The organism is Streptomyces sp. NPDC090741 (assembly GCF_044769045.1).
Lineage (GTDB): Bacteria > Actinomycetota > Actinomycetes > Streptomycetales > Streptomycetaceae > Streptomyces.
In genome coordinates this window covers 396,198-477,605 of record NZ_JBIVXF010000006.1, presented here as the reverse complement: position 1 = coordinate 477,605, position 81,408 = coordinate 396,198, and the positions used below count along the sequence as shown (strand labels likewise).

The following is an 81,408-nucleotide window of genomic DNA, read 5'->3' as shown; positions in this document are numbered from 1 at the left end:
TCAGGCCTTCCTGGAGGCCGACCAGCGCGGTGGCGTGCGTCAGGTTCGGGAAGTACCCGATACGGACCTCGGACGCGGACAGCTTCTTGGTGCCGGTGGCCGCGACGTTGGCCTTGTCGTCGTCCTTCTTCGCCTCGGAACCGTAGCCGCAGGCGGTGAGCAGCAGGGGAAGAGCCGCTGTGACGGCGATGGCGCGCAGGGTGGTGAGCGGTCTGGCGGCAGACACGGAGGTGTCCTTTCACGGGATGGTGTTCAGGGAGGTACGGAGAGATGGGCGACACGAAGCCATCGGCACACACAGCACCCGAATGGGTGGGTGTCGGACGCCCGCGCTCGAAAGCAGGCGGTCGGTGAGGTCGGCCGAGAGGCCTGCCCGGCCGGAGGAGAGCGCAGTGGGACAGAGCTCAGTGGTGCGCAACGCGCGGAACCGGACCGGCGAAGGGTGTCAGCCGGACTGACAGATGGCGCTGGAGGTGCGGACCAGGTCGATGTGTCGGCGGGAGGTCAGAGGCAGCATCCGGCCTGCGTGGTGCAGTGTTCGCATGGCCGCCTCCCTTGATTCCTAGTTTTCCCACCTGGTTGGTAGGCATATTGGCAGAGCCGGACACCCGCCCCAAGAGGCTGACCGCATGATGGACGCCGATATCTCGCGATGCGAGAAAGTGCAGGTGGGGCGGGGGTCGGGAAGTCAGGGGGTCAGGGGTTGGTCCAGGCCCCGGGGGTATCGGCCAGTGCCGATACGCCGGAGGGCAGATCGGCGGACGCGACGTCGGCCAGGCTCACGCCGTCGAGGATCTCGCGCACATTGGCCCGCAGCGCGATCCAGAGGGGGAGCAGCGACTGGGCGGGGCCGGTGTAGGACAGGTCCGGTGGGCGGACCCCGCGCACCGAGACGAGCGGCCCGTCCACGACGCGGATGACGTCCGCGATGCTGATGGACCGGGCGGGCTTGGCCAGCCGGTAGCCGCCGTTGCCGCCGCGCTGGCTGAGTACGAGACCGCCTCGGCGCATGTCGTTCAGGATGCCCTCGAGGAACTTGTGCGGGATGTCCTGGGCGTCGGCGATGGCTTCGGCCTTCACCGGCCCGTCATCCTGTGCCGCGGCAAGCTGCAGTGCGGCACGTACCGCGTAGTCCGCCCTGGCTGAGATCCGCATAGGGCCATTATCCGGCATGGATCAGGCCGGCGTCCGCCGTGGGCGGCCGCCGGCTGCCGGGCGGGTACGCGTGCCCGCCCGGCAGTCGAGGGGGCCTGGGGGAGAGCAGCGGCGCCCTGCGTCAATGGAAGGCCGACGCCACCGCGCGGTGGGAGCCGTTGAGGTAGTGCTCGCCGATGGAGCGCAGGCGGTGCGCGACCGGGCGGTGGGCCGTCAGGACTCGGGCGTTGCGCCAGAACCGGTCCAGTCCGGGCGCGTCGGCGAGTTCCAGCACCCGGGCGGTGATGTGCAGGGCGGCCTTCGAGGTCACGGCCTCGGCAGTCGCGACCAGGGCGGCGACGCCCGCCGGTACCTCGGAATCGAGCTGCGCACCCTTGGCGAGAGCCTGCGCCATGACCTCCGTCGCCCGGTCGACCACGGCGGTGGCCGTCTGAGCGGCAGAGGCGAGTTCCCCGTACGTCAGGAAGAGGTCCGGGTCCTCACCGGGCAGCCGGTGTGCGCGGCCGCCCCTGCTGAGGTCGCGTGCTTCGGTGAGGGCCCCCTCGGCGATGCCGAGGCCGACGTGGCACAGGGCGAGCCGGAGCGCCGGTTCCGCGAGCGCGGTGACGGGTGAGGTCGACTCCTCGTCGTGCGGCCGGCGGCCCAGCACCTGCTCCGGCGTGATGGCGACCCGGTCCAGGACGACCTGACCCGCGCCGGCGACCCGCTGCCCGAGGCGATCGTGGGCGGGTTCGACGGTCACGCCCCGTGCGCCGGGTGGGATCCGTACGACCAGTACGTCGCCGGTCGCGGCGCAGACGGCGTCCACCACGATCTGGTCGGCAGCGGCCACCGCCGTGTCCACCGACCGGCGCCCGTTCAGCAGGTAGCCGGTGGTGCGCGGCCTCAGGCTGAGGTCCGGTCCCTCGGTGTCGTCGTTGGACGCGGGAGTGCGGACCGCCCCGGTCCACAGCCACCGCTCGCGCACCGACTCCTCTTCGAGGGCGGTGGCGTGCTCGTGATCCGCGTAGAAGCGTCCGCTCCAGGCGTGTACGTAGTGACGGGCGAGCAGGTCGCCGACAGAGCTGTCCGCTGCGGCGATCTCCCGTATGACGGCGCATCCGGTACGCCAGTCCGCCCCGCGACCGGGTCCGGGCGGGGTGAGGGCCGACGGCAGGCCGGCCTCGCGCAGCCGGGCCGTCTCGTCGGTCGGCGGCTTACCGGCCTGGTCGCGGGCGATGGCGTCCGCGGCGAGGTCGTCCGCCACATCGCGGGCGGTACGCAGGAGTGCGCGGTGCCGCTCGTCGGTGCCATGGGGGCTGGCGGTGGTCATGTCGGCTACTCCGGAACGTTGTTGGGCGGCAGACGGTGGGTGTGCGAGCCGGCCGCGACCGGGCAGGGCGGCCATCCCCACCTTTCCCATCGGATTGATAGGGATACTCGCCCGAAGCGACCTTCCCGGCAAGGGCGTGACCGAATGATGGACAGTCCGATCTCGGGATGAAAGACGATGCAGGTCGGCGGCCGGTTGGTGGGGATCGCGGCCGGATCCCCTGTCAGGGAGTGCGTGGAGTCGGGGAGTTCCGTTCCGGGCCCTCCTGGTGGCGGGGCCCCTCCATCCGGCGATTTCCTATGTAATCAGTAGGGAAGTATTGACGCGCGTCCGCCGCGCACCCCACGATGTGACCATGTCCCCGTCGCAGCCGTTGCTCGTACGCCGCAGGCACGTTGACCTCCGTCGCGTGGCCAGCGCCGTCTGCCGACCCGTCTAGGGCTTCTTCGTCAGGGCATTTCCTCGATGCGCGCCGGTATTCCGGCTGCCGCTTCTCTCTGTGCGTCGCTCCGTTCGTGACCCCGGCCCTTCGGGGCCTGCGGATCGGTCCGGCGTGCGACGCGCCGATCCTCCTGGTCGACTCCTTCACGGAGACACCGCGCCCTGTCGTGCCCGAACACCCGGCCTCCGTACCTCACTCCGCGCAGCCGAAGGGGCTCATCGTGACCACCGCCATTCCCGCACCCGCACCAGCCGTCCGCCGTTCCCCGGCCCCGCGCCTCCAGCTGGTCGGCGACCGTCCGCCCGCCGTCCCCGCCGGCGGGACCGACGGCGGTCGCGTCGGATACCTCGTGTTCCTGCCGGCGGACGTCGACCCGGTGGCGCTGATGCAAGCGCACGGCATACGCCCGGAAATCCATCCCCTCGGGCCCGGGTTGCCTCGGGCTCCCGGGTCGGAGCCGGCCCCGCACCGCGACTCCGTCCGGCTCGACGACGCGATCCGGGTGGACCGGGCACGTCGGCTGGTCGAGCTCGACGGGCGCGAACTGGATCTCACCTACCTGGAGTTCGACCTCCTGGCCCACCTCGTGGCCCACCCGTACACGGTTCACACGCGTGATGCCCTCATCTCGGGCATCTGGGGGTACGGGCACATCGGCGACGGCCGTACGGTCGATGTCCACGTAGCCCGGCTGCGCCGCAAGCTCGGACCCGCCTACCGGGACCGCATCTCGACCGTGCGCCGCGTCGGCTACAAGTACGTTCCCGACCAGCAGTAGCCCAGGGGCCGGGGCCGGCCGGGAGGAATCTGGCTGTCCCGTACCGGCCCCAGGCGCCCCGCCGGCGCTTCGGGGCACGCGCCCTCGGGCGCAGTCCCCGCGCTACCTGAACAGGCGGTCACCAGGGGTGGCCATGCGGTGGGTGCCGCTGTGGCGGTTCACCCAGTCACGGACGAGGCCGATGGCATTGGCGCACTGCCAGCTGTCGTCGTACTCGCGCACTCCGGTGAAGGCCCCGTAGCCCGCGATGATCCCGTCCACGCGCCCGTCGCCCAGCAGTTTGTCGACGTACCACGGATCGTTGTACGTGGTCGTCCAGGACAGGGTGGCCGCGAGCTGTCCCGCGTCACGGTCCCCGGAGCCCTTCTTCAGTTCCGCGCACGTGTTGTAGGTGGCTTCCGTGCAGTTGCCGAACCCCTTGGTGATGTCGCTGTCGCCGTAGTCCATCGCCCGGTGTCCGGCCGGGAATCCGGCACCGGACCGGTTGAAAGCACCTCGGACCTGGTCGCGGGTTCCGGTCGTCGTGATGCCCTCCAGGCTGCCGAGCCTGCCTTCCAGGCTCTTCCAGCCCCGGCCGCCGACGTCCGGGGTACTGCCGCCGTGGTACTCGTAGAACCCGTAGAGCACCTGGATCCCGGCAGCCGTCAGCCGCTGTGCCTTGTCGCGCAGTCCGGCGACGCTGCACCCGCGGTTCTCCTGCTCTCCGCAGTAGTTCGGGTCCTTGATGTCCAGCCAGACCATCGCCAGCCGGCGTCCTGCGTCGGCGTTCGAGAGAATGCGGTCGATCATGCTGTCGAAGCTGGGGCCCAGCCGGTTGTCACCGGCCGAGGAACAGTCGTGATAGGCCCGCCATTCGTTCGGGTTCCACCAGGCGCAGACGTCTATCTCGATGCTGTTGGCGCCGTGCTTGAGTGCGGCGTCCACGCCGCCCAGGGTGTCGACGCGGTGCGCGATGGCGTAGATCGGGTGACGCTGATCGGCTGCTGCCGCCTGGGTCGTGCCGAGCGCGGTGGTGCCGATGATTGCGCACAGGGCCGTGATCAGCGCCAGTAACAGCCGTGGGCCGGCAGCACGCTTGAGGTGAGTGGGCAAGAAGGTGCTCCTTCATGTCTCTGTCCTGAACCGGACAATTGATCTCACCCGTCACATGTTGACGCACGATAAATGCATGATGAACGCAGTCGCCTTTGGGCCTGCCGCACCGAAACTGCCGATCGGCTGTCAGGAGCGGGCGGCGCGGCGGGAGCGCAGCAGCTCCAGGGCGACCGGGATCAGAGACACGGCGACGATGACCGCGATGATCGGCAGCAGGTAGCGGTCGACGTTGGGCACGGAGGCGCCGAGCGCGTATCCGGCCAGGACCAGGCCGATGGTCCACAGCAGACCACCCAGGACCTGCCAGAGGGTGAACGTGCGCGCCGGTACGTTCAGGACCCCGGCGAGCGGGTTCAGCACGGTCCGCACGATGGGCAGGAAACGGGCCAGGACGATGGCCTTCGCGTACCCGTAGCGTTCGAGGATCTCCGCCGCCCGGGCGGCGCCTTCGCCGATCTTGCGGGACTTCGCCCGGGTCAGGAACGCGGGCCCGGCCTTTCGGCCCAGCAGATAGCCGGTCTGTGCGCCGGCGAGGGCGCCGGCCGCGGAGGCGAGGAGGACCCAGGGCAGCGACAGGTGCCCCGGGGAGGCCGCCGAGCCAGCGCACAGCAGTCCGGCCGTGAACAGCAGCGAGTCCCCGGGCAGGAAGAAGCCGACGAGCAGGCCCGTCTCGGCGAACAGGACGACCGCGATGCCGATCGTCCCGAACGTGGCGAGGAGGGATTGGGCGTCGAGCAGGTTCACGGCGAGGTGCACCGGCGGCGCTGCGGCGAGCTGTGTCAGGGGCATCGGCACGGTCCCATCGATAATGGTGGTCGGGGTGGGGTTCACCGCCGCAGACAAGGGGCTGCCGGACTGTCGGGCTGCCGGACGGCACGGGTGCCGTCCGCCCCTCCATGTCTACAAGACAGTAGTCCGTCTACCTCACTGTAGACGATCTCTCCGAGGGGCAGGTTCCATGACGGGCAGCGCGAGCGAACGTCGGCCGGCGGGCGAGCTGGAGTCCAGCGTTCTGGCGGCATTGTGGGCTGCGGGAAAACCGCAGTCCGCCGCTCAGGTGCGAGCGGCGATACCGCAGCCGCTGGCCCGGACCACGGTGGCGACGCTGCTCGCCCGGCTGCACGAGAAGGGCGTCATCGACCGCAATCCCGGCGGGCGGGGCTTCCTGTACTTCCCGGTGGAGGACGCGCACGGCCTCACCGCCCGCCGGATGCATCGTGAGCTCGACCAGGACGGCGACCGCAGCGTCGTCCTGGCGCGGTTCGTCGAAGGGCTCAGCCCCGGTGACGAGGCGGAGCTCAGGCGTCTGCTGGAGGGAGGCGGTCAGTGATCGTCCTGCTGCTCGTCCCCCTCCTGCTGCCCTGGGCCCTGCCGCCGCTCGCCCGGCGCGTGGCCGCCCGGGTGAGGCCCGACGTCGCGCTGTGGACGATCACCACCGCCTCCGGGGCACTCGCCGTCGGGGTCGTGGCGTGCCTGGGTGTCCTGCTGTTGCCCCTCGCGCTGGCGATACCGCCCCTGGCCGCCCTCATACACCTGGTCCAACCGCTCCGGGCCGGGCCGGCGCCGCTGACCCTCGGGATGTCCGCGCTGTCCGCGGGGGTCGCCGTGGTCACCGGCGTCACCGTGGTCCGGCACGGATGGTCCGAGGTGAAGCGCCTGCGCAGCGCCCATGGCGATGTCGCCCACCTTCCGAACGTCGGAGGGGTGTGCGTACTGGATGATTCCCGCCCGGACGCCTACGCCCTGCCCGGACTGACGGGCACGGGCCGGGTCGTGGTGACCAGCGGCATGCTGCGCTCCCTGGATCCGCACGAGCGCGAGGTGCTTCTGGCCCACGAGCGCGCTCACCTCGCCTCGCGCCACCACCTCTTCCTCGCCGCCGCCCAGCTCGCAGGATGGTGCCACCCGGCACTGGCCGCGGTCGTTCCCCAGGTGTCGTTCGCCGCCGAACGCGCCGCGGACGAGGCCGCCGCCCGCGCCACCGGCGACCGATTGCTCACCGCGCAGGCCGTGGGGCGCGCGGCGCTGGCCACCACCCGTGGCAGCAGGCGGTCCGAGCGGTCAGTGCTGGCGGCGGGCGCTGTCACCGGACCCGTCCCCGCCCGCGTGAAGGCCCTGCTGGCCCATGCGCCCACCCGGCGCATCGCCCCCGCGGTGCTGGCCATGGCCCTGCTGTGCGCCACGGCGGGCGCTTCCTCCCTGGCCGGGGCGATCTGGCTGCACCGCGGGGTCGAAATCGCCCAGGGGGAGCACCCCTCCGACTGAACTTCGACCGTCCCCGAGGCCTACTCGGACCGCAGCTCCCGTTGACCGTCCTCGACGAGGATGCGCTGCCGCACGTCAGCCGTCAGCCGCCGGCCGTGGGCCGTGGGCCGGTCGCCGGTGCGCGACAGGCCAGTCCGCTGTCGCCGGGCGGGGGCGCGCGATCGGCATCGTGATCGCGTAGCGCAGGGTCTGGCCCGCACCGAGGCACAGCAGCAGCGCGGCGGCCGTGACGGCCCGCTGCCGGATGGTGTGGCCGGCGTACAGGCCTGCCAGTACGAGCAGGACGTACGGGATGAACCCGGTGCCGGTGTAGGTGACGATGCGGGCGAGGGCCGAGGGGACGGCCGGGCGGTGCTCCATGGACCAGCGGTGCAGGGCCGCATCGGCGGGCAGCGGATGATCCGGGGTGCGTACGACCCTTAGCGCCAGCAGGGCGAAGAGCGCGCCGGCGCTCAGGGCCGGCCAACCGGCTCGGCGTGCGAGTCGGGCGCGGGTCATGTGGAGACCGGCAGCGGACGCGTCGGGCCGGCCTTCAGCCGGTCCGCCACCGTGAGCTCGACGGCGTTCCCGTACTTCCCCAGCGGTTCCTCCGCGCGTCGGGCGCCCTCGCGCGGCGGGGCGTACGGGTTGACCGCGAGGTGGGTCGCTGTGTGCACGGATGCGGCCATGCAAGGTGGGGCCTCTCAAGGGAGCCGGGCCAAAGGCGACCGGGCGCAGCACCCGGGCGACTGCCTTGCCGTAGGTGGTCTACTGCGCTGTGGACGACCTACGGGGTAAGGGTGAGGTCAATGGCCCGGGCCGCCGGCCGATCACAGACCGGCCGGCGAACCGGCTCGGCCGGGGCTCCCGTTTCCGAGGAGCCGGAGTCCGCGGGGTCCGCCGTCAGGCGGTGAGGACCCCGGTCCCGAGCAGGCCGAAGAGCAGGACTCCGATGACGATCCGGTAGACGACGAAGGCGTTGAAGGAGTGCTTGGCGACGAACTTCAGGAGCCAGGCGATCGAGGCGTAGGCGACGGCGAAGGAGACCGCGGTGCCGACGGCCAGCGGAAGGGTGTCCACGCCGGCGCCGATGGCGTCCTTGAGCTCGTACAGGCCCGCACCGGTCAGGGCGGGAATGCCCAGGAAGAACGAGAGACGGGTGGCGGCGACGCGTTCGAGGTCGAGGATGAGGCCGGTGGACATGGTGGCGCCGGAGCGGGAGAAGCCGGGGAAGAGCAGGGCGAGGATCTGGGAGCAGCCCACCAGCATGGCGTCCCTGAGGTCGGTGTCGTCCTCGCCGCGCTTGTGGCGGCCCATCTGGTCGGCGGCCCACATGAGGCCGCTGCCGACGATGAGGGAGCCGGCGACCACCCACAGGGAGGCCAGGGTGCTCTCGATCAGGGGTTTGGCGGCCAGTCCCACGACGACGATGGGGATGGTGGCGTAGATGACCCACCACGCGAACTTGTAGTCGTGGTGGTACCGCTCTTCGCGGTTGGCCAGGCCGCGTCCCCACGCGGTCATGATCCGCACGATGTCCTTGAAGAAGTACACCAGGACCGCGGCGATGGCGCCGACCTGGATGACCGCGGTGAAGGCGACGACGGCCTTGTCGTCCACCGGGATGCCCATCAGCCCCTCGGTGATCTTCAGGTGGCCGGTGGAGGAGACCGGCAGGAATTCGGTGACCCCTTCGACGATGCCGAGGACCGCTGCCTGTCCGATGCCGATGGTGCTCAATTCGTCCGTCCCTGGGGTTGGTCCGATGTGTTGGTGGTGAAGCGCCGACCGGGCCCTGGGCCCTGGGCGCCGGGCCCCGGGCGCCGGCCTGTGCCGAGCCGGTCACCGCGATGGCGGCGGGTGTCATGGGGGGAGGGCGGGCATGGCGGGCATGGCACACTCGGGGCAGACCCTCACCGTCTACACGCGTGTAGAAGACGAGGGTGACTGTAGAGGATGGACAAGGAGGCGGCCAACATTGGACGGGCATGACCACGCCGGTCCCGCGAACGAAGCGGACCGCCGCCTGGCCAACGGGAGGCGGGAGGCCGAGGTGCTTGCCGTACTCCGTTCGGCCTCCGTACCGCTCACGCCCCGGCAGGTGTTGGACCGCATCGGCGGCGACCTGGCTTACAGCACGGTGGTGACGATTCTGACCCGCCTGTACGACAAGGACGTGCTCACCCGGGCGGCGCACGGGCGGGCCTTCGCCTATGCCCCCGCCACGGACGAACAGGGGTTCGCCGCACGGAAGATGCACCGTGCGATGGAGGAGGTGCAGGACCGCGAAGGGGTTCTCACGCGCTTCGTCGACGACCTTTCCAGCGGAGACGAGGCCTTGCTGCGCCGGCTGCTGGGCGGCGACTTGGACGCGGGCCGGTAGGCGCGAGGTCTGCCATGCATCTGGCCGTCTATCTCCCGCTGCTCTTCCCCCTGTTCGCTGCTCCAGGGGCCCGTCGGCTGGCGGATCGCCTGGAGCCGCGTCTGGCCACGTTGCTCCTGACGGCGGGTGCGGTGGTGCTCGCCGCCGGCAGTACCACGGTGCTGGGACTGCTGGCCCTGGCGGGCCTGGTCCGCATTCCGCTGATCGCCCGGCTGGCCGAGCTGTCACCGGCGGTGCTGCAGCGCGACGATCCCGCGTGGATCCCGGTTGCCGTGGTGGCCGCGCTGCTGCTGCCGGCCGTCGTGACGGCCGGCTCACGCTTTGCGTTCCGGCGGGTGCGGGCGGTGTGCGCGGCAGTCCTGGAAGCCGCCTGTTTCCCCGGAGACGATCCGGTGGTCGTTCTGGAGGAACGGGCTGCCGACGCGTTCGCGATGCCGGGGCTGCCCGGCCGCATCGTGGTGTCCACCGGCATGCTGCGGTCCCTCGACGCCGGCGAGCGGGAGATCCTGCTCGCCCATGAGCGGGCCCATCTGCGGGGCCACCACTACCTCTTCACCGCGGCCGTTCAACTGGCCGCCGCCGTGAATCCGTTGCTGCGTTCGACGGCCGACGAGGTGGCGTACACCGTGGAGCGCTGGGCGGACGAGGCCGCGGTCCGGGTGACCGGAGACCGGCGTCGGGTGGCCGTCACCGTAGGGAAGGCCGCGCTGGCGGCGAAGAACTCCGGCGGCCGGCACAGACTGCCCGCGGCGGCCCTGGGCCTGCTCGGGCGGCCCCGGCGCGGCGAGACGCCGGGGCCCGTTCCCCGGCGCGTCGCCGCACTGCTCTCGCCCCGGCCGACGGGCGGGGGGTGGCGGGGAGTTGCCGCGGCCGTCTATGTCGCGGCTGCCGCTCTGTGCACCGCGGACGCGGTCCAAGACCTCCACGAGGTGGTGCGGCGGGCCAAGGGGGGTTGAGTCCGCCTCCCGGGGAGCCCGGTGTGTTGGCCCGCGGACTTGGCCCGGGTCAGGCCGCGATCGAAGGCGTCCGTCGGGCGAGGGCGTCGGACGTCCTGACGGTGACGTAGAGGGAGGCCGCCAGGGTGAGTACCAGCAGGGCGCCCACGGTGAAGATGCTGCCGTCCGAGACGGCGGGCGGGCTACCGGCCTCGGAGCGGGCCGAGCCGCTGAGGAAGGGGACCACGGCCAGGACGGCGATCCCGAGGACGACCTCGCCCCAGACGACCTTGGGGAAGTGCCGCAAGGTCAGGTGCAGGAGCGAGGAGGTGTCGTCCTCGGAGCGTGCCTTGACGATGCGGGGCATGAGCCAGAACTGGTTGACGGCGCCTGCCGTCACCATGCCGAGGACCAGGAGGATCTTGACGAGGACGAAGAGCCCGTAGGTCGTCGTCCACAGCTGGCTGATGGAGCCGATGTGCTTCCAGCCCAGCCACAGTCCGGAGGTGAGCACCGCGCCGACGCTGACGAGGGCGACGAGGGCGAAGCGGCGCCAGATGTCCGCCCAGAGCAGGCCCGCACTGTCGCCGAGGCGGCGGCGGGAGGTGGCGAGTCCGGCGAGGAAGGCCAGGCCGCCGACCCAGACCACACCGCTGATGATGTGGGTCTGGCCGAACGCGAGGTCCAGCACCTTGTCCGCATCCTTCGGCTTGGCGGCCGGCACCGCCCCGATGAGCGTCACCGCAAGGCTCAGGGGCAGGGCGGTCAGCGCGAGGGTGTTCAGGTGTCGGCGTACCCGGGGAACGAACAGCGCGATCAAGGCGGCTGCGGCGAGTACCAGAACGACGCTCTGCACCAGGTATATCGTGCCCTGCGCGATCCAGGCGCCCTTGCCCGCCGGTGCGAGGAGGAAGTCCCGGATCCGGCCGGGCGAGAGGGCGTCACCGAACGGCATGCCCTTTCCGGCCCGGGCCAGGCGGGCGGCGAGCTGGAAATAGCCGGCGACGAGGAGGATTACCCCGGACCAGGCCAAGTAGCCTGCCGTTCTTCGTCTCATGACCTCCACGTCACTGCTATGGCTCTCCGGTGCGCGCAGCGCGGGGCGTACTGACGCTGCGTAGGTGACCGTGGCGCCGATGGCTCCGGAGAGGCCGATGAAGTAGCCGGCCTTGGTGAGGACGCGCCAGAGCGGAGGTGCGGTGTAGCCGGAGTCGGCAGCCAGATGTATGAGGTGCATAAGGAGAGGCTAACCTAAATAAGGTTACCCTTGTCTACTCCCTGTGAACGCGACTCGACTACGCCGCGTCAGACGTCGTGTGCCCGGGGGAAGCAGTCGGACCCCATTCGCCCCATTCACCCGTTTGCTGCTTGAGGGCGGGTGCTGCCCTCGTACGCACCTGTTGCCGCGGCAACGGTGACGTGGCCCCGGTGGTCGGCTGTGAAACTCGGCGGCCCCGGTGTCGGGTCGACGGGCGCGCGGCTGACCCGACGATGGCCGTCTGACCTCGATGGTTACAGTCGGCGGATGGAACTGCGGCAGCTGAGGTACTTCGTCACCGTCGCCGAGGAACTGCACTTCGGTCGGGCCGCCGACCGGCTGCACATCGTGCAGTCGGCGGTCAGCCAGCAAGTGCAGCGGCTGGAAAGGGAGCTGGGGGCCGATCTGTTCGACCGATCGCCACGCCACGTCCGGCTCACCGGCGCGGGGGAGCGGCTGCTGCCCGAGGCGCGGGCCGTGCTCGCCGCCGCCGAACGGGCCAGGGCCGCCGTCCGGGAACAGGTCGGCCTGCGCCTGGGCACCAGCACCGGCCTCGGTGAACACTTGGACCGGCTGCTCGGGGGCCTGGCCGTCCTTGCCCCCGACACCTCGGTCCAGCTGGTTTCGGCCCCGACTCATGACCGCCTGGAACAGGTGGCCGACGGCCGCCTCGACGCCGCGTTCGTACGTTCCCTGGAGCCCGCCCCGGGCGTGCGGATCCTGCCTCTGTGGAAAGACCCCCTGGTGGCCGTCCTCCCGGCGGCCCATCCACTCGCCCGCGAGACGGAGCTGGCCATCTCCGACCTGGCCGGGCTGCGACTCTGTATCACCGCCCGCCGCAACAACCCGGCCCTGGTCGATCTGGTCGTCGGAGCCTGCCATTCGGCCGGCTTCGAGCCGCTGCCCGGACCGGTCAGCGGCTCGCTGCAGAACACCCTCGCCACCATCGGTGCCGGCTCCATACCGATGTGGACCGTGGTGTACGCGGCCCACGCACGCGTGCTGCTCAGCCCCCGGGTCGCCTTCCGCCCGTTCCGTGCTCCCGGCCTGGCCCTGCCCATCGGGCTGGCCGTCCGCCGCGAGACCCCGCCCGCTGCTCTCGAGGTACTTCTGCGGGCGCTCACAGCCCTCCCGGCCGGCAACGATCACGAGAGCTGATCGCTGCGGTCGCCGTCTGCTTCTTGGTCGGTCGGTACGGATCCGATGGACTGGGGTCACGCCGGAGAGCGACCCGGAAAGGCCGGGAAGCCGCCGCCGGCAAGGGAGTTCAGCCATGCCCATCGTCACCATCCAGCAGGGTCCCCGCGACGTCGAGTTGAAGCGCGAGCTCGTCAAGCGGGTCACGGACGCCTTCGTCGACGCGTACAAGATCCCGGCCGAGACCGTCCAGGTGTGGATCCACGAGGTCCCGGCGGACAGCTGGGGCGCGGCCGGCACGCTCATCGCCGACAAGTAGGACCACCCGCGTCGGTGACGTCCAGGGCGCGGACCTCGGCCTCGATCCGGTCGGCGGCCCATTCCTGCTCCGGGGTCAGGTCCGCGATCCGCGTCGCTGCCGTGAACACCTCGACGGTCTCGGCCGGGATGGCATCCACGAGTCGAACTTGTCTGCCGTACCGGGGGCCGCGGACAGCCGTCGGCCTTGGTGGCGATGCAGGACCGCAAGGCGCGGCCGGAGCTTCGCGCTCGCCTTGTCGGCTCTCGAAGTCAGGGGCGGCCCCGCCGGACGAGAGCGCCCGATGTGCGGCTTGCGCCGTGTCATCAAGGGCGCCCGGTGGCCGCACGATTGACGGAATGTCACGCCCCATAGGGTGGCGGCTGTGACGAACGGCAGCGACGACATACTCACCCCGCTCAACCCCCTCGACCCGCGCGAGACGGCCGGCTACCGGCTGCTGGCCCGGCTCGGCGAGGGCGGCATGGGCACCGTGTACCTCTCGCACACCCGGGGCGGGCAGCCGGTGGCATTCAAGGTGATCCGCCGCGAGTACGGCCAGGACCCGGACTTCCGGCGCCGCTTCGAACACGAGGTACAGGCCGCCCGCCGGGTGCAGGGCTACCACCTGGTGCCGGTCGTCGACCACGACACCGCCGGGCCGCTTCCCTGGATCGCCTCGGCGTACGTGCCCGGCCTGTCGCTCGCCGACGCGCTCGCCGCCCACGGGCCGCTTCCCCTGCCCGCGGTCTTCCAGCTGGTCGCTTGCACGGCTCGGGCTCTTGTCTCCATCCACGGGGCGGACGTCGTCCATCGTGATCTCAAGCCCGCCAACATCCTGCTCAGCTCGACCGGGCCGTACGTCATCGACTTCGGCATCGCGCGGGCGGCCGACGTCACACAGCTGACGCGCAGCGGTGGCGTGATCGGCACCCCGCAGTACATGTCGCCCGAACAGGCGCTGGGCGAGCGCGTCACCGGGGCCGCCGACGTGTTCTCCCTCGGCCTGATCGCTGCGGTCGCGGCCACCGGTCGGCATCCGTACGGCGAGGGCGGCGCGACCGCCCTGGCCGTACGGATCGCCAACACCGCGCGGACGGCGCCGGATCTGAGCGGATACCCGGCGCCGCTGCGGACCCTGCTGGAACGGACCCTCACCGCCGATCCGGCGGCGCGCATCACGACGGACGAACTGGCAGTACTGAGCGAACGGGCGGCGGGGCGGGCGCTGCGTACCTTCGACGGCTGGTTGCCGGCACCGCTCATGGATCGGATCGCCCGCCGGGAGGCGGCTGCCGCACGCCCCCCGGAGCCCACGACGACGCCGGCCGCCACGCCGGCCGCCACGCCGGCCGCCACGCCGCCCACCGAGCCCGATGCCCACTGGTCCGGGCAGCCCACGGTGTCGGCTCCGCCGCGGCCTGCCACGCCGCCCTCCGGTCCGGCTCCCACACCGCAGCCGGCGACAGCGCCCACTCCTCGGTCCGCCCAGCGCAGCCGGCCCGCGCTGCTGGCCGGCGGCGGTGCGCTCGCCGTGGCCCTCACCGCGGTCGTGACCTGGGCGCTCGTGAGCCCGGACGGCGGAGCGGGCGCCGCCGCCGACGACGGGGCGGACCGCAAACACGCCGGGGCCTCCGACCCGGCCTCCTCGCCGTCTTCCCCGTCCCCGTCCCCGTCCAAGCAGGCCGCGTACACGCTCGTGTTCGAGGACAAGCCCTTCACGCTGCGCGCACCGGCCTTCAACACCGGCACGCACGTCGACCTGGACGCGCCGAAGGTGTTTCCCAGCGGCAAGATCGGCCAGGCCGCCGGCATGGAGCTCACGTACCAGGACTGGGGCGACGCGGACCTGCGCTTCCTCACCCCCACGGGCAGGAGCAGCGGCAGCACACCCGAGGCGTGCAGGGCTGCTGTGGACACCGACACATTGCCGGCCGCGGTTCCCAAGAAGGACCTGAACCTGGGCGCGACGCTCGCCAAGGGCACGGTGCTGTGCACCGTCACCGGCGACAACAACCTGGCGATGCTGCGGATCACCGACGTCCTGCCCCATGCCACGGGCGGCGCATCCTCGGATATGCCGGACTATGTCACGACGCTGACCCTCTGGAAGATCGCCAAATAAGAGGACGTGCCTGTGCCTTCAGGGGCGCAGGCCGGCTTGCCTGAGCGCCACCTGCGACAGGTCGCTGATGACCCGATCGTCCGCCCGGCGCCAGGCATCGGCGAGACCCCCCGGCGGGACGGAGACCGATGCGAGGTCTCTCACCGGCCCGGTCAGGGCGCGTAGGGCAAGCAGATCGGCACCGCCGGGAGCGTCGAGAAGGCCGCGGATCCGAGCACTGCGCCGGATCCAGCGCACGCGCGGGGGAAGCCAGAGTGCCAGCACGATCGCCACCGAGGTGACGATCAGGACCAATGCGGTCAGGTCGGCCACACGGCCCACCACGTCCTGCATCGACTGCCCGGCGTCGGAGAGCCCGTTGCTGGCCTCGGCGGCGGACTGCAGCGGCTTCTTCAGGATGCCCCCGACCAGCGGTACGTTCGAGGCCGCGTCCCCCGCATCGCCGAGGCCGGAGGCAAGGCTGCCGCCCGCGTCCTCCACCTTCCGCCCCGGCTCGGCCAGAAGCATGATCCCGTCGTGGACGGCGAGCGCGAACCACACCGCGGCCGCCAGCAGTGCCATGGCGATCAGGTCGGCGAGCACCTGGCGGCAACGACGTGCTCGAGTCTGGGCGTAAAGACGCATCGGCGTACTCCTGTTCCGGCGCCATCAACGGACGAGACCGGTCCCCAACCGGATGAGGGGCGACAGCCGTGACGGCAAGCCACGGCCCACCGCCGACCGTACGCGGCACCCGCCCCGTCCGGTCGTCTTCACATGCCGACTTCACTCCACGGTCCCGTCATCCACGGGTCGTCCTCGTCCTGGGGGCCGTCGGGCCGGGAACCGGGGAGGCCGGCCACACGGTCGTCTCCTCGACCGGATCCACTTGCCGATGCCGCACCGGAGCAGGGGGCGGGCGTCCGGCCGCGGGGCCGCCCCCTGCCCAACCGGCTGTCGCCCGGAGGTCGGTTAGAAGGTGTCACGCAACCTATTGCCCCTCCCCACCGTTGAGTTATAGCCTCTAATTGCAGCTTGATGCTCTGCCGCTCGGCGATGCCCACCCACCGAACATCAAAGGAGAACCCCATGCCCGGCATCCACCGCGCCGACGTCCGCGCCCTGTTCGCCATCCCGCTCGCCATCGGCCTCCTAGGTACCGCCGCGTTACCCGCCGGCGCCGCCAGCTCCCTCAGCCCCCGCCCCGCCAAGTCCCTCACCTGCCGTGGCGCCGGCGTCGACCCCGCCGCCCGCGTCCGTCACCGGGCCGAGATCCGCATCAACGCTCCGCTGCGCACGGTCTGGAAGCTGCAGACCGACGTCGAGCGCTGGCCGTCCTGGCAGGCTGCCGTGACCACCGCGGAACGCCTCGACCGCGGCCCCCTCCGCCAGAGTTCGGCCTTCCGGTGGACAACCCCGGTACCCCCCAACCCGACTCCGGCCACCAGCCTGGAGATCACCTCGACCGTCGCAGTCGAACAGCTCGGGTACCACTCCTGCATCCGCTGGACGGGCTCGGCAATCGGCGAGGGACTGCACATCGACGGCGTCCACGTGTGGAACTTCACCGAGATCCCCGGCGGCGGCAGGGTGAGCACCGAGGAGACCCATACCGGCCCTCAGGTCGACGCGGACGTCCCCACCGCGACCGCCATCCTCCGTCAGGGACTCGAAGCATGGCTGGGCGACCTCAAGGTCACCGCCGAGGCTCGCGCCCAACACCGGCCCCTCGCCCTCTCTTGTCGGTCGTTGGGAGTAGGACCGATGTCCGATGCGCGCTGCGATGCCGCTGCCTAGGGTCGGTACTCATGCAGAACACGGAATTCGTACGTCGCCCGGTGGCGGAACGTAGGCGCGACTCTCTGGAACGGCTCGCCACGGAGCGGGACATATGGGTAGCCACAGCTCATCCTGATCACGGACCGCATCAGGTGCCGCTGTGGTTTTCGTGGGACGGCCGAGCCGTGTGGATGTGCACCGGCGCGGCTTCCGCGACCGCGCGGAACATCCGCAGGGAACCGCGGTTGCGCCTGTCGCTGCCGGACACGTTCGATGTGCTGCTTCTGCAGGGCGAGGCGGAGTGCTTCACCGACCAGGACGTGCCCGCAGACGCAGCGGATGCGTTCGCCGGCAAGTTCGGGTGGGACCCGCGTACGGAGGACGGCCCCTTCCTGTACGTGCGTGCAGTACCGAAGACCGTGCGCGCCTGGAGAGGTACACCAGAGCTGCAAGGCAGAGTCATCATGCGCGACGGAACGTGGCTCGCGTAGAGGCCGTACCGTCATACGGCCTTGCCGGTCTGCGAACGGGCGGGCGACGAGGTCCAGCCGGACGACACCGCAGAGGGCTACGACTTCGGAGGCGAGTACCATCTCCTTCGACAAGACGTGCTAGCTCAGGCCGCGGAGCGCCGGAAGAGCCCGGATGCGGCGGCAGGTCGTTGACACCTGCCGAATGGCGTGCGACAAAGGCCCCATGGGTTCTGCCGGTCTCCTCGTCTGAGGTGCGGTTCTCCGCATGACCGGGCTACCGGTAGGGGGCCCGTGTCGACGCCGGGGCCGCGTGAAAATTCACTGTCGCCACGCGCGAGACTGTCGAACAGTGGGCACACCACCGCGCTTATGTGAACGGACAACTCTGCTTTGACCATGATTCCCGGATCCCGTGTCCCGGGGCGGACCTGGACGGTCCGTCTGACCGGCCACGGTGACCACACCGTCTCCGTCGCCTGCACCACCGAGGCATGCCGCATGCCGCCCCGGTCCAAGGACACGGCGGCCATGCGACGGTTCGCCGCCGAGCACGCCCGCGCGCACGCCCGCCTCGCCACTGTGCGCCCCAACGCGGCATGTGCGTGCCAGGCCGCCGAGTGCGGATTCCACGAGGACACCAGAGCCTCCTGTATGGGTGCCCCGCTGCTCGTCCTCATCCACAACCCGGCCGTCGGCCAGGTCTGGACCCTCGCCGAGATCTGCCAGGCCTGCGCACCCCTGATCTCCCACACCGCCGTCCTCGGACGGGCCCAGCAGTCGGCGCGTCCTCGTCCTTCCGCAGCATCGGCCCCTGCATCGCCCCTCCCCGCCTCACCGGCTCCGGCACGAGTGGCGGTCGCCGGCGGCTTCTCGTCCCCCGAGGCCGCTCCCGAAGCCGTCTCCCGCCGCCGCCCGTTCCGCGGCGGCCCCCGACGCACCCGCTGACGGCCGCGACACGAGGCAGGAGCGAGCCCCGGCTGTGACGCGTAGTCGGCCGGCCGGCCGGCGCCGGCTGTGTCGTCAGCCGGCGATCTGGTCCCCGTCAGGTACATCCTCGACCGTGACAAGGCTGCGGGGCAGTTCGAGTCCCTGTGACACCGCATCGGCAAGTCCTTCGGGGTCCGGACGTGCCGGGTACGGCGGCTGTTCCTCCTCGCCGTAACTCTCGATCGCCTTCACGAAGTAGCTCGGGTGCCAGGCGCCGACGGCCCCCTTGACTTGGACCGCGGTCACGGGGCGGTTGCCGATGAGGTGCTTGAGCGCGGCCGGAATCTCATCGGATCGCAGTTCACCCGCTACCTGGAACAGGCTGGCGTGAGCACCGACGAGACCGCCGTCCCGCAAGCGCACGGTCACGGTGAGACAGCTGGTGACGCTCGGATAGGTGATCACGCCCCCGGGCGAGACCTCCTTGACCTGCCCTTCCGTTATCGTCGCTCTGTCGGGTTCCGCAAGGCTGATCGCCGCGCGCGGTCCTCCGTGGGTGGGCTCGTAGAGCGTGTTGTCAGCGGCTGTACTGGGTGAGGCCAGGGCCACGGTGCCCGCAAGGGCAACTGCGAGGGTGGCGACGCCGCGCTTGAGTTCGATCACAACTCGGCATTCTCCGTCATCAGCTTCCTTGGCCGGTATCACCTTCACCACCGATTCGAGTGGCGGCACGTGTCATCGAGTCTTGATCATTGCCATCGAGCCATGATGATCATTAGCTTTGTGTCATCGGAGTTTGAGTGGCCCAGGGTGCCTGTGTGTCGGGGTGACGGCGGGGGAGCAGTTGCGACGCGGGTGCCGCCGATGCCGCAGGATGCCAGAAGGTGAGTAGACAGATGCAACCGACGTTCGTACTGGTTCACGGAGCCTTTTCGAACTCTTTCTCGTTCGCGCCGCTCCAGGCCGAACTCGGCCTCCTCGGGCACCGTTCGGTCGCGGTGGACCTGCCCGGCCATGGTTTCGGGGCGACCTACACGCGGTCCTACCAGGTGCCACAAGACCTCGCCGGGCTCGCCACGGAACCCGGCTCGATCAAGGGCGTCACGCTCGCCGACAATGCGGCGCACCTGATCGGGATCCTCGAAAGGGCCAAGCAGAACGGCCCGGTGATCCTCGTCTCCCACAGCCGCGGCGGCATGACGGCCACCGCGGCGGCCAACGCACGGCCGGACCTGATCGACCGCGTCGTCTACGTCTCGGCCTGGTGCCCTGTCGACCTCGACGTCAGCGACTACTACGCAGAGCCGGAGATGGCCACGGTTGACGCCGCCTCCCTGGGCCTGGCGCTGGCCGGGAACCCGGCCGAACTCGGTCTGCTCCGCGTCAACTTCCGCACCGCGAATCCGGAGGCCCTCGCGGCCTTCAAGGCGGGATTCCTCGCTGACGGCACCGACGAGGAGTTCCTGACCTTCCTGAACACCTTCCAGCCCGACGAGAACCTGGACGTCGGCACCTCGGCCGACCGGGCACAGGCCGAGACCTGGGGCCGTATCCCGAAGACCTACCTCCGCCTGGCCGACGACACGAGCCTGCCGCTCGCCATACAGGACCGGCTGATCCGCGAGGGAAACGCGCTGACGCCGGACAACCCCTACGACGTCCACACCCTTGCGGGCAGCCACCTGAAGTGGCTGGTCGACCCGGCACCAGCGGCCCGAGTCCTGGGCGAACTCGCGGCACTGGCGCGAGACCGCGAAGCGGAGTTCGCCGCTGATCGCCATGTGCGCTGACGGCATGCTCCTGGTCGACACGGATGGGCCGGGCGCTTCGCTCCGGGACGAAGCGCGAAAGCGTTGGGTGGGTGGGCACTGGCTCGGCTGAGGGAGGGGGTTGTCGCGGCGGCCCGGCTGCGGCCGACGCCGGGGTGCACCGCGCACTGTCCGAGGCTGCCGCGCATGCGGGCGATCGCCGGGGACGCGACGCGCTTCGCCGCGGTGGTGGCAGAGTGCTGGACCTGTCCGGCGGCCCGCTGCGGGACGGGTACTCCATCCGGTGAGTCGATCCCCATGGGGTTTCGCCCCGTCGGGGCGGGCGGTGCTGCCCGGGAGGGGCGCCCTGCCGCCCGTGCCCGCCCGTCCGGCGGACGTCCCGATGCGCTCTTTCGATCGGGCCGGGGGTCGGGCAGGATGCCCGGTGCACCGGGAACTCCCGGGCGCCGGTCGCGAGACGGAGGCCGTGTGTCAGCAGGGCACGAGCAAGCGGAGCAGGCGGAGCAAGTGCTTCGGGACGCGTTCTACCGGGATCCCTACTCCCGCTACGCCCTCGCCCGCCGAGCCGAGGGGCTGACCTGGATACCGGAGGTCGACGCCTGGTTGGTCGCGCGCGAGGGCGACGTACGGGAAGTCCTGCGGCGCGCCGAGGACTTCTCCTCCGCGAACGCGTTGCTGCCGGACGTCCCGCTGTCGGAGGCTGCGCTCGGCGTCCTCCCGCGCGGTTTCGGGCCGCGGCCGACCGTGGTCTCCTCGGACGGCGCCGCCCACCTGCGCTACCGGGCCCCGTTGAACCGGGGCCTGTCCTCCGGCCGGATCGCGGCGCTGATGCCGTACGCGCGAGAGCAGGCGCGCGAGCTGGTGGACGCCTTCGCCGCGGACGGATCGGCCGAGCTGGTGGAGGCGTACGCCCGGCGGCTGCCGGGACTGGTCATCGGGCGGCTCATCGGACTGGATCGCGCCGACGTCCCTTCGGCGGTGCACGGCGGCTACCGCGCCGAGGAGCTGTTCTTCCGCCCGTTGTCGCCACCCGGGCAGGCGGCCGCCGCGCAGGACGTCGTGGCGCTCCAGCACTTGCTGGACGGCTACGTCCGCGACCGCCGGGCCCACCCCCGTGAGGACCTGTGCTCGGACCTCGTGGCCGGCTTGGCCCCCGGGGAAGGCGAGTTGACCCTCGAACAGCGTCACGAGCTCGTGGCCAATCTGCAGAACCTGCTGATCGCCGGTTTCCTGACGACGAGCGCGCTGATCTCCACCGCCCTGCTGCACCTGCTCAGCGACCGGGAGCAGTGGCTGCTGCTGTGTTCCGATCCGACGCTGATCGGCGCCGCCGTCGAGGAATGCGCCCGCTTCGACACGGCCATCCAGGGCTTTCGCCGGGTCACGACGCGGCCCGTGACGCTGGGCGGGACGAAGCTGCCGGCCGGGGCCACCCTGCTCGTGGCCTACGCCTCCGCCAACCGTGACGAGCACCGACGCGCGCGGGCCGACCGGTTCGACATCCGCCGTCCCGCGGACCGGCGTCACCTCGCCTTCGGCCAGGGGCCGCACAACTGCCCGGGCTCCCGCCTGGCCCGGGCCCAGCTCCACCTGACGCTGGAGCTGTTCTCGCACACCCTGCCCGCTCTGCGGCTGGACCGACGCCGCCCGCCGCCATCCATGCGTCCCACCCTCATCCACCGTTCACCCGAGACCCTGCACGTGGCCTGGTGAGCGCCGGTACCAGCCGTAACATCGGCTGACCGCGGCCCCAACTACCCCTGGAATCAAACCTGTTCACGATCCCTCCCGAACGTCTCACAGGGCTGCGGCACAGTTGCGAAGTTGTATGTGCAACGACCGCCGAGGGGGAAGGGGGACGCATGCCCGAGTACGCAGGTTCCGACGAGGAAGCGGAGAAGGACCTCATCGCGTACTGCGAGAAGATCGATTTCGAACCCGGAGTGGGTGGGCCGCGGACACGTGGGCCTCGTCCAAGGCCGCTCTCGGCAAGGGCCAGATCGGCGACACCCTTGCCAAGTGCCAAGTGCCAAGTGCCAAGTGCCAAGTGCCAAGTGCCAAGTGCCAGGTGCCAAGTGCCAGGTCCAGGGCAACCTCCTCGCCGCTGTGGCGGTAGCGGTAGCGGTAGTCGCGCTCGGAGCCGCGGGCTGCGGCACGAGCGACGCCGGCACCGGGGAGGCCGCCGCCGCGGTGCCGGTATCGCCCCGGCCTGCGGGCACCGGGCCGCTCACGAAGGACGTCGTGCGCACGGACCTCGACGCCTCGGCCGCGGCCGCGGGAGTCCCGGCGAACGCAGAGGAATACGCCCAGGCCGCCTCGGCCGGCGGGCCGTCGTCGTGCGCCGTCGGCTTCAAGGGCTTCGGGAGCAAGTCCGCTCCGGTCGACGCCGCCCGCCTGGATGCGGTGGTTCGCGGGCTGCGTGCGCGCGACTGGCAGCAGCCTCAGGAGCGGACGGAGCGCAAGGGCAAGGACGGCGCGATCGGCGAGGCGAGGGTGCTCCTCGAGCAGCGCGGCTGGAACATGGTCGCGGAGTACCGGGCCTTCGGGGAAGGGGGCGTGATCACCCTGACGGCCTTTGATGACGCATGCATGAAGGAGAGCGGCTCCGGCGCGACTCCGGCCGGCTGACCGCGGGCTTCCCCGCCGGTTCGACCTCCGCACGTCGGCGCGAGCCGACTGCCGTGCCGTCCGACGCCGGGTTCCGGCACGACTCCTGTGATGACGACCCCTCGATCGGCCGATCGGTTCGACGAGCGCGCAGAACCAGCAGCTCTTCTCGCGGGGTCGTCTTGCAGCATGGACGCTCTTCGGCAAGGCGCTTCGAAGTGCTACGTGGCGGCGGGGGTGATGCCCACGGGGCCCGCACCCGGCGCTCGGTTCGTGTAGCGGTCACGCATGGCGTCGCTCGCCGCAGGGCCCGCCGTGAAGACGTACGCGTCGCTGTCGTCGAGCCGCCGTCCGGATCCGGCGTCGACGACCACGGGCTCGACCGGCCGGCCGCTGCCGGCGTCGACGAGGATCATGCTGCGTTCCTCGGGTGCGAGGCGGGAGTTGCCCCACGCGGCCAGCGTGACGATTACAGGACGGAGGGACCGCCCCAGGGGAGTCAGTACGTATTCATGGCGGACGGGGTTGGTCTGGTAGGGCCGGCGCTCCAGCAGCCCGTCGGTGACGAGGGACTTCAGGCGGGTGGTGAGCATGCTGGAGGAGATGCCCAGGTTCTCCTGGAACTGGTCGAAGCGGGTGTATCCGTCGAAGGCGTCGTGGAGGATCAGCAGCGTCCACCACTCGCCGACGTGCTGCACCGTCGTGGACAGCGGGCACTCCCGGTCCTCCAGCCTGATCCGGCTCGCCATCGCGGCACTCTCCTCGGTTGGTGCTAAAGTGAAAGTAACTGGCTTCCATTTTAGCACTCACGCGGTGGGCGGCGGCGCCGGACCGGCTCGTGGACTCCTTCGGCGGCACAACCCACCGTCCGGACCCGACACCACCCCGAGGACCTGCCATGCACGACAACCAGACCCGCGCCGCGCGCACCGTGATCGACCCCGACGCCCTGCCCGAGACGATCACCCGCTACCTCAACGCCCACCGAGCGCACGACACCGCCACCGCCCTGTCCTCCTTCACCCCCGACGCCACCGTCACCGACGACGGCGCCACCCACCAGGGCACCGAGGCGATCGAACAGTGGCTGAGCCGGTCCGCCACCGAGTTCACCTACACCATCGAACTCACCGGCGCGCAGAAGACCGACGCCACCCACTACACCGCCACGCACCACCTCGAAGGCGACTTCCCCGGTGGCACCGTCGACCTGCGCTACGAATTCGCCCTCCGCGACCACGACCACCTCATCGAAGGCCTCGTCATCGCTCCCTGACCCGCTCCGCACCCCCGGCATACGCGCGAGGGCGCCCCCACCCGACGCACGGCGCGGGACCTTCACCGCGGTTCCGCCCAGCCGTTTCGGACGGCGTGAGCGCCGAGCTGTATCCGGGTCCGGACGCCGGCCATGTCCATGAGGTGGCGCAGGCGCCGCTGCAGCGTGCGCGGTGACACGCCGAGCTGGGTCGCGACCGCCTGGTCGGTCAGACCGGCCAGGAGGAGCGCGAGGATCCTGCGATCCAGATCGGTCGGGCCTTCCGGCCCGCGCTCCACGGTGGATTCGCCGGCCCCGCCGGTGCCCGACAGCTCCAGGGGGTGCGCGGTGAGCCAAACCGTCTCGAACAGCGCGTCCAACGCGTCCAGCAGACCGCTGCGGTGCAGCAGCACGGCCCCGGGCTCCCCGTCCGGTGTGACCGCGAGCGGCACGAGGCCGAGGTCGGCGTCGGCCAGTACGAGTTTCATCGGCAGCTGGTCGGCGACGCGCAGGTGCACCCCGATGCGCAGGGACCGGATCGCATCGGTCACGATGCCCGGCTCTGCCAGCGCGGCCCGGTCCAAAATGGCCCGGAACTGCACGCCGCGGCCGAGGGCCGCGGGCTCGGCCGTGTTCTCGTCCGGTGGCACGGCCACGAACGGTGCGGTGATGAAGGTGCGGACCTGTGTACGGGCCGCGTGCTGTACCTGCAGGAAGCGGTGACCGATGGCGTCGACGCCCGTGACGACCTCGATCAGATCGTTGATGCTGCTCCCGGTCATCGCCGCCCGGTGCTCCTCGGCGAAGGTCACCAGGGCGTGCTCGGCCATGCGCAGCCCGTCCCGGCGCTGGCTGATGAGAGAGCCGAGCGCCATGGCCGGCGGCGCGGCGGTGAACTGCTCGGCCGCCGACCTGATCACCAGTCCCCACCCGACCAGGCGGGACAGGGCCTTGTCCACGTCGGCTCGCGGTACGAGGAGCCGGTCGGACAGCAGCGTCGCGGTGGAGTTCGGCAGTCCGAGGAGCACCCGGTAGACGCGCTCGTCATCGGGTTCGAGGCCCAGCACATCCAGCATCGACGACCGACTCCGTTCCGCTTGCCACAGCGGGGAGAGTATGCGCCACGGCGGCAGGACATGAGTAGTCCCTGCCGCCAGCAACTCCGCCGGGAAGGGCCCCGGGGAGTCGCCTCCCCGGGGCCCGACAGCGCGGTTCATCGCAGGCCGTACGCCCGGATGATCTCGTTCTTGACGCTGTAGCCGCTGTTCGTCTCGGCGCCCGCGCGCACCGAGATGAAGCCGCCGGGCTTCTTCGCCGTCCTGAACGAACCCTTCCAGTAGCCGTCGGCGCCCTTGGCCAGGGCCACCTTCTGCCAGGTGGCGCCGTCGTCGTACGAGACGTCCAGCTTCACCGACTTGACGGTGCCCGGCAGGGTGCCGCCGTCCATCGACACCGGCTTGAGCGCGATCTGCTGGTTCGCATTGGCCCTGACGTCGCCGTGCAGGTCCGACTCCAGCTTGTAGTCCAGGTTCAGCACCGAGAACCGCTCGAAGAAGTCGGAGTCGACGGTGTCGGACATGAACGTCCACTCGGTGTGGGTGCGCGTCGAGAGCCGGAAGACGTCCCCGGGCCGCTCCGCGTCGAGGACGGCGCGGTAGGGCAGGTTGCCCTTCGGCACCTCGATCCACTGCATGTCCGTGCTGTACGGATTGTCGTGGATCAGCGTGTTGCCCTGGAAGACCTGCAGGTGGGTCGGCGTCTCACCCCACTGCAGGTAGCCGCCCAGCCGCATGGTGTCGCTGGAGGAGGCCCACGCCTGCACGTTCCACGTCATCTGGTTCTGCCAGCGGGAGTTGTAGACGCCGAAGGACTCGCCCTGGCCGGGGCGGATCGCCGGGGCGAACCAGTCCAGACGGGTGGTCCTGCCCTTCGCGTACGTGTTGTCGCCCGACACCATCACCCACGGCATGGCGCTTTGGACGCCCTGCGCATGGAACTCCCTCCAGACCTGGCCGGGGGTCACCCATTCGGTACGGGTGCCCGGGTGCCACTCGCGCTCGGGGAGGTTGAACGACGGGTTGAGGGTGAAGTCGGAACGGTAGCCTTCCGCCGCCCCGCCCTCCGTGGCCGAGTAGTAGCGGGCATCGATCCGGGCGAGATCACCGTGGGTCGGCTTGTAGACCAGGGCCCGGTCCGGCACCTGTCCGGGGTAGTCCCGGGTGAGGTCGTAGACGAACGGTGTGTACTCGGTCTGCTTCGCGGTCAGTTCGAAGGTGCCGGCCTTGGCCATCGCGATGAGGGTCTTGCCCGCGTCGCGGTGCACGGTGGCGACCGGGATGGCCGACTCGCCGACGTACTCCATCAGGGCACCGACACCGTCGTTGACCACGATCAGCGCCTTCGCACCGGCCGCGACCGCCGCCTCGGCGCGCGCCTGCGACGAGACCTCGTCGCTGCGCTCGACGACGACGGCCTTGCCCTTGGCGCCGACCTTCTCGTATGCGGCCGCCGCGCCGTTGCCCGCGTAGACCGCGTCCAGCTTGTCCGTGGCGGTGCTCAGCGCGCTGCCGGCCTGCACCAGTGCCTCGAAGCCGAGCCGGCCGCCCAGCGCGCTCAGAGTGAGCAGCGGCTCGCCCTTGCGCCAGCGGGTGATCAGCATGAACTCGCCCTGCGTCATCGGCTCCGTCGGTGAGACGTAGACGTCGTCGTACGTCGGCGGCACCACGTACCCGCTGCGGAAGTCCGTGAAGGGGTCGAGGCCCTTGTAGTGGACGTTGAAGTCGACCTTGCGCTGGCGGTCCTCGGTGCGCTGCGGCGCCTCGGTCCGCAGCAGGCGCGCCTTGCGGGCATCCAGCACCACGTCCGCGGAACGGTCCTTGAGCAGGGTCTCCGGGTCGACCATCACGGCCAGGCCCGAGCGGTCCGCGTACTCGCCGGCCACGTCGAGGTACGCCGCGACGGTGTACGTACCGGGCGCCATGCGCATGGTGGTCCGGCCGTCGACGTACACGGACCACGGCCAGAGGTCACCGGCCAGGTTGATCGTGGCCCAGCCGGCGGCGGGCTTGCCGTCCCGGCCGACCAGCTTGATGTTCAGGTCGTAGCGCTCCTCCTCCTTGAGCAGTGCCACGGAGGTGCGGGTCACCGGCTTCCCGGTGGTCGCATCGGTGCCTGTCACGTAGCCGACGTCCCGGCCGGCCGGGGCGGTTCGCGGGTCACCGGTCACCGGGACGGCGGCGGTGCCGCCCGCCGGGACGGTCACCGTGGTGGCTCCCAGCCTGAACGGGCCGCCGTCGTTCGTCAGAGCCAGGTTCAGCCTGACGTCGGAAGAACCGGAGTTGGTGAAGGTCAGGTCCTTGGTGACGGCGGCGTCGCTCGGCTCGTGCGGCCACGTGTAGTTGCCGAAGAAGAGCGATCCGGTGCTGCGGACCGTGGTGCGCACGGCGGCGGCCACGTCGAGACGGCCGGTGCCGACCTCGTACGGCGAGTACCGGTCGCCCAGCCCGTTCGCGGTGCTCATCAGGTGTTCCTTGAGCCGGGCGCCGGTCCAGTCCGGGTGCTGCTGGGCGAGGATCGCCGCCGCGCCGACCACGTGCGGGGTGGCCATGGAGGTGCCGCTGAGGGTGCGGTAGAGGCCCTCGCCGCCGCCGCTCATCTCCTGCGAGCGGGCCGCGGTGATGTCCACGCCGGGCGCCGCGATGTCCGGCTTCATGGCGCCGGAGTAGGCCAGCGGGCCGGTGCTGGAGAAGGACGCGAGCCGGTCCTGCTTGTCCGTGGCGGCCACGGTCAGCGCCGAGGCGGCCGCGCCCGGGGCGGAGATGCTCTCGGGGCCCGCGTTGCCGGCGGCTATGACGAACAGCGTGCCGTACTGCGCGGACAGCGCGTCGACCGCCTGCGACATCGGGTCGCTGCCGTCCGTCGGATAGGAGTCGCCGAGGCTCATGTTGACGACGTCCGCACCGGACTCGGCGGCCCACTGCATGCCGGCCATGACCCAGGAGTCCTGGCCGGAGCCCTCCGGACCGCCGAGCACCTTGCCGACGACCAGGTCGGCGCCGGGGGCGACGCCCTTGTTGGCACCGCCGGAGGCGGCTCCCGAGCCGACGATCGTACTGGCCACGTGGGTGCCGTGCCCGTTGACGTCGGTGACGGACTCACCCGGGACGAAGCTGGCCGTGCCGTCGATCAGGCCGGCGAAGTCGGGGTGGTTGACGTCGATGCCGGTGTCGAGCACCGCGACCTTGACGCCCTTGCCGGTGTACCCGGCCGCCCAGGCCTCGGGTGCGCCGATCAGCGGCACGCTCTCCTTCAGGTCGGCCTTCACACGACCGTCGAGCCACAGCTTCGCCACACCCGCGCCCAGCGTCGTGCCGCCCCGCGGCGCGACGTCGGTCCAGAAGGTACGGGCCTGCCGCTTCTCGGTGCTGAGCGCGGCACCGCGGATGCCCTTGAGGTCGCGGGTGAGCTTGCTGCCGCGGGGTGCCGTCGGCTCGCCCGCCGAGCGGGACTTCGACTGGGCGTACGTCGCGATCAGCGGCAGCGCGGCCGACTTCGCGTCGTCGTAGCCCATCTCGATCAGATCGGTGACGTTGAACAGCCGCCGGTCCAGCTTGTCGGTGCCCAGCAGCGGCACCGCCTCGTCCGGGATGACGAACAAGTCACCCTTGAACTGCTGGACCTTGACGCCGCCGACGGCGCTCGCGGGCCGTTTGACGTCGGCCGTCTGCCGGCCGTCGGCCATCGTGGTGACCGTGACGACATCGCCGGTGACCAGGGTGACCTTGTGGGTCGCCGAGGACTGGGCGGGGATGGTGGGCTTGCTCGGGGCGGCTTGAGCGGGCGCCTGCAGAACGGCGAGCCCGGACGCCAGCAGCGGAACCGCGATGGCGGCCGAGATCAGCTGCCGGCGCCGGCGCCGGCGCCAGCAGTTGTGCACGTGCCGGAAGGCAGAAGCCTGAGAGGGGGAGGACATGCCATGGGTCTATCGGCCCCGTAACACCGACGTGAAGGCCTGACGACGGCAAGTCCTCGCCATGGCAAGGACTCGCCAGCCGTGAACCACGCGAATCCGGGCAAGGCGAACCCGGCCCTGGCGAGCGAGAGTTGATCCAGCCGTTGCTGCTGGTCGGAGCCGCCCAAGCCGCTGTCCGCGCCGAAGACGACCCCCGGCCCGCAGCAGGGGACCGGCGGATCTGCGGGCCCGGCCGGTGGCCGAACCGGAGCCGAAGGCCCGGGCGATGCTTGCCCAATGGCGGACGCAGGCACCCGAACCGGTGCGCCTGCTCCTGCTGACGGATCCCGACGACTCGGTACGCGCGGCAGCCTGTTCGACCTACTACCGGCGGATTCCCCATCCCCGGCTTCCGGCGGAGGACCTGACGCGGCTGCTGGCCGTGCTTGACCTGGCGTGGGTACTGGGTTTGTGGCCCGTTCCGCGGCCGGGCGGGTCGGGTCTGGCGGCCGGATCGAGGGCGTTGACGTGAACGCGGGGATGCTCGCGGCGGCTGCCGCACGTACCGGTACCGTCCGGGCCCGGATCGTGTGGCGGGAGGCGAGCGCGGATGGGCGGGTGGGCGGGTGGGCGCGACGGTGTGGGCGCAGCTTGGGCGATCCCCGTACTTCGGCCCGCCCCCCGGCTCTGTGGCGGTCGAGCATGTCTGGCCGGCGCGAGAGCCGCGACCCTGTAGCCGAGTCTGAAAATGATGGATTGGACCGGTTCAGGGGTTTTGTTTGGTCTGGGGGTGGGTGGGGGAGGATCGGCGTGCTGCTGGGCGCGATCATGTGGCTGGCTCTTGTTACGGAAGGCTTGGGTATGGATCAGGGGACTGTGAAGTGGTTCAACGCGGAGAAGGGGTTCGGGTTCATCGCGCCGGATGACGGTACTCCGGACGTGTTCGTTCATTTCTCTGCGATCGACAGTTCGGGTTACCGATCGTTGGAGGAGAACCAGCGCGTGGAGTTCACCACCTCGCAGGGCCCCAAGGGTCCGCAGGCCGAGCAGGTTCGCCCCGTCTGACGGCGAGGATCCGGGTGACCCCGTGAAACGGGGTCATCTCCCGTGTGCAGCGCGCGAGTCGGTCCGAAGCGCGGTGAAGGACTCCAGCCCCCAAGGGCCGGCTGTGATCTCCCGGTTTTGGGACAGTGGTTGCGGGAGACGCTGATCTGTTCGCATAGCGGCGGGCCTTCGGGGCTGCGATGTCACTGCAGACGAGGACAGGACGGAAGAGAGCCCGTCGAGCACCAAGCGCCAAGGCCGCTGTCGCACCCCGACGATCAGCCACCGGGCCGGGCCCGGCGCCCTCGCCGGTGCCGCCCGGCCCGGCCCGGTATGGCGGAGGACGGGTTGGTTTCCGTACGGCCGGTCGCGTGAGTCGAACGGGATATAGGAGCGGAAGATGGTGAAAATGGTGCACTGAACGGTCCCTGCCTGCCGCGTGCCTCGGGTATCTGGAGGGGCCCTGGAAGGTGAGGTGTCCGCCGTGGTGGAGTCTTCTTCCGATGCCGAGGACGATGCGGGGTCCGTCGAGGCCGGGGGCTACCGGCAGGAGCTGAAGCGGACGCTCGGCTCCTTCCAGGTGTTCGCGATCTCGTTCGCGTTCATCTCGGTGGCAGTCGGCATCTTCGCGACCTTCGACGAAGTCCTGCAGACTGCCGGGCCGGTCGGGATCTGGTTGTGGGTCGTCGCGGCGGTGGGGCAGACCTTGGTGGCGCTGGTGGTCGCGCAGTTCGCGGCTCGCATTCCGCTCAGCGGTTCCTCCTACCAATGGGCCTCGCGGCTGGCCACTCCGAAGATCGGGTGGTGGTTCGGGTGGCTGACCTTCTGTTACCTGGCGATCGGTGTCGTGGCGGTCGACAACGCGCTCGCGAGCCAGGCGTTCATGCCGCTTGCCGGCATCACACCGGACGAGGACACCGCGCGCCTGATCACACTGGTGGTACTGCTCGTCCAGACGGTGCTGGCCGTGGCCTCCACGCGCCTCGTCAGCCTGATCAACACCGTCGCGGTGGGGCTCGAACTGGCGCTCGTCGTGGTGGTGGCGATCGCGCTCGTCATCGCTGTCGCGGTCACGGGCGACGGCGCGGTCGGCAACCTCACCTCGCGCGGTGTCGTCGAACACGCCCCCGACTACTTCGCGGTCGGCGGTGGCTTGATGCTTGCGATGATCATGGGACTCGCCACACTCGTAGGCTTCGACTCGGCGGCGAACCTGGCCGAGGAGGCCAAGGATCCGTTCCGCACCGTCCCGCGCGCGATCGTGGGTTCGGTCGTGGCGGCCGGCGTCCTGGGAATGCTGTTTCTGATCACGCTCACCATCGCGATCGACGACATCCCCCGTATCAGCGCCAACGGCTCACCGGTCGCGGCCATCTTGCGTGACCAGCTCGGTCCGGTGATGGAGAGGGTGTTGCTGGTCGCGATCACCATCGCGTTCTTCGGCGCCGGGATCGTGGTGATGGTCGCGTGCTCGCGCCTCGTCTTTGCGATGTCGCGCGACGGGCGCTTCCCCGCCCACCGCCTGATGCGGCGGGTGAACCCCCACACCAGGACACCGATCCCCGCAACCGTGCTGGTCTTCGCCCTGGGCATCGTTCTGATGCTGGCCCTGCCGGGCGCCGCGCTACTGGAACTGGTCACGGCCTCGACCATCCTCCCCGCGGTCACCTACGGCTCGACGATCGTGCTCTACCTGACGGTGCGCAGACGCCTGAGCCGCAAAAAGGGTGCCTTCGACCTCGGGCGCTTCGAACTTCCGGTCGCTGTCTGCGCTCTGGGGTGGACACTCATCGCGTTGTTCGTTCTGGTGACGCCGAACGAGGCGTTCGTCTCCGTCGTGATCGTGGCGGGCCTCCTCCTCCTGGGCGGCCTGTTCTTCATGGCCGTGCTGAGGTTCGACCGCCGGGCCATGGAGACCGAGCCGGGTGAGGTGGACTCTTTCGTCGGCTGACCAGGTGAGGGTGAATCGCGGTCTCCGCCGTCTCCAACCTGTCCAAGACCGACAAGGACCCGGCGGAGCGGCTGCCGACGGACGGCTCGTATCGCTGCACCCATGCCGAGACGTGGACGGGTACGACGCTTCGCCGGGATTCGGGGTGGACGAGACCGGGCGCCAGGCCCTCCTCGGGCGCACGGAGGACTGCCCGACGACGACCGTCGTTTTACGAAGCTGCCTCCCGACCCTCGCTTGCAGCCCCGCTCGCTTGGTCAGCGGCCTGAGCCTTGTCCCGGCTTCGGGGCGGGGCGCGACCCTGCCGGCCGCTGGGATCGCGGTGTGGTCGTCCGCCACGCGCGTCGGGCTGGGGCGTGTTGGGAGTTGCGATCAGTCTGGTCTGATCCGGGGCTTGGGGCCGCGCCGGGCTGCTGAATCGTTCATGTGACGTGACGTAAACCGAGTGACAGCGAGCGGGAGTTGGTCGAGCCAGCTGCTCGGCGGTACGGCGCCTGCCCGCAGGACGAGGCCGCCCCCGTCGTCCGCGCCGCCCCCGACTCGCTAGGCTGGCGGCCGACCGAACGGGGGGTGGTGCGGATGCTGGTTGCCCAGTGGATGCCGCGTAACGGGGAGCACTTCGGACCCATCTCGACTGGGCCTGCTGTGGCCCTGCTCGGGGTCGGCGGGGTGGTCGTCCTGGCAGCCGCCGTGGCGGCCGCGCTGTCGCGGCGGGAGCGCGGTTCCGAACGCTTGACCGGCTGGCTGTTCGGGCTCGGACTGACGATGTGCGTGCTGGGCGGGCTCGGGCTGCTGGTCCGTCACTCCGAGGACCAGCAGGCGAGCGACGGGCTGCACGCGGCTGGTCGGCAAGTCATCAGCGCGGCACTGGACTCGGCCCGGAGCTGCGCCACTGCCGCGCCGGAACCCACCTACGTCTACCCGAGCGGACTGCTGCCCGGCGGCGCGGCCACGTACGCTCCGCCGCCGTGCAGCGCCTCGCCGCGCCACGCACTCCTAGGCTCGACGGTGCTGACCTCCCTGGGCCTGTACCGGGCGCAGGCGGCGGCCTCCTTCGACACGCGCGGGCAGGTGACCGTGACCGACCCGAACAGCGGGAAGCAGGTCTGCGCCACCGTCCCGGACACCGCGGACGGCACCGGCGCTGTTGCCGACGGCCCATGCGGGGGCTAGGTGTATTGCCCAGTGAGGTTGGGGACGCGGCTGGCGGGTGGTTTGCCTGCGAGCGCGGTGTGTCCGCGGTGGTGATTGTAGGTGTGCAGCCACCGGGGGAACGCGTCGCGTCGTTGCTGTTCTGACTGGTAGGGGCGGCTACGCCCGAGCGGCAGCTCAGATGGCAGGCAGGTGCTGGTCACGCCGTCTATCGCCGTGTGTGCCTGGGCGTTGCGGATGACCGTCTGGGCCGCGGATACGGCAAGGCGCCCCGCACCGTTTGTGTCTGGGTGCGGGGCGCCGAGGTGTTCCGTCAGGCGGGGGTGACGTTCTCCGCCTGCGGGCCCTTGGGGCCCTGGGTGACGTCAAAGTTGACCTGCTGGTTTTCCTGGAGCTCGCGGAAGCCGCTGGAGTTGATCGCGGAGTAGTGGACGAAGACGTCCGGACCGCCACCGTCCTGCGCGATGAAACCGAAGCCCTTTTCCGCGTTGAACCACTTCACGGTGCCCGTAGCCATGTGTTTCCCCTGTCGAGGATCGTGGGGTACTGGCTTGTCAGTACCCCTGGGTGAGGTGATCGCCCTGGTCCTCGGACACTGCTGCACAGTACGACGCCCGCGATGCGAACCGCGGGCGCTGAGACTTCGGAGCCACGACTACTAGCAGGGACGTTAGCCGATCCGCAGTCGCCTGGCTACAGAACGCAGCGAATGCGGTGGACTGGGGGAAGGCGAACGTGGGCGTGGTCCGGGTCCGACCAGGAGTCCGCGGACAGGCTGATCGCGGTGTCCGTCGCCTCGAACGGACGCAAGGCGGACAGGGATCCGGTGGCCCGACGCCGTCAGGCGGCCGGCGCCGGTGACAACAGGCGCGAGCACACTTTCACTCTCCGGGGGGACTGCTGAGCTGGCGCACGCACCTTCCGGTGACTCTAGCTGGACAGGCAAGGGCGCTGATGGGGCATCCGGCATGGCCGGCGATGGGGGTGTGTCACGCGACCGCCGAAGAGGCAACCGCTCGCGGGCCGGTGCGGGCAGGTCCGGAGTCCTGGCAGACCTTCCGGTTTGCCGTTTGCCCCACGCCAAGCCCGCGGCGTACCAGGAAACCGTAGGAACCGGCCGGCGTCTGTGGATCGGGCTGTTCGGGTGGAGCGAAATCCGGGCCGGGCCGGGCCGGGCCGGACCGGAGCGTAGACCTTCGGTCCGAGAGGCAGGCTGCCGGCCCGGTGCGGGTGCCGGGGAGCGTGCGGCGGTGCTGGAGGCGTACGGGGCGCTGACGGCGGCGGAGGAGCGCTCGTACGCCGCGGCGAGGAGCTCCAGGTACGCACGAGCTCGGCTTCGCGCGCGAGGTCGCCGACACCGTCGTATCCATGGACGCCGGAGCCGTCCTCAAACAGGGGCCGCCCGCGGCCGTCCTGGACGACCCGCAGGACGCCCGCACGCACGCCGTCCTCTCCAAGGTGCTCTGACCGCGCGCGTTCCTCGTCATTCGAACGCAGCGGCCGCCTCTCGCAGCGGGCCGGCCACGAGTGCCGGTCGTAGGGAGCCCGTGCGCCGGGGGAGTAGGTTCCGACCTCCATGCCCTAACCGGGGAATCCGGGCTCGAAATCGACGACCGTCGACCGGCCGACCCGGTGCGGGTTGCTCGTGAGTAGGGCGGTCCGGGCCGGGAGTGCAGGGGTGGTCACGCGAGAGGCTCCTTGGGGGTGATGGACGGGAACGAGTTGTCCAGGAGCGCCTTCCCCCGCTGGTTGTAGGGAAGTCTGCCGAGTACGACCGCCATGCCGCAGGTGTTGCTGAGGGCGGAGAAGACCAGGCCGGCCGCGATCCCCGCGGACAGCAGCCGGAAGGCCGGGTGGACGAGAAGGCCGAGAACCAGGCCGAGGAGTACGACGGAGCCCGCGGTGAATCGGACTTGGCGCTCCATGGCCCAGACGGCCCGGGGACGGCCTTCGGGATGGGCGAGCCGGTGTCCCTCGGCCGCCCAGGCGGTGGTGCCGCCGGCGAGGCTCGACGCGTCGACGCCGTGGGAGGCCAGGGTGGCGACGGCGTTCTGCGCCCGGGCCCCGGAGGCGCACACCACCAGCAGGGGCCTGTGCTCGGCGGCCTGCCGGAGATCCGGCAGCGCCCGCCCGATGCGGTCGAGGGGGATGTTGACGGCCTCCGGCAGATGGCCGGACGCGAACTCGGCCGGAGTGCGGACATCGACGAAGGTCAGTTCGTGGCGGCGGGAGAACGCCTCGCTCACGCTCAGGGCGGCGGAAACACTCATGGCAGATCGCGGTCCTTGGCAGAGGGGGGAGGGCCTGCGCGGAAGGCCGGAGGCACGTGCCGGGGATCCTAGACATCGCAGCGCCCTTGCGGCCCCTACCCGCCACGACTGCCATACGGTTGCCATGCTGCGGCAACAACGGACGGCACTCGGCGTACGAGCGCCGTCTGCCGTGGGATCCCCGGCTCGGCGGATCCCCCCGGACCGCTGACGGCGATCGGCGCCGTCTCCCGTACCCGGGCCCCGTCAGTGTTCCTTCGGGGCGATGGCCATGAGCAGCCGGACGTACGGGGACCAGCGGGCGCGCCGGGCCGGGTGCTCGGCACGGTCGAGGCTGTCCTCCAGCAAGGCGTCGTGCAGCCAGCGGAAGGCCAGTGGCCAGCTCAGCCGGGCGATTCCGGTGACCCGCATCGACAGCGTGTGCCGCAACACCGTGTGCTCGTCGTCGACCGGCAGCACGGCGTACTCGTGGAAGCCGTGGAAGCCGCGGGGGCCGCTGAAGGCGAAGCGGACCCAGGTTCCCGGGACGTACGCGGCGACCGTGTAGCGGACCGGGCCGTGCCCGCCTTTCGCGCCCGCCGACAGCGGGCGGTCGAACTCCATGGGAGACCAGGTCCGGTGCGGCCAGAGCAGGTCGGCCGGTCCGTCGGAGAGCGAGTCGAGGAGGGCGCCGGCCTCGGCCGCCTTCATCGGCAGCAGGCGTTCGTGGACGTTGTGGACGGGCATGGAGCTCCTTCAATTGGAGAGGAACCTCTAATTGAAGTGGAGAGTACTCTCTGATTCATGCCGAGACCACCCCGCTTCGACGTCGGCGAGCTCCTCGACGCCGCCGTCCTCCTCGCGGCCGCCGGCGGCCCGGCCGCAGTCACCATGTCCGCCGTCGCCCAGGCGGTCGGCGCGCCCAGCGGATCCGTGTACCACCGGTTCCCCGGGCGCCCCGCACTGCTCGCCGAGGTGTGGCTGCGTACCGTCGAGGGTTTCCAGGAGGGCTACCTCGCCGCCCTCGACGGCGACCCCGAGCCCCGCACGGCCGCCCGCGCCGGCGCCCGGCACGTCGTGGCCTGGAGCCGGGCCCACCCGCGGGAGGCGGCGCTGCTCCTGTACGGCGCCGAGGAGTTCGGCCGGGCCGGCTGGTCCGAGGAGCACCGGGAACGCGCGGACCGGGGCAACGAGAGGGTGTTCGCGCGCCTCGGCGTGGTCGGCGCGGCCCTCGGCCTGACCGGGCCCGAGGGCCGGGACCGGATCGTCCTGGCCCTGATCGACCTTCCGCTCGGAGTGGTCCGCCGCCCCTTGCGGGCAGGCCACCCGCTGCCCCCGCACGCCGAGGACCTCGCCGAGGAGTCCGCGGCTGCCGTGCTCGGCTGACGGGGTGTTGCAGAGGGCTGGGCTCGGGCCGAGTCGAGTCGCCGCTGACCTGCTGATGTACGAAGTTGTGGACGAAAGCGGGTGGGGTGCCTCGGCCGATGCCCGACTGCCGATGCCCGACTGCCGATGCCCGACTGCCCATGCTCGACTGCCGGTGTCCGCTCAAGGGCCTGTACCGGGGGATCGACGGCGGTGCACCTGACTCCGGTGGCTACTCTCGTCTCTTCGTCGATGTCGACTGCAGGGGAGCAGACCGTGCGCAGTGCCGCCGTGACGCCCGAGGGTGACCAGATCCGCTGGGTTGAGCTGCCGGGGCAGGAGCCGTCACGCGTCTACGTGCATGGTTTGGGCGCCACTTCGCCCGCCTACTTCACGGAGGTTGCGGTCCACCCTCTGCTGGCCGGCCGCCGTTCGCTGCTGATCGACCTGCTCGGTCATGGCATCAGCGACCGGCCGGCAGGTTTCGACTACACACTGGAATCCCACGCGGATGCACTCGCGGTGGCCCTGACCTCCGCAGGCGTCACCGGCGCCGAGCTGATCGCCCACAGTATGGGAGGCTCGGTGGCGATCGTCCTGGCTGCCCGGCATCCACGCCTGGTCTCCCGATTGGTACTGGTCGACGCCAACCTCGACCCGATCTCTCCCCTGCCCGCCTCTTCGGGCAGCAGCGGCATCGCCGCGTATTCCGAGCAGGAATTTCTGGCGTACGGCTGGGAAGAGGTCCGCGACCGGGCCGGCTCCCACTGGTGGTCCACGATGCGCCTGGCCGGCCGTGAGGCCCTGTATCGCAGCGCGGTGCACCTCACCCGCGGCACGGTTCCCACCATGCGTGAGCTTCTCCTGGACCTGAAGATCCCCCGCACCTTCCTGCTGCCCGAGGCCGACGGCCCGCTCCCGGGTGCGGACGCACTCGCCGAGGCGGGGGTGTCCGTAGTCGCGATCCCGGACTGCGGGCACAACATCATGCTGGACAACCCGGAAGCCTTCGCCCGCGCCTGCGCGGCGGCGCTCGCGGACCGAGACCAGGAATAGTCGGCAGGAATGGTCGGGCCCGCGCCCCACCGGATCAGAGGGATGCCAGCCAGGCTGCCGTCTCCTGGGGGTGGCCGAAGCGACAGGTGTGGAGGGGCGCGAAGCGGGGATCGTGGACACGACGCTCGACTTCGCGGCGGCGGGCCCCGTGTTGGGACCAGGCCCACCAGGCGGGGTGTTCCCGGCTCAGCCAGTCCGTCCAGGTTTCCCTGTTGCCGCCGAACAGGACCTCGCGCGTGACGGTGCGCCGGAAGGACCGGCGCAGAATGCGGGGCATGACGACGCGCTTGGGGTAGTCCAGCCAGATCACGGTGTCGGCCCGGTCCCACAGCAGTTCACGGACTTCCGGATAGCCGTAGGAGTCGATGATCCAGCGAGGGCCGGCGGTGAGCTTCGACACGTCCTCGGCCAAGTTGCTGTTGATGGCCCAGTTGGGGCCGTTGAAGTACAACGCGTCCATCTCGTGGCAGGGCAGGCCCAGACGACTGCTCAAGGTTTGGGCGAGCGTGGATTTGCCTGCACCGGTGACACCCACCACCAAGATCCGTTCCACGGTCGCACCCTATCTCGGCACCATGGGAGGAACGCTCCCGTGCTGATCGCGGGCAGCGCCGCTCAGGCGCCGGCCGGGCTGTCACACGCTTTTAATGCCAGGTGCATGGCCATCAGGCCGGCGCTCTCCGCATGATCGAACTCCCGTCCGCGAGAGCCGAGGAGCCCCTGATGTCCACCCGCCGCCACTTCATCGCCGGGTCCGCGGCCACCCTCGGCCTCGCCGCGCTCCCTGCCGCGCCGGAGGCCCGGGCGGAAGCTCAGGCAACCCAGGCAACCCAGGCAACCCAAGCCGCCACGACCGCCGCAACCGCCACGACCGCCGGTACGGCGACTCCGAACCTCGTGGTGATCCTTGCCGACGACCTCGGCTACGGCGACCTCGGCGCGTACGGCCAGAAGCTGATCACCACACCGCGCATCGACCGGCTCGCCGCCGAAGGCCTGAGGTTCACCGACGCCTACTCCACTGCCGCGGTCTGCGCGCCCTCCCGCTGCTCGCTGCTGACCGGCCTGCACACCGGGCACTCCGCAGTCCGCGCCAATCCCGACGGCGCCCCCGGCGCGCTGAAGGCCGGGGACACCACCTTCGCCGAGGTGCTGCGCGCCCGCGGCTACCGCACCGCGGTGATCGGGAAGTGGGGCTTCGGGCCGGAGGAGGGGAACCAGCCCAGCCACCCCAACTCCCGTGGTTTCGAGGAGTTCTACGGATACATCGACCACGGGCACGCGCACGAGTACTACCCGCAGTACCTGTGGCACAACGGTGCGAAGGAGACGATCGCCGCCAACGCGGGCGGCGCGAAGGGCGCCTACGCCCCCCAGCTCATCGAGCAGCGCGCACTGGACTTCATCGGCGACCACGCGGCCGAACCCTTCCTGCTCTTCCTCGCGCCGACCGTGCCGCACGCACCGAGCGACATCCCCGACGTCGGCGCTTACGCCTCCCGTACCTGGACCCAGCAGAACAAGGGTCACGCCGCCCAGATCACCTACTTCGACTCGCTCGTCGGGAAGGTCACCGACCGGCTGCGCGCGCTGGGCATTGCCGAGAACACCGTCGTCCTCGTCACCAGCGACAACGGCCCGCACGAGGAAGGCGGGGTCGACCCCGACCTGTTCGATGCGAACGGCCCGCTGCGCGGCTACAAGCGCAACCTCTACGAGGGCGGCATCCGCGTCCCGCTGATCGCCTGGTCCCCGGGCCGGATCGGGGCGGGGACCAGCGACCGTCCCACCCCGCTCACCGATGTGCTGCCGACTCTGGCCGAGCTGGGCGGCGCACCCGCACCCGCCGACATCGACGGACTGTCGGCCGCCACGCTGCTCGCCGGAAGCCCGAACGCCGCACGCCACAACCACCTGTACTGGTACCGGGACGAACGCGGCGTCACCAGCCGCGCCAACACCGAGGACGGCGGCCGCGCCGGCTGGCTCGCCGAGGCCGTACGCAAGGACAACTGGAAGGCCGTGCGGTTCGCGCCCGTCAGGGACCACGCGCTGCCCGACGCACAGTGGCAGGTCGAGCTGTACGACCTCGCCTCCGACGCCGGTGAGCAGCGCGACGTCGCGGCCGTCAACCCGTCCGTGGTGACAGGCCTCGTCGCCCTCATGCGCTCCTCATGGGTGGACACCTACGTCCGCAAGCCCTTCGGAGTCCGCGCGCAGATCCAGGGGCCGGCCGTGCCCGGTCAGGCCTTCACGGTGACGGCGACCCTGGGAAACGGGTCGGGCAAGCCCTGGACCCGCGCACTCCTCGCGCTCCGCGCCCCCGCGGGCTGGCAGGTGCAGGCGACCGCCGCGACCGGCCAGGACCTGCTGGCCGCCGGAGCGGCGCTGAACACGTCCTGGCGGGTCACCCCGCCGGCGACGGCCGCCCCCGGCACGCAGTGGCCGCTCGCCGTCGACGGCACGGCGCAATCGCCGACCGGGCCGCTGCGCTACTCCGCCACGGAACAGGTCTCCACGGTGCCGGCGGCGCCGGTCGCCGATGCCTACCTGAGCGATCTCGTGTGGGTGTCGGCCACCAACGGATGGGGTCCGGTGGAACGCGACCGGTCCAACGGGCGAAACGCGGCCGGGGACGGTACGCCGATCTCGTTCGGCGGAGTGACCTACGCCAAGGGCCTCGGCGTCCATGCACCCTCCGAGATCGTCTACCACCTCGGCGGAACGGCGGACCGTTTCACCGCGCTCGTCGGCATCGACGACTTCTCCACGAACCAGGCCGCCACCGGCGCGACGAAGGCCTCGGTACGGGGCGACGGCAAGGTGCTGTTCACCACCGGCAAGCTGACCGGCGCGGGCGGACCCGTGCAGGTGGATCTGGACGTACGCGGGGTGAAGCTGCTGCACCTGGTCGTCGAGGACGCCAATGCCAATTCGGCGTTCGACCACACCTCGTGGGCCCTCGCCCGGGTGACCGTGCTCTGAGCGGCAGAGCCGGGCGTCCGCCAGACCTTCCGAGAGCGCGGCACCGGTGTCGAAGAGGGGACTGGGGGTTTGCGGCCCGCTGCGGATCAGGAGCCGAGTACCAGGGCCGCGGCGACCACCGGGCCGAAGGCGCCGCCGAGCTGGTAGCAGAGGGCGAACAGGCCGATGGCGGTGGGCCGTTGGGCCTCGGGGGCGCCGGCCGCGGCGTGCATCGAGAGGCAGGCGTTGGCGCCGGTGGCGGCGAAGACCCCGCCGACGGTGGCCGCGAGCAGGAGCGGGCCCCAGTCGGAGAACGCAGCGGCGGCAGCGGCCAGGGCTCCGACGCCGATCAGGACGGCCAGCACGGCCGGGCGGCCCATCCGGACCGAGGCCGCGGCGAGCAGCCAGGACAGTGCCGAGCCGACGAGCAGTGCGACCAGCTGGCCGGCCCCGGCGGCGCCGGTGTCCCAGCCGGCGCGGTCGCCGAGCAGCCGCGGCACCGCGAAGAGCAGCGTGAAGTACGACCCCGACAGGACGAGCGCCAGCAGGCCCGAGGTCAGGAAGACCGGAGTGCGCAGCAGGGCGGCCGGGACGAACCCCTCCGGGCGGCGGCGGATGTGCAGGGCGAGCAGGACCGCGGCGACGAGAGCCGCGCCGATTGCGGCCAGCGGGGCGTGCGGGAGCGTGACAAGGGCGGTGGCCAGCACGGTCAGCAGGGTGGCGCCGCGGCCGTCGAAGCGGTCGGAGGAGGGCGTGATGGCTCCGGCGTACCGGATCACAGCGGGCACGGCGAGCACCGCGACCACCGACACGGAGAGGGAGAGCCGCCACGAGACGGAGTGCGCGAGCTGTTCACCGAGGAGTGGGCCGGCCGCGCCGAGCATGCCGAATCCGGCGCTGATGACGCCCATCCGGCGGGCCGTGCCGGCCAGGCTCATCGCCGACGCGACCAGTCCCGCACCCCCCGCGGCCTGGGCCGCCCGGCCGGCCAGGGTGAGCGGGAGCCAGGGGGAGACCGCGACGAGGAGGGTGCCGACGAGGACGAGGGCGGAGGCGAGGCGCAGCACGGGCCGCAGACCGGTGCGGCGCAGGAGTCCGGCGAGGAGCGGGGTGCCGACGGCCATGGCCCAGGCGAAGGCGGAGACCAACCAGGACGCGGTGGAGGTGGACACCCCGAGGGAGCGGGCCATGTCCGGGAGGATCAGGACCGGGGCGTTGGCACCGGCGGCGATAGGGGTCGCGAGCAGCGCGAGCCAGAAGGCGGGGACGGGCCCGCGGGTCGCCGGACGGCCGGGGGCGGCCGGGGCTCCCGGTGCGCGGGTGGCGGATGTGCCGGTGTCGGCACCGATGCCGGCGGCTGTGCTTGCGGGCGCGGTGGTCATGGCGCCGCTCCAATCCATCTGAAGGCTAACAATCTGAACGTTAAGATAAAATCATCAGAAGCCCCTGAACGTCAAGTGTCTTAACGTTGAGGTATCTGGGTTATGCTGGGTCCGGCGCGAGCGAGTGACCGAGGCGGAGGACCTGATGAGTGACGCGGTGGACGTGATCGTCGGCCAGTGGGTGGCGCAGCGGCCGGACCTGGCGGACGAGCTGTGGCCCATCGAGGTACTGGCACGGATCCAGCGGATGAACCGCATCATCGAGAAGCAGCTCAAGGCCTTCGTGGCCGAACGCGACCTCGAGGTCGGCGAGCTGGACATCCTTACGACGCTGCGGCGTTCGGGCCCGCCGTACACGCTCACCGCCGGGGCGCTCATCCCGGCCGCGATGGTCACCTCGGGGGCCATCACCAACCGCATCGACCGGATGGAGGCCAAGGGCCTGGTCGAGCGGATCCGCGACGGCCAGGACCGCCGCTCGGTCCGCATTGGCCTGACCGACCGGGGCCGCGAGGTCGCGGAGAAGGTGATGGCGGAACACCTGGATCATTTCGCCTCCCTCCTCGCTCCCCTGGACCGCGACACCTGCGACGCGGTGGCCTCGGCGCTGCGTACCCTCCTGGAATCCCACGGGGACGGCTCGGTCGGCTAGGGCCCTCCGGGCGCTGTGTCAGGTCGCCCCCACATATCCGGCCACGCCGCGTTCGCACCACTCCGGCGAGGCGAGGGGCATGGGGGAGCCCGCTCACGTCACTCCCCGGTCAAGCCAGGAGGCCGTCCATCAGGGCTCGGAGCCCGTCCAGGTGGGTGTCCTCGGCGGTCAGTGGTGACCAGCGGTCAGCGACCTGATGTCGATCAGGTCGACGTAACCGCTGACCGTGCCGGCCCCCACGTACAGGGTGCGCGTTCCGCGGATGGCGTCCGGCAGGAACGCCGCGTCCTTCTCCAGGTCCACGACCACCACCAGAACGGCCGCGATCCGCCCCCACCACGGGCGCCGCGAGCCGCCCTCGGGTCAGCGGGCGGTGGGCCTGCCCGAGGTCAGCCGCGATGCCTCGATCTCGGCCCAGACGGCCTTGCCGTGCTCGTGGGTGTGGGTGCCCCAGCGGTCGGAGAGGCGCTGCACGATGTAGAGGCCGTGTCCGCCCGGGAGTCCGCGCTGCGGGGACGGGTGGCGGCGCGGCAGTGCCGTCGAGCCGTCGAAGACCTCGATCCGCAGGACCTCACCGGCCGAGACCACGAGTTCGATGCAACCACCGGCGTGCAGCGACGCGTTGGTCAGCAGCTCGGACACGAGGAGCAGGGCGTCCTCGGAGGTGTCGGTGCCGTCCCAGCCCCAGTCCAGCAAGGCATGGCGCGTGAAATCGCGGCCCTTGGCGACGTGGCCGCGGACGCCGGACAGGGCGAGGCGACGGCGCTGCACCACGGCTGAGGGCGGCCCGACGTGCAGTGGTTCGCCGGTTCCCGGTCCGATGGTTTCCACTGTGGTACCTCACCCCCACCGTTGACTCTGGTCTCTCCGCTCGCGGGGACCCTTGTTGCCCCGCCCGAGCATGGCCGTGACAGTTTAGGGGACCCGCCGGTCTCAGGAACATGTCATGTGCATCCTCAGAGTGAGGCCGCTGTCCGAGGCGCGGATCTCGACCAGGTCGCACAGCTGATGGATCATCCACAGACCGCGGCCACCGTCGACCGATGCCAGGGAGGGGCGGCGGCGCCCCGCCAGCGGATCGGGCAGGTGGCCGTCGTCGCGGATCTCGGCGACGACACCTGCACCGGCGGTGTTCCACAGCCGCAGGGAGCCGCTCCCGCCGCCGTGGGCGAGGGAGTTGGCGGCGGCCTCGCTCACCGCGAGGATCAGATCGCCGCGCCGGCCCGTGCTCAGGGCCGTGCCGCGGGCCCAGGTCTCGGTGTACGCGCGTACCTCGCCCAGCTCCCCGCAGGCGTACGCGAACCGGGGCACACCCCCGTCGGGCTCGGGAAGCGGGCCGTCGCAGCCGGCGCAGACGGCAGAGGCGTCGGCGTACTCCGGGCTGAGCCGGTTCTCGCCCTCCGCCATCACGGTGGGATGGGTGCGCCGGGCATCGGACACCACCGCGGCCGGCAGGCCCAGGACGTCGTACGGGCACAGGATGGTGGCGCGCCGCCCCGCGAAGGCGGTGTTGATGAGGGCCTCGTGACGCGTGGCCTCCAGCACCTCGGCCTGTGAGCGGCCGGGCCAGATCGGCTCGCCCACGATCCGGGCCGCCCGGCCCGCGTGCCGGTCGGCGAAATCCTGCAGGGCGGCCAGGATGCGACCGGGATTGCGGCCCAGCCGTGTCATGTCCGCCCAGGTGACCTCGGCCGCGACGACGTCGAGGCTCTCGCGCAGGGCGTCCAGCCGCGGGCCGGGCACGGCCACGAGCACCGGCTCGCCGGCCGCGAGGGCGGCCCGTACGAACCCGCCCACTCCTGCCAGGTATTCCGCCCGGCCCCGGTAGAAGAGGGCGGGGTGGACGAAGCCCCCGGGCGCGGTGGGCGCAGATACGTTCATCATGCTGCGACCTCCAGCGCGGCACATTCGTCCGGGAACATCTCCACTACCTTGCGGAGCGAGTACGGCGGGTGGTGGAGAAGCAGACGGCGGCCCTGTCCCTTGACGGTGGCGTTCGCCCGTACCAGGGCGGCGACGGCCGCGGCATCGAGGAAGGCCACGCCGGAGAGGTCGAGATGGACGACCGGGCCGGGGATCCGGGTGACGACGCCGAGCGCCGCGGACAGGACGGGCCGGGTGTCGAGGTCGCAGCTGCCGCACAGCAGGGCGCCGGGACGGTCGCGCAGCGGCTGGGCGGTGAGCGGCCGCCGCGTACCCGTCCCGGCGTTCGCGGCGTTCGCGCACCGTACGACGGCGTCCGCCCACGTCACATCGTCGTACAGCGCCTGCGCGCCGACGGGCGGGACGGACCCGTCGTTCCGGTGAGCCTGGGGCATGTGGCTGCCTACACCGAGAGCATTCCGGCGCGCAGCCGGGCCAGCGTCCGCGACAGCAGGCGCGAGACCTGCATCTGCGATATGCCCAGTTCGGCACCGATCTCGGCCTGCGTCCTGTCCTGGCCGAAACGCAACTGCAGGATCAGCCGGTCGCGTTCGTCGAGCTGCTCCAGCAGGGGCGCGAGGGTGTGGAACTCCTCGAAGAGCTCCATGGCGGGGTCGACGTCACCGAGACGGTCCGCCAGGGGCCGTGTCGTCCGGCTCGTCGAGGTCGCGGGCTCGTCCCCGTCGGCGCCGGTGGTGTCCAGGGAGCCGCTGGTGTAGCCGTTCGCGGCGACCAGCCCGTCGATGACCTCCTCCTCGGTCAGTTCGAGGTGGTGGGCGACCTCCCTGACCGTCGGCGCCCGCCCCAGGACGTCGGTCAGGGACTCCTGGGCCTTGGCGAGCTCCGTACGAAGTTCCTGGAGCCGGCGCGGTACGTGCACGGCCCAGGTGGTGTCGCGGAAGTAGCGCTTGATCTCACCGGTGATGTACGGCAGGGCGAGCGTGGAGAACTCGACCTCGCGCTCGGGGTCGTAGCGGTCGATGGCCTTGATGAGACCGATGGTGCCCACCTGGATGATGTCCTCGATGTCCAGACCCCCGCCCAGCACCCGGGCGCGGAAGCGCCGCGCGGCGAACTGCACGAGGGAGAGGTTCATCTCGATCAGGGTGTTGCGGGTGTACTGGTACTCGCGCGTGCCTTCCTCCACGCTGCGGAGCCTGACGAAGAAGAGCCTCGAAAGCTCGCGAGCGTCGCCGGGCGCCACCTCCCGGGGGTTGTCCACCTCGGGCAGCGCCACGTCCTGCGGTGGGGCCCCCACGGTCCTGTCGGCGGGTACAGAGGGCGTGATCTGCACGTCTGTTGCACGAATGGGGCCTACGGCGCTGGCCGAGCGAGACATGGTGGCCGTTCCCTCCCGATTGACTGACCGCTGCCCGGGCGCTCATGCCCCGGCTTCTCGTTCTTACACGGCCCGCGCGAGATCTTTCTTCCGGAAGCCCGCCGGGGCGGCCGAGCCGGCCACCGGGTGCGGTGTGCCGCGGTCCCGGCGCTTCCGTACGGCCGCTGGGCAGGCATACTCCCTAGCGGAGGACGTAGAGGTGACGATCCGGGGAGGCGGACATGACCGGAGCAGGGGACACGCACCACGAAGGCGTGGTCGGGGACGGCTACCCGGCCGGGGCGGCGTGGGTGGTGGCCGCGTACGGGGAGCTCGACCAGGACACGCTGGCCCCTCTGGAGGAGGCCCTCGCCGCCGCCGCGGACCGGCACCGGCTGGTGGTGCTGGACGCCCGCTCCGTCACCTTCGGCGACTCGTCGTTCCTGAACCTGCTGCTGCGGGTGCACCGATTGACCGCCCTGCGCATCGCCGCCCCCGGGGATCAGCTGCGCCGCCTCTTCGCCCTGACGGGCGCGGACACGGTCCTGTCCCTGTACCCCGGCGTCGAAGACGCCGTCGCCGGGTCGGCCGGCGGGTCATGACCGACGCGGTGGTGCCATAGGGTCCTTCGGGTCGGCGTCAACCTTCGCCGACCGGTCGTGTGGCGAGGGGTTGACGGATGTCTGAGCGGACGAGCCCGGAGTCACCGAGCAGTTCGCCGGGGTTCGAGGGCGGGGACGGGATCGGCGAAGCGGAGCTGCGCCGGCTGCTGGCCGGCCTGACAGCCGTACGGGACGGGGATTTCCGTACCCGGCTGCCCGATACGTCGGACGGACTGCTCGGCGAGATCGCCACGGTCTTCAACGGGATGGCCGACCAGTTGTCGCTGGTCACGTCGGAAGTGACGCGGGTGGCCCGCGAAGTGGGCACCGAGGGCACTCTGGGCGGCCAGGCCGACGTACCCGGAGTCGGCGGCGCCTGGCTGGATCTCACGGATTCGGTCAATTTCATGGCCGGAAACCTCACCGACCAGGTGCGCTCCATCGCCCAGGTCGCCACCGCCGTGGCCAAGGGCGACCTCTCCCAGAAGATCACCGTCACCGCGCGCGGGGAGATCCTGGAGCTGAAGGAGACCATCAACACGATGGTCGACCAGCTCTCCGCCTTCGCCGGGGAGGTCACGCGTGTGGCCCGCGAGGTCGGTACCGAGGGCCGGCTCGGCGGCCAGGCCGACGTCAAGGGCGTCTCCGGTACGTGGAAGGACCTCACGGAATCGGTCAACGTCATGGCCGACAACCTGACCGCACAGGTCCGTTCGATCGCACAGGTCACCACCGCGGTGGCCCAGGGCGACCTGACCCAGAAGATCCGGGTGGACGCGCGCGGGGAGATCCTGGAGCTGAAGGAGACCATCAACACGATGGTCGACCAGCTCTCCGCCTTCGCCGCCGAGGTCACGCGCGTGGCCCGCGAGGTGGGCAGCGAGGGCCGGCTCGGCGGCCAGGCCGAGGTGGAGGGCGTCTCCGGCACGTGGAAGCGACTGACGCAGAACGTCAACGGACTGGCCGGGAACCTCACCCGCCAGGTACGGGCCATCGCCGAGGTCGCCAGCGCGGTCGCCGAGGGCGACCTGACCCGCTCGATCACGGTCGACGCCTCGGGCGAGGTCGCCGAACTCAAGGACAACATCAACTCGATGGTCGGTTCCCTGCGGGAGACCACCCGGGCCAACCAGGAACAGGACTGGCTCAAGTCCAACCTGGCCCGGATCTCGGGACTGATGCAGGGCCACCGGGACCTTTCCGTCGTCGCCGCACTCGTCATGGACGAGCTGACACCGCTGGTCTCCGCCCAGTACGGCGCCTTCTACCTCGCCGAAGACCGCCCCGGCGGTACCGTGCTGACCCTCGTCGGCTCGTACGGCCGCCCCGCCGGCACCGGCGAGGCCACCGGCTTCGCCCTCGGCGAGTCCTTGGTCGGACAGGCCGCGCGCAATCACCGGATCATCGCCACGGACCAGGTCCCCGGCGACTACGTCATCTCCTCGGGGCTGGGCCGCGCCACACCGGGCAGCCTGATCATCCTGCCGATCGCGGCGGACGAGCAGGTCCTCGGAGTGATCGAGCTCGCCTCCTTCACCGCCTTCACCCCCGTACACCGGGACTTCCTCGGCCAGTTGACGGAGACCATCGGCGTCAACGTCAACACGATCGTCGCCAACGCCCGCACCGACGAGCTCCTCGGGGAGTCCCAGCGGCTGACCGGCGAACTCCAGGCACGTTCGGCGGAACTCCAGGTGCAGCAGGAGGAACTCCAGCGCTCCAACGCGGAGCTGGAGGAGAAGGCGGCCCTCCTCGCCAGCCAGAACCGCGACATCGAGGCCAAGAACCTGGAGATCGAGCAGGCACGGCAGGAACTGGAGGACCGGGCCCAGCAGTTGTCGCTCGCCTCCAAGTACAAGTCCGAGTTCCTCGCCAACATGAGCCACGAGCTGCGCACTCCGCTCAACAGCCTCCTCATCCTCGCCCAGCTGCTCGCCCAGAACCCCACCCGCAACCTCAGCCCGAAGCAGGTCGAGTACGCGGGCGTCATCCACTCGGCGGGATCCGACCTGCTCCAGCTCATCAACGACATCCTGGACCTGTCGAAGGTCGAGGCCGGAAAGATGGACATCAACCCCGAGGCGGTGTCCCTGCCGCAGCTGCTGGAATACGTCGACGCCACCTTCCGCCCCATGACCACGCAGAAGAGCCTCGACTTCACCGTCACCACCGCCCCCGACGCCCCGGACGCCCTGCGCACCGACGACTCGCGGCTGCGCCAGGTCCTGCGCAACCTGCTGTCGAACGCAGTCAAGTTCACCGAGCGCGGCGGCGTCGAGCTCCGGATCGAACAGGCGACCGCGCCCGAGGTACCCGCCGGGCTGCGCGGCCACGGACCCGTGGTGGCCTTCCGCGTACGGGACACGGGCATCGGCATCCCCGAGCAGCAGCTGGCCTCCGTCTTCGGCGCCTTCCAGCAGGCCGACGGCACCACCAGCCGCAAGTACGGCGGCACCGGCCTCGGCCTCTCCATCAGCCGCGAGATCGCCCAGCTCCTCGGCGGCGCCGTCACCGCGGAGAGCACACCGGGACAGGGCAGCACCTTCACCCTCTACCTGCCGGTCAAGGGGGCGGAGCACGAGAAGGACCCCCTCCCCGACGCTCCGGCGCCCGCCCCGCACGGCGCCGCCGCCGGGTCCGCGGAGCCAGGTCACGCGGGCACTCCGGTACTGCCGCGGCAGCGGCAGGCCCGCCGCCTGCTGGTGATCGAGGAACGCCAGGGCGGACTGCTCTCCCTCGTCGCCGAGAGCGCCGACCGGGACTTCGCCCCCAGCCACCGCCCGGCCGGGGACCTCGGAGGCATCCAGGTCGTCGGCGTCACGAGCTCACGGGAAGCCGCCGCCGCCCTCGCATCGGATTCCTTCCACTGCGTCGTCCTCGAACTCGACATGCCCGACGGCGAGGCACTGCGCTTCCTCGACGCCCTCGACGGAGACCCGGCGCTCTCCTCCCTCCCCGTCCTCGCCCACAACAACCCCCGTCTGAACACGGGCCAGGAGACGGCGCTGCGGGAACGGGCCGCGTCGCGCCGCCTGGAGCTGCTGTCCAGTCTGGACGAGCTCCGTGAACGCATCGTGCTGCACCTGTCCGCGGACCAGCCCGGGGACGTACTGCCCTTCGCCCACGCGGGAGCGGATGGAGCGCAGACCCCCGCCCACGTGCCCGACGACGGCCTGCCCGGACGCACCGTCCTCGTCGTCGACGACGACGCGCGCAACCTGTACGCCCTCAGCGGCGTGCTCGAACTGCACGGAATCCGCGTGCTCCACGCGGAAGACGGGCGCAAGGGCATCGAGACGCTCATCCGCAACGAGGGCGTCGACCTCATCCTGATGGACGTGATGATGCCCGAACTGGACGGGTACGCGGCGACCGCCGAGATCCGGCGCATGCCGGCGCACGCCGGCCTTCCCATCATCGCGGTCACCGCCAAGGCGATGCCCGGCGACCGGGAGAAGAGCCTCGCCGCGGGAGCCAGCGACTACGTGACCAAGCCGGTCGACGCCGACGACCTCATAGCCCGCGTCCGGCACTGGCTCACGCGATGACCGCAGACCCGCCGACCCCGTCCGCCCGCGCAGCCACCCCACGGCCCGGCCATCACGAGCGGGACCGTCCCAGCAAGGAGCCGGAAGCACCGTGAGCACCCCCGACACACAGCCGCACGGCGATGCGCGGGCACCGGAAGCGGTCACCGAGGAGCCTTGCCGCAAGACGATCCCGCACCAGGCCCCGACCCCCTTGGGCCGCCTCGTCGCCACCGTCGAACGGCTGCGCGGCGAGGTGCAGGCGGCGCACGCCGCCGCGGACGGCAGGGCCCTGGTCGAACTGGCCAAGGGCATCCTGATCGGACAACTCAGCTGCACCCCCGCCGCGGCGGCACGGCAGCTGGACGAACTGTCCCGCGAGACCGGGCTGTCCCCGCTCGACCTCGCCGCCGACATCGTCAACCAGGCCGCCCGCGACCACGTCAGCGAGGTCGCCGCCGAGTTCGTCGAGCGGACCGGCACGCTCGGCCCGGCCAAGCCGTCCACCAGGGTGGCGGTCCGGCTGCGCACCGCCGAGAGCGGGATGCTGGCCGCCGCCGACGACACCCAGGCGGTCGCCGAATCCCTCCTGACGAACGCCTTCAAACCCCTGGGAGCGATCGCCGTCGCCGTGTGGACCGCGGCGCCCGACGGCTCCTTGGCCCTCGCCGGGTACGCCGGATTCCCGCCCGGGGAAGCCGCGCGCTGGCGCCACGTCCCTCCGGGCGTCTCCACCGTCGCCCGCCTCGCCCTGCGCGAGCGCCGACTGGTCACGCTCGCCCGCCTGCAACGCGAAGGACTGCCCTCGATCGCGCACCTGCACTGGCCCGACGGCGGACGGATGGCCGTACCGGCCGGGACGGGCGGCCGCATCCACGGCGTCCTCGAAATCTGCTGGCCACAACCCCTGGCGCCGCAGCCCCCGCAGATCGAGCGCCAGGTCGAGGCCCTCGCCGAACTCTTCGCCCGCACCATGGACGCCTCGGCCCCGGGCGATCCCGACCTCCCCGAAGCGGTACTCCCGGACGTCTCGGAGCTGACCGACCTCGCCGAGGGACTGCACGACCCCGCCGTCATCCTCACCCCCGTGCTCGATCCCGAGGGCCGGCTGACCGACTTCCGCATCCGCCACGCCAGCAGCCGCTTCGTCGACCCCGCCGGACGGCAGCGCGCCGACGTGAACGGCGCCCTGCTGCTGGAGGCCTATCCGATGGCCGCCGGCGAGAACGGGCTGTTCGACATCATCGAGCGCGTGCACGCGACCGGCGAACCCTTCAGGGCCGAACGCATGAGCCTGACCGCGCTCGTCGACCAGATCCCGCTGACCTCGGTCGCGGACATCAGCGTCAGCCGGCACGGCGCGGCCGTACTGCTGATCTGGCGGATCGAGGACGAGACGGCACGCCTGGCCGACCTCCTCCAGCACGCCCAGCGCCTGGGCCGGATCGGCGGCTTCGAGGAGAACCTCGTCACCGGCGAGATCACCTGGAACGCCCAGCTGTACGCGCTGCACGGCCTGCCGGCCGGCGCCCCGCCCGTACCGCTGCGGGAACTGCCCGGCTACGCCCATCCCGACGACTCCGCCGCCCTGGGCCGCTTCCTGCGGGCCGTCCTGAGCTACCGCCGCCCCGCATCCGTCGATCTCCGCCTGCGCAGGTCCGACGGGATCACCCGCCACATCCGCGTCGTCGCCGAGCCCGTCCTCGACGCCGACCGGCGCCTGCACGCCGTCCGCGGCGCCTACCAGGACATCTCCGCCCAGCACTGGACCGAAGTCGCCCTGGCCGCCACCCGGGACCAGCTCGCCCACACCGCGGCCGAGTCCGCCGAACGCAACCGCCTCACCCTTCAACTCCAGCACGCCATCATGCCGCCCACCCCGCCGGCCGTCGAAGCCCCGGGCCTGCGCGTGGCCGTCCGCTACCGGCCCGCGGAGTCCGAGTCGCTCGTCGGCGGCGACTGGTACGACACCGTGGTCCTGCCCTCCGGGCTGATCATGCTCTCCGTGGGAGACGTCGCCGGACACGGCATCGAGGCCGCCACCGGCATGGTCGTCCTGCGCAACGCCCTGCGGGGCCTCGCCGTGACCGGCGCGGGCCCCGCCCAACTGCTGTCCTGGCTCAACACGGTCACCCACCACCTGGCGAAGCACGTGACGGCCACCGCCGTCTGCGGGCTCTTCGACCCCCGTACCCGGGTGATGCGCTGGGCGCGCGCCGGCCACCTGCCACCCGTGCTCGTCCGCGGCGGCGAGCCCGAAGTCTTCCCGCTCATCGAGGGCCTGCTCCTCGGAGCCCTGCCGGACGTCACCTACATCGAACGGGAGATCCAGCTGGAGCCGGACGACACCCTGCTGATGTTCACGGACGGGCTGGTGGAGCGGCGGGACTCCTCGGTGGAGGACTCCCTGGGACACCTCGTGAGCGCGGCGGCCTCCGGGGTCGGCGACCTGGACGACCAGTTGGACCGCCTCCTCGCCGAGAGCCGCTCCGACACGGACGACGACACCTGCGTCATCGGAATCCAGGTCGGCTGACCCCGCCGGCGCGACGCGTCAGAGGCCCGCCACCTTGGCGCTCGCCGAAAGCTCGTAGACCAGGGTGACCGTGCGCCGGCCGCCGGGCGGGAGCGCGACGTCCCAGCGCGCGATGCCCTCGGCGTCGACCGCGGCGGGCGCGGGGGAGCAGGCCTCCTTGCGCAGGCGTACCTCCACCGCCGAGACCTCCGAGACCGGGATCCGCTCCCGTACGACGACCACCCGTTCGCCGTGCTCCGCCGGCGCGGAGAACCGGGACAGGTGCAGGCGGACCGTGCGGGTCACCACGGTCCGCTGGCTGATTCCGGCGGTGGTCCGGGACTCCTCGGCCTCCCGGACCACGCTGTGGTCGTCGCAGCTGCCGAAGGCCAGTACGACCGGGGCGCCGGGCGCGGTGAAGTCCAGCGTGCCGCGGCCACCGAACCCGCCGGCCCGGACCAGGTCCACGGGACCGGCGAGCAGCGCGTGGCCGGACCCGTTGTCGAACCGCACCGCCTGGGAGACCAGCGGGGACAGCTCGGGCGAGCAGGCGTACTCGCTGCTCGCGGGCGCGGTGAACGCGGACAGCGGCACCCGGTGGGCGCGCCCGTCACCGGGTACGGAGACCGCTGCGGGCGAGCCCAGCACCCGCGCCTCACCGCCGTCTTCCACCCCCGGCAGGCCGAGCACCGGGGCCGGGCCGATGTCCCCGATCGCCTCCTCGCGCAACTCGACGTCGACCGAACGGCGTTCGGCGGCAGTGCGGTCGCCCAGCATCAGCCGGTCCTCGCCGAGCCGCGGCGGATCGGTCGCCAGCGCCGACCGGGCCGTCGACAACGTCAGCCGTACGTCGGACCAGTCCTCGCCGGTGCGCTGCCAGACCATCGCATCGGTCTCCAGCGTGAGCCGGTCGCCGTCGAGTACGGCCCGGTAGGCGGGCCGCCACAGCGCACACGGGGTGAGGTGGCTCAGGCGCAGCCGGACCGGCCCGGCGGCCGAGGCGTCCACGGTCAGCTCGACATGGCCGACCAGCTCGGCGGGTTCCGTCCCGGAGCGGGCCATGGCCCGCCGGACCGCATCGAGTTCGGTATCGAGCGAGACCAAGCGAGCCTGGACCGAGCGGAGTTCCTCGCCGAACTCGTCGCGCTCACCGTCCACCCGGTCCAGTTCGCGGGCCCAGCGGGGCCCGTCGCTCTCCCCGGAGCCGGCACCCTCACCGATGTCCCGCAGCAGATCGGCGGCGAGGCGGCCGAGCACGTCGAGACGGGCGTGCAGCCGGTCGCGCCGCTGCTCCACGGCGTGCCGCTCGTCTTCCAGCTCGTGCACGCGGCGGCGCAGGGCGGAGTCGTCGGTGGACGGCAGCGGTCCGCTGGGCGTCCAGGTGCGGACCATCCGTACGTCGAGCACGGCCGCCGGGTGATCGGCGGTCAGCTCGGCATGGAGGGTACGGTCGACGGCCAGTGCAGTGACCGGTCCGAGACGCAGCCGCTGGACTCCGGCCTCCAGGTCGAGCACGGCGGTGCGCTCGACGTGGGCCCGGTCCTCCAGACAGGTGACCGCGGTGACGGGGAGGGCGATCGGCGTGGGGGCCGTGGACATGGCTGTGTCAGCTCCTGCGGTTGCCGCCGACCAGGCCCTTGCCGGCCGGGATGCGGATCTCGTAGCCGCCGTCGAGGGCGGTGGTGGCGCCGGCGGGCAGGTCCACCCGCCAGATGCGGGTTCCCGGTGCGTGGTGCTCGGGCCCCGCACCCTCCTCGGGTGCCGTCCAGTCGGCCCGTTCCTCGATCCGGACGTCCGGATCGGTGGTGACCGGCACCCGCTCGCGGACCTCGACCGTGACGGGCCCGGCGAGCCGGTTGGCCAGCTCGACGTGGACGCGGTGGTCGAGCACGGTGGTGTTGCCCCGCAGGCCCGCGGTCGACTCGTGCAGGTTCGTACGGCGACTGACTGCGATGCCCTCGGCCGGCCCGAGCCCCACCCGGCGGACACCGCCGGGGGCGAGCGTGGGCAGGGCGGCGGTCAGCAGGAACTCGCCGTCGACGGTGACCTCCACCGGGCCGGCCAGCAGGGCCTGGTCGGTGGCGTTGGAGAGCACCAGCGTCGCGTACACGGTCTGCTCGACGGACGGCACGCAGAGGTACTCGGTGCGCAGACCGATGGGGATCTCGCCGACGGTGACGGTGTGCCAGGTGCCGTCCGAGGGAATGTCGGCGCGGGCGGCGGCATCGAAGCGGTGGTCGAAGGATCCCGCCGACTCGCGGGGACGCACGGCGTGTCCGGGCAGCGGCAGCGCGGCCACCGCCTCGGCGCGGCGCCGGTGTCCGGCCGCGACCGGGTCGAAGGGGGCGTCCGGGAACAGCCGGCCCCGGCGACCGCCCTGCTCGTCGGGGCCGCACAGGACGAGGGCGGCGTAGTCGAGTTCGGCGCCGCTCGGCCGCGGCGGACCGGCCGGCGGCGTGGGCGGTGGCGGTGGCGGTGCCCCGCCGGGAGCCGCGGGGGCCATCGGTGCGGATGCCATCGCGGCGGGGGCGGGCCCGGCGAAGCCCGCGCCGCCACCGCCCGGCCTGCCGGCGGCTCGTGAGCGGGCCGGTGGTGCGGGGGCGGGCACGGCGGCGCCGAAGCCGGAGGCGCCGTCCGCGCCGCCGGGTACCGGGAACGCGGCGGGCGGCGCACCGTAACCCTGCGGTGCCGGCGGCGGTACGGGAACGGGGGGCGGCGGTGGAACGGGACCGGGCGTGGAGCCGGCCCCCACAGCCGGACGCGCGCCGGCCGCGGGTACGGGGGCCGGGGCCGGACGGGGGCCGGCCGCCTCGTACCCGGCGAACAGGCCGGCGAGCCCCGCCGGAGGCTCGCGCCAGCCGGACGGTGCGGGGGCGGGCTGACGGCGTCCGATCCGGAGCGAGCGCAGCTTCGGGAGGTCGGTGCGGCGCCGGAGGTCGGCGGTGGCCAGGGCGATGCGTACGCCGCTCCAGTCCTCGCCGGTGCGCTGGGCGACCGAGGCGCGCAGCAGGAGACGGCCGGCGCCGTCGCCCTGACGGTGGGTGAGACGGTAGGCCGGCACCCAGACGGCGCCGGGCACCGCGTACTCCAGTTCCAGTTCCAGCTCCAGCTCCGGTTCCTCCGCGTCCGTGGCGCCGTCGAGGGTCAGCACCGCGCAGACCGTGGTCTCCACATGCGCCGACGGTGCGTCGGTGGAGGCGCGGGCGAGCCTGTCCGCAGCGACGGAGAGCTCGTGCTCGACGAGGCGCTGCGCCTCCTCCAGTTCGACGAGACGCGCGTGCAGCCGTGTCAGCCGGGCATCGACGAACTCGGCGAGCTCCAGCCACGCGTCGACCGGAGTGCGGCGGTGCGGGTCCCCGCGCCTGCGCTCCGGCGGCACCGGGTGCAGACCCCTGACCTCCTCGATCAGGCCCAGTTGGCGCTCCCGGCGGCCCTGCGCCGCCGCGCACTCCTCGCGCAACCGCACGACCTCGCGCCGCAACGCGTCGGGTGTGCCGGCGCCGAGGGGCTCGGCCTCGACCTCCACCCGGGCCTCGGTGACGCGTACTCCGGGGGTGTTCAGGACGCGGGCCCGCAGGGATCCCGGGTCCAGCGAGCGGGGCAGTCCCGTCACCCGCAGCCGGGCGTCGGGCGCCATGCTGCCGCGGACCAGGCGGCGGCAGACCGCCCCCTGTGCGTACACCACGACCGAATCGAGGGTCGAACCCCACGTCCGTGCCGTCTTGTTCGTCATGTGCCCCGCCCCGCCCCCGTCGCGCCCGTGCTCAGCGAAGCCTACGCCCGATGGCTGCCCGCGCCGGTTGCCGGAACCCTTGACGGCCGTCCGGGGCCCTCACATACTGACGGCCAAATCGATTTGGCCAAATCGATTTGGCTCCCCGTCCAGGGCCGGATCGCGGCTGAACTCATGCGTGTCGAACGCCGATCGGAGCTCGAACGTGTCAAGTCCCCGCCACACCATTCCCGGTACCCACCAGCCCCCGACGCCGCAGCCGCCCGACTCCCACACCGGCGACCCCGAAGGCGGCCACCCCGTCGACGAGTCCCGCCCCCTCGCCCGGATCCTCCTCTTCGGCATCCAGCACGTCCTCGTCATGGCGGCCACACCGATCTCGGCGATCTTCCTGATGAGCGCCACCCTCCGCCTCGACCCGCACCTGACCGTCAACCTGCTCTCCGCGGCCTTCGTTCTCTCCGGCGTCGGCTCCCTCATCCAGTCGCTCGGGCCCTGGAAGTTCGGGCCCCGGCTCCCGTTCGTGATGCTGCCGGGCGGCGCGCCCCTCGTGCTCTTCCTCGCCATCGCCGAGCAGCACGGCCTGCGCACGGCCACCGGGGCGGTCATCCTCACCGCGCTCTTCTCCTTCGTCGTCCTCCCCGTCTTCTCGCGGCTGCTGGCCTTCTTCCCCACCCTCGTCATCGGCACGATGATCGTCATCGTGGGCGTCAACCTGGTGAAGGTCGGCGCCCTCCTCGTCACCGGCCGTCCCGGCGAGCCGGGATTCGCCGATCCCGCGCATCTCGGGCTCGGCATGGCCACGATCGGGTTCACCGTCGTCTTCTACCTGGTGTCCACCGGCATCGTGCGCCGGCTGGCCGTCATGCTCGGCCTGCTCGCCGGCACCGTACTCGCGGCAGTCCTCGGCGCCGTGGACCTCGGCCGCGCAGCCGGCGGCGGCGTGTTCAACGCCCCGCAGCTGCTGCCGTTCGGCTCGCCGCGGTTCGACCTCGTCGCCGCACTGCCGCTGATGCTGTACAGCCTCGCCTCCATGGCAGAGGCAACCGGGCAGACCGTCATCAACGCCGAGGCCGTCGGCAAGGAGATCGACCGGCGCACCGCCGTCCCGAAGACCATCAGGGGCGACGCGCTCACCTCCCTCGCCGGCGGATTCCTCGGACTGCCACTGATGGTGACGAGCGGCGAGAACATCGGGATCGTCCGCGTCACCGGCGTGCGCAGCCGCTTCGTCACCGCCGCGGCCGGCATCGTCCTCATCGTCATCGGCTTCCTCGCACCCGTGACCCGCGCCGTCAGCGTCATCCCGTCCGCGGTCATCGGCGGCACCGCCATGGTCGTCTTCGCCGTCATCACGGTGCTCGGCGTGCAGATGCTCGGCCGCTCGGACCTCGACCAGCACACCAACACCTTCGTCTGCGCCGTCGCCCTCGCGCTCGGCCTGCTGCCCATCCTCATCCCCGGCGTGTACGCGGGCCTCCCGCCGAACCTCCGCATCCTCCTGGAGAGCGGCGTCGCCGTCGGCGCGTTCGTGGCCGCCCTGCTCCATTTCCTCTTCCACCACATCAGGCCCGGCGTCGCCGCGCGCGTCGCCGCAGCCCGTACGGAAAGCGACCGATGAACCAGCTCATCCACGACCCCCGCGACCTCCACGCCCCCCGCGACGTACTTGAAGGCCCCGGCCCGTTCCTCCTCGTACCCGACGCCGTGCTGCTGCCCGAAGGCCCCTCCGACGGCACGGCGGTCATCGTCGCCGACGGCACCTTCCGGGCCGTCGGACCCGCCGAGGAGCTGGGGCGCACGCACCCGCGGCTCGACCCCGTACGGCTGCCCGGCCACCTCCTGATGCCCGGCTTCGTCGATGCCCACCACCACCTCACGCAGAGCTTCGGCTCCGCGCTCGCCTACGGGGAGCCGTCGGAGATCTTCCGCCGGGTCTGGGTGCCGCTGGAGGGCGCCCTGGACGAGGAGTCGGCGTACACCGCGGCGAAGCTGGCGGCGCTCGAAGCGCTGCGCGGCGGGTTCACCACCGTCGCCGACGCCGGCAACCGCACCGGCGTGGACGTCGACGTCGTGGCCTCGGCCACCCGCGACGCGGGCATCCGCTGCGTCCTGGGACTCGTCTGCGACGACGCCGACGCCGACGCCGCGACGGACGGCCCCTCCGTGCTCGACGGCGCGGGCGAGCACCTGGCCCGGTACGACGGCGACCCGCTCGTCCACGCCTCCCTCGCCGTCTCCGTCCCCGAGGCGGCCACCGACGCCACCCTCCGGGGCACCGCCCGGCTCGCCGCGGAAGCCGGGGCCACCGTGCAGATCCACGTCAACGAGCACCTGGCCGGCGTCGAACGCTCGCTGGTACGCCACGGCATGCGCCCGATCGAGTACCTGCACCACATCGGCGCGCTCGGCCCGCAGCTGCTCGCCGCACACGCCACCCTGCTCACCCCCCGCGAGATGACCCTGCTCGCCGACACGGCCACCGCCGTCAGCTACAACCCCGTCGCCAGCGCCTGGAAGGGCAACGCCGTCGCCCCGGCCACCGCCATGGCCGAGCGCGGCATCCGCTTCGGGCTCGGCACCGACGGCACCCGGGGCGACGGGTTCCGGCTCGCCGACGCGGCCGAGTTCGCCCAGCGGATCGCATACGGCCTGGCCACCGGCGACTCCTCGTGCGGCGCGGGATGGACCTGGCTCGAACACGCCACGCGCGGCGGCGCCGACGCCGTCGGCCTCGCCTCCCGTACCGGCACCGTCGCGGCGGGCCTGGCCGCCGACTTCCTCCTCGTCGACGTCACCAACCCCGAACTCGCGCTGTCCTGGGACCTGCCGTGGGAGCTGGTACGACGTGGCAACCGCGACCAGATCACCGCCGTGTTCGTCGAGGGCCGGATGCGCCTGTGGCGCGGCCGGCCCACCGGATGGGACGGTCCCGCACTCGTACGGCGAGCCGCCGAACTGGCCCGCGTCGCCGTGGAACGGGCCCCCATCACCCGGGCCCACCCCACCTCCACGGCGGCCCGCGAGCGGAGCACTTCGCGATGAACCCCGCGACGCTGACGGTGCTCGCCCTCACCGTGGCCCTCGCCGCCTTCGTCCAGGGCAGCAGCGGGCTCGGCTTCGCCCTGATCGTCGCCCCCGTGGCGGGGATCCTCGATCCGGGCCTGCTCCCGGTGTTCGTCCTGGCGTCGATGATCCCGCTGAATCTGTACGTCGCCTGGCGCGAGCGGGCCGCGCTGGATCTGCGGGGCGCCGGCTGGATCACCGCCGCCCGGCTCGCCGCGACCCCCGGCGGGCTGGCACTGCTCTGGCTGATACCGGACCGCAGCCTCGGCCTGTTCGTGGGCATCGCCACCGTCCTGGCGGCGGCGGTGAGCCTCGCCGCACCCGCGTTCACCCCCGGCCGCGCCGCCTACGTCGGGGCGGGCGCGGTGACGGGGCTGACGGAGACCGCGACCGGCGTGGGCGGCCCGCCGCTCGCCCTGGTCTACCAGCACCGGCCGCCCGCGGAGCTGCGCGCCACCGTCGCCGTCTGCTTCCTCATCGGTGAAGTGGCTTCGCTGGTCCTGCTGTTCGCCACCGGGCAGGGCCGTGTTCAGGACCTGGGCTCGGCCGTCCTGCTGCTTCCGGCGATCGCCGCCGGGGCGTGGCTGAGCCGGCTGGTGCACCACCGCTTGGACGCCCGCAGGATGCGCCTGTTCGTCCTGCTGTTCGCCCTGGTCTCCGGTGTGGTCCTCATGCTGGGGGTGTGACCCGCAGCGAGGAGGCGCGTACGACCAGCCGGGGCGCGGGCGCCGCCGCCACCGACACGGCGGGCGCCGCCCCGCCCCGCAGTCGTCCCAGCAGCAGCTCCACCGCGTCGGCCGCCGCCCGGTCCAGGTGCAGGTCGACGGCGGTGAGCAGCGGATCGCAGGTACGGGCGCGCAGTCCGTCGTACCGGGTGACGACCATGACGTCGTCCGGTACGGTCCGCCCGCTGTCCCGGATCGCCCGGACCGCACCGACCGCGAAGGCGTCCACCAGCGCGCAGACGGCGTCGATGCCGGGATGCTCGGCGAGCAGGGCCGCGCAGCGCTCGTATCCGGCCTGCTCGCCGCCCGCCTCGGGGGCGGTCGCCACGACCGGCGGCCAGCCGTGCTCCGCGGCCATGCGCCCGTAGGCTTCGCGCGCGTCGACGGAGGAGTGCCGCTCGCCGGACCCGATGATCAGCGCGGGCCGCTCGGCACCCTGCTCGCGCAGGTGGGCGAGGAGCATCCCGGCGACGAGCCCGCCGCGCAGGTCCACGTACGGAGCCTGCTCGTCCGGGGAGACGGGCCTGCCGAGCGCCACGTACGGCAGCCCGCGCTCCCGCAGCCGGGCCGCCGCGGGGTCGTTCACGTCCGGCTCGACGACGATGGCCCCGTCGATGTCGACGGAGTGCAGCCCGGAACCCGACTGGACGGGCGGTACGAGTACGAGGGCGTAGTCGTGCAGCAGGGCGCTCTCGGCCGCGGCGGCGGCGATCTCCATGTAGAACCCGAGCCGGGAGGGCCCGCCGGCCACCGCGAACGGCATCGAGGAGGCGAGCGCGATGGCCTTGGCCTGCCCGTGCCGCAGCCGCTGGGCCCGAAGGTTGGGCCGGTATCCGAGCTCGGCGGCAACCTGCTTGATCCGCTCCCGGGTGCGGGGGTCGACCTTGCCGAGCCCGTTGAGGGCGTGCGAGACCGTCGTGCGCGACACCCCGGCGACGCGCGCGACATCGGCGATCGTCGGAGGCTTGGGGCCGGGACCGGACGCGGGCATCTGCGCGGACTCCTCACGTGTTGCGGACGGGTGACCCCGCCATCCTCGCCGACCCGCACGACGAAAGCGCCTCCCGGGTCGGCCAATGATCCCCCAGGACCCGCGCCTTCGGCCCGCATGCCGGGCGGGTCCTCTGTCGCGGCGGGGGCCCACACGCCACACTGGAGACTCCGGGGCGAAACGCCCCGTCACGAGGAGGCGGTGCGGTGTTGTCGGGGACCCCTGCAGAACAGCCCGCTCCGGTCGTGCGGCCCGAGGTGTGGGAGACGTACGGGCCGGCCGATCTCAGCGCCGTGCCGGTGTTCGCCGGAGGGTTCATCAACTTCGGCTACTGGCAGGCGGTCGATCTCGAACGGCCGCTGTCCCAGGGTGACCGGATCCGCAGCGAGCAGGACCTCTACCGGCACGTACTCGACGCGGTCGGACCCGCGGGCGGTCGGGCCGTGGAGATCGGCTGCGGTCTCGGCCTCGGGTGCGCCCTCGCCCTGGAGGAGTACGGGCCCACGGAGATGACCGGGGTGGACATCCACCCCCAGCAGCTCAGGCGGGCCCGCGAAGCGAACTCCCTTCTCCTCGAAGCCCGGCCGTCCCGGCTGCGCTTCGTGCTCGGGGCGGCGGAGAGCCTGCCGCTCGGCGAGGCCGAGTTCGACTGCCTGTACAGCGTCGAGGCCGCCCAGCACTTCCCGGACCTGTCCGCGTTCGCCCGGGAGGCGGCGCGGGTACTGCGCCCCGGCGGGCGGGTGGCGGTCGCCAGCTTCTTCAGCGTCGAAGGTGCGCCCGCGCCGGCGGAACGGCTCGCGGGGCTGCTCGATTCGTTCGCCAGCGGCCTGGACATCGCCCGGCCCGTTTCCCGGCTCGACGAGGCCCTGACGGACGCCGGTTTCGTCGACGTACGGATCGCCTCGATCGGTCCGCAGGTCTGGCCCGGCTGGGACCGCTGGCTCGCGCGCCTCTGGGAGCCGGGCACCTGGCCCCGGAACTTCCTGGCCGCCTGGGAGCAGCAGATCCTGGACTACTACCTGGTCACCGCCACCCGTCCGTAAGACACCCCCTGGCCCACACATCAGACAGGCGAGCAACTCTGACCGCAGGCACTTCCTTTGGGCCCGGTACCGCTCAAACTCACACACCTCACAGGTCACCTGAGTAGAGTCCGCACCCAACACCGTCCATCGAAGGAGCCCGTATGTCCGTTCAGGAGATTCCCACTCTCAAGTCCCAGTACGCAGAGAAGGTCGCCGCCGACCTCGACCTGAACACCGGCGAGCAGGAGCGCATCCGAGAGGAGATCGCCTCCCTCCAGGAGCGCCTGGCCGGTCTGGAGCAGGACCACGCACTCCTCGTCGGGATGCGGGCGGCCCTCGGTGACATCGCGACTGCGGTGCCCGCCCCGCGCACCGGCAAGAAGGCCGCGACGACCGCCACCGCGACGACCACCACCGCGAAGAAGGCGACCGCGAAGAAGGCGACCGGCAGGAAGACGACCGCCGTGAAGGCCGCGGCGAAGGAGCCCGCGAAGGCGAAGGCCGTCGCGCCGAAGGAGAAGCCTGCCGCTCCCAAGGAGAAGGCCGTCGCGTCCAAGGAGAAGCAGGTCCCGCTGACCGAGCTGATCCACCGGCACCTGAGCGGCCAGGCGGAGCCGAAGACGGCCCGCGAGATCGCCCAGGCCCTGAAGACCGCGCAGCCGGACCGCAGCGTCAGCGACAACCTGGTGCGCACGACCACCGAGCGTCTGGTGGCCCGCAGCCTGGCGGAGCGCGTCAAGCAGGGCACCACCGTCTACTACACGGCCCTCCCGCACCACGGCGAGGCGGGCGGGGCCCCGGCCGCCGCCGAAGAGGCGGTGGCCGGGAAGGAGACGGAAAACACTCCGGTGCCGGCCACCACCTGACCGTCCCGTACGGAGGGCGCCACCACGCGGTGCTTCCCCGGGCCTGCCGGCTCCGCCTCCGGCCCGGGGTGCCGGACGGGCCGATCGGAGGCTACTCGTCAGGCGCTGCGGATGGCCGTCAGCAGGCGGGCGCAGCGGGTGCTCATGTCCTGGGCGGACTGTTCGGGGTGGGCGATCCACCAGCCCATGAGGGCGCTGACGGTGCCCGTCCACACGTGCTTGAGGGCGTCGGCGTCGAGGGGGTCCTCGTTGCCGCGGCCGCTGAGCAGCGCCGCGGTGCCCGTCGCGGCGAGCACGTCGACGGCCTCGCGGTGCCGCTGGGCGGCGAGGCGCAGTTCGGAGCCGGGCGGCAAGGTCCTGTCGTAGAGGACGAACCAGGCGTGCCGCCGTTCTTCGAGGGCGGTGAAGAGCCCGGTGAGGACGGAGTGGGGGAGCCGCTCCTCGGCGGTGGCGGTCGGTCCGCCGGACATCGCCTCGTCGATGGCCGCGATGACGCGGGCGGCGATGTGTTCGAGGCAGGCGAGGTAGAGCCCGTCCTTCGAGTCGAAGTAGGCGTAGAGCATCGGCTTCGTCACGCCCACCCGCCCGGCGATCGCGGCCATCGACGCGGAGGCGTGCCCGTGCCGGCCGAACTCCTCCATCGCGGCGGCGAGGATCTGCTCCTCGCGCTCGGCGCGCGGTACGCCCTTCGTCCCCGCCGGTCTGCCCCGGCGCCTGCCCGGCGGCGGCGACGTGGTCGGTGGGCTGCCCGGTGCGGCGCCGGCGCTTGTGGAGTCCATGAAGCGAACTATACGGTGGAGTAAATTACCAAGCGGTAAATTGCCGAAGGGTTATATCGCCATGGCCGAGACCGTGCCCGCCGCCCCGCTCGCCTCGCCCGGGCGCCGCCGCTCCTGGTGGGGCTGGGGCACCGACGACAAGGCCCTGCCCGACAGCGAGTGCGTCGCCCTCGGCGCGCTCGTCCCCGGGGCGGCCGACACCCCGCTGCCGGTACCCGACATCCGGTCCGTCGATCTGCCCACGGCCCGGGTCACCCCACCGTCCTCCCTCGCCCACTTGATGTCCGACACCCCGCCGGACCGGGCCTCCCACACCTACGGCAAGGCCTACCGCGACGTCGTACGGGCCCTGCGGGGCGAACTCGGGGCGGCTCCGGACCAGGTCGCCTTCCCCCGTAGCGAGCAGGACGTCGTGGACGTCCTGGACTGGGCCGAGGGCGCGGACGTGGTCGTCGTGCCCTACGGGGGCGGCAGTTCGGTGGTCGGGGGAGTGGAGTACCGCGGGGACCGGCGGCGGGGTGTGGTGTCCCTGGACCTCGCCGCCCTCGACCGCGTACTCGACATCGACACCGCGAGCAGGGCGGCACGGATCCAGGCGGGCGTGCTCGGACCCGACCTGGAAGCCCAACTGCGGCCGCACGGACTGACACTGCGCCACTTTCCGCAGAGCTTCGAGTTCTCCACCCTCGGCGGCTGGCTGGCCACCCGGGCCGGCGGCCACTACGCCACGCTCCTCACCCACATCGACGACCTGACCGAGTCCCTGCGCGTGGTCACCCCGGTAGGCGTCAACGAGTCGCTGCGCGTTCCCGGTTCGGGTGCGGGCCCGTCCCCCGACCGGCTGTTCCTGGGATCGGAGGGCACGCTGGGAGTGATCACCGAGGCATGGATGCGGCTCCAGGACCGGCCCCGTCACAAGGCGTCCGCCTCGGTCCTGTTCGACGACTTCGAGGCCGCGGCCGGTGCGGTCCGCGCCATCGCGCAGTCGGGCCTGCACCCGGCCAACTGCCGGCTGCTCGACCCGGGGGAGGCGGCGCTCGCGGGCGTGGCCGGCGGCGGCCGGAGCGTAGTCGTCCTCGGGGTGGAGTCCGCGCACTTCCCCGTCGCCGACCGGCTCGCCGAACTGGTCGCCCTGGCGCGGGATCACGGCGGTTCGCCGTCCGTGACCCCGTCCGTGACCCCGGCCGCGGCCGGTGGTCCCGCCGATGACTCCGCGGCCGGCGCGTGGCGCTCCGCGTTCCTGCGCATGCCCTACCTGCGCGACGGACTCGCGCGGATGAGCGTGATCAGCGAAACCTTCGAGACGGCCTGTACCTGGGACCGTGCCGGGGCCCTGTACGAGGCCGTGCACCGGGACCTGGGCGCCGTCGTACGCAGGGTCACCGGCGCCGAGGGGATGATCAACTGCCGTTTCACCCACGTCTACCCCGACGGCCCCGCCCCCTACTTCACCGTCATAGCCCCGGCGAGGCGCGGCTCGGAGGTCGCGATGTGGGACGAGATCAAGGCCGCCGCGATGGACGTGCTCGGCGCACACGGGGCGACCGTCACCCACCACCACGCCGTCGGCCGCGACCACCGGCCCGGATACGACCGGCAGCGCCCGGAGCCGTTCGCCCGGGCGCTGCGGGCCGCGAAACACGCACTCGACCCGGCAGGGATCCTGAACCCCGGAGTTCTCTTCGACGGTGAGCGGAGCTGAGCGGACGGCGCATCCGCGGCGGGCGGTCGCAACGCCGCCCGTCGCCGACCCCGCACCATTTACGGGGGCGAGCGTGCCGGAGCCGGTGCCGGGCGCCGAAGCGGCACCGCGGGGCATCGCGGGGCATCGCCGCCGCGAGAGCGGACCGGTGCCGGCCGGCCCACCGCTGCGGGCCGCGCCTGTGTGCCCTGCCGGTCCGGCTCCGCCGAATCCTCGTCCGCCGGCGGAAGGACTGCACGGGCGGGAGAGGGGTAGGCGCGGCCCATGAACCGAGCCGCCTTGTTCGACGTCGACGGGACGCTCGCCGACACCAATCATCTGCATGTGGTGTGCTGGTGGGAAGCGCTGCGCCAGGCCGGCCACGACGTCTCCATGCACGCCATCCACCGGGCGATCGGCCTGCCGGGCGAGGACCTGCTCGCCCACCTGCTGGGCGACGGCCGGGACACCGGCGAGGACGATGCGCTCAGCACCGCGCACGACACCCTCTACGGCACGTTCTTCGACCGGCTGCCCCGCATCGAGGCGGCGGACGAACTGCTGCGCACCCTGGACCGGCGCGGCTGGCGGGTCGTCCTCGTCACCTCAGCCGGCAGTGAGGAACTCGGCGCCCTCAGGCGGGCCGTCGACGCCGACGACGCCATCAACGCCACCGCCAGCTCCGACGACGTCGACGAGGGCAAGCCCGCGCCCGACCCCATCCACCACGCCCTCGAACTCGCCGAGGCGCCCGCGGACGGCGCTGTTTTCGTCGGCGACACCGTCTGGGACATGAAGGCCGGCGTGCGGGCCGGGGTCACGAGCGTGGGCCTGCTCTGTGGCGGTATCCCACGCCTAGACCTGGAAGACGCCGGAGCCCGAGCGGTGTACCGGGACCCCGCCGACCTCCTCGAACAGCTGGACCGCAGCCCCTTCACCGACGCGCCCGAGGGCACGGACCGGTGACCCGGCGTGTGCGATTCCCGCGGCCGGCCGTCAGTCGCGCCGCCGCCATTCCTCCGCCAGCAGCCGGTAGGAGAGGACCCGGTCCGCGTGCCGGTGGGTGATCGTCGTGATCAGCAGTTCGTCGGCGCCCGTCGCCTCCCGCAGCCGTTCCAGATGGTCGGCGACGGTGCGGGGCGAGCCCACGAACCGGGTCTCCACCCGGTCCGCCACGAGCCTGCGGTCCTCCTCCGGCCAGGGAAGGGCGCGCGCCTCGGCGGGCGTCGGATAGGGGATCGCACCCTCGGCCGTGCGGATGCTGCGTACCCACGGCCCGTACCCGGTGGCCAGCTCGCGGGCCGTCTCGTCGTCCTCGGCGACCACCACGTCGGCGGAGACCGTCACGTACGGCCGGTCCAGCTCGGCGGACGGCTTGAACGCGGCCCGGTATCCTTCGGCGGCTTCCAGCACCGTGGCCGGGCTGACGTGGTAGTTCGCCGCGAAGCGCAGCCCGTTGCGGCCCGCCGTCTCGGCGCTCACTCCACCGCTGCTGCCCAGGATCCACACCTGTACGTCGGCCCCCTCGCCGGGAACGGCGTGCGCCTCCACACCCTCCGGCGTGCGGTACTCGCCGCGCAGCAGCGCGAGGACGTCGTCGACCTGCTCGGAGTAGTCCTGCGGCTGCGCGCCGGGCAGGTTGAGCAGCTTCTGCTGGAGCGCCACCCGCGGATGGCCCAGCAGGTGGGCGAAGGAGAACCGGTCCGGGATGCGCAGCCCGTTCGGGGTGTACCCCCCGATGACCGGGGTGGCCGTGGCCGGTACGGGCGGTGGTGCGCCCCCGCCCCCGTCCTCCACCGGGCGGCGGTGCTGCGGCGGCCCCGCCGAGCGGCCCAGCCCCAGGTCCAGGCGGCCGGGGTGCAGCGCGTCGATCAGGCCGAACTCCTCCACCGTCGACAGCGCGGTGCGGTGCCCGAGCTGGACGGCGCCGGAACCGAGCCGGATGGTGCTGGTGGCGGACGCGGTCAGGGCCAGGACCACCGCCGGGGAGGTCCCGGCGACGCCCGGATTGAGGTGGTGCTCGGCGAACCAGTAGCGCGTGTAGCCGAACTCCTCGGTACGGCGGGCCAGGTCGATGCTGTTGGTGAGGGCCTCGGCGGCGGTCGAGCCGGACGCGACCGGGACGAGGTCGAGGACCCCGAGGGGGATTCCGGACATGGCCTGGCTCCTTACAGGTCGGGGAAGGACGGGTCGGGTATCTCCCGGCGCAGCACCGGGGCGATCTCCGACTGGAAGAGTTCGAGGGAGGCGCGGTGCTCCGCCTCCCGGAGCCCGCCCGCCTCGGCCTGCAGGTGCAGGACGGTGTGGCCGAACTCCGCGTGGTAGCGGTGGACCTTCTCGATCACCTGCTGGGGGCTGCCGATCAGCGCCGAGCTGCGCTCGACGAAGTCCTCCAGGGTCGCGAAGACAGGCTCCACGCCCTGCGCGCGGTGCGCCGCGAGGTACCGGGCGAAAGCCGGCCGGTACGCGGCGACGGCCCGCTGCGAGGTGCGCGCCGCGTGGTAGCCGGCCGTGCCCGCGCCGACGACGGCACGGGCCGGGTCGTGCCCGTGGTGCTCCCAGCGCTCCCGGTAATGCCGGACCAGCTCCGCGTACGGGCCGATGGGATGGGTGACGTTCGCCGAGAACAGCGGGTCCCCGTACCGTGCCGCCAGGTCCACCGACTCCCGGCTCGTCGCACTGCCGTGCCAGACGCGCAGGGTGCGCTGGTACGGCCGCGGCAGCACCTCCGCGCCGGTCAGCGCGGGGCGGAAGCGCGGCTCGGCGCTCACCTTGTCCTCGCGCCAGATCCGCCTGAACAGCTCGTAGCTCTCGGCGTTGCGCTCCCACTGCTCCTCGGGGGTCACGTGGAACAGCTCGCGCTGGGCCGTGCCGTTGCCCTTGCCGATCATCAGTTCGAGGCGGCCGTCGGAGAGGTGGTCCAGGGTCGCGTAGTCCTCGTACGCCCGGACCGGGTCCAGCAGGCTCAGCGTGGTGACGGCGGTGAACAGGCGGATCCTCCGCGTCAGCGCCGCGATGTGGCTGAGCACCACGGGCGGCGAGGACGACAGGAACGGCCGTTCGTGGCGCTCGCCGACGCCGAACCCGTCGAAGCCGAGCTCCTCCGCGAGCAGCGCGCTCGCGACGACCTCGCGGAACCGTTCCCGGGTGGGGGCGGCAGCGCCCGTCACCGGGTCCGTGTTGTCGGTGATCAGGGTGATGGCCAGGAACTTCACGAGGCCGCTGCCCGCCGGCCGGAGGCCGCCTGCGGCACCGTGAGGCCGAGGTGGTCGCGCAGGGTGGTGCCTTCGTACTCGCTGCGGAACACCCCGCGCTCCTGGAGCAGCGGGACGACGGTGTCGGCGAAGGTGTCGAGGCCGCCCGGGGTGATGTGCGGGACCAGGATGAAGCCGTCGGCCGCGTCCGCCTGCACCAGTGTGTTGATCTGCTCGGCGACGGTCGCGGCGGAGCCGACGAAGGTCTGGCCGGAAGTCGTGGCGATCACCAGTTCCCGGATCGAGAGGTTCTTGGCCTCGGCGAGCGCGCGCCACTGCCGGGCGGTCTCCAGCGGGTCGCGGAACTGGCGCACGCTCGCCCGGCCGAGGGCGATGGTGTTCTCGCCGGTCACGGGGTCGATGTCGGGCAGGGGGCCGTCGGGGTCGTAGCCGGACAGGTCGCGGTTCCAGACGTGTTCGAGGTACTTGATCGCGGTCTGCCCGCTGACCTGGAGGCGGCGCACCTCGTGGGCGGCCTCGCGGGCCTCGGCGTCGGTGTCGCCGAGGACGAAGGTGGCCGCGGGCAGGATCTTCAACTGGTCGTGCGTGCGCCCGTACTTCGCGAGGCGGCGTTTGACGTCGGAGTAGAACGCCCTGCCCTCGTCGAGGGTCCCGTACCGGCCGAAGATCGCGTCGGCGTCGGAGGCGGCGAACTCGCGGCCCTCGTCGGAGTCACCCGCCTGGAAGATCACCGGGCGGCCCTGTGGGCTGCGCGGCACGTTGAACCGGCCCTCGATGTCGAACTGCGGGCCCTTGTGGGCGAAGGCCCCGGCCCGGGCGTCGCGCAGGAAGGTGCCGGATCCGGCGTCGGCGACGATCTCGCCGCCGTCCCAGGAGTCGAACAGCTCGTGCGCGGTGGCCAGGAACTCCTTGGCCCGGCTGTAGCGCTCCTCCCGGGGCAGGAAGCCCCCGCGCCGGAAGTTCTCGCCGGTGAAGGCGTCCCAGGAGGTGACCACGTTCCAGGCGGCCCTGCCGTCCGAGAGATGGTCCAGGGAGGCGAACTGGCGGGCCACCTCGTAGGGCTCGTTGAAGGTGGAGTTGATGGTGCCGGTCAGCCCGAGGCGGTCGGTGACGGCCGCGAGGGCGGCCAGCACGGTGAAGGTGTCGGGCCGGCCGACGACGTCCAGGTCGTAGATCTGCCCGCCCTGTTCGCGCAGTCGCAGCCCCTCGGCGAGGAAGAGGAAGTCGAACTTCGCGCGCTCCGCGGTCCGGGCGAAGTGGACGAAGGAATCGAAGTCGATGTGGCTGCCGGCCGCCGGGTCGCTCCAGACGGTGGTGTTGTTGACGCCCGGGAAGTGGGCCGCGAGGTGGATCTGCTTGAGCGGCTCGGTGGTCATGGTGCGTCCTTCCGGAGGCGAGGCGAGGCGAGGCGAGGCGATGCGTGGCGATGCGTGGCGATGCAGGGCGAGGTGAGGCGAGGCGTGCGTCAGGCGGCCGGGAGCGGGGCCGCGGCGTAGCGGTTGACGGGCCGGTCGAGTCCCAGCAGACCGCGCAGGGTGTCGGCCTCGTACTCCCGGCGGAACAGGCCCCGCCGCTGGAGCTCCGGCACCAGGGCGCGGGAGATGGCGGGCAGGTCGTGGGCGATGACCGCGGGCCGCAGCAGGAAGCCCGACAGACCCGCCTCCCGGCGCTCCTGGAGCAGATCGGCCAACTGGCCCGACGTACCGGTGAACACGGCGGTGTCACCGTCGTACGGGTCGCGCGCGGCCTCGTCGAGGCGGCCGCGGCGGTCGGCCGCCGCTCCGGCGGTCTCGTCGAGGAACACGGTCAGCTCCCCGAAGAGGTGCAGCGGCCGCTCGCCGAGCCCCGCCGAGGCGCGCAGCCCGCGGACGGCGGTGACGGCCACCCGCGCCTCTTCGGTGTCGCGGGCCACGAGGTGGCCGATGTCGGCGGACCGGGCGATGAGCCCGTACGCCGCGCTGTCGGTGGCGCGCGCGCTCACGACGGGCTGGCCCTGGGGCGGGCGCGGGGTGATCGAAGGGCCCCGGACGCTGAAGTGGCGGCCCTCGAAGTCGATGTGGTGGAGCTTGTCGCGGTCCACGAACCGGCCCGTGGCCACGTCCCGGATCTCCGCGCCGTCCTCCCAGCTGTCCCACAGACGCCGGACCACCTCGACGTGGTCGGCGGCCTCCTCGTGCAGCTCGTCCTCCGCGAGCGGTGCGGGGCGCCGGCCGAAGTGCCGCTCCTCGTACGGGAGTCCGGAGACCTGTACGTGCAGGCCGGCGCGGCCGCGGCTGACGTGGTCGAGGGTGGCCACGGCCTTGGAGATGTGGAAGGGCTCGGTATGGGTGGCGGTCACGGCCCCCACGAGCCCGATGCGGCGGGTCAGCGGCGCCACCCGGGCGGCGGTGAGGACCGCGTCGAGCCGGCCGCGGACCCGGTCCGTGCGCTCGTCGTGGCCACCGGGGGAGGAGGACTGGAGGGCGAGCCCGTCCTCGAAGGTGACGAAGTCGAGCAGCCCGGCCTCGGCCTCCGCGACGAGGCCGGCCCAGTAGCGGGCGGTGAACAGCTCGGCGGGCCGTGCCCCCGGCTCGCGCCAGGCGGCCGCGTGCGCGCCCGCGCCGTCCAGCGAGACGGCGAGGTGCAGTGGTGCGGAATCGGAAGCGGGCATGGTGAATGACGCCTTCCTGATCGGCATGCGGAAGTGGGAGGCCGATGCGGGGTGGGCGGATTCAACCCGTCATCAAATTCTCCCGAAAAACGCTACGCCGGGCGGCGGCGCCACTCAATGACCGGAGTATTAAGAGGACTTGGCAGTCGTGTTGCCCGGCCCGCCGGATGCCGACGCGCGGGGCCGGAAGCGGATCGGGGCCTGGAAGCGGGCCTTGCGGGCGGCGCGGCGGAAGACCGTGAGGACGGCGGGGCCGGCCATCAGCGCCTTCGCTCGGCGAGGGCAAGATCCAGGGCGGCGCGAACCGCGTCCCGCAGGCGCTGACCGACTCGATGGTCACTCGAATCAGGGCCAACCGGCACGTGGACGGCGGCTGGACGTACCAGAAGGGCGAGGGCAACCCCACCGTCCTGAACTCCGCGAGCGACGTCGACATGACCGGCGCCGTCCGACACCGTGCCGTCCGCCTACTCGTCCATCGACGCGCTGCGCGCGGTCGGCGGCGGCTTCACCACGGCTCCGCCGGTCCCGGTCACCCCGGGTGCCCCGCAGTGGGTGGCCCGGTCCACCTTCACCGCCGGTACCGCCGCCAAGCTGGCGCTGACCGTCGACGACGGCGCGGGCAACCTCAAGGTCTGCTCGGTCGCGTTCACCCCCACCGGTACGACCACCACCCTCGGTGAGGTGCTGGCCGCCGCCACCAGCGGCGCCACCCCGTCCGGCTGCGTCACGAGCGTGACCCCGTCCTCCGGCACCGGGACGATCACCAACGTGAACGGCAAGGCCAACAGCGGCTCGAACACGTGTGGCCCCCGCTCGCAGGGGCCCACGGCGCGACCCGTCGGTGTCAGCCGTGGCCCGCAGCGGATGGGCCCGCCACGGGATAGGGGACGAAGGTGCTGCTGTTCTCGTCGACGGCCAGCACCCGGCCGAGCGGTGGCACCGCACGCTGCGGGCAGTCCAGGCGTTCGCAGAGCCGGCAGCCCATCCCGATCGGGGTCGCGCCCGCCGAGTTGTCGAGGTCGAGCCCGTCCGCGTAGACGAGCCGCGACGCGTGCCGGATCTCGCAGCCCAGCCCGATGGCGAAGGTCTTGCCGGGCTCGCCCCAGCCGCCGCGGTGCCGGGTGACGGCGCGCGCGGTCCACAGGTACCGCTGCCCGTCGGGCATGGCGGCGACCTGGACGTGGATGCGGCCGGGGGCGGTGAAGGCCTCGTACACGTTCCACAGCGGGCAGGTGCCTCCCGCCCGGGAGAAGTGGAACCCCGTGGCCGACTGCCGTTTGGACATGTTCCCGGCCCGGTCCACCCGGACGAAGGAGAACGGAACCCCGCGCAGCCTGGGGCGTTGCAGGGTGCTGAGGCGGTGGCAGACCGTCTCGTAGCCGATGCCGAAGTGGTCGGTGAGCCGCTCGATGTCGTACCGGAACTCCTCGGCGGCCGTGTGGAAGGCCGTGTACGGGAGGATCAGCGCGGCGGCGAAGTAGTTGGCGATGCCGATCCGGGCCAACGGGTGCGCAGCCGACCCGGCCGGGAAGTCCTCGGCGGCCAGCCGGTCCAGTTCGTCCCCGTACTCCAGGAGGGCCAGCTGCGTGGCCATCCGGAAGGCCTGCTGGCCCGGCCGGAGCCGGTTCGAGAGGTGCAGGACCCGGGCGTCGGCGTCGTAGTGGTGCAGCCGGTCGCAGTCCGCGGCGATCCTGACCCCGTGCCGGCCGGTCAGGCGCTGGGTCAGGGCGCGGATGACGTCCCCGGGGCGAATACCGATCTCACGGGCCAGCTCCTCGGCGGCGAGATCGGTGTCGTGAAGGTAGTTCTGCCGCCGGTAGAAGAACTCGCGGATCTCCTCGTGCGGCGAGCGCGGCGCCTCGGTCACACCTCCACGGCCCTCGGCAGCGTCGGTGAGCCGCTCCGCGAGGAGCTGGCTGCGCCGGCCCAGGTCCAGCAGGACCGAGGCGACCGCCGGCATCCGGGTGGCGAGCTCGGCCAGATCGGAGGCGGAGACGCGGGCTTCGGCGACCTCGTTGGCGAGCGCCTCGCGCAGGTCCGCGACCATGCGGCTGGTGTCCCGCTCCGAGAAGAACCCCGGATCCACCCCGAAAGCCTCGGTGAGGCGCAGCAGCACCGGAACGGTCAGCGGGCGGGAGTCGTGCTCCATCTGGTTCAGGTAGCTGGGCGAGATCCCCAGCACCCTGGCCAGGTCGGCCTGCGTCATCCGGCGCTCCTCGCGCAGCCGCCGCAGCCGCGCGCCCGCGTACGTCTTGCTCACCGGACTCCTCCACCGTCGGACAGGCTCCGCAGCATACGTGGACCTCGTTCACCACGGGCCTTCGCAAACTTGGCAATTTCAGCCTCGAAGATTCGCAAAGCTTGGCAGATGTACCTCCTTGATGGCACCCAGTGCCAATGCCAGAGTCAGTCCTGCGGCCAGCCGGAACCGGTGGCCGGGACGGACCTCGGATCTCCGACTCACGCCCTGATTTCGGCGATCCGAACGTCCTGATCCCGGCAGATCGGCAGCATTGCTCAGCTCCGGCCCATGGGCGGATTCGGCGGCTGCACCCTCCTTCTCGGGTTTCTCAGGCACAGAGTGTCAATGCGTGGATCCCTGCTGGGGGCATTGGCAAGACAAGCGACGGATGGAAACGGTGACGGTCATGGCAGAGGCGAACACGACGGCGGCGGCCGAGCAGCTCAAGCAGCGCTGGGCCGAGGACCCGCGGTGGGCGGGCATCGAGCGCACCTACACGGCCGAGGACGTGGTCCGGCTGTCCGGCAGCGTCCGCGAGGAGCACACCCTGGCCCGGCGCGGCGCCGAGCGCCTGTGGCGGCAGCTGCACGAGCAGGACTACATCCACGCGCTCGGCGCGCTGACCGGCGGCCAGGCCGTCCAGCAGGTGCGGGCCGGGCTCCAGGCGATCTACCTGTCCGGCTGGCAGGTGGCGGCCGACGCCAACCAGGCCGGGCACACCTACCCGGACCAGAGCCTCTACCCGGTCAACTCCGTTCCCCAGGTGGTGCGTCGGATCAACAACGCGCTGCTGCGCGCCGACCAGATCGCCACCGCCGAGGGCGGCGCCGACACCACGGACTGGCTGGCCCCGATCGTCGCGGACGCGGAGGCCGGCTTCGGCGGCCCGCTGAACGCCTTCGAGCTGACCAAGGCGATGATCGCGGCGGGTGCGGCCGGCATCCACTACGAGGACCAGCTCGCCTCCGAGAAGAAGTGCGGTCACCTCGGCGGCAAGGTCCTCGTCCCGACCTCGCAGCACATCCGCACCCTCAACGCGGCCCGCCTGGCGGCCGACATCGCGGACACCCCGACCCTGATCATCGCCCGTACGGACGCCCTCGCCGCGACCCTGCTGACCAGCGACGTCGACGAGCGCGACGCCGAGTTCTGCACCGGCGAGCGGACCGCCGAGGGCTTCTACCACGTTCTGGGCGGCATGGCCCCGGTCATCGCCCGCGGGCTCGCGTACGCCCCGTACGCGGACCTGATCTGGGTGGAGACCGGCACCCCGGACCTGGAGCAGGCCCGCGAGTTCGCCGAGGCGATCCACGCCCAGTACCCGGACCAGATGCTCGCCTACAACTGCTCGCCGTCCTTCAACTGGAAGGCGGCCCTGGACGACGACCAGATCGCCAAGTTCCAGCGGGAGTTGGGCGCCATGGGATACCGCTTCCAGTTCATCACGCTGGCCGGCTTCCACTCGCTCAACCACGGGATGTTCGACCTGGCCCGCGGCTACGCCGAGCACGGCATGACCGCGTACGTCGACCTCCAGGAGCGGGAGTTCGCCGCCCAGGCGCAGGGCTTCACCGCGGTCAAGCACCAGCGCGAGGTCGGCACCGGCTACTTCGACCTGGTCTCCACCGCCGTCAACCCGGCCTCCTCCACCACCGCGCTCGCCGGCTCCACGGAAGAAGAGCAGTTCCACTAGGAGCGGGGCGCCGATCCCACCCGGCGCCTTGCGCCCGCCGTCCGACGGCGCCCGGGGCCGCTGCGGCCCCGGGCGGCGACCACCCCACGCCGAGGAGCAGAACCGCATGTCACTCAAGCCCCTGACCCGCAGTGTCCAGGTCCTCGGTGCGCCGGGTGAGCGCCACGAGGAGATCCTGACCCCCGAGGCCCTGGAGTTCATCAGCCGGCTCGACGCCGCGTTCGCGGAGCGCCGCCTGGAGATCCTCAAGGAACGCCGGCGCCGCTCGGCCCACCTGGCCTCCGGTTCACCGCTGGACTTCTCCCGCGCCACCGCCGCCGTCCGCGCGGACACCGACTGGCGCGTGGCCCCGCCCGCCCCCGGTCTGAACGACCGCAGGGTCGAGATCACCGGACCGCCCGAACGCCGCATGGCGATCAATGCCCTCAACTCCGGTGCGAGGGTGTGGATGGCGGACTTCGAGGACGCCACCGCCCCCACCTGGAACAACGTCATCGGCGGCCAGATCAACCTGATCGACGCCATCGACCGGCGCATCGACTTCACCACCCCCGAGGGCAAGGAGTACCGCCTCGGGCCGGACCTCGCCACGATCATGGTGCGCCCGCGGGGCTGGCACCTCCTCGAAGAGCACCTGGAGATCGACGGCCGGCCCGTGTCCGCCTCCCTCGTCGACTTCGGCCTGTACTTCTTCCACTGCGCGCAGCGGCAGATCGACGCCGGGTACGGCCCGTACTTCTACCTCCCCAAGCTGGAGAACCGGTACGAGGCCCGCCTGTGGAACGACATCTTCGTGTACGCCCAGGACCTCCTCGGAATCCCGCGAGGCACCGTCCGCGCGACCGTCCTGATCGAGACGATCACGGCCGCGTTCGAGATGGAGGAGATCCTCCACGAGCTGCGCGAGCACAGCGCGGGGCTGAACGCCGGCCGCTGGGACTACCTCTTCAGCCTGATCAAGACGTTCGGTCACCGCACCGACTTCCAGCTCCCCGACCGCGCCGAGGTCACCATGACCGCCCCCTTCATGCGCGCCTACACCGAACTCCTCGTACGGACCTGCCACCGGCGCGGCGCCCACGCCATCGGCGGCATGGCCGCACACGTCCCCAGCCGGGACGCGGACGCCAACTCCGCCGCCCTCGCCAAGGTGCGGCTCGACAAGGAACGGGAGGCGGAGGGCGGCTTCGACGGCTCATGGGCCGCCCACCCCGGGCTCGTCCCCGTCTGCCGCGAGGTCTTCGGCAGCGTCCTGGGAGACCGTCCGAACCAGCTGGAGCGGACCCGCGAGGACGTCGAGGTCACGGCTGCCGACCTGTTGTCCGTACGCCGGATCGCCGCACCGCCCACGCAGGAGGGCATCCGTTCCAACGTGGCCGTGGCCCTGCGCTACTTCGACGCCTGGCTGCGCGGCAGCGGAGCGGTCGCCCTGAACGGGCTGATGGAGGACGCCGCGACCGCAGAGATCGCCCGCGTCCAGATCTGGCAGTGGCTCCGCCACGACCGGGTGGACCGGGCGGTGGTCACCGACCTCCTCGACGCCGAATGCGCGGCCCTGGAAGCGGAGGACCCGCGGGCCCTCGTTCCCGAGGCGCGGGAGGTCTTCGTGGACAGTGCGCTCTCGGTGCAGCTGCCCGCCTTCTTCACCCCCGAGGCCTACACCCGCCACCTCGTCCGTCGCACCGCCGTGCAGGTGAGCGCGTGAACGCCGGCGTGCGGCCGGCCCGGATCCGGCGCGTCGGAGTCGTCGGCGGGGGTCGGATGGGCGCGGGCATCGCCGAGGTGTGCGCGCGTGCCGGACTCGACACGGTCGTCGCCGAGGTGGACGCCACCGCAGCCCGCGCCGCCGGTCAGCGCGTCGCCGTCTCCCTGGAGCGCGCCGTTCAGCGCGGGAAGCTCGACCGGATCTCCGCCGAGGACGCCCTCACCCGGCTGGTGTTCACGGGGGACCTGGAGGACCTCGCCGACCGGCAGCTCGTCATCGAAGCGGTGACCGAGAACCCGGATGCCAAGACGGGGGTCTTCACCGCGCTCGACAAGATCGTCGAGGACCCGGAGGCGATACTCGCCACCAATACGTCGGCCATCCCGGTCATGCGGCTGGGCATGGCCACGAGCCGGGCGGACCGGGTGGTGGGCCTGCACTTCTTCAACCCCGTGCCCGTCCTGCCGCTCGTCGAGGTCGTGTCCTGCCTCCACACGTCGGCGGACACCCTCGCCGCGGTCGAGGACTTCGCCCGCGACACCCTGGGCAAGACCGTGGTCCGCTCCCGGGACCGGGCCGGGTTCGTCGTCAACGCGCTGCTGATCCCCTACCTCCTGTCGGCCGTCCGGATGGCGGAATCCGGCTTCGCGAGCGCCGCGGACGTGGACGCGGGGATGGAGCTGGGCTGCGCCCACCCGATGGGACCGCTCAAGCTCGCCGACCTGATCGGCCTCGACACGGTCGCGGCGATCGCCGAGTCCCTCTACGAAGAGTTCAAGGAACCGCTCTACGCCCCGCCCCCGCTGCTCCGGCGGATGGTGCAGGCGGGACTGCTGGGCCGTAAGACCGGCCGCGGGTTCCACACGTACGGCCGGGGCTGAGCGCCCCGGCACGGTCTCCGGGCCGAGGGTGCTCCGGAGGCACGCGGGAGCGGTGGGGGTGTGGCGAGTGGTGTCGCCGCACCCCCGCCGTGTCTCATTTCAGCGTCCGGCATGTGGAAAGCGGTGTTCATTCCCCGGTCATCGACCTACTGTGGGCCTCGCAGCTGGTTCGCCCCGTCCGCCAGGCGGGATGCGTCGTAAGAGGGAACCCGGTGGGAATCCGGGACTGCCCCGCAGCGGTGAGCGGGAACGACCGCCGTCATACGCACTGGGACCGGAACCGATTCTGGGAAGCGACGGCCAGTAGGAGTCTCGTACGACGAGACGTGCCCGCGAGTCCGAAGACCTGCCCGTTGCCCGTGCGCGAACGACCGCGCCCGGTTTCCCGGTGACCTCGTGGGCGGGTCGGCGTGCTCCAGGCGGATCTTCCCCGTCGCGTACCCGTCGTACGTGACCCCGGGGGTCCGCCCGCTGCGGCACCCTTCGCGTCCTCGGCCCTCACCGGGTCCATGGAGACACGCTCGCGAAGGAGAGTTCCGTGACCACCCAGTCCGCAGCCGCGGCAGTACAGGCCACCGTGTACGGCTACCCCCGGCAAGGCCACGACCGCGCGCTGAAGAAGGCCGTCGAGGGCTACTGGAAGGGCCGCGTCACCGCGGAGACCCTCCGGGAGACCGCCCGCGACCTGCGCCGGGCCAACTGGGCCCAGCTGGCAGGGGCCGGCATCACCGAGGTTCCGACCGGCGACTTCTCGTACTACGACCACGTCCTGGACACCACGGTCATGGTCGGCGCGATCCCCGACCGCCACCGGGCGGCCGTCACGGCCGACCCGCTCGACGGGTACTTCGCGATGGCGCGCGGCACCCAGGACGTGGCCCCGCTGGAGATGACCAAGTGGTTCGACACCAACTACCACTACCTCGTACCGGAGTTGGGGCCGGACACCGTCTTCACGGCCGACTCCGCCAAGCAGGTCGCCGAGCTGAAGGAGGCCCTGACGCTCGGTCATGCGGGCCGCCCGGTCCTCGTCGGCCCGGTCACCTACCTCCTCCTCGCCAAGCCCGCCCCCGGCGTGGCCGCCGACTTCGAGCCGATCACCCTCCTGGACCGGCTGCTGCCCGTCTACGCCCGGGTGCTCGCCGACCTGCGCGCGGCGGGCGCCGAGTGGGTGCAGCTCGACGAGCCGGCCCTGGTCCAGGACCGCACCCCGGCCGAGCTGAACGTCGCCGCGCGCACCTACCGGGAGCTCGGCGCCCTGACCGAGCGCCCCAAACTGCTCGTCGCCTCCTACTTCGACCGCCTCGGCGAGGCCCTGCCCGTCCTGGCGAAGGCACCCGTCGAAGGCCTGGCCCTCGACTTCACCGACAGGGCCGCCGCCAACCTCGCCGACCTCGCCGCCGTCGGCGGGCTTCCGGGCAAGCGCCTGGTCGCGGGCGTGGTCAACGGCCGCAACATCTGGATCAACGACTACCACAAGTCGCTGTCCCTCCTCGGTACCCTCCTCGCTCTCGCCGACCGCGTCGACGTCGCCGCCTCCTGCTCCCTCCTCCACGTCCCGCTGGACGCGGCTCTTGAGCGCGACATCGATCCGCAGGTCCGTCGCTGGCTGGCCTTCGCCCGCCAGAAGACGAACGAGATCACCACGCTGGCCCGCGGACTCGCCCGGGGCGCCGACGCCATCACCGCCGAACTGGCCGCGAACCGCGCCGACCTGGCCTCCCGTGCCACCTCCCCGATCACCCGCGACCCCGCGGTCCGGGCCCGCACCGCGGCGATCACCGACGCGGACGGCCGCCGGGCCCAGCCGTACGCCGACCGGGCGGCCGCCCAGCGGGCCCACCTGGGCCTGCCGCTGCTGCCCACGACGACCATCGGATCCTTCCCGCAGACCGGTGAACTGCGGGTGGCCCGAGCCGACCTGCGGGCCGGCCGCATCGACACCATCGGCTACGAGAAGCGCATCAAGGACGAGATCCGCGAGGTCATCGCCTTCCAGGAGAAGGCCGGCATCGACGTCCTCGTACACGGCGAGCCCGAACGCAACGACATGGTCCAGTACTTCGCCGAACAGCTGACGGGCTACCTCGCCACCCAGCACGGCTGGGTGCAGTCCTACGGCACGCGCTACGTGCGCCCGCCCGTCCTGGCCGGGGACATCTCCCGGCCGGATCCGATGACCGTGCGCTGGACGACGTACGCCCAGGCGCAGACGGCCAAGCCGGTCAAGGGCATGCTGACCGGCCCGGTCACGATGCTCGCCTGGTCCTTCGTACGCGACGACCAGCCGCTCGGCGAGACCGCCCGCCAGGTCGGACTTGCCCTGCGGGACGAGGTCAACGACCTGCAATCCGCCGGTACTTCGGTCATCCAGGTCGACGAACCCGCACTGCGTGAGACGCTCCCGCTGCGCACCGACGGCCATGCCGACTACCTGGCGTGGGCCACGGAGGCCTTCCGGCTGACGACCTCGGGCGTGCGTCCCGAGACCCAGATCCACACGCACATGTGCTACGCGGAGTTCGGCGACATCGTCCAGGCCATCGACGATCTCGACGCCGACGTCATCAGCCTGGAGGCAGCCCGCTCCCACATGCAGGTCGCGACCGAGCTCGCCGAGCACGGCTACCCGCGGGAGGCCGGCCCCGGCGTGTGGGACATCCACTCGCCGCGCGTCCCCTCCGCCGCCGAGGCGGCGGCCCTGCTCCGCAAGGGCCTGGAGGCCATCCCGGCCGAACGCCTCTGGGTCAACCCCGACTGCGGTCTGAAGACCCGCGGTTGGCCCGAGACCCGCGCATCCCTGCAGAACCTGGTGGCCGCGGCCCACGAAGTCCGCGCGGAAACCGCCGGCGCAACCGTCTGATCTCCATCCGGGCCGGAACGTCAGCCTCCCGACGTTCCGGCCCGAATGCCGCCCGATCCAGAGCCACCCGTACTCGCGAGGACCATCGCGCGTCACAGACCGGTCACAGCCCTCACGCAGCGGCTCCATCCCGGCGAATATGACGCGATGCACACACACCGAATCGCCTCCGTGTCAGCGGCAGTTGCCGCCCTCGCCCTCACTGCGTGCAACCCGCAGAGCGCCCCGGCCCCGGACCGGCCCGCCGGCGGCCCGAGCGCGGCACGTTCCACTCCCTCCGCGCCCGCGACCAACGGGCCCGCCGCCAAGGCCGCAGCCCTTCCCAACCTCGTCGGCAAGGGCCTCCAAACGGCCCAAGACGAGGCGCAGGCCGCCGGGTTTCTCATTCTGAAGTCCCACGACGCGCTCGGCCGCGACCGACTCCAGGCCCTCGATCGGAACTGGAAGGTGTGCTCGCAGACCCCCGCCGCCGGTGCGAGCATCGACACCAGCACCACCGTCGACTTCGGCGCGGTCAAGCTCGAAGAGACCTGCCCTGCGGCTGAGGCGCCGGCCCCGAAGCCCGCCGGGGACACCATGCCGAACTTCGTCGGTCAGGGGATGAAGGCCGTCCGTGGCGCCCTGCCCACGAACGCGAGTGTCACCGTGAAGGATGCGGTGCAGAGCCGCATGGTGCTTCAGGAGTCGA

General features: G+C 71.8%; 74 protein-coding genes, 5 pseudogenes and 1 riboswitch (1 of these 80 cut by a window edge). Of the genes and pseudogenes, 41 read left to right on the top strand and 38 right to left on the bottom strand.

All coding sequences use genetic code 11. The features are described 5' to 3' along the window. The 4 genes and pseudogenes from ACIQU4_RS19870 to ACIQU4_RS19855 form a co-directional block, all read right to left on the bottom strand. Positions 1-226: pseudogene (locus tag ACIQU4_RS19870) on the bottom strand (sulfate ABC transporter substrate-binding protein); the annotation flags it as partial. 219 nt (positions 227-445) lie between these two features. Further along, a complete protein-coding gene (locus ACIQU4_RS19865; RefSeq protein ID WP_403732130.1) occupies positions 446-517 on the bottom strand; it encodes a putative leader peptide in 72 nt (23 codons plus the stop codon). A gap of 179 nt (positions 518-696) precedes the next feature. Next, on the bottom strand, positions 697-1,155 hold the full coding sequence (locus tag ACIQU4_RS19860) for an RrF2 family transcriptional regulator (RefSeq protein ID WP_385578232.1): 459 nt from the start codon (positions 1,153-1,155) through the stop codon (positions 697-699). Between the two features lie 121 nt (positions 1,156-1,276). Continuing rightward, entirely contained in the window at positions 1,277-2,467 is a 1,191-nt protein-coding gene (locus ACIQU4_RS19855) for an acyl-CoA dehydrogenase family protein (protein ID WP_403732073.1), read from the bottom strand. 355 nt (positions 2,468-2,822) lie between these two features. Between ACIQU4_RS19855 and ACIQU4_RS19850 the strand changes: the two genes are divergently transcribed. Together ACIQU4_RS19850 and ACIQU4_RS19845 are read left to right on the top strand one after the other, a co-directional pair. Continuing rightward, positions 2,823-2,906, top strand: coding sequence for a putative leader peptide (locus tag ACIQU4_RS19850; RefSeq protein ID WP_324617234.1), 84 nt, complete (start codon positions 2,823-2,825; stop codon positions 2,904-2,906). Between the two features lie 223 nt (positions 2,907-3,129). Further along, complete coding sequence (locus tag ACIQU4_RS19845; protein ID WP_403732070.1) at positions 3,130-3,687, top strand: winged helix-turn-helix domain-containing protein; 558 nt, start codon at positions 3,130-3,132, stop codon at positions 3,685-3,687. A 102-nt stretch (positions 3,688-3,789) separates the two neighbouring features. Here the strand turns inward: ACIQU4_RS19845 and ACIQU4_RS19840 are convergent, their stop codons facing one another. After that, positions 3,790-4,779 (bottom strand): phospholipase, encoded by a 990-nt coding sequence (locus ACIQU4_RS19840; RefSeq protein WP_403732068.1) that lies wholly within the window; start codon positions 4,777-4,779, stop codon positions 3,790-3,792. A 129-nt stretch (positions 4,780-4,908) separates the two neighbouring features. Then, on the bottom strand, positions 4,909-5,571 hold the full coding sequence (locus ACIQU4_RS19835) for a DedA family protein (protein WP_403732066.1): 663 nt from the start codon (positions 5,569-5,571) through the stop codon (positions 4,909-4,911). Between the two features lie 169 nt (positions 5,572-5,740). On the opposite strand from ACIQU4_RS19835, the gene ACIQU4_RS19830 reads away from it, so the two are divergent. Then, a complete protein-coding gene (locus ACIQU4_RS19830; RefSeq protein ID WP_403732063.1) occupies positions 5,741-6,112 on the top strand; it encodes a BlaI/MecI/CopY family transcriptional regulator in 372 nt (123 codons plus the stop codon). After that, positions 6,109-7,047, top strand: a complete 939-nt coding sequence (locus ACIQU4_RS19825; protein ID WP_403732060.1) for a M48 family metalloprotease — start codon at positions 6,109-6,111, stop codon at positions 7,045-7,047. The genes ACIQU4_RS19830 and ACIQU4_RS19825 overlap by 4 nt, the downstream gene beginning before the upstream one ends. Before the next feature lie 75 nt (positions 7,048-7,122). Here the strand turns inward: ACIQU4_RS19825 and ACIQU4_RS19820 are convergent, their stop codons facing one another. From ACIQU4_RS19820 to ACIQU4_RS19810, 3 genes are all read right to left on the bottom strand, one after another. Beyond that, entirely contained in the window at positions 7,123-7,545 is a 423-nt protein-coding gene (locus ACIQU4_RS19820) for a hypothetical protein (protein WP_403732057.1), read from the bottom strand. Beyond that, entirely contained in the window at positions 7,542-7,703 is a 162-nt protein-coding gene (locus tag ACIQU4_RS19815) for a hypothetical protein (RefSeq protein WP_403732054.1), read from the bottom strand. Before ACIQU4_RS19815 ends, ACIQU4_RS19820 begins: the two co-directional genes overlap by 4 nt. 226 nt (positions 7,704-7,929) lie before the next feature. After that, a complete protein-coding gene (locus ACIQU4_RS19810) occupies positions 7,930-8,766 on the bottom strand; it encodes an undecaprenyl-diphosphate phosphatase (protein WP_403732051.1) in 837 nt (278 codons plus the stop codon). Between the two features lie 238 nt (positions 8,767-9,004). Between ACIQU4_RS19810 and ACIQU4_RS19805 the strand changes: the two genes are divergently transcribed. Together ACIQU4_RS19805 and ACIQU4_RS19800 are read left to right on the top strand one after the other, a co-directional pair. Next, positions 9,005-9,409, top strand: a complete 405-nt coding sequence (locus ACIQU4_RS19805; protein ID WP_403732048.1) for a BlaI/MecI/CopY family transcriptional regulator — start codon at positions 9,005-9,007, stop codon at positions 9,407-9,409. A 14-nt stretch (positions 9,410-9,423) separates the two neighbouring features. Then, entirely contained in the window at positions 9,424-10,365 is a 942-nt protein-coding gene (locus ACIQU4_RS19800; RefSeq protein ID WP_403732046.1) for a M56 family metallopeptidase, read from the top strand. Positions 10,366-10,414: 49 nt separating this feature from the next. Here ACIQU4_RS19800 and ACIQU4_RS19795 read toward each other — a convergent pair whose 3' ends face one another. Further along, positions 10,415-11,581, bottom strand: a complete 1,167-nt coding sequence (locus ACIQU4_RS19795) for a copper resistance D family protein (RefSeq protein WP_403732043.1) — start codon at positions 11,579-11,581, stop codon at positions 10,415-10,417. A 288-nt stretch (positions 11,582-11,869) separates the two neighbouring features. On the opposite strand from ACIQU4_RS19795, the gene ACIQU4_RS19790 reads away from it, so the two are divergent. Both ACIQU4_RS19790 and dmpI read left to right on the top strand, forming a co-directional pair. Then, on the top strand, positions 11,870-12,760 hold the full coding sequence (locus tag ACIQU4_RS19790) for a LysR family transcriptional regulator (protein ID WP_403732040.1): 891 nt from the start codon (positions 11,870-11,872) through the stop codon (positions 12,758-12,760). 115 nt (positions 12,761-12,875) lie between these two features. Next, on the top strand, positions 12,876-13,058 hold the full coding sequence (dmpI, locus tag ACIQU4_RS19785) for a 4-oxalocrotonate tautomerase DmpI (protein WP_053690240.1): 183 nt from the start codon (positions 12,876-12,878) through the stop codon (positions 13,056-13,058). On the opposite strand, the gene ACIQU4_RS19780 is transcribed toward dmpI, so the two are convergent. After that, on the bottom strand, positions 13,042-13,197 hold the full coding sequence (locus ACIQU4_RS19780; protein WP_403732036.1) for a hypothetical protein: 156 nt from the start codon (positions 13,195-13,197) through the stop codon (positions 13,042-13,044). The genes dmpI and ACIQU4_RS19780 overlap by 17 nt on opposite strands. 225 nt (positions 13,198-13,422) lie before the next feature. On the opposite strand from ACIQU4_RS19780, the gene ACIQU4_RS19775 reads away from it, so the two are divergent. Beyond that, positions 13,423-15,162, top strand: coding sequence for a protein kinase (locus ACIQU4_RS19775; RefSeq protein WP_403732033.1), 1,740 nt, complete (start codon positions 13,423-13,425; stop codon positions 15,160-15,162). Between the two features lie 18 nt (positions 15,163-15,180). Here ACIQU4_RS19775 and ACIQU4_RS19770 read toward each other — a convergent pair whose 3' ends face one another. After that, positions 15,181-15,744 (bottom strand): hypothetical protein, encoded by a 564-nt coding sequence (locus tag ACIQU4_RS19770; RefSeq protein WP_403732031.1) that lies wholly within the window; start codon positions 15,742-15,744, stop codon positions 15,181-15,183. 486 nt (positions 15,745-16,230) lie between these two features. Here ACIQU4_RS19770 and ACIQU4_RS19765 point away from each other — a divergent pair, with 486 nt between their 5' ends. The 3 genes from ACIQU4_RS19765 (at position 16,231) to ACIQU4_RS19755 (ending at position 18,338) form a co-directional block, all read left to right on the top strand. Further along, positions 16,231-16,938, top strand: a complete 708-nt coding sequence (locus ACIQU4_RS19765; RefSeq protein ID WP_403732028.1) for an SRPBCC family protein — start codon at positions 16,231-16,233, stop codon at positions 16,936-16,938. Between the two features lie 11 nt (positions 16,939-16,949). Continuing rightward, positions 16,950-17,411 carry a pyridoxamine 5'-phosphate oxidase family protein gene (locus ACIQU4_RS19760; RefSeq protein ID WP_403732026.1) on the top strand — a complete coding sequence of 154 codons (462 nt, stop codon included), beginning with the start codon at positions 16,950-16,952 and terminating at the stop codon, positions 17,409-17,411. Positions 17,412-17,789: 378 nt separating this feature from the next. Further along, positions 17,790-18,338 carry a hypothetical protein gene (locus ACIQU4_RS19755; RefSeq protein WP_403732023.1) on the top strand — a complete coding sequence of 183 codons (549 nt, stop codon included), beginning with the start codon at positions 17,790-17,792 and terminating at the stop codon, positions 18,336-18,338. 75 nt (positions 18,339-18,413) lie between these two features. Here the strand turns inward: ACIQU4_RS19755 and ACIQU4_RS19750 are convergent, their stop codons facing one another. Further along, the gene (locus tag ACIQU4_RS19750; RefSeq protein WP_403732021.1) at positions 18,414-18,983 is read right to left on the bottom strand and encodes a hypothetical protein; all 570 of its coding nucleotides are present in this window, start codon (positions 18,981-18,983) and stop codon (positions 18,414-18,416) included. 233 nt (positions 18,984-19,216) lie between these two features. Here ACIQU4_RS19750 and ACIQU4_RS19745 point away from each other — a divergent pair, with 233 nt between their 5' ends. The 3 genes from ACIQU4_RS19745 to ACIQU4_RS19735 all read left to right on the top strand — a co-directional run bounded on the left by ACIQU4_RS19745 (position 19,217) and on the right by ACIQU4_RS19735 (position 22,717). Further along, entirely contained in the window at positions 19,217-20,110 is an 894-nt protein-coding gene (locus ACIQU4_RS19745) for an alpha/beta hydrolase (RefSeq protein WP_403732018.1), read from the top strand. Positions 20,111-20,557: 447 nt separating this feature from the next. Then, the gene (locus tag ACIQU4_RS19740) at positions 20,558-21,802 is read left to right on the top strand and encodes a cytochrome P450 (protein WP_403732016.1); all 1,245 of its coding nucleotides are present in this window, start codon (positions 20,558-20,560) and stop codon (positions 21,800-21,802) included. Positions 21,803-22,150: 348 nt separating this feature from the next. After that, on the top strand, positions 22,151-22,717 hold the full coding sequence (locus ACIQU4_RS19735; protein WP_403732013.1) for a hypothetical protein: 567 nt from the start codon (positions 22,151-22,153) through the stop codon (positions 22,715-22,717). A 200-nt stretch (positions 22,718-22,917) separates the two neighbouring features. Here the strand turns inward: ACIQU4_RS19735 and ACIQU4_RS19730 are convergent, their stop codons facing one another. Continuing rightward, complete coding sequence (locus ACIQU4_RS19730) at positions 22,918-23,445, bottom strand: winged helix-turn-helix transcriptional regulator (protein ID WP_403732010.1); 528 nt, start codon at positions 23,443-23,445, stop codon at positions 22,918-22,920. 149 nt (positions 23,446-23,594) lie between these two features. Here ACIQU4_RS19730 and ACIQU4_RS19725 point away from each other — a divergent pair, with 149 nt between their 5' ends. Continuing rightward, the gene (locus tag ACIQU4_RS19725) at positions 23,595-23,972 is read left to right on the top strand and encodes a nuclear transport factor 2 family protein (protein ID WP_403732005.1); all 378 of its coding nucleotides are present in this window, start codon (positions 23,595-23,597) and stop codon (positions 23,970-23,972) included. Between the two features lie 62 nt (positions 23,973-24,034). Here the strand turns inward: ACIQU4_RS19725 and ACIQU4_RS19720 are convergent, their stop codons facing one another. Next, positions 24,035-25,027, bottom strand: a complete 993-nt coding sequence (locus ACIQU4_RS19720) for a helix-turn-helix domain-containing protein (protein ID WP_403732002.1) — start codon at positions 25,025-25,027, stop codon at positions 24,035-24,037. 137 nt (positions 25,028-25,164) lie between these two features. Further along, on the bottom strand, positions 25,165-28,923 hold the full coding sequence (locus ACIQU4_RS19715) for a S8 family peptidase (protein ID WP_403731999.1): 3,759 nt from the start codon (positions 28,921-28,923) through the stop codon (positions 25,165-25,167). 235 nt (positions 28,924-29,158) lie between these two features. On the opposite strand from ACIQU4_RS19715, the gene ACIQU4_RS19710 reads away from it, so the two are divergent. The 4 genes from ACIQU4_RS19710 (at position 29,159) to ACIQU4_RS19695 (ending at position 33,070) form a co-directional block, all read left to right on the top strand. Then, positions 29,159-29,434, top strand: a complete 276-nt coding sequence (locus tag ACIQU4_RS19710) for a hypothetical protein (RefSeq protein ID WP_403731996.1) — start codon at positions 29,159-29,161, stop codon at positions 29,432-29,434. A gap of 329 nt (positions 29,435-29,763) precedes the next feature. Then, positions 29,764-29,967: a cold-shock protein gene (locus ACIQU4_RS19705; RefSeq protein WP_403732127.1), complete on the top strand. Its 204-nt coding sequence runs from the start codon at positions 29,764-29,766 to the stop codon at positions 29,965-29,967. Positions 29,968-30,421: 454 nt separating this feature from the next. Further along, positions 30,422-31,897: an APC family permease gene (locus ACIQU4_RS19700; protein ID WP_403731993.1), complete on the top strand. Its 1,476-nt coding sequence runs from the start codon at positions 30,422-30,424 to the stop codon at positions 31,895-31,897. 645 nt (positions 31,898-32,542) lie between these two features. After that, a complete protein-coding gene (locus tag ACIQU4_RS19695) occupies positions 32,543-33,070 on the top strand; it encodes a hypothetical protein (RefSeq protein ID WP_403731990.1) in 528 nt (175 codons plus the stop codon). Here the strand turns inward: ACIQU4_RS19695 and ACIQU4_RS19690 are convergent. Both ACIQU4_RS19690 and ACIQU4_RS19685 read right to left on the bottom strand, forming a co-directional pair. Then, positions 33,067-33,177, bottom strand: a pseudogene (locus ACIQU4_RS19690) (IS481 family transposase); the annotation flags it as partial. The gene ACIQU4_RS19695 and the pseudogene ACIQU4_RS19690 overlap by 4 nt on opposite strands. Before the next feature lie 185 nt (positions 33,178-33,362). Next, positions 33,363-33,566, bottom strand: coding sequence for a cold-shock protein (locus ACIQU4_RS19685; RefSeq protein WP_053694109.1), 204 nt, complete (start codon positions 33,564-33,566; stop codon positions 33,363-33,365). A gap of 803 nt (positions 33,567-34,369) precedes the next feature. Here ACIQU4_RS19685 and ACIQU4_RS19680 point away from each other — a divergent pair. After that, positions 34,370-34,516 (top strand): annotated as a pseudogene (locus ACIQU4_RS19680) (ectoine/hydroxyectoine ABC transporter ATP-binding protein EhuA); the annotation flags it as partial. A 215-nt stretch (positions 34,517-34,731) separates the two neighbouring features. Here ACIQU4_RS19680 and ACIQU4_RS19675 read toward each other — a convergent pair. Together ACIQU4_RS19675 and ACIQU4_RS19670 are read right to left on the bottom strand one after the other, a co-directional pair. Continuing rightward, entirely contained in the window at positions 34,732-35,319 is a 588-nt protein-coding gene (locus tag ACIQU4_RS19675; protein ID WP_403731986.1) for a rhodanese-like domain-containing protein, read from the bottom strand. A 246-nt stretch (positions 35,320-35,565) separates the two neighbouring features. Continuing rightward, a complete protein-coding gene (locus tag ACIQU4_RS19670; protein WP_403731983.1) occupies positions 35,566-36,045 on the bottom strand; it encodes an SRPBCC family protein in 480 nt (159 codons plus the stop codon). Positions 36,046-36,102: 57 nt separating this feature from the next. Here ACIQU4_RS19670 and ACIQU4_RS19665 point away from each other — a divergent pair, with 57 nt between their 5' ends. Together ACIQU4_RS19665 and ACIQU4_RS19660 are read left to right on the top strand one after the other, a co-directional pair. Next, positions 36,103-36,684: a TetR family transcriptional regulator gene (locus ACIQU4_RS19665; protein WP_403731980.1), complete on the top strand. Its 582-nt coding sequence runs from the start codon at positions 36,103-36,105 to the stop codon at positions 36,682-36,684. 255 nt (positions 36,685-36,939) lie between these two features. After that, positions 36,940-37,719, top strand: a complete 780-nt coding sequence (locus ACIQU4_RS19660; protein ID WP_403731977.1) for an alpha/beta fold hydrolase — start codon at positions 36,940-36,942, stop codon at positions 37,717-37,719. Positions 37,720-37,753: 34 nt separating this feature from the next. On the opposite strand, the gene ACIQU4_RS19655 is transcribed toward ACIQU4_RS19660, so the two are convergent. Then, entirely contained in the window at positions 37,754-38,272 is a 519-nt protein-coding gene (locus tag ACIQU4_RS19655; protein ID WP_403731974.1) for an adenylate kinase, read from the bottom strand. Between the two features lie 170 nt (positions 38,273-38,442). On the opposite strand from ACIQU4_RS19655, the gene ACIQU4_RS19650 reads away from it, so the two are divergent. Then, positions 38,443-40,704 (top strand): sulfatase-like hydrolase/transferase, encoded by a 2,262-nt coding sequence (locus tag ACIQU4_RS19650; RefSeq protein ID WP_403731972.1) that lies wholly within the window; start codon positions 38,443-38,445, stop codon positions 40,702-40,704. An 86-nt stretch (positions 40,705-40,790) separates the two neighbouring features. Here ACIQU4_RS19650 and ACIQU4_RS19645 read toward each other — a convergent pair whose 3' ends face one another. After that, positions 40,791-42,065: an MFS transporter gene (locus ACIQU4_RS19645; RefSeq protein ID WP_403731970.1), complete on the bottom strand. Its 1,275-nt coding sequence runs from the start codon at positions 42,063-42,065 to the stop codon at positions 40,791-40,793. A 145-nt stretch (positions 42,066-42,210) separates the two neighbouring features. Here ACIQU4_RS19645 and ACIQU4_RS19640 point away from each other — a divergent pair, with 145 nt between their 5' ends. Beyond that, entirely contained in the window at positions 42,211-42,717 is a 507-nt protein-coding gene (locus ACIQU4_RS19640) for a MarR family winged helix-turn-helix transcriptional regulator (RefSeq protein WP_403731967.1), read from the top strand. A 109-nt stretch (positions 42,718-42,826) separates the two neighbouring features. Here the strand turns inward: ACIQU4_RS19640 and ACIQU4_RS19635 are convergent. The 6 genes and pseudogenes from ACIQU4_RS19635 to ACIQU4_RS19610 all read right to left on the bottom strand — a co-directional run. Further along, a pseudogene (locus tag ACIQU4_RS19635) lies at positions 42,827-42,925 on the bottom strand (TetR/AcrR family transcriptional regulator); the annotation flags it as partial. Next, complete coding sequence (locus ACIQU4_RS19630; protein ID WP_403732133.1) at positions 42,886-43,020, bottom strand: hypothetical protein; 135 nt, start codon at positions 43,018-43,020, stop codon at positions 42,886-42,888. The gene ACIQU4_RS19630 and the pseudogene ACIQU4_RS19635, both read right to left, overlap by 40 nt. A 60-nt stretch (positions 43,021-43,080) precedes the next feature. Continuing rightward, positions 43,081-43,548: an ATP-binding protein gene (locus ACIQU4_RS19625; RefSeq protein WP_403731964.1), complete on the bottom strand. Its 468-nt coding sequence runs from the start codon at positions 43,546-43,548 to the stop codon at positions 43,081-43,083. A gap of 102 nt (positions 43,549-43,650) precedes the next feature. Beyond that, positions 43,651-44,601, bottom strand: coding sequence for an anti-sigma factor RsbA family regulatory protein (locus tag ACIQU4_RS19620; protein ID WP_403731961.1), 951 nt, complete (start codon positions 44,599-44,601; stop codon positions 43,651-43,653). Next, positions 44,598-45,035, bottom strand: a complete 438-nt coding sequence (locus tag ACIQU4_RS19615; RefSeq protein ID WP_403731958.1) for an STAS domain-containing protein — start codon at positions 45,033-45,035, stop codon at positions 44,598-44,600. The genes ACIQU4_RS19620 and ACIQU4_RS19615 overlap by 4 nt, the downstream gene beginning before the upstream one ends. Positions 45,036-45,043: 8 nt before the next feature. Beyond that, complete coding sequence (locus tag ACIQU4_RS19610) at positions 45,044-45,979, bottom strand: SigB/SigF/SigG family RNA polymerase sigma factor (RefSeq protein WP_403731956.1); 936 nt, start codon at positions 45,977-45,979, stop codon at positions 45,044-45,046. 221 nt (positions 45,980-46,200) lie between these two features. Here ACIQU4_RS19610 and ACIQU4_RS19605 point away from each other — a divergent pair, with 221 nt between their 5' ends. The 3 genes from ACIQU4_RS19605 to ACIQU4_RS19595 all read left to right on the top strand — a co-directional run bounded on the left by ACIQU4_RS19605 (position 46,201) and on the right by ACIQU4_RS19595 (position 52,623). Next, positions 46,201-46,560, top strand: coding sequence for an STAS domain-containing protein (locus ACIQU4_RS19605; protein WP_403731953.1), 360 nt, complete (start codon positions 46,201-46,203; stop codon positions 46,558-46,560). Between the two features lie 77 nt (positions 46,561-46,637). Beyond that, the gene (locus ACIQU4_RS19600; protein WP_403731951.1) at positions 46,638-50,108 is read left to right on the top strand and encodes a HAMP domain-containing protein; all 3,471 of its coding nucleotides are present in this window, start codon (positions 46,638-46,640) and stop codon (positions 50,106-50,108) included. A gap of 91 nt (positions 50,109-50,199) precedes the next feature. Beyond that, on the top strand, positions 50,200-52,623 hold the full coding sequence (locus ACIQU4_RS19595; protein WP_403731948.1) for a SpoIIE family protein phosphatase: 2,424 nt from the start codon (positions 50,200-50,202) through the stop codon (positions 52,621-52,623). 18 nt (positions 52,624-52,641) lie between these two features. On the opposite strand, the gene ACIQU4_RS19590 is transcribed toward ACIQU4_RS19595, so the two are convergent. Next, positions 52,642-54,201, bottom strand: coding sequence for a mucoidy inhibitor MuiA family protein (locus ACIQU4_RS19590; protein ID WP_403731945.1), 1,560 nt, complete (start codon positions 54,199-54,201; stop codon positions 52,642-52,644). A gap of 7 nt (positions 54,202-54,208) precedes the next feature. Beyond that, positions 54,209-56,335 (bottom strand): DUF4139 domain-containing protein, encoded by a 2,127-nt coding sequence (locus ACIQU4_RS19585; protein ID WP_403731944.1) that lies wholly within the window; start codon positions 56,333-56,335, stop codon positions 54,209-54,211. Positions 56,336-56,540: 205 nt separating this feature from the next. Between ACIQU4_RS19585 and ACIQU4_RS19580 the strand changes: the two genes are divergently transcribed. Genes ACIQU4_RS19580 through ACIQU4_RS19570 form a run of 3 tightly spaced genes read left to right on the top strand, consistent with a single transcriptional unit; the run spans position 56,541 to position 60,087 of the window. Further along, on the top strand, positions 56,541-57,956 hold the full coding sequence (locus ACIQU4_RS19580; RefSeq protein WP_403731943.1) for a uracil-xanthine permease family protein: 1,416 nt from the start codon (positions 56,541-56,543) through the stop codon (positions 57,954-57,956). Beyond that, the gene (locus tag ACIQU4_RS19575; protein WP_403731941.1) at positions 57,953-59,380 is read left to right on the top strand and encodes an amidohydrolase family protein; all 1,428 of its coding nucleotides are present in this window, start codon (positions 57,953-57,955) and stop codon (positions 59,378-59,380) included. Before ACIQU4_RS19580 ends, ACIQU4_RS19575 begins: the two co-directional genes overlap by 4 nt. Further along, positions 59,377-60,087, top strand: a complete 711-nt coding sequence (locus ACIQU4_RS19570) for a TSUP family transporter (protein WP_403731940.1) — start codon at positions 59,377-59,379, stop codon at positions 60,085-60,087. Before ACIQU4_RS19575 ends, ACIQU4_RS19570 begins: the two co-directional genes overlap by 4 nt. On the opposite strand, the gene ACIQU4_RS19565 is transcribed toward ACIQU4_RS19570, so the two are convergent. Further along, positions 60,071-61,117: a LacI family DNA-binding transcriptional regulator gene (locus tag ACIQU4_RS19565; protein WP_403731938.1), complete on the bottom strand. Its 1,047-nt coding sequence runs from the start codon at positions 61,115-61,117 to the stop codon at positions 60,071-60,073. The two genes, ACIQU4_RS19570 and ACIQU4_RS19565, sit on opposite strands and share 17 nt — an antisense overlap. Before the next feature lie 206 nt (positions 61,118-61,323). On the opposite strand from ACIQU4_RS19565, the gene ACIQU4_RS19560 reads away from it, so the two are divergent. Further along, the gene (locus ACIQU4_RS19560; RefSeq protein WP_403731937.1) at positions 61,324-62,160 is read left to right on the top strand and encodes a class I SAM-dependent methyltransferase; all 837 of its coding nucleotides are present in this window, start codon (positions 61,324-61,326) and stop codon (positions 62,158-62,160) included. Between the two features lie 143 nt (positions 62,161-62,303). Continuing rightward, positions 62,304-63,008, top strand: a complete 705-nt coding sequence (locus ACIQU4_RS19555; RefSeq protein ID WP_403731936.1) for a hypothetical protein — start codon at positions 62,304-62,306, stop codon at positions 63,006-63,008. Between the two features lie 98 nt (positions 63,009-63,106). On the opposite strand, the gene ACIQU4_RS19550 is transcribed toward ACIQU4_RS19555, so the two are convergent. Then, the gene (locus tag ACIQU4_RS19550) at positions 63,107-63,787 is read right to left on the bottom strand and encodes a TetR/AcrR family transcriptional regulator (RefSeq protein ID WP_403731934.1); all 681 of its coding nucleotides are present in this window, start codon (positions 63,785-63,787) and stop codon (positions 63,107-63,109) included. 61 nt (positions 63,788-63,848) lie between these two features. Here ACIQU4_RS19550 and ACIQU4_RS19545 point away from each other — a divergent pair, with 61 nt between their 5' ends. Together ACIQU4_RS19545 and ACIQU4_RS19540 are read left to right on the top strand one after the other, a co-directional pair. After that, a complete protein-coding gene (locus ACIQU4_RS19545; RefSeq protein ID WP_403731932.1) occupies positions 63,849-65,489 on the top strand; it encodes an FAD-binding oxidoreductase in 1,641 nt (546 codons plus the stop codon). A gap of 264 nt (positions 65,490-65,753) precedes the next feature. Next, on the top strand, positions 65,754-66,434 hold the full coding sequence (locus ACIQU4_RS19540) for an HAD family hydrolase (protein ID WP_403731929.1): 681 nt from the start codon (positions 65,754-65,756) through the stop codon (positions 66,432-66,434). A 30-nt stretch (positions 66,435-66,464) separates the two neighbouring features. On the opposite strand, the gene ACIQU4_RS19535 is transcribed toward ACIQU4_RS19540, so the two are convergent. The 5 genes from ACIQU4_RS19535 to ACIQU4_RS19515 form a co-directional block, all read right to left on the bottom strand. Next, positions 66,465-67,625 (bottom strand): LLM class flavin-dependent oxidoreductase, encoded by a 1,161-nt coding sequence (locus ACIQU4_RS19535; RefSeq protein WP_403731926.1) that lies wholly within the window; start codon positions 67,623-67,625, stop codon positions 66,465-66,467. A gap of 11 nt (positions 67,626-67,636) precedes the next feature. Further along, positions 67,637-68,683 (bottom strand): LLM class flavin-dependent oxidoreductase, encoded by a 1,047-nt coding sequence (locus tag ACIQU4_RS19530; protein ID WP_403731923.1) that lies wholly within the window; start codon positions 68,681-68,683, stop codon positions 67,637-67,639. Next, positions 68,680-70,059 carry an NtaA/DmoA family FMN-dependent monooxygenase gene (locus ACIQU4_RS19525; RefSeq protein ID WP_403731920.1) on the bottom strand — a complete coding sequence of 460 codons (1,380 nt, stop codon included), beginning with the start codon at positions 70,057-70,059 and terminating at the stop codon, positions 68,680-68,682. Before ACIQU4_RS19525 ends, ACIQU4_RS19530 begins: the two co-directional genes overlap by 4 nt. Positions 70,060-70,148: 89 nt before the next feature. Further along, a complete protein-coding gene (locus tag ACIQU4_RS19520) occupies positions 70,149-71,333 on the bottom strand; it encodes an LLM class flavin-dependent oxidoreductase (protein ID WP_403731918.1) in 1,185 nt (394 codons plus the stop codon). A 129-nt stretch (positions 71,334-71,462) separates the two neighbouring features. Then, a complete protein-coding gene (locus ACIQU4_RS19515) occupies positions 71,463-71,594 on the bottom strand; it encodes a hypothetical protein (RefSeq protein WP_403731916.1) in 132 nt (43 codons plus the stop codon). Between ACIQU4_RS19515 and ACIQU4_RS19510 the strand changes: the two are divergent. Continuing rightward, positions 71,594-72,137 (top strand): annotated as a pseudogene (locus ACIQU4_RS19510) (hypothetical protein); the annotation flags it as partial. The gene ACIQU4_RS19515 and the pseudogene ACIQU4_RS19510 sit on opposite strands and share 1 nt — an antisense overlap. Before the next feature lie 43 nt (positions 72,138-72,180). Here ACIQU4_RS19510 and ACIQU4_RS19505 read toward each other — a convergent pair. Beyond that, a complete protein-coding gene (locus ACIQU4_RS19505; RefSeq protein ID WP_403731913.1) occupies positions 72,181-73,596 on the bottom strand; it encodes a short-chain fatty acyl-CoA regulator family protein in 1,416 nt (471 codons plus the stop codon). A gap of 388 nt (positions 73,597-73,984) precedes the next feature. Between ACIQU4_RS19505 and aceA the strand changes: the two genes are divergently transcribed. From aceA to ACIQU4_RS19480, 5 genes are all read left to right on the top strand, one after another. Further along, complete coding sequence (aceA, locus tag ACIQU4_RS19500) at positions 73,985-75,271, top strand: isocitrate lyase (RefSeq protein ID WP_403731910.1); 1,287 nt, start codon at positions 73,985-73,987, stop codon at positions 75,269-75,271. 106 nt (positions 75,272-75,377) lie between these two features. Further along, positions 75,378-76,976 (top strand): malate synthase A, encoded by a 1,599-nt coding sequence (aceB, locus tag ACIQU4_RS19495; protein ID WP_403731908.1) that lies wholly within the window; start codon positions 75,378-75,380, stop codon positions 76,974-76,976. Beyond that, on the top strand, positions 76,973-77,857 hold the full coding sequence (locus ACIQU4_RS19490; RefSeq protein ID WP_403731905.1) for a 3-hydroxybutyryl-CoA dehydrogenase: 885 nt from the start codon (positions 76,973-76,975) through the stop codon (positions 77,855-77,857). Before aceB ends, ACIQU4_RS19490 begins: the two co-directional genes overlap by 4 nt. 148 nt (positions 77,858-78,005) lie before the next feature. Beyond that, positions 78,006-78,226: riboswitch (cobalamin riboswitch) on the top strand. Between the two features lie 169 nt (positions 78,227-78,395). Beyond that, positions 78,396-80,720: a 5-methyltetrahydropteroyltriglutamate--homocysteine S-methyltransferase gene (gene metE / locus ACIQU4_RS19485; RefSeq protein WP_403731902.1), complete on the top strand. Its 2,325-nt coding sequence runs from the start codon at positions 78,396-78,398 to the stop codon at positions 80,718-80,720. A 171-nt stretch (positions 80,721-80,891) separates the two neighbouring features. Next, a protein-coding gene (locus ACIQU4_RS19480) for a hypothetical protein (RefSeq protein WP_403731899.1) crosses the window boundary here: on the top strand, positions 80,892-81,408 show its 5' portion. Its footprint extends 98 nt past the window's final position; only the first 517 of its 615 coding nucleotides appear in the window; the start codon lies at positions 80,892-80,894; the stop codon falls past the right edge of the window.

Bases quoted from the DNA above. Each gene is read 5' to 3' on its own strand.
- ACIQU4_RS19600 (WP_403731951.1), top strand. From the start codon at position 46,638: ATGTCTGAGCGGACGAGCCCGGAGTCACCGAGCAGTTCGCCGGGGTTC.
- ACIQU4_RS19525 (WP_403731920.1), bottom strand. From the start codon at position 70,059: ATGACCACCGAGCCGCTCAAGCAGATCCACCTCGCGGCCCACTTCCCG.
- ACIQU4_RS19715 (WP_403731999.1), bottom strand. From the start codon at position 28,923: ATGTCCTCCCCCTCTCAGGCTTCTGCCTTCCGGCACGTGCACAACTGC.
- ACIQU4_RS19575 (WP_403731941.1), top strand. From the start codon at position 57,953: ATGAACCAGCTCATCCACGACCCCCGCGACCTCCACGCCCCCCGCGAC.
- ACIQU4_RS19855 (WP_403732073.1), bottom strand. From the start codon at position 2,467: ATGACCACCGCCAGCCCCCATGGCACCGACGAGCGGCACCGCGCACTC.
- ACIQU4_RS19650 (WP_403731972.1), top strand. From the start codon at position 38,443: ATGTCCACCCGCCGCCACTTCATCGCCGGGTCCGCGGCCACCCTCGGC.
- ACIQU4_RS19590 (WP_403731945.1), bottom strand. From the start codon at position 54,201: ATGTCCACGGCCCCCACGCCGATCGCCCTCCCCGTCACCGCGGTCACC.
- ACIQU4_RS19665 (WP_403731980.1), top strand. From the start codon at position 36,103: ATGCCGAGACCACCCCGCTTCGACGTCGGCGAGCTCCTCGACGCCGCC.
- ACIQU4_RS19800 (WP_403732046.1), top strand. From the start codon at position 9,424: ATGCATCTGGCCGTCTATCTCCCGCTGCTCTTCCCCCTGTTCGCTGCT.
- ACIQU4_RS19640 (WP_403731967.1), top strand. From the start codon at position 42,211: ATGAGTGACGCGGTGGACGTGATCGTCGGCCAGTGGGTGGCGCAGCGG.
- ACIQU4_RS19675 (WP_403731986.1), bottom strand. From the start codon at position 35,319: ATGAGTGTTTCCGCCGCCCTGAGCGTGAGCGAGGCGTTCTCCCGCCGC.
- ACIQU4_RS19520 (WP_403731918.1), bottom strand. From the start codon at position 71,333: ATGCCCGCTTCCGATTCCGCACCACTGCACCTCGCCGTCTCGCTGGAC.
- ACIQU4_RS19570 (WP_403731940.1), top strand. From the start codon at position 59,377: ATGAACCCCGCGACGCTGACGGTGCTCGCCCTCACCGTGGCCCTCGCC.
- ACIQU4_RS19610 (WP_403731956.1), bottom strand. From the start codon at position 45,979: ATGTCTCGCTCGGCCAGCGCCGTAGGCCCCATTCGTGCAACAGACGTG.
- ACIQU4_RS19515 (WP_403731916.1), bottom strand. From the start codon at position 71,594: ATGGCCGGCCCCGCCGTCCTCACGGTCTTCCGCCGCGCCGCCCGCAAG.
- ACIQU4_RS19550 (WP_403731934.1), bottom strand. From the start codon at position 63,787: ATGGACTCCACAAGCGCCGGCGCCGCACCGGGCAGCCCACCGACCACG.
- ACIQU4_RS19720 (WP_403732002.1), bottom strand. From the start codon at position 25,027: ATGCTGGATGTGCTGGGCCTCGAACCCGATGACGAGCGCGTCTACCGG.
- ACIQU4_RS19705 (WP_403732127.1), top strand. From the start codon at position 29,764: ATGGATCAGGGGACTGTGAAGTGGTTCAACGCGGAGAAGGGGTTCGGG.
- ACIQU4_RS19820 (WP_403732057.1), bottom strand. From the start codon at position 7,545: ATGACCCGCGCCCGACTCGCACGCCGAGCCGGTTGGCCGGCCCTGAGC.
- ACIQU4_RS19565 (WP_403731938.1), bottom strand. From the start codon at position 61,117: ATGCCCGCGTCCGGTCCCGGCCCCAAGCCTCCGACGATCGCCGATGTC.
- ACIQU4_RS19545 (WP_403731932.1), top strand. From the start codon at position 63,849: ATGGCCGAGACCGTGCCCGCCGCCCCGCTCGCCTCGCCCGGGCGCCGC.
- ACIQU4_RS19835 (WP_403732066.1), bottom strand. From the start codon at position 5,571: ATGCCCCTGACACAGCTCGCCGCAGCGCCGCCGGTGCACCTCGCCGTG.
- ACIQU4_RS19685 (WP_053694109.1), bottom strand. From the start codon at position 33,566: ATGGCTACGGGCACCGTGAAGTGGTTCAACGCGGAAAAGGGCTTCGGT.
- ACIQU4_RS19605 (WP_403731953.1), top strand. From the start codon at position 46,201: ATGACCGGAGCAGGGGACACGCACCACGAAGGCGTGGTCGGGGACGGC.
- ACIQU4_RS19620 (WP_403731961.1), bottom strand. From the start codon at position 44,601: ATGATGAACGTATCTGCGCCCACCGCGCCCGGGGGCTTCGTCCACCCC.
- ACIQU4_RS19585 (WP_403731944.1), bottom strand. From the start codon at position 56,335: ATGACGAACAAGACGGCACGGACGTGGGGTTCGACCCTCGATTCGGTC.
- ACIQU4_RS19555 (WP_403731936.1), top strand. From the start codon at position 62,304: ATGTCCGTTCAGGAGATTCCCACTCTCAAGTCCCAGTACGCAGAGAAG.
- ACIQU4_RS19535 (WP_403731926.1), bottom strand. From the start codon at position 67,625: ATGTCCGGAATCCCCCTCGGGGTCCTCGACCTCGTCCCGGTCGCGTCC.
- ACIQU4_RS19615 (WP_403731958.1), bottom strand. From the start codon at position 45,035: ATGCCCCAGGCTCACCGGAACGACGGGTCCGTCCCGCCCGTCGGCGCG.
- ACIQU4_RS19830 (WP_403732063.1), top strand. From the start codon at position 5,741: ATGACGGGCAGCGCGAGCGAACGTCGGCCGGCGGGCGAGCTGGAGTCC.
- ACIQU4_RS19850 (WP_324617234.1), top strand. From the start codon at position 2,823: ATGTCCCCGTCGCAGCCGTTGCTCGTACGCCGCAGGCACGTTGACCTC.
- ACIQU4_RS19540 (WP_403731929.1), top strand. From the start codon at position 65,754: ATGAACCGAGCCGCCTTGTTCGACGTCGACGGGACGCTCGCCGACACC.
- dmpI (WP_053690240.1), top strand. From the start codon at position 12,876: ATGCCCATCGTCACCATCCAGCAGGGTCCCCGCGACGTCGAGTTGAAG.
- ACIQU4_RS19645 (WP_403731970.1), bottom strand. From the start codon at position 42,065: ATGACCACCGCGCCCGCAAGCACAGCCGCCGGCATCGGTGCCGACACC.
- ACIQU4_RS19795 (WP_403732043.1), bottom strand. From the start codon at position 11,581: ATGCACCTCATACATCTGGCTGCCGACTCCGGCTACACCGCACCTCCG.
- aceA (WP_403731910.1), top strand. From the start codon at position 73,985: ATGGCAGAGGCGAACACGACGGCGGCGGCCGAGCAGCTCAAGCAGCGC.
- ACIQU4_RS19860 (WP_385578232.1), bottom strand. From the start codon at position 1,155: ATGCGGATCTCAGCCAGGGCGGACTACGCGGTACGTGCCGCACTGCAG.
- ACIQU4_RS19760 (WP_403732026.1), top strand. From the start codon at position 16,950: ATGCAGAACACGGAATTCGTACGTCGCCCGGTGGCGGAACGTAGGCGC.
- ACIQU4_RS19670 (WP_403731983.1), bottom strand. From the start codon at position 36,045: ATGCCCGTCCACAACGTCCACGAACGCCTGCTGCCGATGAAGGCGGCC.
- ACIQU4_RS19790 (WP_403732040.1), top strand. From the start codon at position 11,870: ATGGAACTGCGGCAGCTGAGGTACTTCGTCACCGTCGCCGAGGAACTG.
- ACIQU4_RS19755 (WP_403732023.1), top strand. From the start codon at position 17,790: ATGATTCCCGGATCCCGTGTCCCGGGGCGGACCTGGACGGTCCGTCTG.
- ACIQU4_RS19745 (WP_403732018.1), top strand. From the start codon at position 19,217: ATGCAACCGACGTTCGTACTGGTTCACGGAGCCTTTTCGAACTCTTTC.
- ACIQU4_RS19730 (WP_403732010.1), bottom strand. From the start codon at position 23,445: ATGGCGAGCCGGATCAGGCTGGAGGACCGGGAGTGCCCGCTGTCCACG.
- ACIQU4_RS19765 (WP_403732028.1), top strand. From the start codon at position 16,231: ATGCCCGGCATCCACCGCGCCGACGTCCGCGCCCTGTTCGCCATCCCG.
- ACIQU4_RS19725 (WP_403732005.1), top strand. From the start codon at position 23,595: ATGCACGACAACCAGACCCGCGCCGCGCGCACCGTGATCGACCCCGAC.
- aceB (WP_403731908.1), top strand. From the start codon at position 75,378: ATGTCACTCAAGCCCCTGACCCGCAGTGTCCAGGTCCTCGGTGCGCCG.